This is a genomic window from Streptomyces sp. NPDC001068 (assembly GCF_042897315.1).
GTDB lineage: Bacteria > Actinomycetota > Actinomycetes > Streptomycetales > Streptomycetaceae > Streptomyces.
Genome location: NZ_JBIAYD010000001.1, coordinates 141,071 through 254,961, shown reverse-complemented (window position 1 = coordinate 254,961; position 113,891 = coordinate 141,071). Strand labels below are relative to the sequence as shown.

At 72.6% G+C, this 113,891-nt stretch carries 97 protein-coding genes, 3 tRNA genes and 1 riboswitch (1 of these 101 cut by a window edge); of the genes, 66 read left to right on the top strand and 34 right to left on the bottom strand.

Translation table 11 applies throughout. The annotated features are described in order from the left end of the window. From ACFY3I_RS01155 to ACFY3I_RS01125, 7 genes are all read left to right on the top strand, one after another. Window positions 1–370 carry the 3' portion of a YybH family protein gene (locus ACFY3I_RS01155; protein WP_390858793.1) on the top strand. 2 nt of this gene lie to the left of the window's left edge, so 370 of the gene's 372 nt are visible here — the last part of the coding sequence; the start codon is cut by the window's left edge — 1 of its three bases falls inside, at window position 1; it ends in the stop codon at window positions 368–370. Window positions 371–569: 199 nt separating this feature from the next. Further along, complete coding sequence (tdh, locus tag ACFY3I_RS01150) at window positions 570–1,598, top strand: L-threonine 3-dehydrogenase (protein WP_390858792.1); 1,029 nt, start codon at window positions 570–572, stop codon at window positions 1,596–1,598. A 32-nt stretch (window positions 1,599–1,630) separates the two neighbouring features. After that, window positions 1,631–2,824 (top strand): glycine C-acetyltransferase, encoded by a 1,194-nt coding sequence (locus ACFY3I_RS01145; protein ID WP_390858791.1) that lies wholly within the window; start codon window positions 1,631–1,633, stop codon window positions 2,822–2,824. Between the two features lie 31 nt (window positions 2,825–2,855). After that, a complete protein-coding gene (locus tag ACFY3I_RS01140) occupies window positions 2,856–3,758 on the top strand; it encodes a LysR family transcriptional regulator (protein WP_365291481.1) in 903 nt (300 codons plus the stop codon). A gap of 431 nt (window positions 3,759–4,189) precedes the next feature. Continuing rightward, window positions 4,190–4,549, top strand: a complete 360-nt coding sequence (locus tag ACFY3I_RS01135; RefSeq protein ID WP_390858790.1) for an MmcQ/YjbR family DNA-binding protein — start codon at window positions 4,190–4,192, stop codon at window positions 4,547–4,549. A gap of 101 nt (window positions 4,550–4,650) precedes the next feature. After that, window positions 4,651–4,724: transfer RNA gene (locus ACFY3I_RS01130), tRNA-Pro, on the top strand. A gap of 184 nt (window positions 4,725–4,908) precedes the next feature. Next, on the top strand, window positions 4,909–7,056 hold the full coding sequence (locus tag ACFY3I_RS01125) for a SpoIIE family protein phosphatase (RefSeq protein WP_390858789.1): 2,148 nt from the start codon (window positions 4,909–4,911) through the stop codon (window positions 7,054–7,056). Between the two features lie 26 nt (window positions 7,057–7,082). Here the strand turns inward: ACFY3I_RS01125 and ACFY3I_RS01120 are convergent, their stop codons facing one another. From ACFY3I_RS01120 to ACFY3I_RS01110, 3 genes are read right to left on the bottom strand one after another with little or no spacing between them, the layout of a single operon-like run. After that, window positions 7,083–7,610 (bottom strand): NUDIX hydrolase family protein, encoded by a 528-nt coding sequence (locus tag ACFY3I_RS01120; RefSeq protein WP_352221324.1) that lies wholly within the window; start codon window positions 7,608–7,610, stop codon window positions 7,083–7,085. A 42-nt stretch (window positions 7,611–7,652) separates the two neighbouring features. Then, the gene (locus ACFY3I_RS01115; RefSeq protein ID WP_390858788.1) at window positions 7,653–8,807 is read right to left on the bottom strand and encodes an amidohydrolase family protein; all 1,155 of its coding nucleotides are present in this window, start codon (window positions 8,805–8,807) and stop codon (window positions 7,653–7,655) included. Beyond that, window positions 8,807–10,210: a glutamine synthetase gene (locus tag ACFY3I_RS01110; protein WP_390858787.1), complete on the bottom strand. Its 1,404-nt coding sequence runs from the start codon at window positions 10,208–10,210 to the stop codon at window positions 8,807–8,809. The genes ACFY3I_RS01115 and ACFY3I_RS01110 overlap by 1 nt, the downstream gene beginning before the upstream one ends. 288 nt (window positions 10,211–10,498) lie before the next feature. Here ACFY3I_RS01110 and ACFY3I_RS01105 point away from each other — a divergent pair, with 288 nt between their 5' ends. After that, window positions 10,499–11,353, top strand: coding sequence for a Cof-type HAD-IIB family hydrolase (locus tag ACFY3I_RS01105; protein WP_390858786.1), 855 nt, complete (start codon window positions 10,499–10,501; stop codon window positions 11,351–11,353). A 42-nt stretch (window positions 11,354–11,395) separates the two neighbouring features. On the opposite strand, the gene ACFY3I_RS01100 is transcribed toward ACFY3I_RS01105, so the two are convergent. Then, a complete protein-coding gene (locus ACFY3I_RS01100) occupies window positions 11,396–12,319 on the bottom strand; it encodes an SDR family NAD(P)-dependent oxidoreductase (protein WP_390858785.1) in 924 nt (307 codons plus the stop codon). A 110-nt stretch (window positions 12,320–12,429) separates the two neighbouring features. Beyond that, a complete protein-coding gene (locus tag ACFY3I_RS01095) occupies window positions 12,430–13,329 on the bottom strand; it encodes an SDR family NAD(P)-dependent oxidoreductase (protein WP_365291465.1) in 900 nt (299 codons plus the stop codon). A 71-nt stretch (window positions 13,330–13,400) separates the two neighbouring features. Between ACFY3I_RS01095 and ACFY3I_RS01090 the strand changes: the two genes are divergently transcribed. The 6 genes from ACFY3I_RS01090 to ACFY3I_RS01065 all read left to right on the top strand — a co-directional run bounded on the left by ACFY3I_RS01090 (window position 13,401) and on the right by ACFY3I_RS01065 (window position 17,115). Further along, the gene (locus tag ACFY3I_RS01090; protein ID WP_390858784.1) at window positions 13,401–14,333 is read left to right on the top strand and encodes a LysR family transcriptional regulator; all 933 of its coding nucleotides are present in this window, start codon (window positions 13,401–13,403) and stop codon (window positions 14,331–14,333) included. A 160-nt stretch (window positions 14,334–14,493) separates the two neighbouring features. Continuing rightward, complete coding sequence (locus ACFY3I_RS01085) at window positions 14,494–15,267, top strand: sulfite exporter TauE/SafE family protein (RefSeq protein WP_390858783.1); 774 nt, start codon at window positions 14,494–14,496, stop codon at window positions 15,265–15,267. Between the two features lie 102 nt (window positions 15,268–15,369). Beyond that, complete coding sequence (rpmG, locus tag ACFY3I_RS01080) at window positions 15,370–15,534, top strand: 50S ribosomal protein L33 (protein WP_365291459.1); 165 nt, start codon at window positions 15,370–15,372, stop codon at window positions 15,532–15,534. Between the two features lie 80 nt (window positions 15,535–15,614). Then, window positions 15,615–15,875, top strand: coding sequence for a type B 50S ribosomal protein L31 (locus ACFY3I_RS01075; RefSeq protein WP_390858782.1), 261 nt, complete (start codon window positions 15,615–15,617; stop codon window positions 15,873–15,875). A gap of 35 nt (window positions 15,876–15,910) precedes the next feature. After that, the gene (gene ykgO, locus ACFY3I_RS01070) at window positions 15,911–16,033 is read left to right on the top strand and encodes a type B 50S ribosomal protein L36 (protein WP_240858519.1); all 123 of its coding nucleotides are present in this window, start codon (window positions 15,911–15,913) and stop codon (window positions 16,031–16,033) included. A gap of 335 nt (window positions 16,034–16,368) precedes the next feature. Next, the gene (locus tag ACFY3I_RS01065) at window positions 16,369–17,115 is read left to right on the top strand and encodes a cobalt-precorrin-6A reductase (RefSeq protein WP_390858781.1); all 747 of its coding nucleotides are present in this window, start codon (window positions 16,369–16,371) and stop codon (window positions 17,113–17,115) included. A gap of 32 nt (window positions 17,116–17,147) precedes the next feature. Here ACFY3I_RS01065 and cobF read toward each other — a convergent pair whose 3' ends face one another. After that, window positions 17,148–17,954, bottom strand: coding sequence for a precorrin-6A synthase (deacetylating) (gene cobF / locus ACFY3I_RS01060; protein WP_390858780.1), 807 nt, complete (start codon window positions 17,952–17,954; stop codon window positions 17,148–17,150). Between the two features lie 33 nt (window positions 17,955–17,987). Continuing rightward, the gene (locus tag ACFY3I_RS01055) at window positions 17,988–18,503 is read right to left on the bottom strand and encodes a DUF309 domain-containing protein (RefSeq protein WP_390858779.1); all 516 of its coding nucleotides are present in this window, start codon (window positions 18,501–18,503) and stop codon (window positions 17,988–17,990) included. Between the two features lie 102 nt (window positions 18,504–18,605). Here ACFY3I_RS01055 and ACFY3I_RS01050 point away from each other — a divergent pair. The 6 genes from ACFY3I_RS01050 (at window position 18,606) to ACFY3I_RS01025 (ending at window position 24,752) form a co-directional block, all read left to right on the top strand. Next, window positions 18,606–18,679: transfer RNA gene (locus tag ACFY3I_RS01050), tRNA-Pro, on the top strand. Window positions 18,680–18,938: 259 nt separating this feature from the next. Next, window positions 18,939–21,203: a hypothetical protein gene (locus ACFY3I_RS01045; RefSeq protein WP_390858778.1), complete on the top strand. Its 2,265-nt coding sequence runs from the start codon at window positions 18,939–18,941 to the stop codon at window positions 21,201–21,203. After that, window positions 21,200–22,348, top strand: coding sequence for a hypothetical protein (locus ACFY3I_RS01040; protein ID WP_365291448.1), 1,149 nt, complete (start codon window positions 21,200–21,202; stop codon window positions 22,346–22,348). Before ACFY3I_RS01045 ends, ACFY3I_RS01040 begins: the two co-directional genes overlap by 4 nt. Before the next feature lie 30 nt (window positions 22,349–22,378). After that, entirely contained in the window at window positions 22,379–23,254 is an 876-nt protein-coding gene (locus tag ACFY3I_RS01035; RefSeq protein ID WP_390858777.1) for a hypothetical protein, read from the top strand. After that, entirely contained in the window at window positions 23,251–23,736 is a 486-nt protein-coding gene (locus ACFY3I_RS01030; RefSeq protein WP_390858776.1) for a hypothetical protein, read from the top strand. The genes ACFY3I_RS01035 and ACFY3I_RS01030 overlap by 4 nt, the downstream gene beginning before the upstream one ends. Window positions 23,737–23,870: 134 nt before the next feature. Next, window positions 23,871–24,752: an alpha/beta fold hydrolase gene (locus ACFY3I_RS01025; protein ID WP_390858775.1), complete on the top strand. Its 882-nt coding sequence runs from the start codon at window positions 23,871–23,873 to the stop codon at window positions 24,750–24,752. Window positions 24,753–24,787: 35 nt separating this feature from the next. On the opposite strand, the gene ACFY3I_RS01020 is transcribed toward ACFY3I_RS01025, so the two are convergent. Then, complete coding sequence (locus tag ACFY3I_RS01020; protein ID WP_390858774.1) at window positions 24,788–28,858, bottom strand: discoidin domain-containing protein; 4,071 nt, start codon at window positions 28,856–28,858, stop codon at window positions 24,788–24,790. A 280-nt stretch (window positions 28,859–29,138) separates the two neighbouring features. Here ACFY3I_RS01020 and ACFY3I_RS01015 point away from each other — a divergent pair, with 280 nt between their 5' ends. The 13 genes from ACFY3I_RS01015 to ACFY3I_RS00955 all read left to right on the top strand — a co-directional run bounded on the left by ACFY3I_RS01015 (window position 29,139) and on the right by ACFY3I_RS00955 (window position 44,695). After that, a complete protein-coding gene (locus ACFY3I_RS01015; RefSeq protein ID WP_390858773.1) occupies window positions 29,139–31,262 on the top strand; it encodes a glycoside hydrolase family 27 protein in 2,124 nt (707 codons plus the stop codon). A gap of 14 nt (window positions 31,263–31,276) precedes the next feature. Next, window positions 31,277–32,566, top strand: a complete 1,290-nt coding sequence (locus ACFY3I_RS01010; RefSeq protein ID WP_365291437.1) for an extracellular solute-binding protein — start codon at window positions 31,277–31,279, stop codon at window positions 32,564–32,566. Between the two features lies 1 nt (window position 32,567). Beyond that, window positions 32,568–33,506, top strand: coding sequence for a carbohydrate ABC transporter permease (locus ACFY3I_RS01005; RefSeq protein ID WP_390858772.1), 939 nt, complete (start codon window positions 32,568–32,570; stop codon window positions 33,504–33,506). Continuing rightward, complete coding sequence (locus ACFY3I_RS01000) at window positions 33,506–34,354, top strand: carbohydrate ABC transporter permease (RefSeq protein WP_365291433.1); 849 nt, start codon at window positions 33,506–33,508, stop codon at window positions 34,352–34,354. Before ACFY3I_RS01005 ends, ACFY3I_RS01000 begins: the two co-directional genes overlap by 1 nt. Continuing rightward, window positions 34,351–36,396, top strand: coding sequence for an alpha-galactosidase (locus ACFY3I_RS00995; protein ID WP_390858771.1), 2,046 nt, complete (start codon window positions 34,351–34,353; stop codon window positions 36,394–36,396). The genes ACFY3I_RS01000 and ACFY3I_RS00995 overlap by 4 nt, the downstream gene beginning before the upstream one ends. 40 nt (window positions 36,397–36,436) lie before the next feature. Beyond that, on the top strand, window positions 36,437–37,210 hold the full coding sequence (locus tag ACFY3I_RS00990; protein ID WP_390858770.1) for an SDR family NAD(P)-dependent oxidoreductase: 774 nt from the start codon (window positions 36,437–36,439) through the stop codon (window positions 37,208–37,210). Window positions 37,211–37,250: 40 nt separating this feature from the next. Further along, window positions 37,251–37,994, top strand: a complete 744-nt coding sequence (locus tag ACFY3I_RS00985; protein ID WP_390858769.1) for a FadR/GntR family transcriptional regulator — start codon at window positions 37,251–37,253, stop codon at window positions 37,992–37,994. Then, on the top strand, window positions 37,991–39,136 hold the full coding sequence (gene dgoD, locus ACFY3I_RS00980; protein WP_390858768.1) for a galactonate dehydratase: 1,146 nt from the start codon (window positions 37,991–37,993) through the stop codon (window positions 39,134–39,136). Before ACFY3I_RS00985 ends, dgoD begins: the two co-directional genes overlap by 4 nt. Further along, complete coding sequence (locus ACFY3I_RS00975; RefSeq protein ID WP_390858767.1) at window positions 39,136–39,942, top strand: hypothetical protein; 807 nt, start codon at window positions 39,136–39,138, stop codon at window positions 39,940–39,942. The genes dgoD and ACFY3I_RS00975 overlap by 1 nt, the downstream gene beginning before the upstream one ends. Window positions 39,943–40,333: 391 nt before the next feature. Continuing rightward, the gene (locus tag ACFY3I_RS00970; RefSeq protein WP_365291421.1) at window positions 40,334–40,969 is read left to right on the top strand and encodes a bifunctional 4-hydroxy-2-oxoglutarate aldolase/2-dehydro-3-deoxy-phosphogluconate aldolase; all 636 of its coding nucleotides are present in this window, start codon (window positions 40,334–40,336) and stop codon (window positions 40,967–40,969) included. After that, window positions 40,966–41,970, top strand: coding sequence for a sugar kinase (locus ACFY3I_RS00965; RefSeq protein ID WP_390858766.1), 1,005 nt, complete (start codon window positions 40,966–40,968; stop codon window positions 41,968–41,970). Before ACFY3I_RS00970 ends, ACFY3I_RS00965 begins: the two co-directional genes overlap by 4 nt. 137 nt (window positions 41,971–42,107) lie before the next feature. Further along, window positions 42,108–43,925, top strand: a complete 1,818-nt coding sequence (locus ACFY3I_RS00960; protein WP_390858765.1) for an ABC transporter ATP-binding protein — start codon at window positions 42,108–42,110, stop codon at window positions 43,923–43,925. A gap of 104 nt (window positions 43,926–44,029) precedes the next feature. Continuing rightward, window positions 44,030–44,695 carry an NUDIX domain-containing protein gene (locus tag ACFY3I_RS00955; protein WP_365291415.1) on the top strand — a complete coding sequence of 222 codons (666 nt, stop codon included), beginning with the start codon at window positions 44,030–44,032 and terminating at the stop codon, window positions 44,693–44,695. 90 nt (window positions 44,696–44,785) lie between these two features. Here the strand turns inward: ACFY3I_RS00955 and ACFY3I_RS00950 are convergent, their stop codons facing one another. From ACFY3I_RS00950 to iolD, 7 genes are all read right to left on the bottom strand, one after another. Then, a complete protein-coding gene (locus tag ACFY3I_RS00950; protein WP_390858764.1) occupies window positions 44,786–46,798 on the bottom strand; it encodes a beta-galactosidase in 2,013 nt (670 codons plus the stop codon). Beyond that, window positions 46,795–48,117 (bottom strand): glycoside hydrolase family 36 protein, encoded by a 1,323-nt coding sequence (locus ACFY3I_RS00945; protein ID WP_390858763.1) that lies wholly within the window; start codon window positions 48,115–48,117, stop codon window positions 46,795–46,797. Before ACFY3I_RS00945 ends, ACFY3I_RS00950 begins: the two co-directional genes overlap by 4 nt. A gap of 26 nt (window positions 48,118–48,143) precedes the next feature. Continuing rightward, window positions 48,144–49,031, bottom strand: coding sequence for a carbohydrate ABC transporter permease (locus tag ACFY3I_RS00940; RefSeq protein ID WP_365291409.1), 888 nt, complete (start codon window positions 49,029–49,031; stop codon window positions 48,144–48,146). Beyond that, complete coding sequence (locus tag ACFY3I_RS00935; protein ID WP_365291407.1) at window positions 49,028–50,008, bottom strand: sugar ABC transporter permease; 981 nt, start codon at window positions 50,006–50,008, stop codon at window positions 49,028–49,030. Before ACFY3I_RS00935 ends, ACFY3I_RS00940 begins: the two co-directional genes overlap by 4 nt. Before the next feature lie 8 nt (window positions 50,009–50,016). Beyond that, entirely contained in the window at window positions 50,017–51,327 is a 1,311-nt protein-coding gene (locus ACFY3I_RS00930; protein WP_362642724.1) for an extracellular solute-binding protein, read from the bottom strand. Window positions 51,328–51,669: 342 nt separating this feature from the next. Further along, the gene (locus tag ACFY3I_RS00925) at window positions 51,670–52,455 is read right to left on the bottom strand and encodes a GntR family transcriptional regulator (protein ID WP_390858762.1); all 786 of its coding nucleotides are present in this window, start codon (window positions 52,453–52,455) and stop codon (window positions 51,670–51,672) included. Window positions 52,456–52,485: 30 nt separating this feature from the next. Continuing rightward, entirely contained in the window at window positions 52,486–54,357 is a 1,872-nt protein-coding gene (iolD, locus tag ACFY3I_RS00920) for a 3D-(3,5/4)-trihydroxycyclohexane-1,2-dione acylhydrolase (decyclizing) (RefSeq protein WP_390858761.1), read from the bottom strand. 314 nt (window positions 54,358–54,671) lie between these two features. Here iolD and ACFY3I_RS00915 point away from each other — a divergent pair, with 314 nt between their 5' ends. From ACFY3I_RS00915 to ACFY3I_RS00890, 6 genes are all read left to right on the top strand, one after another. After that, window positions 54,672–55,691 (top strand): sugar ABC transporter substrate-binding protein, encoded by a 1,020-nt coding sequence (locus ACFY3I_RS00915; protein WP_365291401.1) that lies wholly within the window; start codon window positions 54,672–54,674, stop codon window positions 55,689–55,691. A gap of 5 nt (window positions 55,692–55,696) precedes the next feature. Then, window positions 55,697–56,767: an ABC transporter permease gene (locus tag ACFY3I_RS00910; protein WP_390858760.1), complete on the top strand. Its 1,071-nt coding sequence runs from the start codon at window positions 55,697–55,699 to the stop codon at window positions 56,765–56,767. Window positions 56,768–56,771: 4 nt separating this feature from the next. Further along, complete coding sequence (locus ACFY3I_RS00905) at window positions 56,772–57,683, top strand: ATP-binding cassette domain-containing protein (RefSeq protein WP_390858759.1); 912 nt, start codon at window positions 56,772–56,774, stop codon at window positions 57,681–57,683. Window positions 57,684–57,685: 2 nt separating this feature from the next. Further along, entirely contained in the window at window positions 57,686–58,588 is a 903-nt protein-coding gene (locus tag ACFY3I_RS00900) for a sugar phosphate isomerase/epimerase family protein (protein ID WP_390858758.1), read from the top strand. Between the two features lie 106 nt (window positions 58,589–58,694). Then, entirely contained in the window at window positions 58,695–58,883 is a 189-nt protein-coding gene (locus tag ACFY3I_RS00895) for a hypothetical protein (protein ID WP_390858757.1), read from the top strand. Window positions 58,884–59,020: 137 nt separating this feature from the next. Continuing rightward, window positions 59,021–59,254, top strand: a complete 234-nt coding sequence (locus ACFY3I_RS00890; RefSeq protein ID WP_390858756.1) for a hypothetical protein — start codon at window positions 59,021–59,023, stop codon at window positions 59,252–59,254. A gap of 126 nt (window positions 59,255–59,380) precedes the next feature. Here ACFY3I_RS00890 and ACFY3I_RS00885 read toward each other — a convergent pair whose 3' ends face one another. The 3 genes from ACFY3I_RS00885 to ACFY3I_RS00875 all read right to left on the bottom strand — a co-directional run bounded on the left by ACFY3I_RS00885 (window position 59,381) and on the right by ACFY3I_RS00875 (window position 62,475). Next, window positions 59,381–60,385, bottom strand: a complete 1,005-nt coding sequence (locus ACFY3I_RS00885) for a Gfo/Idh/MocA family oxidoreductase (protein ID WP_390858755.1) — start codon at window positions 60,383–60,385, stop codon at window positions 59,381–59,383. Between the two features lie 131 nt (window positions 60,386–60,516). Next, window positions 60,517–61,293, bottom strand: coding sequence for an SDR family oxidoreductase (locus ACFY3I_RS00880; RefSeq protein ID WP_390858754.1), 777 nt, complete (start codon window positions 61,291–61,293; stop codon window positions 60,517–60,519). A gap of 15 nt (window positions 61,294–61,308) precedes the next feature. Next, a complete protein-coding gene (locus ACFY3I_RS00875; RefSeq protein WP_390858753.1) occupies window positions 61,309–62,475 on the bottom strand; it encodes a phytanoyl-CoA dioxygenase family protein in 1,167 nt (388 codons plus the stop codon). 128 nt (window positions 62,476–62,603) lie between these two features. Between ACFY3I_RS00875 and ACFY3I_RS00870 the strand changes: the two genes are divergently transcribed. After that, window positions 62,604–63,635 (top strand): LacI family DNA-binding transcriptional regulator, encoded by a 1,032-nt coding sequence (locus tag ACFY3I_RS00870; protein ID WP_365291381.1) that lies wholly within the window; start codon window positions 62,604–62,606, stop codon window positions 63,633–63,635. A gap of 23 nt (window positions 63,636–63,658) precedes the next feature. Here ACFY3I_RS00870 and ACFY3I_RS00865 read toward each other — a convergent pair whose 3' ends face one another. Beyond that, window positions 63,659–64,006 (bottom strand): cupin domain-containing protein, encoded by a 348-nt coding sequence (locus ACFY3I_RS00865; protein WP_390858752.1) that lies wholly within the window; start codon window positions 64,004–64,006, stop codon window positions 63,659–63,661. A gap of 130 nt (window positions 64,007–64,136) precedes the next feature. Between ACFY3I_RS00865 and ACFY3I_RS00860 the strand changes: the two genes are divergently transcribed. Continuing rightward, complete coding sequence (locus ACFY3I_RS00860; protein ID WP_390858751.1) at window positions 64,137–64,646, top strand: hypothetical protein; 510 nt, start codon at window positions 64,137–64,139, stop codon at window positions 64,644–64,646. A gap of 70 nt (window positions 64,647–64,716) precedes the next feature. Further along, complete coding sequence (locus tag ACFY3I_RS00855) at window positions 64,717–65,574, top strand: dioxygenase (protein ID WP_390858750.1); 858 nt, start codon at window positions 64,717–64,719, stop codon at window positions 65,572–65,574. A gap of 88 nt (window positions 65,575–65,662) precedes the next feature. Here ACFY3I_RS00855 and ACFY3I_RS00850 read toward each other — a convergent pair whose 3' ends face one another. Continuing rightward, window positions 65,663–66,253 (bottom strand): TetR/AcrR family transcriptional regulator, encoded by a 591-nt coding sequence (locus ACFY3I_RS00850; protein WP_390858749.1) that lies wholly within the window; start codon window positions 66,251–66,253, stop codon window positions 65,663–65,665. 236 nt (window positions 66,254–66,489) lie between these two features. Here ACFY3I_RS00850 and ACFY3I_RS00845 point away from each other — a divergent pair, with 236 nt between their 5' ends. The 5 genes from ACFY3I_RS00845 (at window position 66,490) to ACFY3I_RS00825 (ending at window position 72,458) form a co-directional block, all read left to right on the top strand. Next, the gene (locus tag ACFY3I_RS00845) at window positions 66,490–67,917 is read left to right on the top strand and encodes an MFS transporter (RefSeq protein ID WP_390858748.1); all 1,428 of its coding nucleotides are present in this window, start codon (window positions 66,490–66,492) and stop codon (window positions 67,915–67,917) included. 45 nt (window positions 67,918–67,962) lie between these two features. Next, window positions 67,963–68,036, top strand: a tRNA-Pro gene (locus ACFY3I_RS00840). Window positions 68,037–68,471: 435 nt separating this feature from the next. Further along, window positions 68,472–70,631: a SpoIIE family protein phosphatase gene (locus ACFY3I_RS00835; protein ID WP_390858747.1), complete on the top strand. Its 2,160-nt coding sequence runs from the start codon at window positions 68,472–68,474 to the stop codon at window positions 70,629–70,631. Window positions 70,632–70,756: 125 nt separating this feature from the next. Next, complete coding sequence (locus ACFY3I_RS00830; RefSeq protein ID WP_365291368.1) at window positions 70,757–71,185, top strand: OsmC family protein; 429 nt, start codon at window positions 70,757–70,759, stop codon at window positions 71,183–71,185. A gap of 109 nt (window positions 71,186–71,294) precedes the next feature. After that, window positions 71,295–72,458: a cytochrome P450 gene (locus ACFY3I_RS00825; RefSeq protein WP_390858746.1), complete on the top strand. Its 1,164-nt coding sequence runs from the start codon at window positions 71,295–71,297 to the stop codon at window positions 72,456–72,458. Window positions 72,459–72,498: 40 nt separating this feature from the next. On the opposite strand, the gene ACFY3I_RS00820 is transcribed toward ACFY3I_RS00825, so the two are convergent. The 5 genes from ACFY3I_RS00820 to fae are packed head-to-tail and all read right to left on the bottom strand — an operon-like array spanning window position 72,499 to window position 77,869. Further along, a complete protein-coding gene (locus tag ACFY3I_RS00820) occupies window positions 72,499–73,659 on the bottom strand; it encodes an iron-containing alcohol dehydrogenase family protein (protein ID WP_390858745.1) in 1,161 nt (386 codons plus the stop codon). Window positions 73,660–73,705: 46 nt separating this feature from the next. Continuing rightward, entirely contained in the window at window positions 73,706–74,635 is a 930-nt protein-coding gene (locus ACFY3I_RS00815) for an NAD(P)-dependent oxidoreductase (protein WP_390858744.1), read from the bottom strand. Between the two features lie 44 nt (window positions 74,636–74,679). Continuing rightward, window positions 74,680–76,200, bottom strand: a complete 1,521-nt coding sequence (locus ACFY3I_RS00810) for an aldehyde dehydrogenase (RefSeq protein WP_390858743.1) — start codon at window positions 76,198–76,200, stop codon at window positions 74,680–74,682. Beyond that, window positions 76,197–77,309, bottom strand: a complete 1,113-nt coding sequence (locus ACFY3I_RS00805) for a mandelate racemase/muconate lactonizing enzyme family protein (protein WP_390858742.1) — start codon at window positions 77,307–77,309, stop codon at window positions 76,197–76,199. The genes ACFY3I_RS00810 and ACFY3I_RS00805 overlap by 4 nt, the downstream gene beginning before the upstream one ends. After that, on the bottom strand, window positions 77,306–77,869 hold the full coding sequence (fae, locus tag ACFY3I_RS00800) for a formaldehyde-activating enzyme (protein WP_390858741.1): 564 nt from the start codon (window positions 77,867–77,869) through the stop codon (window positions 77,306–77,308). The genes ACFY3I_RS00805 and fae overlap by 4 nt, the downstream gene beginning before the upstream one ends. Window positions 77,870–78,075: 206 nt before the next feature. On the opposite strand from fae, the gene ACFY3I_RS00795 reads away from it, so the two are divergent. From ACFY3I_RS00795 to ACFY3I_RS00785, 3 genes are all read left to right on the top strand, one after another. Beyond that, window positions 78,076–78,873, top strand: coding sequence for an IclR family transcriptional regulator (locus ACFY3I_RS00795; protein WP_390858740.1), 798 nt, complete (start codon window positions 78,076–78,078; stop codon window positions 78,871–78,873). Between the two features lie 148 nt (window positions 78,874–79,021). Next, window positions 79,022–80,497, top strand: coding sequence for an NAD-dependent succinate-semialdehyde dehydrogenase (locus tag ACFY3I_RS00790; RefSeq protein WP_390858739.1), 1,476 nt, complete (start codon window positions 79,022–79,024; stop codon window positions 80,495–80,497). Between the two features lie 61 nt (window positions 80,498–80,558). Beyond that, a complete protein-coding gene (locus ACFY3I_RS00785; protein ID WP_390858738.1) occupies window positions 80,559–81,923 on the top strand; it encodes an MFS transporter in 1,365 nt (454 codons plus the stop codon). A gap of 98 nt (window positions 81,924–82,021) precedes the next feature. On the opposite strand, the gene ACFY3I_RS00780 is transcribed toward ACFY3I_RS00785, so the two are convergent. Further along, window positions 82,022–82,831 carry a hypothetical protein gene (locus ACFY3I_RS00780; RefSeq protein ID WP_365291362.1) on the bottom strand — a complete coding sequence of 270 codons (810 nt, stop codon included), beginning with the start codon at window positions 82,829–82,831 and terminating at the stop codon, window positions 82,022–82,024. 142 nt (window positions 82,832–82,973) lie between these two features. Further along, window positions 82,974–83,231: a hypothetical protein gene (locus ACFY3I_RS00775; protein ID WP_390858737.1), complete on the bottom strand. Its 258-nt coding sequence runs from the start codon at window positions 83,229–83,231 to the stop codon at window positions 82,974–82,976. Window positions 83,232–83,391: 160 nt separating this feature from the next. Here ACFY3I_RS00775 and ACFY3I_RS00770 point away from each other — a divergent pair, with 160 nt between their 5' ends. The 8 genes from ACFY3I_RS00770 (at window position 83,392) to ACFY3I_RS00735 (ending at window position 91,119) form a co-directional block, all read left to right on the top strand. Beyond that, complete coding sequence (locus ACFY3I_RS00770; RefSeq protein WP_390858736.1) at window positions 83,392–83,556, top strand: putative leader peptide; 165 nt, start codon at window positions 83,392–83,394, stop codon at window positions 83,554–83,556. Between the two features lie 208 nt (window positions 83,557–83,764). After that, a complete protein-coding gene (locus ACFY3I_RS00765; protein WP_390858735.1) occupies window positions 83,765–84,637 on the top strand; it encodes a glutathione S-transferase C-terminal domain-containing protein in 873 nt (290 codons plus the stop codon). A 77-nt stretch (window positions 84,638–84,714) separates the two neighbouring features. Then, window positions 84,715–84,826: riboswitch (SAM riboswitch) on the top strand. Between the two features lie 381 nt (window positions 84,827–85,207). Further along, on the top strand, window positions 85,208–86,188 hold the full coding sequence (locus ACFY3I_RS00760; protein WP_390858734.1) for an amino acid ABC transporter permease: 981 nt from the start codon (window positions 85,208–85,210) through the stop codon (window positions 86,186–86,188). Further along, window positions 86,185–86,973 carry an amino acid ABC transporter ATP-binding protein gene (locus tag ACFY3I_RS00755; RefSeq protein WP_390858733.1) on the top strand — a complete coding sequence of 263 codons (789 nt, stop codon included), beginning with the start codon at window positions 86,185–86,187 and terminating at the stop codon, window positions 86,971–86,973. Before ACFY3I_RS00760 ends, ACFY3I_RS00755 begins: the two co-directional genes overlap by 4 nt. Window positions 86,974–87,104: 131 nt before the next feature. After that, the gene (locus ACFY3I_RS00750; RefSeq protein WP_390858732.1) at window positions 87,105–88,124 is read left to right on the top strand and encodes a transporter substrate-binding domain-containing protein; all 1,020 of its coding nucleotides are present in this window, start codon (window positions 87,105–87,107) and stop codon (window positions 88,122–88,124) included. Further along, entirely contained in the window at window positions 88,040–88,438 is a 399-nt protein-coding gene (locus tag ACFY3I_RS00745; protein ID WP_390858731.1) for a putative leader peptide, read from the top strand. The genes ACFY3I_RS00750 and ACFY3I_RS00745 overlap by 85 nt, the downstream gene beginning before the upstream one ends. Before the next feature lie 71 nt (window positions 88,439–88,509). Continuing rightward, window positions 88,510–89,724 (top strand): LLM class flavin-dependent oxidoreductase, encoded by a 1,215-nt coding sequence (locus ACFY3I_RS00740; RefSeq protein WP_390858730.1) that lies wholly within the window; start codon window positions 88,510–88,512, stop codon window positions 89,722–89,724. A gap of 21 nt (window positions 89,725–89,745) precedes the next feature. Continuing rightward, window positions 89,746–91,119 (top strand): NtaA/DmoA family FMN-dependent monooxygenase, encoded by a 1,374-nt coding sequence (locus ACFY3I_RS00735; RefSeq protein WP_390858729.1) that lies wholly within the window; start codon window positions 89,746–89,748, stop codon window positions 91,117–91,119. Window positions 91,120–91,235: 116 nt separating this feature from the next. On the opposite strand, the gene ACFY3I_RS00730 is transcribed toward ACFY3I_RS00735, so the two are convergent. Next, entirely contained in the window at window positions 91,236–92,315 is a 1,080-nt protein-coding gene (locus ACFY3I_RS00730) for a M12 family metallopeptidase (protein WP_390858728.1), read from the bottom strand. 94 nt (window positions 92,316–92,409) lie between these two features. On the opposite strand from ACFY3I_RS00730, the gene ACFY3I_RS00725 reads away from it, so the two are divergent. Continuing rightward, window positions 92,410–94,137, top strand: a complete 1,728-nt coding sequence (locus ACFY3I_RS00725) for a LuxR C-terminal-related transcriptional regulator (protein WP_390858727.1) — start codon at window positions 92,410–92,412, stop codon at window positions 94,135–94,137. A 134-nt stretch (window positions 94,138–94,271) separates the two neighbouring features. On the opposite strand, the gene ACFY3I_RS00720 is transcribed toward ACFY3I_RS00725, so the two are convergent. Beyond that, the gene (locus tag ACFY3I_RS00720) at window positions 94,272–96,836 is read right to left on the bottom strand and encodes a CHAT domain-containing protein (RefSeq protein ID WP_390859404.1); all 2,565 of its coding nucleotides are present in this window, start codon (window positions 96,834–96,836) and stop codon (window positions 94,272–94,274) included. A gap of 152 nt (window positions 96,837–96,988) precedes the next feature. On the opposite strand from ACFY3I_RS00720, the gene ACFY3I_RS00715 reads away from it, so the two are divergent. From ACFY3I_RS00715 to ACFY3I_RS00705, 3 genes are read left to right on the top strand one after another with little or no spacing between them, the layout of a single operon-like run. After that, window positions 96,989–98,440 (top strand): S8/S53 family peptidase, encoded by a 1,452-nt coding sequence (locus ACFY3I_RS00715; protein ID WP_390858726.1) that lies wholly within the window; start codon window positions 96,989–96,991, stop codon window positions 98,438–98,440. Between the two features lie 35 nt (window positions 98,441–98,475). After that, window positions 98,476–99,075 carry an RNA polymerase sigma factor gene (locus ACFY3I_RS00710; RefSeq protein WP_390858725.1) on the top strand — a complete coding sequence of 200 codons (600 nt, stop codon included), beginning with the start codon at window positions 98,476–98,478 and terminating at the stop codon, window positions 99,073–99,075. Further along, a complete protein-coding gene (locus tag ACFY3I_RS00705; protein WP_390858724.1) occupies window positions 99,072–99,551 on the top strand; it encodes a hypothetical protein in 480 nt (159 codons plus the stop codon). Before ACFY3I_RS00710 ends, ACFY3I_RS00705 begins: the two co-directional genes overlap by 4 nt. Window positions 99,552–99,714: 163 nt before the next feature. Here ACFY3I_RS00705 and ACFY3I_RS00700 read toward each other — a convergent pair whose 3' ends face one another. Next, complete coding sequence (locus tag ACFY3I_RS00700) at window positions 99,715–100,506, bottom strand: N-formylglutamate amidohydrolase (protein WP_390858723.1); 792 nt, start codon at window positions 100,504–100,506, stop codon at window positions 99,715–99,717. Between the two features lie 204 nt (window positions 100,507–100,710). After that, window positions 100,711–102,927: an NADP-dependent isocitrate dehydrogenase gene (locus ACFY3I_RS00695; RefSeq protein WP_390858722.1), complete on the bottom strand. Its 2,217-nt coding sequence runs from the start codon at window positions 102,925–102,927 to the stop codon at window positions 100,711–100,713. 215 nt (window positions 102,928–103,142) lie between these two features. Here ACFY3I_RS00695 and ACFY3I_RS00690 point away from each other — a divergent pair, with 215 nt between their 5' ends. Further along, window positions 103,143–104,726 (top strand): M1 family metallopeptidase, encoded by a 1,584-nt coding sequence (locus tag ACFY3I_RS00690; protein ID WP_390858721.1) that lies wholly within the window; start codon window positions 103,143–103,145, stop codon window positions 104,724–104,726. On the opposite strand, the gene ACFY3I_RS00685 is transcribed toward ACFY3I_RS00690, so the two are convergent. The 3 genes from ACFY3I_RS00685 to ACFY3I_RS00675 all read right to left on the bottom strand — a co-directional run bounded on the left by ACFY3I_RS00685 (window position 104,723) and on the right by ACFY3I_RS00675 (window position 107,888). After that, window positions 104,723–105,835, bottom strand: coding sequence for a mechanosensitive ion channel family protein (locus tag ACFY3I_RS00685; protein WP_390858720.1), 1,113 nt, complete (start codon window positions 105,833–105,835; stop codon window positions 104,723–104,725). The two genes, ACFY3I_RS00690 and ACFY3I_RS00685, sit on opposite strands and share 4 nt — an antisense overlap. Window positions 105,836–106,108: 273 nt before the next feature. Then, a complete protein-coding gene (locus tag ACFY3I_RS00680; RefSeq protein WP_390858719.1) occupies window positions 106,109–106,873 on the bottom strand; it encodes a crotonase/enoyl-CoA hydratase family protein in 765 nt (254 codons plus the stop codon). A gap of 31 nt (window positions 106,874–106,904) precedes the next feature. Continuing rightward, the gene (locus ACFY3I_RS00675) at window positions 106,905–107,888 is read right to left on the bottom strand and encodes a lysylphosphatidylglycerol synthase transmembrane domain-containing protein (RefSeq protein WP_365291324.1); all 984 of its coding nucleotides are present in this window, start codon (window positions 107,886–107,888) and stop codon (window positions 106,905–106,907) included. A 237-nt stretch (window positions 107,889–108,125) separates the two neighbouring features. Here ACFY3I_RS00675 and ACFY3I_RS00670 point away from each other — a divergent pair, with 237 nt between their 5' ends. The 3 genes from ACFY3I_RS00670 (at window position 108,126) to ACFY3I_RS00660 (ending at window position 113,767) form a co-directional block, all read left to right on the top strand. Further along, window positions 108,126–109,991, top strand: a complete 1,866-nt coding sequence (locus ACFY3I_RS00670; protein ID WP_390859403.1) for an ABC transporter ATP-binding protein — start codon at window positions 108,126–108,128, stop codon at window positions 109,989–109,991. Between the two features lie 193 nt (window positions 109,992–110,184). After that, window positions 110,185–111,549, top strand: coding sequence for a ricin-type beta-trefoil lectin domain protein (locus ACFY3I_RS00665; RefSeq protein ID WP_390858718.1), 1,365 nt, complete (start codon window positions 110,185–110,187; stop codon window positions 111,547–111,549). Between the two features lie 28 nt (window positions 111,550–111,577). Beyond that, window positions 111,578–113,767, top strand: a complete 2,190-nt coding sequence (locus ACFY3I_RS00660) for an RICIN domain-containing protein (RefSeq protein WP_390858717.1) — start codon at window positions 111,578–111,580, stop codon at window positions 113,765–113,767. Window positions 113,768–113,891: the final 124 nt, after the last annotated feature.

Sequence of the window (113,891 nt, the reverse complement as noted above, 5' to 3'; positions counted from 1 at the left end):
GACCACCACCACCGAAGACACGGTGATTCTCGGCGAGGTGCTCGACCGGTGGAAGGCGGCCGTCGACGCGCATCAACCCGAGCGCGTCGCGGCCCAGTTCACCGAGGACGCCGTCTTCCAGGGACTCCACCCCTACGCCGTCGGACGGCAGGGCGTCACCGACTACTACGCCTCCCAGCCGCTCGGCCTGAAGGCCGTGTACCGCGTCCTGGAGACCCGGCGGCCCGCGGACGGAGTCGTCCTCGGTTACCTGGCAGTCGAGTTCTCCTTCACGGACCGCCCTCCGCTCGACGTGAAACTCTCGGTCCTCGTGACCCGCGAGGGGGAGGACTGGTACATCAGCCACTACCAGGTCTCCCGGCTCGACTGACGCGCGCCCCGCGAGCGGGGCGGGGGCGGCGCCGGCCCGCGCGCGGGCGTGAAGTGCAGCTGTGGCGGCGGTTAAGAAATCCTCGATGGACCCGAGGCGCCCGGGTACGGCAGATTGCTGTGAGATTCCACCCCCCTCCCCGACCGCGGGGCGCTTCGGCGTGCCCGCGGCCGGGATCTCACGCACAGGAGCCGTAGCGTTGAAGGCACTGGTCAAGCAGAAGGCTGAGCCGGGACTGTGGCTCGCGGACGTGCCGGAGCCCACGGTCGGACCGGGTGACGTACTGATCAAGGTGCTGCGGACCGGCATCTGCGGGACCGACCTGCACATCCGGGCCTGGGACGGCTGGGCCCAGCAGGCGATCACCACGCCACTGGTGGTCGGACACGAGTTCGTCGGCGAGGTCGTCGGGACCGGCCGTGACGTCGTGGACATCAAGGCCGGCGACCGGGTCAGCGGCGAGGGTCATCTCGTCTGCGGGAAGTGCCGCAACTGCCTGGCCGGGCGCCGCCACCTGTGCCGGGCCACCGTCGGCCTCGGTGTCGGCCGCGATGGCGCCTTCGCCGAGTACGTCGCTCTGCCCGCCTCCAACGTCTGGGTGCACCGGGTCCCCGTCGACCTCGACGTGGCCGCGATCTTCGACCCGTTCGGCAACGCCGTGCACACCGCGCTCTCGTACCCGCTCGTGGGCGAGGACGTCCTGATCACCGGCGCGGGGCCGATCGGTCTGATGGCGGCCGCCGTGGCCCGGCACGCGGGCGCCCGCCACGTCGTGATCACCGACGTCAGCGAGGAGCGCCTCGACCTCGCCCGCAAGATCGGCGTGAGCCTGGCCCTGAACGTGTCGCAGTCCGGGATCGACGAAGGACAGCGGGAGCTGGGGCTGCGGGAGGGCTTCGACATCGGTCTGGAGATGTCCGGCCGCGCCGAGGCGCTCCAGGACATGATCGCCAACATGACGCACGGCGGCCGTATCGCCATGCTCGGCCTGCCCGCCCAGGACTTCCCGGTCGACTGGGCGCGTGTCGTCACCTCCATGATCACCATCAAGGGCATCTACGGCCGCGAGATGTTCGAGACCTGGTACGCGATGTCGGTCCTCCTGGAGGGCGGACTCGACCTCGCCCCCGTGATCACCGGCCGCTACGGGTACCGCGACTTCGAGGCGGCCTTCGACGACGCCGCCGGCGGGCGCGGCGGCAAGGTCATCCTTGACTGGACCCTCTGACGACCATTCCCGCCGACCACCAAGGACTGATGATGTTCGACTCCGTGCGCGACGACCTGCGCGCCACCCTCGACGAGATCCGCGCCGCCGGCCTGCACAAGCCCGAGCGGGTCATCGGCAGCCCGCAGTCCGCCACCGTCGAGGTGACCGCCGGCGGCCGGCCCGGCGAGGTCCTCAACTTCTGCGCCAACAACTACCTGGGCCTCGCCGACCACCCCGAGGTGATCGCCGCCGCCCACGAGGCCCTGGACCGCTGGGGCTACGGCATGGCCTCCGTCCGCTTCATCTGCGGCACCCAGGAGGTCCACAAGGAGCTGGAGGCGCGCCTGTCGGCGTTCCTCGGCCAGGAGGACACGATCCTCTACTCCTCCTGCTTCGACGCCAACGGCGGGGTCTTCGAGACCCTGCTCGGCGAGGAGGACGCGGTGATCTCCGACGCCCTCAACCACGCCTCGATCATCGACGGCATCCGCCTGTCCAAGGCCCGCCGCTTCCGCTACGCCAACCGGGACCTCGCCGACCTGGAACGCCAGTTGAAGGAGGCGCAGGGCGCCCGGCGGCGGCTGGTCGTCACCGACGGCGTGTTCTCCATGGACGGCTACGTGGCCCCGCTCCGGGAGATCTGCGACCTCGCGGACCGCTACGACGCGATGGTCATGGTCGACGACTCGCACGCCGTCGGCTTCGTCGGCCCGTCCGGCCGCGGCACGCCCGAGCTGCACGGGGTCATGGACCGGGTCGACATCATCACCGGCACCCTCGGCAAGGCCCTCGGCGGCGCCTCCGGCGGCTATGTCGCGGCCCGCGCGGAGATCGTCGCCCTGCTGCGCCAGCGCTCCCGTCCCTACCTGTTCTCCAACACCCTCGCCCCGGTGATCGCGGCGGCCTCGCTGAAGGTCCTCGACCTCCTGGAGTCCGCGGACGACCTGCGCGTCCGGCTCGCCGAGAACACCACGCTGTTCCGCCGCCGGATGACGGAGGAGGGCTTCGACGTCCTCCCCGGCGACCACGCCATCGCCCCGGTGATGATCGGCGACGCGGCGCGGGCGGCCCGGATGTCCGAGCTGCTGCTGGAGCGGGGCGTGTACGTGATCGGCTTCTCGTATCCGGTGGTCCCGCAGGGCCAGGCCCGTATCCGGGTGCAGCTGTCCGCGGCCCACTCGACGGAGGACGTGAACCGCGCGGTGGACGCGTTCGTCGCGGCTCGCGCGGAGCTCGCCGACTGAGTCCCCGGGACATATTGCAATAATCGACCCCATGATCGAGGCGCGGCGGCTCCATATCCTCCGTGCGGTGGCCGACCACCGCACCGTGACGGCGGCTGCCGCCGCGCTGTATCTGACCCCGTCGGCCGTCTCGCAGCAGCTGGCGGCCCTGGAGCAGGAGACCGGTCACCGCCTGGTCGAGCGCAGCGCCAAGGGGGTGCGGCTCACCCCGGCGGGCGAGATCCTGCTCGGTCACACCAACGCGGTCCTCGCCCAGCTGGAGCGCGCCGAGGCCGAACTGGCCGCGTACGGGTCGGGCGAGGCCGGCACGGTCACCGTCGCCGCCTTCGCCACCGGCATCGCCCAGGTGGTCGCCCCGGCCGTGGCCCACCTGGCCCGCACCGCCCCCGGCATACGCATCCGGGTCCAGGACGCCGAGGGCGACGCCAGCCTGCCGATGGTCCTGGACCGGCAGGTCGACGTGGCGGTCGCCGTCGAGTACCGGGGGGCTCCGTCCGCCGACGATCCCCGGCTCACCCATGTCTCCCTGTACGCCGAGCCCTTCGACGCGGTCGTCCCGCTCCACCACCGCCTGGCCGATACCGCCGAGGTGCCCCTCGCGGAACTGGCCAAGGACCCCTGGATCGGCCCGTACCCCGGCAACCCCTGCCACGACGTGGTCGTCCTGGCCTGCGAGAGCGCCGGCTTCCAGCCCCGACTGGAACACTCCTCCGACGACTTCCGGGCCGTGGTGGCCCTGGCCTCGGCGGACGCGGGCGTGGCGCTCGTCCCCCGCTCGGCCCTGCGCGGCATGGACCTGACCGGAGTCGTCGTACGCCCCGTCGACGGCGTCGCCCCGACCCGCCGCGTGTTCGCCGCCGTACGGCGAGGGGCGGAGGACCATCCGCTGATCCGCCCCGTCCTGGACGCGCTGGGCGAGGCGGCGCGGCCGTGATCCGTTCCGACGTCCGTGTTCCGCACGCGTCGGCCGGCATACGTGTCAACACACCCGTCTCATGTTGTTGGGGACGGCGGCCGACCGGCCGAACCACGCACCGAACTCGGCCGGTCGCAGGGTGAGTTGGCGGAGCGCGACGGAGTGGGCAAGCCCACCCTGTCCCGGTGCCAACGGGCCGAACGGCCCGAGGCCAACCCCACGGCGGCCCTCCGCGACCGGCTCCATGGCGGCTATGGGCGGACCGTGTCCCAGCTGCTCGGCGAGGTCGCGGCGGCACCCGTACCGTTCCGCAGGCGGGACCCGCGCCCGGCCCGTCCCGGACCACGAGGCCGCTCCCCGGCGGAATGCCGCGGCCGACGACCCTCCACCGCGAGCGGGCCGGACCACGGGCCGGCTGAGTGTCAGTGCCAGGAGCTACGGTTCCAGTCATGCCGGATGCCGAAGACGTTCGCCGGGTCGCGCTGTCCCTGCCGGACACCAGCGAGAAGACCGCCTGGAACATGCCCACGTTCCGGGTCGCCGGGAAGATGTTCGCCACGCTGCCCGAGGACGAGACCTCCATCGCCGTGCGCTGCCCCAAGGAGGAGCGTGACGAACTGGTGCTCGCCGAGCCGGACAAGTTCTGGATCGCGGACCACGAGGCCCAGTTCGCCTGGGTCCGGGTGCGCCTCGACGCCCTGGAGGACGAGACCGAGCTGCGCGACATCCTCGCCGACTCCTGGCGGCAGGCGGCCCCGCCCCGACTCCTGGACAGCCACCCGGAAGTGGGGCTCCAGGGCCCGGTCTGAGAGCCGCGGCGGCCGGACAAAAGCCGTGCGCGACCACCGGTCCGAGTGCGGTATTGTTTCCTTGCGCGTTTCGACCGGGGAAATCCCAGGTCAGACGGCACCGGGACGTGGCGCAGCTTGGTAGCGCACTTGACTGGGGGTCAAGGGGTCGCAGGTTCAAATCCTGTCGTCCCGACGGTGCGAAGGGTCGTCGCAGGTACATGCCTGCGGGGACCCTTTTTCGCATGCCACCGGATACTCCGTCGCGGCCCTCCTCGACGGTCGCCACTTTCAGGACCGGCCGCACCGGATCTTCACCCCCCTCGCCGCCGGGACCGGTTCCCGGTGGTCGCGGCGACCGTCCGCGTTACCCTTTTGCTATGTGCCCGAACCGTCCGGAGGGGGCCTCGTCCGAGTCGGCCGCGGTGGCGCGGGCGAAGGTGGTGGCGCTGGCTCTCCGGCAGGCCACGGCGAGCGTCGGGGGAGTGGGCGCCCTGCTGCACGGGTGGGACCGGCGCAGCGGCAGGCTGACCCTGGAGGCGGTGGACCGTGTCGCCACCGAGGCCGCGCGGAGCTGGGCGGAACTGCGTGAGATGCAGGACGAACCGCCCGCCTGTGCCCTGCGGCGCGGGGTCCTCGTCCAGGTGACCGGGGACGGTCTCGGCACGGGCGCGTCCGGCACCGTGTCGCTGCCGCTCGTCAGCGCCCGGGGACCGATCGGCACGCTCTCGGTGCTCACCGCGGACGGCGGCGGTGCGCCGGACGACGTCCAGCTGTCGTTCCTGCAGGCGGTGGCGGCCTGGACCGCCGAACGCCTGGAGAGCGCGCGGGGGCTGCCGCCGCAGCCCGCCGCCGGCCCCGAGCCCGAGCAGGTCCGCACCGCCAAGGCGGTGCTGCTGACCACGGCGCTGGCCGAGGCGGTGACCGTCCAGGACGTCGTACGGACCGTGGCGGAGCACGTGCTGTCGCCGTTCGGCGCCGACGGGCTGGTCGTCTCCGTCTTCGAAGGCGGGCGGCTGACCCGGGTCGGCGAGGTCGGATACCCGGTCGAGTACCTGAAGCGGTTCGACGGCCCGCTCTCCGCCGGCATGCCCGTCACCGACGTGGTGCGCACCCACCGGCCGCTCTTCCTGGAGTCGCCCGCCCAGATCTACGAGCGGTACCCGTCCGTCAGGGACAAGATCCTGATGGGTACCTCGCCGAAGATGGCCTGGGCCTTCCTGCCGCTGGTCGCGTCGGGTCGCGCCATCGGCGTCTCGGTCCTGTCCTACAACCGGCCGCGCCCCTTCGACCAGGACGAGCGCGCCCTGCTGACCACGCTCAGCGCCCTGGTGGGCCAGGCACTGGAACGGGCCCGGCTGTACGACGTGGAGCACGCCCGCGCCCAGGAACTGCAGAGCACCCTGCTGCCCCAGGAGCTGCCCCGGCTGCCCGCCGCCGTGGCGGCCGCGCGCTATCTGCCGGCGGCCAGGAGCGAGGAGGTGGGCGGCGACTGGTTCGACGTCATCCCGCTCTCCGCCGACCGGGTCGCCCTGGTGATCGGCGACGTCATGGGCCACGGCATCGCCGAGGCCGCCACCATGGGCAGACTGCGCACCGCCGTCCGTACCCTCGCCGACCTGGACATGGCCCCGGACGAGCTGCTGAGCCACCTCAACGACCTGGTCAGCGACCTGGGCGAGGACTTCTACGCCACGTGCCTGTACGCCGTCTACGACCCTGCGGGCCGGCGGTGCAGCTACTCGCTGGCCGGTCATCCGCCGCCGGTCTTCGTCTATCCCGACGGCACCGTGAACAGCCCCGCCCCCAGTCCCGATCCGCCGCTCGGCGCCGCCGGCCCGCCGTTCACGACGCACGGACTTCCGCTGCCCGACGGGAGCCTCGTCGTGCTCTGCACCGACGGGCTCATCGAATCGGCGTCGCAGGACATCGACCAGGGGGCGGCCCGGCTGCTGCGCGTCCTGTCCAGGTCCGGCACCGGCGCCGCCCGGTTCACGGCCACCGACCAGGAGAAGGACCTCGGGGTTCTGGAGGAGCTGTGCGACACCGTCGTCTCGGAGCTGCTGCCCGACCGGGGGCGGACCACCGACGACGCGGCCCTGCTGATCGCCCACACCCGGGCCATGCCCGCCTCGGACATCGCCTCCTGCGGCCTGCCCGACGATCCCCGGGCGGCGGGCCGGGCCCGTGAGTTCGTCCGGGACCAGCTCCGCCGCTGGGGCCTGGACGACCTGACGACGACCACCGAACTCCTGGTGAGCGAGCTGGTCGGGAACGTCGTCCGGCACGCCAAGGGCCCCCTGCGGCTACGGCTGCTCCGCAGCCGCGTCCTGACCTGCGAGGTCTACGACGGCAGCCTCAGCACCCCGCGGATCCGGCACGCCACCTTCAACGACGAGGGCGGCCGTGGTCTCCAGCTGGTCGCCGCCCTGTCCCGACGCTGGGGCGCCCGCTATCTCAGCGACTCCAAGTGCATCTGGGCCGAGCAGGACATCCCGGAGACCGCCGGGGCGGGCGCCGCCGCCTGACGCCGCGGACCCGCCGGGCCGACCGGTCAGCCCACGCAGCCCACATGTGCCAGGGCCTGCTTCAGCAGCACCCCGTGCCCCCCGGGCATCTCGCTCTGCACGGCCTCCGAGACCGCGTCCTGCGGGCTGAACCACACCAGGTCCAGGGCGTCCTGGCGGGGCCGGCAGTCCCCCGTCACCGGCACGACGTAGGCCAGCGACACGGCGTGCTGACGCGGGTCGTGGTACGGCGTGACGCCCAGCGTCGGGAAGTACTCGGCCACCGTGAACGGCTGCAGCGAGGCCGGCACCCGGGGCAGCGCGACCGGGCCGAGGTCCTTCTCCAGGTGGCGCAACAGTGCGTCACGCACCCGCTCGTGGTGCAGGACACGGCCGGAGACGAGGGTCCGGCTGACCGTTCCGTCCGGTCCGATGCGGAGCAGCAGCCCGATGCTGGTGACTTCACCGCTGTCGTCCACCCGTACGGGCACGGCCTCCACGTACAGGATCGGCATGCGGGCGCGAGCCATCTCCAGCTCGTCGGAGGACAGCCAACCGGGCGTGGTTTCGGTCATGTCTGACATTGCTTGATCATACTTTCCGGGTGGGGCACGCGCTCAGTCGCGGCCGGGGTCCGATACGGGAAGTCCGTAGAGGCGACGGGCGTTGTCGCGTCCTGTCCAGGCGGCGATCCTCACTGCGTCGGCGTGGCTCATGTCGTCGGCGTCCACCCGCTCCTGGAGCAGTCCGGCCAGCCCATGCCGGAAGGACAGCGCACCGAGATGGTGGAACTCAGCCACACCATAAGCGTCCGAGCTGTACAGGAGTTTGCGGAACGGAGTGATCTCCATCGCCTCCGCCAGCACCGCGCCCGCCCGGCCAGGGCCCACGTAGTGCAGCGCGAGCCCGACGTCGAGGTGCACGTGTTCGAACACCGTTGCCAGATAGGCGGCTTGGCGCTGGTAGGGCCAGCAGTGCAGCAGCAGCACCGGGACGGTGCCCACGGTCAGCCGCAGCCAGTCGGTCAGCAGGGCCGGGTCCGCCCGATGCAGCCGGAGGTCCGAGTCCCCGAAACCTGCGTGGAGTTGGAGTGGCACCCCCAGCGCGACCGCGGTCCACAGCAGGTGGCGCATGAGCACCGGATCCGTGAGTCTGCCGCCCCGCACGAACCACAGTGCGGCGGCCCGGGTCACCTCGGCGTACGTGGGGCGCGCCGGATCCAGGTCGAAGCCGGTGCGGTAGGCGGCGACCGACTTGACCGCGACCACCCCCGGCCGCCGGACCGCCTCCTCGGCCGCCGCCCGGAACGCCGCCGCGTACCGGCCGGCGGCGACGCCTCGCGCGGCCACCGACTCGGCGACGCTCTCCAGCCGGACCACCTCGTGCGCGGTGGCGCCGGCCGCTTCCGCGAGGTCGGCGGGCGAGGTGACCGGGTGCGGGGCGTAGCCGGTGTCCACGCAGAAGGTCTCCGCCCGCGCCGCCCCGAGGAACCGGCGGTTGACCTCCTGCCAGCCCAGTTCGGCGCGGCGCGCCAGATAGTCGTCGGCGGGCGCGTGCCGCTCCAGGCCGAGCAGGGGCGCGCAGTGCCGTCGCAGCGCCAGCCCGACCGGGCTGTCGAACGGCGACACGCCCGGCCAGGCCGCACCCTCGGTGAGCAGCGACTCGAACTCCGCCCGGTCGAGATCGGCGGTGACCGCGCCGTGGCAGTGGTGGTCGACCAGGGGAAGCGCGTCGAGGGCCTCCCGCACCGGTCCGGGTCCCGTTCCCGCCATCAGTACTTCCAGCGGTAGGCCGCCGCCACCCCGGCGTCGTCGAGACCGGCGACGGCCGCCGTCTCCCCCTCGCGTACGGCGACCACCGCGTCCGCGAGGACCTGCCCGAGGGCCGCGCACAGCACCTCGTCCTCCCGGAACGCGTCCACGGCCTGCGCCAGCGAGGTCGGCAGCCGCCGTACGCCCCGGGCGACCGCCTCGTCCGGGACCAGCAGGGCCGGGTCGCCGACGACCTCCTCGGGGAGGGCCGCGGCCGAGGTGAGTCCGTCGACACCCGCGGCGATGACGCAGCCCAGGGCGAGATACGGGTTGGCGGCCAGGTCGACCGGCTTGACCTCCAGGTTGGCGTCCTGGCTCTGGCGGCCGGTGGTGCCGGTGACGACCCGTACCCCGGTCTCCCGGGTCTCCCGGCCCCACGCGGTGAACACACCGGCCCACTGGGCGGGTCTGAGCCGCAGATAGCTGGCCGGGCTGGGCGCGGTCACCGCCGTCAGCGCGGGCAGGTGGGTCAGCAGCCCGGCCAGAAAGGACTCGGCCTCGCCCGTCATGCCGTACCGGCCGTCGCCCCCGGCGTGCAGATTGGCCCCGTGGCGCCACACCGAGAGATGGAGGTGACCGCCGTTGCCGACGCCCCGCTCGGTGACGGCGGGCGAGAAGGAGGCCCGCAGGCCGTGCCGCTGCGAGACCGCGCGGATGGTCTGCCGTACCAGCACGCTCTGGTCGGCCGCCGCCACCGGGTCCAGGGCGTCGGTGGAGATCTCGAACTGGCCGGGCGCGTACTCGGGGTGGAACTGGGCGACCGGCACCTGCTGCGCGTCCAGGGCCCCGAGCAGGTCGCCCGCGTAGTCGCTCAGCTCGATCTGCCGGGCGGCGCCGTACGCCGGCCCGTGGGCCGCCGGGGCGAACTCGTCGGCCGGGGCCGCGGCCCTCCCGAGCGCCCACTCGATCTCTACGCCCGCCTTGAAGGTGAGGCCGAGCCGGTCCTCGGCGTCGGCGACGGTCCGGCGCAGGAAGGTACGGCTGCACCCCGGGTGCCGGTCGCCCTCCTGGGTGATCCGGTCGACCGGGGCCCAGGCCCAGCCGGGCTGTCCGGCCAGCACCACCAGCCGGTCCAGATCCGGGTACAGGCGCAGGTCGCCGTCGGGCGAGCCGAGGACGCCGGTGCGCACGATCGTGTCGTTCGCCAGGAAGGTGTCGAACACCGGGGACATGCCGACGCCCCACGCCACCGCCTGCTGGAGCCGCTGCGCGGGGACCGTCTTGACCCGGCAGATCCCCGCGGTGTCCACGTAGGCCAGCACGACGGCGCGTACCCCTTGGGCGGACAGCTCGTGCGCGAGGGCGTGCGCCCGGGCGAGATCACCGGGGCGCCCGCCGGGCAGCGGGTCGACAAGGGGTGGCATACGACGTCCTCCTCGACGGGCTCCGATGCACACGTCCCGGCCAGGGTTTCACGGCGACCGGGCCGAACTACGGCACCGACGCCGGGGAGTCGGCACCGGTACGGCTCCCGGGGGTGCCCGCGTGCCGGCGCGGACGTCCGGGAACCACGGCCACCGCGCCGTCGCGGCCGCCCGTACGGTGGCGTGCCGCGACCGTCCCGTCACGGGAATCCCCACGGCCGTTTCCGGTCCCGTCGGTCCGGTGGGGGACACTGGTGCACGAATGCCGTCTCCCACCGGAAGCAGGACATGCCCGCCTCGCCCGCCGCCCTCCTCGGCACGCCCGGCCAGCCGGCCGGCCCCGCCGACATCCGCCTCGTCGTCACCGACATGGACGGCACCCTCCTCGACGACGAGAAGCGCATTCCCGGGGGACTCTGGCCGATGCTGGCCGAACTGCGGCGCCGCGGCGTGCTGTTCAGTCCGGCCAGCGGCCGCCAGTACGCCACTCTCGCCCGGCAGTTCGCGGACGTCGCCGACGGCATGGTGTTCATCGCGGAGAACGGCACCTATGTGGTGCGCGACGGGGTCGAGCTCAGCTCGGACGTCCTGGACCCGGCCGTCGCCGGCGACCTCGCCCGGACCGTGCGGCGGCTGGTCACCGACGGTGTCGACGTGGGCGCGGTGGTGTGCGGCAAGCGGTCCGCGTACGTGGAGCGCGCCGACGAGGCCTTCCTCGCCGAGGTCCGCCGCTACTACGTCGAGCACCGCGTCGTCGACGACCTCACCGCCGTCGACGACGACGTGATCAAGGTCGCGCTCTTCGACTTCGGACCCGCCGAGCGCACCACCGCCCCGGCGCTGGCCGGTTTCGCCGGCACCCACCAGGTCGTGGTCTCCGGCGAGCACTGGGTCGACGTGATGAACCGCACCGCCAACAAGGGCACCGCCCTGCGTGGACTCCAGCGCGAGCTGGGCATCACGCCCGCCCAGACGATGGTCTTCGGCGACTACCTCAACGACCTGGAGATGCTGGACGCCGCCGACTGGTCCTTCGCCATGGCCAACGCCCACCCGGAGGTCATCGGACGGGCCCGCCACCTCGCCCCGTCCAACAACGACAACGGCGTCCTGCGCACCGTCGCCCGGGTCCTCGGTCTCTGACCCGTCCGGCCGCGAGCGGGGAGCGGCCGGGAACCGGCCGGGTCAGCCGGCGAGGAGCCTCTCCGACAGGTCCCACAGCCGGCGGCCGTTGTCCGGGTCGACGGCGTAGCGGGCGACGCCCTGCAGCCTGCCGGTACGGCGGTCGACGACCTCGCTCTCGTTGCAGTCGTCGAAGTACCGTCCGCCGACCCCCTCCAGCAGGGGGGACGTGGCGAGCAGCACCGAGGTGGCGGCGCCCTGCCCGACGGTCTTGATCAGCTCCTCCGGAACCCGGCCGCTCCCGCGGTCGCCCATGTGGCGCTGGAGATTGGTGTAGATGGCGCCGGGCATGAGGGCGTTGGCGGTGATGCCGTCCGCGGCCCAGCGGCGGGTGGCCTCCACCGCGAACAGGACGTTGGCGGTCTTGGACTGCCCGTAGGCGAGCCACGGGTCGTACCGCCGGAACGCGAAGTCGATGTCGTCCCACACCACCGGGGACTGCTGGTGGCCGGTGGAGCTGACGACGACGACACGGGCGCCGCCGGCGGCCGCCAGCGCGCCGTGCAGGGCGTTCGCCAGCGCGAAGTGCCCCAGGTGATTGGTGGCGAACTGCCACTCCCGGCCCTGCTCGGTATACCGCTCGGGGCAGGCCATGACGCCCGCGTTGTTCACCAGGATGTGCAGCGGCCCCTGCCAGCCGGCCGCGAAGGCGGCGACGGACGCCGGGTCGGTCAGCTCCAGCCGGGCGGCCCGCACCCGCCGGTTGCCGGTGGCCCCGCCGATCTCCTGGGCGACGCGCTCGCCCGCGGTCAGGTCCCGCACCGCGAGCGTGACCTCCGCGCCGGTGGCGGCCAGCGCCCGGGCCGTCTCGGCGCCGATGCCCGACGAGGCGCCCGTGACCACCGCCCGGCGGCCGGTGAGGTCGATGCCCGCGGCGACCTCGGTGGCCGTGCTGGAGAAGCCGAAGGGGGTGCGGATGGCAGTCATGGAGGTGCTCCTTGCGATGTGGTGCGGTAGGGCGCGGTGTCTGTTGTCGGCGGTTCTGTTGCCGGCGGTTCCGCGCCTGTCGTTCACGGTTCTGCGTCCGGGGTGCGGGGTCACGGTGTGACCAGGCGGTCCTGCTCCACCGGGGGCGTGCCGTCGTGCCAGGGCAGGACCTCGCCGAAGCGGACCAGCTCGCCGTACAGGGCGGGGTCGGCGTGGTCGGCGAGGATCAGGTCGAGGACGGCACGGGCGGCTTCGGCGGGGGACCGGGCCTGGCTGTGGTCGCCGAACCAGGGCCGGGAGGTGGCCGTGTCGACCATGCCGGGGCAGACGGCGGCGACCAGGGTGTCGGCGGCCAGGTCCTGTGCGCGGCGTTCGGCGGCGACGGCGCGGACGGCCGCGACCTGGGCGACCTTCGAGGGCACGTTCAGCCACACGGGCCAGCCGGCCTCCGCGGCGGTGCGCTGGTGGACGGCGCTGCGCCAGGACTCCACGGCGTACTCGACCTGGTCGAGGGTGGCACCGTCGAACAGGTGGTGCAGCCGCGGATCGAGATGCCCGAGGGTGCCGAGGGAACTCGCGACGACCAGCAGCCTGCCGGCCGGGCGCAGCACGGGGCCGAAGGAGCGCAGGACCGCGTGGGTGGCGGTGTTGGAGACGTCGATGAACTCGTCGGCCCGTGCGGCCTGCGACTCCTCGGGCAGCACGCGGGCGACCGCGTTGGAGACGACGATGTCCACACCGCCGTGCCGGGTCCGGAGTTCGTCCGCGAGGCGGGCGACGGCGTCGGTGTCGGTGACGTCCAGCACCCGGCCCTCGACGCGGGCGCGGGTGCCGGGCAGCCCGGCGGTCCCGGCGGCGGCGTCCAGCACCCGGCGCCGGTCGCGGCCGGTGAGCAGGACCAGGTCGTCCGGGGTCAGCCGGGCGGCGAGCCCTTCGACGAGGGCTCGGCCGAGCCCTTGGTTGGCGCCGGTCACGAGGGCGATGCGGCGCACTGTCGGTGATGCGTTCATGCCCGCAACGCTAGGAACCCCGTCACCATGAGTCCAACGAAAGTTCCGCACGTCTGGTATGCGTAAACGTCATGGACTTCAACGACGTGTCGCTGACCGCGCTGCGGGTCTTCCGCGCCGTGGCCGAACAGGGGACCTTCACGGCGGCGGCCGCCGCGCTGGGCTACACCCAGTCCGCGGTCTCCCGGCAGATCGCCGCCATCGAGCGGGCGGCCGGTGCCGAGCTGCTGGAACGGCGGCGGGAGGGGGTACTGCTCACCGCCGCGGGCCGGGTCGTCATGCGGCGCGCGACCGTCGTCCTCGACGAGATCGAGGCGGCGGCGCGTGAGCTCTCCGGTCTGCCGGAGGGCGGTGGGACGGTCCGGCTGGGCTGGATCCCCACGGCGGGCGCCGTGCTGGTGCCCCGGGCCCTGACCACGCTCCGCCGGACCGACCCCGGCCTGCTGGTGATCGGCCGCGAGGGCACCACCCCGGCCCTGGTCCGTGCCCTGCGGGCCGGCAGTGTGGACCTCGCGCTGCTCGCCTCGGCGCCGCCGTTCCGGGCACCGGACGCGGAGTCGCCGCCGCTGGTGCTCCAGACCCTCACCGAGCGTGCCCTGTGCCTGGCGCTGCCCGCCGCCCATCCACTGGCCCGCGGTGACTTCGTGGACGTGGCCGACCTGCGCGGGCAGCGCTGGATCGCGGGTCCTTCGGCCGGCGAGGACCGGCTGATGGGGGTGTGGCCCGGTCTCGACGAGCGGCCCGCGATCGTGCACACCGTCCGTGACTGGCTGGCCAAGCTCCAACTCGTCGCGGCGGGGTGCGGGTTGACCACCGTACCGGCCGCCCTCGCGGTCGCCGCGCCGCCGGGCGTCCGTATCCTGCCGGTGCGCGGCGGACCCCAGGAACAGCGCCGGCAGCTGCTGGCCCGGCTGCCCCAGCCGCCCACGGAGGCGGTCACCCGGGTGGCGGCGGTGCTGCGGGCCGCGGCGCTCGAAACGGACGTCCCGGAGGGCTCGCCGTGACCCGGGGCGCCCCTTCGGCCGGCGTGCTCTTCGCCACGGTCATACGGGCGGTTTCCTGCCACGGGCCGTGATCGGCGGGCGGGTGCCCGTGCCGGTCGGCCGTGACCGGCGGGACGGTCCCTACCGGATCCGCTTGTCCGGACATAACATCGGTCCCCGCATGAACACCATGACCCTCTGGCACATATCCGGCTGGGAGTTCGCCGCCCTGGCCCTCGCCGCGCTGCTCGTCGGCTTCTCCAAGACCGCCGTCAGCGGGGCCAACACCGTCAGCCTCGCCGTCTTCGCCGCGGTCCTGCCGGCCCGCGCCTCCACCGGCGTCCTGCTCCCGATCCTGATCGCGGGCGACGTCCTGGCCGTCGCCACCTATCGCAGGCACGCCCACTGGCCCACGCTGTGGCGGCTGTTCCCCGCGGTCGCGGCCGGCGTGGTGGTCGGCACGCTGTTCCTGGTGTGGGCCGACGACCAGGTGGTACGGACCTCGATCGGCGCGATCCTGCTGCTGATGGCCGGTGTCACCGTGTGGCGGCGCCGCGGGGCCGACCGCCCGGACGACCCGGACGCGGTCACCACCCGGGCCGGCCGGGTCAAGGCCGGCTCCTACGGCGTCCTCGGCGGCTTCACCACGATGGTCGCCAACGCGGGCGGCCCGGTGATGTCGATGTACCTGCTGTCGGCTGGCTTCCGCAAGCTCGGTTTCCTCGGCACCTCGGCGTTCTTCTTCCTGATCGTGAACGTCGCCAAGGTCCCCTTCAGCGCGGGACTCGGGCTGATCGACGGCAACTCGCTGCTGCTCGACGCCGCGCTCGTGGTGTTCGTGGTGCCCGGGGCGCTGTTCGGCAAGTGGGCGGTGGACCGGATCAACCAGCGCCTGTTCGAGCAGCTGGTCATCGCGGCGACGGTCGTCGGCGGCCTCCAGCTGCTCCTGCGCTAGCCGGTCCGGCACCCGGGAATGCGGGCGGGGGACCCCTTGTTACACCTGTCGTGATTGACATGCTCGGATCATGAAGCCGGGTGTGGGTGAAGGGAGAACCTCATGGCACGCAGCATCCTGCGTCCCGTCGTCAGGCTGAAGTCGACGGCCGGGACCGGTGTCACCTATGTGACCCGCAAGAACCGGCGCAACGACCCCGACCGGCTGGTCCTGCGCAAGTACGACCCGGTGGCCGGCGCGCACGTGGACTTCCGCGAAGAGCGCTGAAACCACTGAACCACCCGGAACGACCGGGCCCCCGACCCTGCGGGAGCACCGCGGGGCGAGGGCCCCAGGAAGGGAACACCATGAAGCCCCGCATCCATCCCGACTCCCGGCTCGTCGTCTTCCGCGACCGCGCCGCCGACGTCGCGTTCCTGACCCGTTCCACCGCCGACTCGTCCCGGACGGTCGAGTGGGAGGACGGCACCACCTATCCGGTGATCGACGTCGAGGTCTCCTCCGCGTCGCACCCCTTCTACACCGGCAGGTCCCGGGTCCTGGACAGCGCCGGCCGCGTGGAGCGCTTCGAGCGCCGCTACGGCCGGACCGCCGCCGCCCGCGGCTGACCGGGTTCCGCGACCGACACGAGGAGGACAGCGCCATGAAGGTACGCAAGTCCCTGCGTTCACTGAAGGCCAGGCCCGGCGCCCAGGTGGTCCGCCGGCGCGGCGTGGTCTACGTGATCAACAAGAAGGACCCCCGCTTCAAGGCCCGCCAGGGCTGACGGGAGCCGCCCGGCAGCCGCTTCCCACCACGGCCGCCCGGCCCCGCGCCGGGCGGCCGTGCCGTGTCCCGTCCCGCATGGCCGTACCGTGCGCCGTTCCGCGTCCCGGCCGGGTCGCCCGTCCGGCGTCTCGTCCCGCCCGGCCGTTCCGCGTGCCGTCCGCGCGTCAGCCCGGACCCGTACCGCGCGCCGTTCCCGCGTAGGCCCGCCCGGCGGCCGGAGCCGTAGGCGCTCCCGTCTCGTCCCGCCCGGCCGTACCGAGTGCCGTTCCGTGTCCCCGTCCCGCGTGCCGTCCCCCGCGTCGGCCCGGTCGGGCGGACCCGTACGCTCGCCCCATGTCCCCGCACGTCCTGATCCTCGGCGGCACCACCGAGGCCCGCGAACTGGCCGCCGCGCTCACCGCGCACCCCGGTGTCCGGGTCACGACCTCCCTGGCGGGCCGGGTCACCCGGCCCGGCGCGCTCGCCGGTGAGGTGCGCGTCGGCGGCTTCGGCGGGCCGACGGGCCTCGCCGACTGGCTTCGCGACCAGCACGTGGACGCCCTGGTGGACGCCACCCACCCGTTCGCCGAGAAGATCACCGCGAACGCGGCCCTGGCGGCGGCCCGGACCGGCGTCCCGGCCCTGGTGCTGCGCCGCCCGGGCTGGCACCCCGGCCCCGGAGACCGCTGGTACCCGGTCGCGTCCCTGCCCGAAGCGGCGGAGCTGCTGCCGCGCTTCGGCCCCCGGGTCCTGCTGACCACCGGGCGCCTGGGCCTGTCCGCCTTCGCGCACCTGGCCGACCGGCACTTCGTCGTGCGCGCGGTGGAGCCGCCCGAGCCTCCGATGCCCCCGCACACCGAAGTCCTGGTGGCCCGCGGACCGTTCACGGTCGCCGACGAGCGCGTGCTGCTGCGCGAGAACCTGATCGACGTCCTGGTGACGAAGGACAGCGGGGGAGCGGCGACGGCCGCCAAGCTCACGGCGGCCCGTGAACTGGGCCTGCCGGTGGTCGTCGTACGGCGGCCGCCGCTGCCGGCCGGGGTGACCGCGGTGACCGACGCGGCGGGCGTCCTCGGGCGCCTGGGCCTCGGCCCGGCCTGACCGTCCGGGGGCGGAACCGTGCCGCCGCGGGCTCAGCCCTCGCGCGTGCCCTGCTGCCGGCCGCCCTGCGTGCCCTCCGGACGGCGGCGCAGCAGATAGGTGTCCATGATCCAGCCCTTGCGCTCGCGCGCCTCGGCCCGCAGCCGCTGGATCCGCGGGCCGGCCTCGGCGATCGGGCCGGAGACCAGGATCTCGTCGGGTGTGCCGAGGTAGGCGCCCCAGTAGATGTCGATGTCCTGGTCCGCGTACCGGCGGAAGGCCTGGTGCGCGTCCAGCATCACCACCACGTCGTCCACACCGTCCGGCAGCCCCTCGGCGAGCCGCCGCCCGGTGGTGATCTGGACCGGCCGGGCCACCCGGTTCAGCCCGGTGCGGTGCCGGGCGACCAGCGCGGACACGCTGCTGATCCCGGGCACCACGTCGTACTCGAACGCCACCTGGCCGCGGGCCAGGACCTCCTCGAGGATCGCCAGCGTGCTGTCGTACAGCGACGGGTCGCCCCACACCAGGAACGCGCCGGTCTGCTCCGTACCGAGCTCCTCGCCGATCAGCCGCTCGTAGATGTCCGCGCGGGCGCTGCGCCAGTCGCCGACGGCCGGCGAGTACGCCCCGCCGCTCGCCGCCCGGTCCCGGTCCGGGTCCCGCGCCTCGACCAGCCGGTAGCCGCCGTCCGGTATGTGCGTGTCGAGCATGTCCAGGCGCAGCCGGGTGAGGTCGCTCTTGACCTCACCCTTGTCGAGGAGGAAGAACACGTCCGTGTTCCGCAGCGCCCGGACCGCCTGGAGGGTGAGCTGGTCGGGGTCGCCCGCGCCGATACCGATGACATGAATCTTTCGCACGCCCCGAGTCTGCCGCATACCACCGACAGCGGATCACCCCCGGTGCAGCCGCGGCGCCTCGGCCCCGGCGTCGACGCTCTCCGCGCCGCCCTCCACCCGCCCGGCCAACTCCCGCGCCCACCCGGCGAGCCCGTCGAGCTCCATCCCGTACGGCCGCCGGATCCCGCTGCCCGCCGCCCACTCCTCGACCGCGCCCGCGCCGCGCCGTAGCAGCCGCGCACCGCCGGTCGCGTTTCCGCGCGCCGCGTGGGTGAGCCCCACGGCCAGCTGGGCCAGCCCCCGCCACAGCGTCCGCTCCGCCTCGGGCCCCGACTTCCAGGCGTCCTCGAACACCTCGTGCGCGTGGAAGGGCTTCCCGGCGTCCAGCAGCGCCTGCGCCTCGGCGACGGTCGCCTCCGGGGTCCGTACGACCCCCTCCGCCTGCCGCTCCACGCCCGGAGCGCCGTACGGCAGCGGCCGCCCCAGGCCGTCCCGCGGCCGGGCGCTGCGCGCCCGCCCCTCGGTGTCCCGGTCCCGTGACCCTGCCCCGGTGTCTCCCATGCGGCCCATACGACCGATTGTCCCCCGCCGACCCGCCTCTTTCGGTCCGCCCGGGCAGGTGGGGTAAGGTGCTGTCCGTGTGATCACGCGGGTGACCGCGGAGGACCGCATCGGGACGTGGCGCAGCTTGGTAGCGCACTTGACTGGGGGTCAAGGGGTCGCAGGTTCAAATCCTGTCGTCCCGACTGGAGACAGTCGCAGACCGAGGGGCCGTTTCAGAGGACATCTGAAACGGCCCCTCGGTGTTTCTCGGCGGACCGGCCAGGGTCGGCGGGCGGCCCGGGGGCCGCGACTCGGGACTCCCGGGGTGTCGCCGGGGCGGGGATTTCCGCGAACCTCCGGCGGCGTACGTTCTCGCCCGCTAGCTTGCCTGGCATATCGGGGTTGGTTTTCCCGAACCGGTCCGCAGGGGTACGGAACCGGTGCGTCATGGCTAGGGGGGACATGTCAGACATATCTGCGGCCATCGCTGCCCTGCTCGAAGCGCGATCGCGTCAACTGCCCGCTGTGGAGCGGGAGAGCGCGCGGTGGAAGACGCTCGGTGAGCACATCGACGATCTGGAGACGGCCCTCGCCGCTCTCCGCACCCACACCGCACCGGATGCCGAACTCACCGCCTCGCTCACCTTCCCTCAACTGCCGGAGATCCGGGCGGGGGCGGCCGAGGCCGCCGTGTCCTTCCAGGTGATCGCCTCACGCTTCACCCGGACCACGGTCAACCTGGGAGTGAGCGGTGCCGCGCGCATGGGCAAGAGCACGCTCCTGCAGTCGGTCTCGGGCCTGGACGACCGGCAGATCCCGACCGGTGACGGCATTCCCGTCACCGCCGTACGGAGCCGGATCTTCCACTCGCCCACGGTGCGCCGGGCCGAGTTGGAGATGTACAGCCCGGCGGACTTCCTCACCGAGGTGATCGCCCCGCTGCACGCCGCTCTCTCGTATCCGGCGCCCCCGCGCTCCCTGGAGGAGTTCGCCGCGTGGCGCTACCCGGAGTCGACGGACCAGACCCGCGGCCGGCTGCTCCTCACCAGACTCCGTGACCTGCGGAGCGCACTGCCCTCCTACGAGCACCTGCTGACCGGCGGGGTGAAGTCGGTTCCCCTGGAGGAGATCCGGCCCTACGTCGCGTATCCGACGGACGAGGAGATCAGGGCCGCCGGCCCCGGCGGGGTACCGCGCGCCTACGCCGCGGTCCGCGAGGCCCGGATCGAGTGCCCCTTCCCGCACGAGCACGTCTCCCGGATCGGCATCGTCGACCTGCCCGGCCTGGGCGAGGTCACCGCCGACGCCGAGGAGCGCCACGTGGACGGGCTGCGCAACGAGGTCGACGCGGTACTGGTCGTCAAGCGCTCCTCCGACACCTCCTCCTTCTTCGACGAGACCGACGCCTCCGGCATGGCGCTGCTGGACAGGGTGCGCGGATACGTGAGCAGCACCGGCGAGTTCGCCTACGTGGTGCACAACATCGACCCGGACAAGCCGCATCTCGCCGAGAACCTCCGCGGGGACCTGCTGCGCAACCTCAACGGCGGGGAGGCCGACCGCTTCTTCACCGTGCTCGAGACCGACGTACGCGATCCGGAGCGCGTCGGCCGCGAGGTGCTGACTCCGCTGCTGAAGCGGCTGGCCGACGGACTGCCGGTGATGGACGCCGAGGTGCTGTCCGCCACCCGCGGCCGCGCCGGCGCGGTACGCGACCGGATCCGGCTCCAACTCAGGGACATACGGGGCGCGTTGAGCCTGGTCGCACGGCGCGCGGGAGTCCCGGAGGAGGTCAACGACACCAAGGCCGCCCAGTTGCGCAGCGGGATCGCCAAGCGGCTGCGGCTGCTCGTCGCCGGCCTCGCGGCGGAGGCGAACGGCTCGGCCGACCCGGCGTACGCTCAGGCGGTCGAGAACGCCTACCAGGGCGTTCTGGACTGGATCGACGACGGATTCGGACGCGGCGCGGACGCCTGGCGGGAACTGGCACTCACCCGCATGATCACCGAAGGCCACCCGGCGGACTTCGCCGGACCCGAGTTCAACCGGATCCGCGTGGAGATCAGCCGTCGTTTCGCCGCACTCGACGACTTCTTCACCGAACGGCTCACCGACGCCTGGGACCGTACGGCGGCGGCCGTCGCCGCCGAGTGCGGCGCGCTGTTCGCCGAGCCGGCCCCCGGCGCGGAGGGCGCGGGCCGTGAGGTCCTGGAGCGCCTCGCCGGGCTCTTCGACGAATCCTCCCAGCCGTGCCCGGATCTGGCGGCGGCGGTGCACAGCCTGCTGGACGTACGGCTGGAGTACCGCACGCTGCTCTACCCCCGGGTACGCCCCGACCTCGCCCCGCTGAACCTCCAGGTCACCCACCCCGACACCGGCGAGGAGATGCAGCAGGTGGCGGTACCGCTGACCGAGGAGGGCGCCGAGGAGCTGTACGGCATCTTCAACGGTCTCGCCGAACAGGCGGCGTTCCGCATCCAGAAGTCGCTGCTGCGGGAGGCGGCGGTTCCCGCGGCGGTGGTGCACGCGCTGGTGGAGCAGTTCGAGGACACGCTGATCCGGTCGGGCACCTCGCCCCAGGAGTTCCGCCGCTTCGTGCGCAGCTACCGCAACGACCTGTGGCCGGAGGAGTTCCGCGGCATCGACGAGGCCAACAGCCGCTTCGCGCGGGTGGTCAGGGTGACCGAGGAGATCGCGGCCCTCGCCGGACAGGAGGAGGAACGGTGACCGACGCCAACCGCCCGGTGTTCGAGTACCGGATAGGCCTGCTGGCGCCGAGCCAGGTGGGCAAGAGCACCCTGATCGCCAGCCTGCTGTCGGAGGGGCAGCGGATGCTGACCGGGGACACCACGGTGCAGTTGGTCGCCGCCGACCGGCTCACCCGCAACCGGATCGCCATCGCCGACAACCTGGTCGCCGGGGCGCTCAAGGCCCGGGTGTTCCAGCCCAGACTGATGCCCGGCACGAGTGACCCGTCATGGTTCCGGCTGCTGCTGGAACCACGGGGCCGGGACCTGCCCATCCGCTTCGACATCCTCGACTATCCGGGCGGCTGGCTCGAGAGCGGCGGCGAGGGTCCCGAGCACGAGCAGAAGTGGAACGAGTGCGAGGCGTTCCTGGCCGACAGTTCGGTGCTCATCGTGCCGGTCGACTCGGTGCTCCTGATGGAGGCCGGAGCCGAACACGCCCCCGTCCTCACCTCCCACCTGGCGGTGTTCCAGATCAAGCAGGTCGTGCTGCGCTGGGCCAAGAACCGTCGTGAGCGGGCCGGCGAGCCCGCCATGGTGATCTTCTGCCCGGTCAAGTGCGAGACCTACCTCTCGGACAGCGGGAGTCTCCAGGACCACTCCGCGAGTCTCAAGCACCAGGTCGTCGATCAGTTCAGCGAAGTGCTGGAGACGATCAGGGAGGCCGCACCGCACGCGTCGGTCCGCTACCTGCCGATCGACACCTACGGGTGCGTGGAACTCGTCTCGGCCCGCTGGGTCCCGCGTCCGGGCGCCCCCGGAAACGTGGAGATGGAACCCAAGTACCGGGTCAGGCCGCCCGGCACCATCACCAGGAAGGGGCTGGAGGACCTGATCAGCCTGCTCTGCCGCCAACTGGTCGACAGCGCGCGGATGCAGAGCGAGCAGACCGCCGCCCAGTACCAGGCGACCGCCCGGTACTCCAGGGAGTACGCCGACCTGCGCGAGGGCTTCTTCCGCGACCTGTGGAACAAGGCCAGCGGGGAGCGCGGCCGCCGCGAACGTGTCGCCGAGGCCGACCAGCAGCGCTACACCGAGGCCCAGGAGGTCAGCAGGTCCCTCTTCGACGTCCTGGCCGCCCTGGCCGAGCGGCGCAGCGGACCCCGCCTGCACCACCTGAGCTGAACCTGCCGCCGAGGGGGAGGGGACCCGCCCGTGCACATACATCTCCGTACGCGCTCGTACGCGCACGACTACGCGTTCGTCAACTCCGCGCCGGGCAGCCGCTGGTGGGACGCGTTCGCGCACTGGACCGCCACGGAGCGGCCCTGCCTGCTCGCCGTCGCCGAGGACGGTGAGGAGCACTGGCGGGTGCTGCTCAGCGGCATCCCGTCGGTCCGTACCGACTCCGGGGGCAGGCGCATCTACTACACCCTGGCCCTGGAAGGCGCGTACGCAACCGACGAGCAGGACGTCGCGGCCGTCCTGAGCCTGGCCTCCTGCCTGCTGGCCGATCTGGCGGAGGACCAGGACGGCCACGGGGTGCTGTCCGAGCTCTTCGACGGGATCTGCCCGGCCGCCGAGATGGACCGTCTGCTCGCCGCCCCCACCGGGTCCGCCACCGACCGCGAGGACCTCACCACCCGGCTGCGCGCTTCGGTGGCCTCGCTGGAACCGGTCTCCCACGAGGTCCCGACGACCGGCCGCGGCCACGTCGACCGGTGGATCGCCGGAAGGGCGGCCCCCGGTGCCGCGGCGGCCTTCCTGGCCCGCCTGTCGGCGCTGCTCTCCGGCAAGGAACACGGACAGGCGCACCTGCTCAACCTGGTCTCCGACGCGGAGGACGCGGACGGGGTGTCCCGGGGCCGGCTGGCGGTGCTCGTGGAGGGCGGCAAGGTCGGTGATCCGGCCATGCCCCTCGAGAACCTCCCGGAGCCCGAGGCGCCACCGGGTCCGCCGGCGCTCCTGGACCCCGCGGGGGGCCACCCAAAAGTCCGGTGGCGGACACCGATGGCTCGGGCATCGCTGGCCGCCTTGGTACTCCTGTCGCTGCTGACCGGGATTCTCTGGATCTCCGGGGTGCTTTTTTGACACCGAGGCCGTACACGGGCAAGGAAGACCGGCTCGTCACCGTGCCGCTGCGCGGTCGTGAACTCTCCTTCTACGGCCGGCCGCGGTACGACGTGGAGTGGCTGGTGGAGGGCAGCAGGCTGGAACTGCGCTGCGAGTTCCGGTCCGCCGACCAGGAGACCCGGCGGCCGGTCCTGGCCCGGCTGCGGGCACGGCTGGCCGTCGGGTGGGATTCCGGCCTCCCGGTCCTCAGGTGGGTCGACCCGCCCGGGTTCGCGTTGGTCAGGGTCGAGAGCCTGGACCTCGCCGTGGCGCTGGACGGAGAGCGGGTCTTCCACGTGGTCCGGGCCGTTCCCAGGGAGGACGGGAACTCGCTCCTCGTTCCGGACGGCTCCGGCCGCAGGGCCCGGATCACGGACATCGTCACCAACATCAAGTCGGCGCTGAGGCACCTGTCCTCGACGCATGCCGCTCAGCCGCCCGCGCGGCCGCCCCTGCGGTGAGGCCGAGCCCCGCGCCCGGCCGGCGCCGGCGAGGAGAGGGACCGGCGGCAGAAGCGTCGTGATCCTCAGCACGCCGGACCTCCGCACCCGTAATCCGCGTGCGCCTGTCCGCCCCGACCTGGCAGGATCCGGCCATGCCCCTCGCAGACGTGTCCCCCGGAGTGTCCATCGCCTACGAGGCCTTCGGTGACCCCGGAGATCCGCCGGTGCTGCTCGTGATGGGCTTCGGCGCCCAGATGATCGCCTGGCACGAGGACTTCTGCCGGGCGCTGGCCGAGCGCGGCCGCTACGTCATCCGGTACGACAACCGGGACAGCGGCCTGTCCACGAAGTTCGACGGGCATCCGGTCGACATCGGCCGCTTCGTCGCCGCGGTGACCTCCGGAGACATCGCGGCCGCCCTCGCGATGGTCCCCTACGGGCTGACGGACATGGCCGAGGACGGCCTCGGCCTGCTCACCGCCCTCGGCATCGAACGCGCGCACGTGGTCGGCGCCTCGATGGGCGGGATGATCGCCCAGACGATGGCCATCGCCCGGCCGGAGCGGGTGCTGACGCTGACCTCGATGATGTCCTCGACCGGCGAGAGCGAGTACGGGCAGGCGACGCCCGAGGCGCAGGCCGCGCTGCTCAGCCCGAAGCCCCGGGACCGCGAGGGGTACATCGCCGCGTCGGAACGCGACCTGGCCTGGGCGTCCAAGCGCTACGGCGACCCCGCGGCCCTGCGGGAACTGGCGGCGGACAGCTACGACCGCGCCTATTACCCCGCGGGAGTGGGACGCCAGCTCGGCGCGATGATCCTCGGCGGTTCCCGCGCGGAGGCGCTGCGCGAGCTCCAGGTGCCGACGCTGGTGATCCACGGCCTGGACGACACGCTGATCGACGTCAGCGGCGGCCGGCGCACCGCGGACCTCGTACCGGGCGCCGAACTCCTCCTCGTCCCGGACATGGGCCACGACCGCCCGCGCGAACTGTGGCCGGAGATCATCGGCGCCGTGGCGGCCCACACCGGGTGAGGCCGCCCGGCGCCGATGATCTCGGCCGGGAGCGGCTACCGCGCCGTGACCGCGGCCACGTTGTGGCCCTCGACCCGCAGGGCCGGCCGTGCGGCCGCCGTGCCGGCCGGCCAGGACGCCGTGACGGTCCGCGACTCGCCGGGCAGCAGCCACAGGTAGTTGTCGCTGTAGAGCGTCGGCAGGACGCGCTGTCCTGAGCGGGCGTCGCGGAGCGAGAGGCGGAGCATGGCCGCGACCGACGAGCCGCGGTTGGTCACCCGGGCGGTCAGCGTGCGCCGCCGGGTCCCCGGATCGTCGTCCGTGCCGGTGACGTCCACCGAGACCCTGGTCCGGGGCATCCGGTCCAGGGCCCGCATGTCCTCGGGGGCGCGGTACCGCCAGTAGGTGTTCTCCGACAGCAGCGTGTCCCGGGCGTCCGTCAGCCGCAGCCGCAGCAGGTGGAGGTCCGGCAGCCCGTCGTCGCCGAGCGTGAACGCGGTCGCGGCGGCGGACGGCGCGATGTCGACGTCCGCCCGCTGCTCGGCGGCTATCTGGCGGCCGGTCAGGTCGTAGCGGTGCGCGACGACCGTGGCGCCGCCGATCCGCCGCGCGGTGTGGTTGACGGCGATCACCCGGCCGTCGACGGGGCTTGCCTGCACGTGGACGGGTTCGGCGGCCTTGCGGGCGCCGTAGTAGGCGCCGTTGACGTCGAAGTCGTAGTCGTACGTCTGCCAGACCGTGCTGTACCAGGCGGGATGGGACATCCACAGCATCAGCCCGCTCGCGTCCTCCCAGAGCCGGTCGTTCCAGGCCTCGAACATGGCGCGGAAGTTCTCGTAGTTGACGAACTGCGCCTTGCGGCAGAAGTCGTCCAGGCCGGTCGCCGCGCCCAGCCGGGTCTCGATGGCGGCCCGGTAGTTCTGCGGAGCCTGGTTCCCCTTGGTGCTCCAGTCGTGGTAGTACCAGGCGCCCCCGACGGGCCACTCCGGCTCGTCGCCGACCAGCGCCCGCATGGTCTCCGCGGTGGACACCACGGGCATGCCGATCTCCGTGTGGAAGCCGAACGTCCCGCCGCCGTACGTCGAGGCGGAGTAGTAGCGCTCCGGCTCGACCCAGCCGTAGGGGCCGCCGCCGGAGACGATCCCGGCCGCCGAGTTGTTCTGGTAGAGCACGGCCGGCGCCTGGTCCCGGACCGCGGCCCGCATGCCGTCGTCCACCGGTCCCGGCGGGTTGCCCTCGTTGGCGCCGCACCACACGGCCACGCTCGGGTGGATGCGGTAGCGCCGTACGGTGTCCGCCACCTGGTCGAGGAAGAGCCCGTGGTCCGGCGGGTCCATGCCCCAGGCGTTGGGGAAGTCGTTCCACACCAGCAGGCCGTGCTCGTCGCAACTGGCGTAGAACTCCTCGCGGTCGGAGCAGCCCACCCAGTTCCGGATCATGGTGAAGTTCATGTCGCGGTGCATCCGCACGGCCGCGTCCATGCGGTCGGCGGGCATCCGCCGCAGCAGCTCGTCCCAGCCCCAGTTGCCGCCGCGGCAGAACACCCGGACGCCGTTGACGCTGATCTTCAGCGGCACCGTGGAGTTGTCGACGGACTCGGCGTCCCGCCAGTCGGTCCCGTCGTCGGAGACCTGGACCGTGAACGTCTTCGCGTAGGCCTGCTCCCACAGCAGCAGCACCCGGTCGAACCGCACCCGCGAGCCCAGGTCGACCTGGATCCACTGGTCGTCCTCGTAGGCCGAGGACCACCGGGTGTCGGGATTCCCGTCGACCGCCTGGGACGCGTGGGTCCCGTCGCTCTCGGAGGACGCGGTGGCCTCCTTGCGCAGCGCGAGATCGGTGCCCGGCACGGCGCTGTCCACGACCGACAGGCTCCACAGCGACGAGCCCCAACTGGTAGCCCGGGTACGGCAGAACACCCGCACGTACCGGGCCGTCGCGGCGGCCAGCTCGACGGTCTGCAGGCTCGCCGCGCCGGACGTCCGGAACGGGAGCGGCACCGCCGTGTTGTCGACGTCGCGCACGTCGGTCCAGTCGGAGCCGTCGTCGGAGACCTGGACGGTGTACGTCCCGGCGTACGCCCGTTCCCAGGTGAGCACCACCCGGTCGAACGCCACCCGGGACCCGAGGTCGACCCGGATCCACTGGTCGTCCTCGAAGGCCGAGGACCAACGGGTGGCCGCGTCACCGTCGGTGGCGTTGCCCGGACCGTTGCCGGGGTCGTCGACGGAGGACGCGGTGGCCTCCTTGTGCAGGGCCAGGTCGTTCGCCGGCACGGAGGAGTCCAGCACGGACAGGCTCCACAGCGACGAGCCCCAGTCCGTGGCGCGGGTGCGGCACAGGACGCGCACGTACCGGGCCGTCCGCCGGGTGAAGTCCACGGTCTGGGCGTAGGCGTCGCTGCCCGACTGGAAGGTCAGCGGCACCTCGTAGGCGTATCCGAACTGGCGCATCCCGAAGCGGGTGGTGCGCCGGTCGCTCTCCACGCCGTCCAGGGACGCGGTGAGCGTGAGCGTGTGCAGGGCCGGCTCGCCGTAGCCGTTCGGCCACCACAGCGCCGGGTTCCGCAGCCGGAGTCGCGCGTACTCGTCCGGGGTGAAGACGACGTCGGTGCCCTCGCCGGCCGCCACCGTGACCGTCCGCGCCACCCGCACCTTCCCGAAGGCCGCCGCGACGGTGATCCGCGCCTCGGAAGTGCCCGCGTTGCGCACCGGGACCACCACGGTCAGCTCCGCCGTGCCGGTGTCCGGCAGGTCGGGCAGCACGGTGTCCACCCGCGGGTCGCCGAGGACCGCCGCACCGGTGGAGCGCAGCCGTACGTGGTTCCAGATGCCGGCCGCCCGGTCCCGTACCGCCGGCATCCAGTCCCAGCCCGAAGAAGCCAGGTACGTCGGCGAGTTGCGGTTCATCATGTTCGCGCCCGCGTCCACGAACGCCAGGCCCGCCGGGCCCTTGTCGGCGGGGCTGCCGGGGAAGGGCATCGGGGCGATCCGGACGGCGAGGGCCTGCTCGCCGTCGCCGAGCAGGCGGGTGACGTCGTAGGCGGCGCGGGCGAAGGGCGACGTGAAGTCGCCGACGCGGGTGCCGTTGAACCAGACCTCGGCCGTGTGGTTGATCCCGTCGAACTCCAGCCAGACGTGCCGTCCCGAGCCGGTGCGCAGGCCCGCGGGGAGCCGGAACTCGCGCCGGTACCACCAGGAGTGCCGGGACAGCGCCTCCGGCACGTGCAGGTTGCCGAAGCCCGCCACCGGGTCGGGCAGGCGGCCCTGCTCCACCAGCGAGCCCAGCACGGTGCCGGGGACCGTGGCCGGCAGCCAGCGGCTGGTGTCGAACGAGGGTCTGGACAGCGCGGCACCGTCGCCGCCCGCCCGGTCGTCCATGGTGAGGTCCCACCCGGACTCCAGCGCCACCGTGCCGTCCGCGGCGATCCGCAGCGGTTCGGGGGTGCGGTGCCGGGTCTCCCAGTCCGTCCAGCCGGTCACCTCGGGGCGCGGGGTGCGGCAGGTGCCGTACACCTGGAAGCCGTTGAGGCCGAGCGGGTTGGCGTTGGAGCGCTTGTGGACCGTCATGCGTACCCAGCGCGCGGTGACGGGCTCGGACAGGGGGATCTCCATGACCCCGCCGGTGCCGGACTCGGTGCGGTACACCCTGGTCCAGGACCGGTGGTCGGTGGAGGTCTCCACGACGAAGCCGACCGCGCAACTGGACAGGATCTCCTGCCCGGTGGTGTTGTCCCTGGGGCTGCCGCTCGGCGACTCGGTGAACGGCGGGTCGTCCGCCGTGGCCTCGAAGACCAGCCGGAGCGACTCCACCCGGCACTGCGCCTCGAGGTCGACGGAGATCCACTGCGGATCGCTGGCCGAGGCCCGCCACCCGGAGCCCCGGACGCCGACGGTGTCCAGACCGTCGACCGCGAACTCCGCGGGCGTGGGCGCGTAGTCGGTGGAGGACACCGACACCGGCCGGTAGGCGGCGAGTTCGCCCCGCGAGGCGCCCGGCCCCGGCTGTCCGGATTCCGCCGTGGCGGCGGTGGCGAGCGGGCCGACGCCGAGCCCGAAGCCCGCCAGCAGGGTGCTGCCGGCGGAGAGAACGGTGCGGCGGGAGGGCGAGGTTGACTGATCCGACATGGACGAGCGCTCCGATCGGGGGAGTTCGACGAACGGCACAGCCGGGAACATCAGACGATGACAACGTTGCCAGGGCCTATGACAACGTTGCCGAACACTGCACCTCCGCCCTGACCCTGTCAAGGTCTCGCGCTCGCCCTCACCTCGCTTCTATTAAATTAGTAATTAATCTTGACACTGTTTCGGCCACGGGCCACAGTCGTCGCCGTGACGTAGTCGGCCTCTGCCGCGGAGCGGCCCGCGTCCTGTTCTCCTGCATCCCAATCCCCGGGAGAGGCACGTGACTTTGCACCCGCCCGTACCAAACGGATCCAGGCACCACCGGTACATCCGGCCCGCCCTCGCGACCGCGATCGCGGCCGTCCTGGCCGCCACCGTGACCCCCGACGCCGTCGCCCGGACGGCCGTCGACCAGGGCGCGCCCGACTACTACGACAGCGGCCTCGCGCCGACTCCCTACATGGGATGGAACACCTACTACGGACTGGGCGCGCCCACCGAGAAGGAGGTGCGCTCCGTCGCGGACCGGCTGGTCAGCAGCGGTCTGCGCGACAGCGGATACGACATCGTGTGGCTGGACGGCGGCTGGCAGGCCGACAACCCCCGTGACGCACAGGGGCACCTGGTCGCCAACCCGGACCGCTTCCCGTCCGGGATCCCGGCCCTCGTCTCCTACCTGCACAAGCGTGGTCTGCGGGCCGGCATCTACACCGACGGCGGTACCTACGACGGCGGCAAGAGCTGCGGCCTCGGCAGCCGCGGTCACTACGCCGAGGACGCCCGGCAGTTCGCGAACTGGAAGATCGACGCGATCAAGGTCGACTTCCTCTGCGGCATCGGCGCGAAGCTCGATCCGGGCCCCGCCTACAAGGAGTTCAGCGACGCGGTCGCCAAGTCCGGCCGCAGGATGCTGCTGAACCTCTGCAACCCGCTCACCGACGACTGGGGCCTGCCGCACACCCCCGAGCAGGACGCCCACAACACCTACGTCTACGCCCCGGCGATCGCCGACTCCTGGCGCACCGGCACCGACATCGCCTGGGGCACCCCGAGCCCCGGCGAGTGGCCCAACATCCTGCGCAACATGGACGCCAACGCCTGGCACCCCGAGGCGCAGGGCCCCGGCCACTACAACGACCCGGACTACCTCATCCCCATGCGGAAGATGACCGACGGGTCGTACGAGCTGACCGAGGAGGAGTCCACCAGCCAGTTCGTGATGTGGGCCGAGATGGGCTCCCCGCTGGTGCTGGGCTCCGACCCGCGCACGCTCTCCGGCTCGATGCTGGCGACCCTGCGCAACCCCGAGATCATCGCCGTGGACCAGGACCCCCTCGCCGTCCAGGGCGTGCGGGTCGCCAACGACTCCGTCGGCGACGTCTACAGCAAGGTGCTCCAGGGCCACGGACAGCGCGCGGTCGTCCTGCTCAACCGGTCCGACCAGCCCGCTCAGCGCACCGTCCGGTTCTCCGACGCCGGTCTCGGCGGCCCGGTGCGCGTCCGTGACCTGCGGGCCCGCGCCGACCGTGGCACGCACACCGGGTCGTACACCGTCGAGGTGCCCGCGCACGGCACCGCGTTCCTGAAGCTCACCGGCGCCGACACCCCGCCCGGCACCGACCTCGGTGTGACCGCCACGGCCAGCCCGGCCGTGACCGGCGGCGGCACCGCCTACTTCCGCGGACCGCACGGCTCGCTCGTCGAGAAGGCGGACGGCGGGACGCGGGACCTCGGCGGCCCGGTCCGGGGCGGCATCCTCGGCCAGCCGGCCGTGTACACCTCCGCCGGCGGCCGTACCGACGTCTTCGTGCGCGGCGCCGACTCCCGCGCCTACCGCAGGGTCCGCGCCGACGGCCACTGGGGCCAGTGGCAGTTGCTGGGCGGCCGGCTGACCGACGCGCCCACCGTCGCCTTCACCGACCCCGCGCACTGGACCCTGTTCGCCACCGGCTCCGACGGCACGGTCGTCCAGCGCGGACCGGCCTCCGGCTGGACCTCGCTCGGCGCACCCGGCGGCCGGCCGGTCTACGGCCGCCCGTCCGCCGCCGTCGACGCGCAGGGCGTCGTCCACGTCGCCGTGCGCGGTGCCGCGGACGACGTGTGGACCCGGACCCGGGACACCGCGGGGCAGTGGTCCGACTGGACGTCCCTCGGCGGGACCGTCAGCGGCAGCCCGACCCTGGTCGCCGCCGGGGACGCGGTGCTGCTGTACGCGCGGGCCGCCGACTACACGCTCTGGCAGCAGCGTTACGCCGACGGCGCCTGGCAGGGCTGGAGCAAACGGCAGGAGTTCCCGAGCGCCGCGTTCGACGGCGCCCTCGGCGCGGCCGCCGGCCCGGACGGAACCGTCGACGCGGTCTTCCGCGGCGTCGACGGCCACGTGTACCGCACCCGACTCAACTGACTGAGGAAACGACCATGACCGACCACCAGCCAAGCCGCCGCCGGTTCCTCGCCGGACTCGGGGCCGCCGGGACCGCGGCCCTGCTCAGCGGCTGCGTCACCGACAGCACCTCCGCCAAGGGTTCGTCGAAGGGCGCGGTGACCCTCCAGTCCAACCTGTCCGCCCCGCAGGCCAAGTCCGCGATGGAGGACCTGGTCGCGGCGTACGCCAAGAAGGGATCCGGCAAGGCGAGTCTGAACACGGTCGCCGCCGAGACCTTCCGCACCCAGCTGCCGACCTACCTCACCTCCGCCAACCCGCCGGACGTGTACACCTGGTACCCCGGCTCGGTCGCGGACGCCTACGCGAAGAAGAACCTGCTGCTCGACCTCGACGACGTGTGGGCCTCCTCGCCCGACCTCAAGCGGTACTCCAAGGCGCTGAACACGCTCTGCACCGCGAGTTCCGGCAAGAAGGTGTTCGTGCCCAACACCTACTACTGGTGGGGCATGTTCTACCGGAAGTCCCAGTTCGCCAAGTGGGGCGTGAGCGAGCCCACCAGCTGGGACGGCTTCCTCGACCTGTGCGACAAGCTCAAGAGCAAGGGCATCGCCCCGATCGGGCTCGGCGCCGGCGGCAACACCCCCTGGGTGGCGTCCGCCTGGTTCGACTACCTGGACATCCGGATCAACGGCGCCCAGTACCACCGCGAACTCCTCGCGGGCAAGCACCGGTTCGACGACCCCGAGGTGCGCAAGGTCTTCGACCGCTGGCGGGAGGTGCTGCCGTACTTCGACCCGAACGGCACCGCCCTGGCCTTCCAGGACGCCACCACCGCGCTGCTCAACGGCAAGACCGGCATGATGCTGATCGGCACCTTCTTCGCCGACTCGGCGCCCAAGAACGCCATCGACGACATCGACTTCTTCCGCTTCCCGGTCATCGACTCCAAGGTCCCGCTCGCCGAGGAGGCGCCCGTCGACGGCTACTTCGCCAGTGCCCGCAGCGGACGCGGCGACCAGGTCCGCGACCTGATGAGCTACCTCGCCACGGCCGAGGCCCAGGAGATCTACATCAAGGGCTCCTCCGGCACCGTCCTGCCCTGCAACCCGGACGCCAAGGACGCCGGCACCGCGCTGGTGAAGAAGGGCCGCGCGCACGTCGAAGCGGCCGCCGAGATCACCCAGTTCTTCAACCGGGACTCCAGCGACGCCCTCCAGCCCACCGCGGACACCGCGCTGACCAAGTTCTTCGCCGAGCCCAAGTCGATCGGGAGCATCCTGACCGACTGGCAGCGGGACGCCGAGAAGATCTGGAACGCCTGAGATGGCCGTGCTGACCGCGCCCGGCCAGAAGTCCCCGGTCCGCCCGCCCGCCCGAACGCGGCGGGCGGGCCGGGGGCCCCGGCACACCCCGCCCATGGTCCTCGCGTTCGTCCTGGTCCCGCTCCTGGCCGAGGCCGTGTGGGTGTTCTGGCCCGCCGTCCAGGGCTTCTACCTCGCCCTCACCAAGTGGGACGGCGTCTCCCCGCCGCAGTTCGTCGGCCTGGACAACTTCCGGGAGATGGCCCACGACGACGTCTTCCGCAGCGCGGCCGGCCACACCGTGCTGTGGCTGGTCCTGTTCGGCGGCCTGTCCGCCCTGCTGGGCCTGGCCGCCGCGCTGCTGCTCCAGCAGGAGCGCCGCGGGATCGGCTTCTACCGGGCCGCGCTGTTCCTGCCGGTGGTCTTCTCCCTGGTCGCCACCGCCCTCGTCTGGCAGGCGATCTACCAGCCCGACGGCGTCCTCAACCAGCTGCTGCGGAGCGTGGGCCTCGGCAGCCTGCGGCACGCCTGGCTCGCCGACCAGGACACCGCCCTGTACGCGGTGATCGTGCCCGCGCTGTGGCGGCAGATCGGCTACGTCATGGTGCTGTACCTGGCCGGCCTCAAGGGCATCGACCCGGCGCTCTACGAGGCCGCCAAGGTCGACGGAGCGAGCGCCCTGCAACGCTTCCGGCACGTGACCCTGCCCCAACTGCGCAGTGTCAACGCGGTCGTGCTGTCCGTCATCGTCATCGACTCGCTGCGCTCCTTCGACGTCGTCTGGTCACTGACCCGCGGCGGCCCCTACCACTCGTCCGAACTGCTGAGCACCTACATGTACTCGACCGCCTTCCAGTCGCTGCGCCTCGGTTACGGCTCCGCGCTGGCCGTCGTCATCTTCGTCCTGGCCTTCGGGGTCATCGCCTCGTATCTGGTCCGCGCGTTCCGGGAGGCCGACTGATGTCCGCCGACTCGACGGCACTGCGCCGCAGGCGGGCCGCCACCGCCGGATTCCACCTGGGCGCCGGTGCGCTGGCCCTGCTGTGGCTGCTGCCCATCGCCCTGGTGCTGGTCACCAGCCTGCGTACGTTCGACGACATCGCCGCGCACGGGCTGGGCAGTTGGCCGCACTCCTTCACCCTCGGCAACTTCGGGCAGGCCTGGACCGACGGCGGCCAGCAGCAGGCGCTGATCAACAGCCTGCTGGTGACGGTCCCCAGCGTCCTGGTGACCCTCGCGCTCGCCGCGATGGCCGCGTTCGCCCTCAGCCGCTACGAACTCCCCTTCCGGCGATCCCTGCTGCTCCTGATGCTCGGCGGCAACCTGCTGCCCCCGCAGATCCTGCTGATCCCGGTGTCCAAGCTGAGCGAGCTGATGGGCGTCTACGACACGCTGCCCGCGCTCATCGGCGTGCAGATCGGCTTCGGCGTCGGCTTCTACGTCTTCGTCCTGCACGGGTTCATGCGGTCCATCCCGGCCGAGATCCAGCAGGCGGCGGTCGTGGACGGCGCCGGGCCGTGGCAGATCTTCTGGCGGATCATCCTCCCGCTGACCCGCCCCGCGCTGGCCGCGCTCAGCGCCCTGTCCTTCACCTGGATCTTCAACGACCTGCTCTGGGCGATCACGGTCCTGCGCAGCGACTCGAAGATGCCGATCACCGCCGCCCTCATCGGACTCCAGGGCCAGTACGTGTCCATGTGGAACGTGATCGCCGCCGGCTCGGTCATCGCCGCCGCGCCCACCGTCGCGGTCTTCCTCCGCTTCCAACGGCACTTCGTGGCCGGACTCAACCTCGGGGCGGTCAAGTGACGTACACCCGCTGGACCCTGCGCACCCGGAACACCTCCTACACGGTCCGCCTCTCCCCGGACGGCCCGTGGGCCGAGCTCGACGCCTGGGGCCCGCACGGCGTCGAGGACGGCCCCTCCGCCCTCGACTGGTCCCACCGCACCCACTTCGTCACGCCCGCCGACGCCGCCCCGGCCGAGTACCTCCCCTACGGGCTGCGGCCGTTCACCGGCTCCGAGCTGATCGCCGGCGAAGAGCGAGGCGTGTGGTGGGAGTTCGACGGCGCGGAGCAGACGGAGGGCGCACTGCGGCTCGCCTTCACCGACCGGGTGATCGGGCTGCGCACGGTCCTCTGCTACGAGACCGTGCCGGACACCGATGTGATCCTGCGCTGGACGGAGTTCACCGCCGACGGCGAACTCCGCCTGGAGCGGCTCGACTCGGCCGCGGTGAACATCCCGGCGGCCGGCCCGGCGCGCCTGACGTACCTGTGCGGGCAGTGGTCCCAGGAGTTCCAGCTCACCCATCTCGACCTGCCCCGGGGCACGTTCGGCATCGGCAGCATCCAGGGCACGCCGGGGCACGCGTACGCGCCCTGGCTCGCCGTACGGGACGGGGACGCGGCGTACGGCATCGCCCTGGAGTGGTCCGGCAACTGGCACATCACGGCCGAGGCCGAACCCGGCGGCGCCGTGCGGGTGCGCGCCGGACGCGTACCGCACGAGGGCGCCGTCAGCCTCGCCGCCGGGGAGACGCTGAAGACCCCCCGACTCGCGTGCGCGTTCAGCCCGGACGGCCTCGACGGCCTGTCCCGCGTCTGGCACCGCTACGAGCGCCGGCTCACCGGCGACCGGCTGCACCGCACGCGCAAGGTGCTCTACAACTCCTGGGAGGCGACCGGCTTCGACGTCGACGCGGCCGGACAGCTGGAGCTGGCCGAGGCGGCCGCGGACATCGGGGCCGAGCTGTTCGTCGTGGACGACGGATGGTTCTCCGGACGCGCCGACGACACCGGCGGACTCGGCGACTGGTACCCGGACCCGGCCGCGTTCCCGGACGGCTTCGACCGGTTCGTGGCGGAGGTCCGCGCCCTCGGCCTGGACTTCGGGCTGTGGGTCGAGCCCGAGGCGGTCAGCCCCGGCAGCCGCCTCTACGCCGAACACCCCGAATGGGTGTACCGCGTCGAGGGCCGCCCGTCCCGGCTGGTGCGCAACCAGCTCCTCCTCGACCTCGGCCGCACCGACGTCCAGGAGTTCGTCCTCGCCACCCTGGACCGGCTGCTCGGTACGTACGACATCGGCTACCTCAAGTGGGACATGAACCGCCCGCCCACCGAACGCGGCAGACCCGGCGCCGGCCCCGCCGACCTGGACGCCGAACACGTCGCCGGGTACCTGCGCGTCCTCGACCACCTGCGCACCGCCCACCCGGACGTCACCGTCGAGGGCTGCGCGGGCGGCGGCGGCCGGATCGAGCACGCCACCATCGCCCGCACCGACGTCGTCTGGCCCAGCGACAACACCGCGCCCATGGACCGGCTGCGCATCCAGCACGGCTTCCTGCACGCGCACGCCCCGCACGTGATGAGCTCCTGGGTCACCGACGCGCCCGGCATCCTCGACCCGCGGCCGCGCAGCCTCGCCTTCCGTTTCGTCAACGCCGTCTGCGGGGTCCTCGGGATCGGCGCCGACCTGCGCGCCTGGACGCCCGCCGAGCGGGCCGAGGCCGCCCGGTGGATCGTCCGCTACAAGGAGGTCCGGGACGTGGTCCACCTCGGCGAGGCCCGGCTGCTCGGCACCCCGGACGACACCAGCTGCGGGGTGCAGTACGACCACGGCGACCGCACCGTCGTCGCCGCGCTCTCCACCGGCCGTCTCGACGGCGCCCCGCTGCTGACCGGCCGCCCCGACCGGCTCCGGCTGCGCGGCCTGGACCCGGCGGCCCGCTACCGGGACACGGCCACGGGAGTGACGTACGGCGGAGCCCATCTCCTCCACCACGGCCTGCCGTTCGCCTGGAGCGCCGATCACGATGCGGACCTGGTGGTGCTGACCCGCCGGTAGGACGCATATGTTTCCTGCAGCTCACCCTCTAAGGAGCCCGATGGACCAGTCCGTACGCCGGTACGGCGCCCGCTTCACCGGCCGCACCGCCGTGGTGACCGGTGCCGCCTCCGGCATCGGAGCCGCCACCGCCGAACGCCTCGCCCGCGAGGAGGCCGCCGTCGTCGTGGTCGACATCGCGGACGAACGCGGACAGGCCGTGGTCGACGGGATCACCAAGGACGGCGGCCGGGCCCGTTACGTGCACGCCGACGTCGCCGCCGAGGACGACTGGGCCCGGATCGTCACCGCCGCCCACGCCTACGGGCCCGTCGACGTGCTCGTCAGCAACGCCTACACAGTCGACGTCCGCCCGGCCCACGAGATGCCGGCCGAGTCCTGGCGGCGGCAGCTGGCCGTCAACCTCACCGCGGCCTTCCTCGGCTTCAAGGCGGTCCTGCCCGACCTGCGGGCAGGACACGGCGCCGCGGTGCTCACCTCGTCGGTGCACGCCCACGCCGGCATCCCCGGACACCCCGCCTACGCCGCCGCCAAGGGCGCGCTGCTCTCCCTGAGCGGCCAGCTCGCCGTCGAGTACGGGCCCGAGGTACGCGTCAACGCGGTGCTGCCCGGGCCGGTCCTGACCGGCGCCTGGGACCGGGTGCCGCCCGAGGAGCGGGAGCGCAGCGTCGCGCAGACCGCCGCCCGCCGGTTCGGCAGGCCCGAGGAGGTGGCCGCGGCCATCGCGTTCCTCTGCGCCGACGAGGCCTCCTTCGTCACCGGCGCCCGGCTGGTCGTGGACGGCGGCTGGAGCGTCGTCAAGGACTCCGTGTGAGCACCGCCGAACCACGACCTGAACAGAAAGGCCGTACGACATGACGCCCTACGCCCGACGCGGTGTGCACGGCCAGACCGTGGAGGCCCTGGCGCGCCGCATCCTGGGCGGCGCGATCCCGGAAGGGGCCACCCTCGACCTGGTGGCGCTGCAGAGCGAACTCGACGTCAGCCTCACCGCCCTGCGCGAGTCCCTGAAGGTGCTCGCCGCCAAGGGCATGGTCGACGCCAGACAGAAACGCGGCACCTTCGTGCGCGCCCGGGCCGACTGGAACCTCCTGGACGCCGATGTGCTGCGCTGGCGCTTCGAGGGCGCCGCCGGCGCCGGCGCCGACCGGTCGCTGCTGCACAACCTCGCCGAGGTCCGGGCGATCATCGAACCGGCCGCCGTCCGGCTCGCCGCCGAACGCCGCACCGAGGCCGACCTCGCCGCCCTGGAGGAGGCCCTGGACGCCATGGGACGGCACGACGACGCCGACCCGGGCCACGCGGTCGACGCCGACCTCGCCTTCCACCGCGCCCTGCTCGCCGCCACCCACAACGAACTGCTCGAACGCATGGAGATGGTGATCGAGTCGGGACTCGCCCACCGCGACCGCATCGTGCACAGCTCCCCGCACAGCGAGCCCCCCGTCCCCGCCCACCGCGCCGTCCTGGACGCCGTCCGCGACGGCGACCCCGAGGCGGCCGAGCGCGCCATGCGCGCCCTGCTCGACCAGGCGGGCCGCGACCTGGCCCGGCTCGGCGGCACCGACGACGACCCGAAAGGCAGCGGCGGCCAGTGAAGATCGAACGAATAGAGACCTTCCTCGTCCCGCCGCGCTGGCTGTTCTGCCGCGTGGAGACCGACGAGGGGGTGGTGGGCTGGGGCGAACCCGTCGTGGAGGGCCGCGCCGAGGTGGTGCGGGCCGCCATCGAGGTCCTCGCCGAGTACCTGGTGGGACAGGACCCGTTGCGCGTCCAGGACCACTGGCAGGTGCTCACCAAGGGCGGCTTCTACCGGGGCGGCCCCGTCCTGTCCAGCGCCGTCGCCGGACTCGACCAGGCGCTGTGGGACATCGCCGGCAAGACCTACGGCGCCCCCGTTCACGCCCTGCTCGGCGGCCCGGTACGCGACCGGGTCCGGGTCTACGCCTGGGTCGGCGGCGACGAACCGGCCCAGCTCACCGAGCAGGTCACGGCCCAGGTGGAGGCGGGCTTCACCGCGGTGAAGATGAACGCCGCCGGAGCCACCTCGCCGATCACCACCGCCTCGGAGACCGCGGCGGTCGTCGCCAGGGTGACGGCCGCCCGGGAGGCCCTGGGCCCCGACCGCGACGTGGCCGTCGACTTCCACGGCCGTTTCACCGCCGCCAGCGCCCGCCGCGTGCTGACCGAACTGGTTCCCCTGCACCCGCTGTTCGTCGAGGAGCCGGTCGTCCCCGAGCAGGGCCACCTGCTGCCCGGCCTGGTCACCGCCAGCCCGGTGCCGCTGGCGACCGGTGAACGCCTCTACTCCCGGGCCGAGTTCCTGCCCGTGCTCGCCGCGGGCATCGCGGTCGCCCAGCCCGACCTGTCCCACGCGGGCGGAATCTCCGAGGTGCACCGCATCGCCTCGCTCGCCGAGACCTACGGGGCACAACTCGCCCCGCACTGCCCGCTCGGGCCCATCGCGCTGGCGGCGAGCCTCCAGGTCGCCTTCGCCACCCCCAACTTCCTGATCCAGGAGCAGAGCCGGGGCATCCACTACAACAAGGAGGCCGATCTCCTCTCCTACCTGGTGGACACCGAACCCTTCCGGTTCGTCGACGGGTACGCCCGGCGCGGCGACGCCCCGGGACTCGGCATCACCGTCGACGAGGCGGCCGTCCGCGCCGCCGACCGGTCCGGCCACCAGTGGCGCAATCCGGTGTGGCGGCACGCCGACGGTTCGTTCGCGGAGTGGTGATGGACGTCGTCACCGACCTCGCGCACGGCGGCCGCTGGACCTCGCTGCGGCACGGCGGCCGCGAATGGCTGTGGCGGCGCGAGGACACCGGACGCGACGGCGTGGAACCGGGCGACACGTTCGTGGACGCCGGCGGACTGGAGGAGTGCGTGCCCACCGTGCGCGGCACGCCCGACCACGGGGACGCCTGGTCCCGGGCCTGGACCCGGGAGGGCGCCGGCGCCCGCGTCCGCTGCGAACGCTTCACCCTGAGACGGGAGTTCGGCGCGACGGCGGACGGTGTCCATGCCGACTACGTGCTGTCGGCCGAGCCGGGTTTCCGCTTCCTGTGGGCCGCGCACGCGCTGCTCGACCTCTCCGAGCAGGCCGTGGTCGGGGCCCGGCGGGGAGCGCCGACCCGGCTGTTCCCGGAGGCGGCCCCCCTGGTGGACCGGCCCTGGCCGGACGGCGCGCCGTGGCTGGAGGGGACCTGGCCCGCGCCGCTCGGGCTGCGCCTGGACCGTTTCGGGCCGGACGACGGCACGGCGGCCGGGGCGGTGGTGGCCGGCGGCCGGTGCTGTGTGCACGACGCCGGTGACCGGCTCTCCTTCGCCGTCGAGGCGGACGGACAGCCGGTCTCGGTCGCCCTGTGGCGCAACCTGGGCGGCTTCCCGGCCGGCCGGCCCTACCGCAGCACGGGTGTCGAACCCATGCTCGGCCGCGTCTTCGACCTCGCCGACGCGGGTCCGGACGACGCGGCCCGCGTCGGCGCCTCGGGCGAGGTCCGCTGGCGCCTGACGGTCCGCGCCGGCTGCGACTGCCCCTGACCCGTACTCCTGGAGAGCCCGAGCCCCGGACGGTGACCGACAACCCCCAGCACCCCCGCCGAAGAGGCGGCCGACGCCGTCCGAGCCCCGTCGCAAGGCGCCCGGCGCTGCCTGAGTGCCCCGGCCGCGAAGCCCGCCCACCGCCGTTCGCGAGGCCCGAACCTCGCGGCGGCCCGAGTCCCCGAAAGCCCCGAGCCGCGGAGGCGACCGCCTCTGCCCGAGTGCCCCGAGCCGCGGAGGCGACCGCCTCTGCCCGAGTGCCCCGAACCGCGGAGGCGACCGCCTCTGCCCGAGTGCCCCGAACCGCGGAGGCGACCGCCTCTGCCCGAGTGCCCCGAACCTCGGGAGGCGGTCGCCCCGGAAACCCGAACCCCCAGAAGGAGCCCTGGCCGTGGATCTGCGTGCCGCACTCACCTCCCGCAGGCTGGTCGCCATCGTGCGCGGCACCGACCCGGACGCCGCCCTGCGCACCGTGCTGACCCTGGCCGAGGAGGGCGTCGAACTGATCGAGGTGTCCCTCAGCGGCACGGACGCGCTCGGCGTACTGGCCCGGGCGCGCGAGGAACTGGGCGCCACCCGGCCGCTCGGCGCCGGCACGGTGCTGACCGCCGACGACGCGCGGGCCGCCCACCGGGCGGGCGCCACCTTCGCGGTCACCCCCGGTCTGGGCGCGGGCGTCGACACCGCGCTGGACCTCGGCATGCCGGTCCTGGCGGGCGTCATGACCCCCACCGACGTCATCGCCGCGCAGGCCCGCGGTGCGGCCGCGCTGAAGCTCTTCCCCGCCGCCGAGGCCGGGGGAGCGGCCTATCTGAAGGCGTTGCGCGGCCCTTTCCCGGACGCGGTGCTGGTCCCGGTGGGCGGCGTCGACGTCTCGGCCGCCCGGGCCTACCTGGCGGCCGGGGCGAGTGCCGTCGGCGTCGGCTCCCCGCTGGTCGGCGACGCGGCCGCCGGCGGCAGCCTCGCCGCGCTGCGCGAGCGTGCCCGGGCGTTCCTGGCCGCCGTGGCCGAGGACGGACGGGCATGACGGCATCCTGGCGGCCGGCCCCGGGGCGGGTCGTCTGCGTCGGCGAGACCATGGCGGCCCTGGCGCCCGACCCGCCCCGGCCGCTGGCCGAGGCCGCGGAGCTGCGGCTGTCCACGGCGGGCGCGGAGTCCAACGTGGCGATGTACCTCGCCGACCACGGCGTCCCGGCCGTCTGGCTCTCGGCCGTCGGCGACGATCCGTTCGGCTACCGGGTGCGCGCGACGGTCGCCGCCGCCGGGGTCGACGTCAGCCATGTGCGCACCGACCCGCACCGGCCCACCGGCCTCCTGGTCAAGGACCCCGGCCCCGCCGGAACCCGCGTCCACTACTACCGCGCCGGCTCGGCGGCCTCGGCCCTGGACGCGGGCCTGCTGGCCGGCGAACCGCTGCGGTCCGCCGCCCTCCTGCACCTCACCGGCATCACCCCCGCCCTCTCGCCGGCCTGCCGCGACCTGGTGGACCGCGCCCTCGCCACGCCGCCCGCCGACCGTCCGTACGCCATCAGTTTCGACGTCAACCACCGTGCCGCCCTGTGGCCCGACGGCACCGCGCCGCGGGTCCTGCGCGCCCTCGCCGCCCGGGCCGACATCGTGCTGGTGGGCCTGGACGAGGCCCAGCGGCTGTGGGGCGAGGACCTGACCGTCGCCGGCGTGCGGGACCTGGTGCCCGGCCCGCGGATCCTCGTGGTCAAGGACGGTGCCCGGGACGCCACGGCCGTCACCGCGGACGGGTCGTGCACGGTGACCGCGCTGCGCACGACGGTGGTGGAACCCGTCGGTGCCGGCGACGCGTTCGCGGCGGGCTTCCTGGCCGGACTGCTGCGCGGGGACCCGCTCACCCGTGCCCTGCGGCTCGGGCACATCACGGCCGTCTCCGCGCTCCGGGTGACCGGCGACCGCGGTCCGCTGCCCGGCCCGGCCGAGACCGAACGGCTGCTCGATCTCACGGACGGTGACTGGGAGCGGCACGAGCACGGAATGGACCACGTGTTCGGACAGTAGCCGCCGCCCGGAAAACACGTGGACCCGGTGACCCTCGTCACGGCACACTTCCCTTTCCTGACCTGCCGATTCGAAGCCGACGCGAACCATGCGCCGGCCGACTCGGCATGCCGTACGACGACTACACAGGGTTGAACATGACATCCTCGGTCGATTTACCGGCGAGCGGACCCCGACAAGGTGCCGTCCTGCTCGCACTTCGTTACTACGGACGGGAACTGGCGCGGCTCAAGTGGTTCACCTTGCCCGGAATGCTGCTGCCGGCACTCGGAAACATCGGGATCAACTACGGGGCGCCGCTGGTCGTGGCCAAGCTGGTCGGCCGGATCGCCGACGGCCACGGCCTCGGCCCGCGCGCGGCCCTGCCGTACGTCCTCGGGTTCGGCGGGGTCCTGCTGCTGGCGGAGGTCTTCTGGCGGATCGGACTGCACTGCCTGAACCGCCTGGACGCGCTCGGCATCGAGCAGCTCTACGTCATCGGGATGGACGAGCTGTTCGCCAAGGACTCCGCGTTCTTCCACGACAACTTCGCGGGCTCGCTCACCAAGCGGGTACTGAGCTTCGCCACCCGTTTCGAGGAGTTCGCCGACACGCTCACCTTCAACATCGTCGGCAGCTTCGTTCCGCTGCTGTTCGGGTCGGTGGTGCTGTGGCGCTACGAACCCCTCCTGGTCGTCGGCCTGTTGACGATGATCGCGATCACCGCGGTGTGCGTGGTGCCGCTGATCCGGCGGCGGCAGCGGCTGGTCGCCCAGCGGGAGGAGGCCATCGCCCGGGTTTCCGGGCACGTCGCCGACAGCCTGATGAACATGGACACGGTCCGGGCGTTCGCCGCCGAGCGACGGGAGGCGGCCGAACACCGTTCCCGGGTCGCCGAGTCGAGGCGGCGCACCCTGCGCTCCTGGGACTACGGCAACCTGCGCATCGACACGCTGGTCGCGCCGATGTCGGTCGCGACCAACGCGCTGGGCCTGCTGCTCGCGGTGGTGCTGTCGGGCGGCGGGCACGGTGTGGAGGCGGTCGTGGTCGCCTTCACCTACTACACCAACGCGACCCGGATCATGTTCGAGTTCAACCAGATCTACCGGCGCATGGAGAGCTCCATGACGGAGGCCGCCCAGTTCACCGAACTGCTTCTGGAACCGCCGACCGTGCTGGACCCGGTGGCACCGGAACCGCTCGCGCCGCGGGCCGCCGACGTCCGGTTCGAGAAGGTCTCCTTCACCCACGCGGGTGCCAAACCGCTGTTCGAGGGTCTTGAGCTGGACGTGCCCAGCGGCTCGAAGTTCGGGTTCGTCGGCCGGTCGGGTGGCGGCAAGACCACGCTCACCCGCCTGCTGCTGCGGATGACCGACATCGACGGCGGGCGGATCACCATCGGCGGCCAGGACATCAGCCGGCTGCGCCAGGCCGACCTGCGCAGCCAGATCGCCTACGTGCCGCAGGACCCGGCGATGTTCCACCGCACCCTGCGGGACAACATCGCCTTCGCCCGGCCCGGCGCGGGCGAGGACGAGATCCGGCTCGCCGCCGAGGCCGCCCACGTCACGGAGTTCGCCGACGCGCTGCCGGACGGTTTCGACACCATGGTCGGCGAGCGCGGCGTCAAGCTCTCCGGCGGCCAGCGCCAACGGGTCGCCCTGGCGCGGGCCATCCTGCGCGACGCCCCGATCCTGCTCCTGGACGAGGCGACCAGCGCGCTGGACTCCGAGAGCGAGATGCTGGTCCAGGAGGCGCTGTGGCGGCTCATGGAGGGGCGTACGGCACTGGTGGTGGCGCACCGGCTGAGCACGGTCGCCTCCATGGACCGGCTGGTGGTCCTGGACCGCGGCCGGATCGTCGAGCAGGGCACGCACCACGAACTGCTCACCGCCGACGGCGCCTACGCCAAGCTGTGGCAGCACCAGTCGGGAGGTTTCCTCGACGAGGGCCCGGCGCGGGCCGAGGCGCACTAGACGCTGCGCACGGGGGAGTGGGGCCGGGTCGGCCGGACACGGGCGGATGGTAGACAGGTGATCATGACTCACCCGAACGCCTCCGCCCGCCCGGCGGGCCCGCGATGACCGCCGGCATCGACACCCCCGACCGCCGGGGCCGCACCGGACTCGACCGCACCGGCCTGGACCTGACCGGCAACCCCCGCGTGCGGGTCCGGGAGGTGAAGCTGCTCTCCAGCCACTGGTACGTCGAGCGGGCCACCACCTTCGACTACCGGCACGCCGACGGGAGCTGGCACACCGAGGAGCGCGAGACCCACGACCGCGGCAACGGCGCCACGCTGCTGCTCTACGACACCGAACGCGAAACCGTCCTGCTCACCCGCCAGTTCCGGTTCCCGGTGTACGTCAACGGTCACCCGGACGGCATGCTCGTCGAGACCCCGGCGGGCCTCCTGGACGCCGACGACGAGCACCCCGAGCACGCGGTGCGCCGGGAGGTCGTCGAGGAGACCGGCCACACGGTCGGCGACGTCCAGCACGTCTTCGACGTCTACATGAGCCCCGGCTCGGTCACCGAACGGATCTCCTTCTACGCGGCCGCGTACACCCCGGCCACCCGCACCCACGAGGGCGGCGGACTGGACGAGGAGGGCGAGGACATCGAGATCCTCGAACTCCCCTTCCGCCGCGCCCTGGAGATGATCCGCACCGGCGAGATCGCCGACGCGAAGACCATCATGCTGCTCCAATGGGCTGCCCTGGACGGCCCGTTCGCCTCCAACTGACGCTCACCCCCGCGCCCCCGAAGGGGCGCGGGGAACTGCACGACCGGCCACGACGGGCTCGCAGTCGCCCACGACCTCGCCGACGCGGCGCTAGGCGGACGCCTGCGGCTCCCGCACCACCGCGATCTCACCCGGCGCCACGACGACGACCCCGTCGACCGCCTTCCCGGACAGCAGCTCCACCGACCCCGCGGCCACCGAGACTTCCGCCCCCGCACCCGCATGGTCGATCACGAACACGTAGTCCGCGTCCGCCCCGCGCCGCACGACGACCTCCACACCCTCCGGCGCGGTACGCCCGGCGGCCACGCCCGCCTCCTCGCGGATCCGGCCGAGCAGCCCCGCAAGGGTCTCCGCGTCCGGCAGCGTGGCCAGATACCAGGCACCGCCCGCCCCGTACGCGTTCCGCGTCACCGCCGGGACACCCGCCAGCGGCCCGTCGCCGTAGGACACGACCACCTCGGCACCCTCCGGCCGCACCCGCTCCGACCACAGCGTGCCCGTGCCGCCCCCGCTCAGCGCCACCCGCTCGTCCGGCAGCAGCGGGAACAGCTCGTCCGTGCGCACGCCCAGCACCTCACGGAACGCCCCCGGGTAACCGCCCAGCCGGACATGGCTGTTCTCGTCCACCATGCCGCTGTGGAAGCCGACGGCGAGGGTGCCGCCGGCCTCCGCGAAGGCGGTGAGGTTCGCCGCGCCCGCGTCGTCGACCAGGTACAGGCTCGGTACGAGCACCGCCTTGTACGCCGACAGGTCCGCCTGCGGCCGGACGAAGTCCACGGCCACCCCGGCCCGCCACAGCGGCTCGTACCAGGCGCGGACCAGGTCCTGGTAGCGCAGTTCGCCGCTCGGCTGGGAGGGGAACTCCAGCGCCCAGCGGGCGTCCCAGTCCCAGACCACGGCCACCTCGGCGGTGCCGGTGGCGCCGCGCACCTCCGCCAGCGCCCGCAGGTCCGCGCCCAGCCGGACCACGTCCCGCCAGATCCGGCTGTCGGTCCCGGCGTGCGGCAGCATCGCGGAGTGCCACTGCTCGGCACCGGCCTTCGCCGCCCGCCACTGGAAGTAGCAGATGCCGTCGGCGCCGTGCGCGACGTGGGCGAGCGCGTTGCGCCGCAACTCACCAGCGGTCTTGGCCCGGTTGACGGGCTGCCAGTTCACCGCGCCCGTCGAGTGCTCCATCAGCAGCCACGGCCCGCCCGCCAGCGACCGCATCACGTCACCGCTGAGGGCGACGTCGATCTGCGACTCGGGGTCGGCGGACATCAGGTAGTGGTCGTTGGCCACCACGTCCAGCTCCGGGGCCCACCGCCAGTAGTCGAGGGCGTCGAAGTTGTGCATCACCATGAAGTTGGTGGTGGCCGGGATCGCCGGGGCCGCCTCACGGAGCACGTCCCGCTCCGCCGTGTACAGGGACAGCAGTTCGTCCGAGCAGAACCGCCGCCAGTCCAGCTGGTGCGTCGGGTTGGGTACGGCACCGGTCGCGCGGGGCGGCAGGACCTCGTCCCAGTCGTAGTACCACTGGCTCCAGAAGGCGGTGCCCCAGGCGTGGTTGAGGGCGGCCAGATCGTCGGCGTACCTCGCCCGCAGCCAGCGCCGGAAGGACTCGGCGCTGGTGTCGCAGTAGCAGGCCGCGTTGTGGCAGCCGTACTCGTTGTGGACGTGCCACATCTTCACGGCCGGGTGGCTCGCGTACCGGTCGGCGATCGCGCCCGCGATGCGGAGCGCGGCCGCCCGGTAGGCGGGGCTGCTCGGGCAGAAGGTCTGGCGGCTGCCGTACGACAGGGTGCGCCCGTCGTGGTCGACGGGGAGCGCCTCGGGGTGGGCGCGGAAGAACCAGGCAGGGGGGGCGGCCGTCGGGGTGGCGAGGTCGGCGGCGATGCCGTTCTCGTGGAGCAGGTCGAGGATCCGGTCCATCCGCGAGAAGTCGTGGACGCCCTCGGAGGGCTCCAGCAGCGCCCACGAGAATATGCCGACGCTGACCATGTTCACGCCCGCCTCGCGCATCAGGCGGACGTCCTCGGCCCACACCTCCTCGGGCCACTGCTCGGGGTTGTAGTCGCCGCCGTAGACGATGCCGGGGACGGAGAGGGCGCGGTCGGTCATCGGGTTGCTCCGGTTGCTCCGGTGAGAAGGCGGCGGGTGATGTCCACACCCCACGGGTCGAGGGAGAGCAGCCGGTCGCTGGAGGCGACCAGGCCGCCCACGGCCTCCACATGGGCCGCCCAGCGGGCGCGGGTCTCCACGGCGGGGCGGGCCATCAGGCAGTCGGGGTCGTTGACCCAGAGCCGGCCGTGCTGCCACTGGCGGCCGACCCCGGTGAACTCGGCCGGGTCCTGGCCCGGCTGGCTGAAGTCGCGGGCCTCGGAGCGACGGTGCGGGGCCGTGTCGGGACTGATCCGCATCGCGTCGAACAGTCCGATGGAGGGCAGCATCGGCGCTCCGCAGCCCAGCAGGTAGGCGCCGGCGCCGATGGCCTCCCGGATCAGGGCGATGCCCAGCCGGTACGCGGTGAGCGGGTCCGCCCCCGAGTGCCGTACGCCGTCCATCGCGCCCGCGTAGAGGAAGTCCACCTTGAAGTAGTCGTAGCCCTCGGCGCGCAGCGTGGCGAAGACGTCGGTGAGGTAGGCCGCGGCGGCCGGGTGGGTGGTGTCCAGGACGTACAGGTCGTGGCCCCAGTTGCGGCCCGCGTGCAGCGGGTTGCCGTCGGGGTCGCGGACCAGCCAGTCCGGGTACGTCTCGGCGAGCGCGCTCGCCGGGTCGACCAGGAAGGGCGCCGTCCAGATGCCCGCCCGGCGGCCGCGGCCGCGGATGGCGTCCGCGATGCCGCGCCGCGAGCGGAACCGGCCGGAGAGGTTCAGCCAGTCGCCCAGGGCGCTCTGGTAGCCGTCGTCGATCTGCACCACGTCGATCGGCAGGTCGAGGGTGTCCATCGCGCGCAGGTTCTCGTGGATGTCGTCCTCGGTGACGGCGGTGTAGTACTCGTACCAGGAGCACCACACGGTGGGCGCCGGGCGGGGCGCCGGCACGCCCAGGGAGTCCGCCCACTCGGCCAGCACGGACCGGACGCCGGTGCCCGTCCACTCCTTGACCGGGCCGTCGGCCTCGACCTCGGCGGTCCCGCCCGCCAAGGTCAGCCGGACCGACGGCACCTCGTGCAGCGGGTTCGTGGCCGCCCAGAGCCGGACCGGTGAGCCGTCACCCGGGTCGAGTGCCAGCAGGCCCTCGCCCTGGTACGCCCGGGTGGGCGCCGTACGGCCGGGGCGGTAGCAGACGGTCGCCCAGTTGGCGTTCGCCGGGCGGTGCGGGCGGGCGCCGAGGGGGTACGAGCCGCTCGGCGACCAGGACTGCCAGCCCTCCTCGTGGACACGGGCGGTGTACGTGTCCACGGGTACGGAGGCGACCGGGGTGAACGGGTTGTGCACGGGGTTCTCTTTCGGAGGGGGCCGTCTCAGCCCTTGGCGGAGCCCAGCGTCAGGCCGCTGACGAACTGCTTCTGCAGCGCGAAGTACACGACCAGCGTCGGGATCGCGGTGAGCAGCGAACCGGCGGCGACCAGGTTGGGGTCGGTGAAGTACTGGCCCGACAGGTTGTTCAGCGCCGAGGTGATCGGCATGTTCTCACCGGTCGAGATCAGCACCAGCGCCCAGAAGAAGTCGTTGTAGATCCAGATCGACAACAGGGTCGCCAGGGCCGCCATCGCCGGCCGGCACAGCGGCAGCGTGATCTGCCAGTACAGCCGCCACACCGACGCGCCGTCCACCAGCGCCGCCTCGGTCAGCTCGTGCGGCAGGGACCGCATGTAGTTGCTGAGCACGAACGCGCAGAACCCGGACTGGAACGCCACGTGGATGAGGACCAGGCCGAGCGCGGAGTCGTACAGCTTGCCGCTCTGGGTGATGCCCGGCAGGTTCGTCAGCAGGTACATCCGGTACAGCGGGGTGATGATGACCTGCTGGGGGAGCAGGTTGCCCGCCGTGAACACCAGCAGCAGCGCCAGGTTGAGCCGGAAGTCGAAGCGGCTGACGTAGAACGCGACCATCGACGACAGGAACAGCGTGAGCAGCACGGCCGGGACCGCGATGATCAGCGTGTTCATGAAGTAGTGGGTCATGTCCGACTGCGTGAACGCGTTCTTGAAGTTGTCGAAGTTCAGCGTGTGCGGCCAGGACACGTAACCGCGGTCGCTGGTCTCGCTGTACGGGCGCAGCGCCGAGAAGACCGCCCACAGCAGCGGGGCGAGCCACGCCAGCGCGGTGACGGCGAGGAAGACGTGCAGCAGGACGCGGGCCGGACGGATCGGGGTGCGCTGTTTGCCCAGCGCGCTCACGGTGCTCATGCGCGCCGCTCCTTCCGGAAGGTCGCGATCAGGTACGGGATGATCACGATCAGGGAGATGACCAGCAGGACCACCGCGATCGCCGAACCGTAACCGATGCGGCTGGACTCGCCGATGATGTTGTTGGTCACCAGGATGGAGAGCAACTCGGTGCCCTGGGCGCCCTTGTTGAAGACGAAGACCAGGTCGAAGGCGCGCAGCGCCTCGATGATGGTGACGACCAGGACGACCGTGTTGGTGGGCCGCAGGGTCGGGAAGATGACGTTCTTGAACGTCTGCCACTCGTTGGCGCCGTCGAGGGCGGAGGCCTCGCGCAGCGACGGGTCGACGCTCTTCAGGCCGGCCAGGTAGAGGATCATCATGTAGCCGGCGTGCCGCCAGGACGCGGCGATCAGCACGGCCCACAGGTTGAGCTTCGGGTCGCCGATCCAGTCGATGTAGTGGCCCGGCTTGTTGGCGCCGATGATGCTGTTGATCAGGCCCGTGTCCGGGTTGTAGATCAGCTGCCAGACGAACCCGATGCACGCCATGGAGATGACGACCGGCAGGAAGAACGCCGTCTGGTAGACCCGGGTGAACCGGATCCGCTTGTCCAGCTGCACGGCCAGGAACAGGCCGAACGGCGTGGGTATCAGGATCAGTACGACGAACCAGATGACGTTGTGCTGGACCGCGGGCCAGAACTGCGGGTTGTCGCTGAAGAGTTGCTGGAAGTTGTCGAACCCGACCCACTTGATGGAGTCGAAGCCGATGCCGTCCCAGGTGGTGAAGGCCAGCAGGATCGAGGCGACGGCCGTCACCCAGACCAGCAGGACGTGGAGGACCGTCGGCACGCCGGCCATGAAGGCCAGCGTGATGCGGTCGCGGCGGGTCAGCAGGCGCTTGTGCCCCTGCCGGACCCGCTTCTTCTCGGACGCGCGCCCAGGAGGCGGCACGGCGGCCGCCTCCTGGGACTTCGTGGTGATGTCAGTCGTCATTCAGCCACTCACTCGGACGCGAAGATGGTCTTCTTCTGGCGCTCGATCGACGAGAGCAGGCTGTCGACGCCCTTCGGGTTCTGCAGGAACTTCTGCAGGCCGGGCTGCATCACCGTGGAGGTGAAGTCCGGGCGGGAGTCGCGGTCCATGAACTGGGTGAGGCTCTTGGCGTTGCTGATCATGTCGTACGCCTTCTTCTGCAGGGCGGAGTACGACGAAGTGTCCGCCTTGGAGGAGGCGGCCACCACACTGGAGTCGGCCTTCAGGTAGATCTGCTCGGCGTCCGGGGTGCCCAGGTACTCCATGAGCTTGAAGGCGCCGGACTTGTTCTTCGGGGCCTTGCTGACCATGTAGCCGTCGGTGGGCGCCTCGACGGTGTCCTGGCCGTACGCGGAGTTGATCTCCGGGAAGGCGAAGAAGTCGAGGTCGTCCAGGTCGGCCTTGTTGGTGAACTGCTGGGCCACGAAGGAGCCGAGGAGGTACATGCCGGCCTTCTTGGAGACCAGGCTCTGCGCGGCGTCCTGCCAGGTGCGGCCCATGAAGCCGTCCTGGTGGTAGGGGAGGATCTCGGCCCAGTGGTCGAAGACGGCCTTGACCTTCGGGTCGGTCCACTCGGCCTTGCCGCCCATCAGGTCCACGTGGAAGTCGTAGCCGTTGATGCGGAAGTTGAGCTGGTCGAAGGTGCCCATGGCCGGCCAGGCGTCCTTGTCGCCGAACGCGATCGGGACCAGGCCGTCCTTCTTCATCTGCTTGCACAGCGCCACGAAGTCGTCCCACGTGGTGGGGACCTTGTAGCCCTTCTCCTGGAAGAGGCTCTTGCGGTAGAAGATCGCCCAGGGGTAGGTGTCCAGCGGCACGAAGTAGTACTTGCCGTCCTCGCCCTTGCTGAGCTTCTTCATCGCGTCGGGGAAGCCGTCGCCGATCTTGTCCCAGACCTCGTCGATCGGGGTCGCGAGACCCTTCTTCGCGAAGAACTGCATCCGGTACCCGGCGAACCAGTTGAAGACGTCGTCCGGCGTACCCTGCAGGTAGGAGTTGATCTGCTCCTGGAAGGTGTTGTGGTCCTTCGTGTTGACATCGACCGTGATGCCCGACTGCTTCTTGAAGGTCGCGTACATCTCCGCGTAGGCCTTCTTCGGCACGGCGTCCGAGCCGTTGGAGCCCAGGGTGACGGTCTTCGGGTCGGAGGAGGACCCGCTGCCGCCGCAGGCGGAGAGCAGGGGTATGCCGCCGGCGAGAAGGGCGGCCGAGCCGGCCCCACGCAGGACGTTTCGGCGGCTCGGACCCGGCAGGTGAAGACCGGACGGGGAGATGCGCATGGCGGCTCCTGAGTAACAGGGTTCGGCAAGGGGAGAGTTGATCTTCGAAAGGTCCCGAAACCGATCAGAAACCAACTCGGCCGAACATCGTGGGCGCAATAACAGCCGCTTGTCCGCTCATGCGTCAATAGCCTGCGTCCCTCTCACCCGTCTCTTGCCCGAAACGTAATCGACACAGTTGCCTGCCGCTTTGTTGAACGCGGCGGGGCGGCGGGCCCCCCGGGGGGCGAACTTCGTGAGGGCTCGTGTGCGGGCGTGTTGGTTTCCGGTCGCGGGACCAGCGGTTTAACCCGCGGCGGCCGCGGGGCCATGCGTGTTCCGCGTGCCGTTCACCGCAACGGGCTAGGGCCGTACGAGCAGTTGGAAGTCGAAGGCGTACCGGGAGGCGCGGTAGACGTGGCTGCCGTACTCCACCGGGCGGCCGGTGTCGTCGTAGGCCGTGCGCCGCATGGTGAGCAGGGCGGCGCCCTCCTTCTCGTCGAGGCGGCCGGCCTCCTCGGCGTCGGCGCTGCGGGCGCCCACGGTCTGCCGGGCGCTGTGCAGCGTGATGCCGGCCGTGCGCATCATCCGGTACAGACCGGTCGACTCCAGGCGCTCCGTGTCGAGTTCGAGCAGGCCCGCGGGCAGGTGGTTGCAGAGGAACGCCACCGGCTGGCCGTGCGTGCAGCGCAGCCGCTCCAGCACGACCACCTCCGAGCCCTCCGCGACTCCGAGCGCGGCCGCCACCTCGCCGGTCGCCGGGACCCGCTCGTTGCGCAGCACCCGGGTGGTCGGCCCCTGCCCGGCCGACTCCAGGTCGTCGTAGAGGCTGCTCAGCTCCAGCGGCCGCCTGACCTGACTGTGCACCACCTGGGTGCCCACGCCCCTGCGGCGCACCAGCAGCCCCTTGTCGACGAGGGACTGGATGGCCTGGCGGACCGTGGGCCGGGACAGGCCGAGCCGCACCGACAGGTCGATCTCGTTGCCGAGGAGGTTGCCCGGGGCGAGCACGCCGTGCTCGATGGCCCCCTCCAGCTGCTGGGCGAGCTGGTAGTAGAGCGGCACCGGACTGCCGCGGTCCAGCGCGAACTCCAGGGAGTCGAGCGCCGAGACGGTCGCGGTCCGGGCGGAATCACCGGTTCGGGCCACCGGGACACCTCCTTCCGGGGTTCGGGCGGATCACAGGTGCCGGCGGCGGTCGGCCACCTGCCGGTCGTAGTCCTCGCGGGCCCGTACCGCGGGCTCGCGGGTGGCGGTCGCGGCGACCGGCACGTCCCACCAGGCCTCGGCCCCGGGAGCGGCGGACGCCGGGTCGGTCTCGACGTACACGCAGGTCGGCCGGGAGCTCGCCCGGGCCGCGGTGAGCGCCGCGCGCAGCTCGCGGACGGTCTTGGCGCGCAGCACCTCCATGCCGAGGCTGGCCGCGTTGGCGGCGAGGTCGACCGGCAGCGGGGCGCCGCCGAAGCCGCCGTCGGCCGAACGGAAGCGGTAGGCGGTGCCGAACCGCTCGCCGCCCACCGACTCGGAGAGGCCGCCGATGGAGGCGTAGCCGTGGTTCTGGATCAGCACCAGGTTGACGGGCAGGCCCTCCTGGACGGCGGTGACGATCTCGGTCGGGTTCATCAGGTAGGTGCCGTCGCCGACCAGCGACCAGACCACGGTGTCCGGGGCGGCCTGCTGGACGCCGATGCCGGCCGGGATCTCGTAGCCCATGCAGGAGTAGCCGTACTCCAGGTGGTACTGGCGCGGCGACCGGGCCCGCCACAGCTTGTGCAGGTCGCCGGGGAGCGAGCCGGCCGCGTTGATGACCACGTCGTCGTCGCCCACCACCGCGTCCAGGGCGCCGAGCACCTGGGTCTGGGTCGGCACCGCGTCCTCGTCCTCCGCGCGGTACGCGGCCGCCACGACGGCCTCCCAGCGCTCCTTGCCGGCCCGGTACTCCTCCTCGTAGGCGGCGGCCACGCGATGGCCGGCGAGCGCCTCGGTGAGGGCGGTCAGCCCCGCCCGGGCGTCGGCGACCAGGGTGCGGGCGGCCAGCTTGTGGGCGTCGAAGCCGGTGATGTTCAGGTTCAGGAAGCGGACGTCCGGGTTCTGGAAGAGGGTGCCGGAGGCCGTGGTGAAGTCCGTGTACCGGGTGCCGACCCCGATGACCAGGTCGGCGGTGCGGGCCAGGTCGTCGGCGACCGCGGTCCCGGTGTGGCCGACACCGCCCACGTCGGCCGGGTGGTCGTGGCGCAACGATCCCTTGCCCGCCTGGGTCGAGGCCACGGGGATGCCGGTGGCCTCCACGAGGGCCCTCAGGGCGCCCTCGGCGCCGCTGTGGTGGACTCCGCCGCCCGCCACGATCAACGGCCGCTCAGCGGCCCGTACGGCGCTCACGGCGTCCGTCAGCTCGACCGGGTCCGGTGCGGGGCGGCGGACCCGCCAGACGCGCTCGGCGAAGAACTCCTCGGGCCAGTCGTACGCCTCCGCCTGGACGTCCTGCGGAAGGGCGAGGGTGACCGCCCCGGTCTCGGCCGGGTCGGCGAGCACCCGCATGGCGTTCAGCGCGGACGGGATCAGCGCCTCGGGGCGGGTGATCCGGTCGAAGTAGCGGGAGACCGGGCGCAGCGTGTCGTTGACGGAGACGTCGAACTCGACCGGGTGCTCCAGCTGTTGCAGCAGCGGGTCGGGCGCGTGGCTGGCGAAGTAGTCGCCGGGCAGCAGCAGCACCGGCAGCCGGTTGATCGTGGCCAGCGCCGCGCCGGTCACCAGGTTGGTGGCGCCCGGTCCGATCGACGTGGTCACCGCCTGCGCGGAGAGCCGGTCCAGCTGCCGGGCGTGGCCGACGGCCGCGTGCACCATGGCCTGCTCGTTGCGGCCCTGGTGGTACGGCATGACGTCGCCGTACTCCAGGAGGGCCTGGCCGATGCCCGCCACGTTGCCGTGGCCGAAGATGCCCCAGGTGCCGGCGATCAGCCGGTGCCGCACGCCGTCGCGCTCGGTGTACTGGACGGACAGGAACCGCACCAGCGCCTGGGCGACGGTCAGGCGGGTGGTCGGCTGGCTCATGGGGACCTCATTCCGAGGAGGTGGCGCGGGCGGGTACGCCGGGCGGGAGCGGGTAGGGATCGCGGGGTTCCCCGGGTGGGACGGGACGTGCCTCTCAGGTGTAGATCGGGGCGGGCCGAACTGTCAATGGTTTGTACTTACATTCGGACCTGAGTGTGAAATGATGTCTTAACAAAGTATTGACAGCGGGCCTCGCAGGGACTTGTATCCCGTCCCAACGCACAGCACCGACCCGGACCGGCGCCTTCCGGACCGGGTCCAGGAACTTCACGGAACCCGTTCTTTTCCCCGTCGCACAGTGAGGTGCAGGCAAGATGGAGCGCTCATCCCGTATCCGTCCGCGGAGACTGGCCCCCTTCGTGGCCGTGGCCGCGGCGGCCGCCCTGGCCCTCACCGGCTGCTCCAGCAGCTCCGGCGGAAAGAAGGCGGAGGAGGGCGGTGCCTCCGCCGCCGCCGGCAAGGCGAGCACCCCGCGCATGACGGTCGCGCTGGTCACCCACCAGGCGCCCGGCGACACGTTCTGGGACATCGTCCGCAAGGGCGCCCAGGCCGCCGCCGACAAGGACAACGTCAAGCTCGTCTACTCCGCCGACCCGAACGCCGGAAACCAGGCCAACCTGGTGCAGAACGCGGTCGACCAGAAGGTCGACGGGATCGCCGTCACCCTCGCCAAGCCGGACGCCCTCAAGGCCGTCATCGGCAAGGCGACCGCGGCGAACATCCCGGTCGTCGGGCTCAACTCGGGCGTGAGCGACTGGAAGAAGCTCGGCCTGCTGGAGTTCTTCGGCCAGGACGAGACGGTCGCGGGCGAGGCGCTCGGCAACCGGCTCAACACCGAAGGCGCCAAGAAGGTCGTCTGTGTCATCCAGGAGCAGGGCAACGTCGGCCTAACCCAGCGGTGCGACGGCGTGAAGAAGACCTTCTCCGGGACGACCGAGACCCTGTACGTCGACGGCACGTCCCCGACCGCGGTCAAGTCCACGATCACCGCCAAGCTCAAGACGGACGGCGACATCGACCACGTCATCACGCTCGGCGCCCCCATCGCGCTCATCGCCGTGCAGTCGGTGTCGGACGCCGGCAGCAAGGCGCAGATCGCCACCTTCGACCTCAACAAGGACCTGACCGGCGCCATCAGCAAGGGGACCATCGAGTTCGCCGTCGACCAGCAGCCGTACCTGCAGGGCTACCTGGCCGTCGACTCGCTGTGGCTCTACAAGAACAACGGCAACTACATGGGCGGCGGTGAACAGCCGGTGCTGACCGGGCCGGCCTTCGTCGACAAGTCCAACGTCGACAAGGTGGCCCAGTTCGCCGCGAAGGGCACACGGTGATCTGAATGAGCCATCAGGCACCGCCGGCGGTGGCGACACCGCCGGCCCCGGGCCCCGGGCAGCACGACGGCCGCACCGCACAACGCCCGCTGGCGCTGCGGGTGCTGGCCCGCCCGGACGTGGGCGTGTTCCTCGGCGCGGTCGCCGTGTACGTCTTCTTCCTGGTCGCGGCACCGCCGGTGCGCGAGGCCGGCGCGATGGCGAACATCCTCTACCAGTCGTCGACCATCGGGATCATGGCGCTGCCGGTGGCCCTGCTGATGATCGGCGGCGAGTTCGACCTCTCCGCCGGTGTCGCGGTGGTCAGTTCGGCGCTCACCGCGAGCATGCTCAGCTACCAGCTGACGCTCAACGTGTGGATGGGCGTCGTCGTCGCCCTGATCGTCTCGCTCGCCATCGGCGCCTTCAACGGCTGGATGGTGGTGAAGACCGGGCTGCCCAGCTTCCTGGTCACCCTGGGCACCTTCCTGATCCTCCAGGGCGTCAACCTCGCGGTCACCAAGCTCGTCACCGGCAACGTCGCCACCGACGACATCAGCAACATGGACGGCTTCGACCAGGTCAGGAGCGTCTTCGCGTCCTCCTTCCACATCGGTGGCGTCGAAGTGAAGATCACCATCGTGTGGTGGCTGGTCTTCGCGGCCATCGCCACCTGGGTGCTGCTGCGCACCAGGTACGGCAACTGGATCTTCGCGGTCGGCGGCAACAAGGAGAGCGCCCGCGCGGTCGGCGTCCCGGTCACCTTCACCAAGATCTCGCTGTTCATGCTGGTCGGCTTCGGTGCCTGGTTCGTCGGCATGCACCAGCTGTTCTCCTTCAACACCGTGCAGTCCGGCGAGGGCGTCGGCCAGGAGCTGATCTACATCTCCGCCGCGGTCATCGGCGGCTGCCTGCTGACCGGCGGCGCGGGCTCCGCGATCGGCCCGGTCTTCGGCGCCTTCATGTTCGGCATGGTGCAGCAGGGCATCGTCTACGCCGGCTGGAACCCGGACTGGTTCAAGGCGTTCCTCGGCGTGATGCTGCTCGGCGCCGTCCTGATCAACCTGTGGGTCCAGCGCACCGCGACCAGGAGGTGACCCGATGACTGACAACGGAACCGGAACCCACGGCGCCACCCTCCCGGACACGGCGACCGCCGAGGGCGCCCCCGTCGTCGAACTGCGCGGCGCGGGCAAGTCCTACGGCAACATCCGCGCCCTGCACGGCGTCGACCTCGAGGTCTTCCCCGGCCGGGTCACCTGCGTGCTCGGCGACAACGGCGCCGGCAAGTCGACCCTCATCAAGATCATCTCGGGGCTGCACCAGCACACCGAGGGCGAGTTCCTCGTGGACGGCGCGCCGGTGCGCTTCAGCACCCCGCGCGAGGCCCTCGACAAGGGCATCGCCACCGTCTACCAGGACCTCGCCACCGTGCCCCTGATGCCGGTGTGGCGGAACTTCTTCCTCGGCTCCGAGATGACCAAGGGCCCCTGGCCGGTACGGCGCCTCGACATCTCCGGGATGAAGGAGACCGCCGACCGCGAACTGCGCAACATGGGCATCGTCCTGGACGACCTGGAGCAGCCCATCGGCACCCTCTCCGGCGGCCAGCGCCAGTGCGTGGCCATCGCCCGCGCCGTCTACTTCGGCGCCCGGGTGCTGATCCTGGACGAGCCCACCGCCGCCCTCGGCGTCAAGCAGTCCGGTGTGGTCCTGAAGTACATCGCCGCCGCCCGCGAGCGCGGCCTCGGCGTCATCTTCATCACCCACAACCCGCACCACGCCTACATGGTCGGCGACCACTTCAGCGTGCTGCGCCTCGGCACCCTCGAACTCTCCGCCGACCGCAGCGAGATCAGCCTCGAAGAGCTCACCAACCACATGGCGGGCGGCGCCGAACTGGCCGCCCTCAAGCACGAACTGTCACAGGTCCGCGGAGTCGACACCGAGGAACTCCCGGAAGAAGAGGACCTCTCCGCCCCCGCGGGGACCGGTCCGGAAGGAAAGTCCTGAGCATGGCGAACGCCCTCGACCGCATCCGTGTCGGCTCGGCCCCCGACTCCTGGGGCGTCTGGTTCCCGGACGACCCCCAGCAGGTCCCCTGGGAACGCTTCCTCGACGAGGTCGCCGAGGCCGGGTACTCCTGGATCGAGCTCGGCCCCTACGGCTACCTCCCCACCGACCCGGCGCGCCTCACCGACGAGATCGCCCGGCGGAGCCTGAAGGTCTCGGCCGGCACCGTCTTCACCGGGATGCACCGCGGCCCCGCCGTCTGGGACGCCACCTGGGAGCACGTCAGCCAGGTCGCCGCGCTCACCCAGGCGATGGACGCGAAGCACCTGGTGGTCATCCCGTCCTTCTGGCGGGACGACAAGACCGCCGAGATCCTGGAGCCGCACGAGCTGACCGGCGAGCAGTGGGCCCACCTGACCAAGGGCATGGAACGGCTCGGCCACGAGGTCAAGGAGACGTACGGCCTGGACATCGTGGTTCACCCGCACGCCGACACCCACATCGACACCGAGGAGCACGTCGAGCGCTTCCTCGACTCGACCGACGCCGACCTGGTCAACCTCTGCCTGGACACCGGCCACTACGCGTACTGCGGCGGCGACAGCGTCAAGCTGATCGAGACCTACGGCGAGCGGATCGGCTACCTGCACCTCAAGCAGGTGGACCCGGCGATCCTGGCCGACGTCCAGGCCAAGGGCACCCCGTTCGGGCCGGCCGTCGCCCAGGGCGTGATGTGCGAGCCGCCCACCGGCGTGCCGGAGCTCGGCCCGGTGATGGAGGCGGCGCAGCGCCTGGGCGTCGACCTGTTCGCCATCGTCGAGCAGGACATGTACCCCTGCGAGCCGGACAAGCCGCTGCCCATCGCGGTGCGCACCCGGCAGTTCCTGCGGTCCTGCGGCGCCTGATCCCGGGAACACGAGCCGTGACCCGGACGTTCATCCCCCGACAGCACGGGAACGCCCTCCGCCGCCGGTCGCCGGCGGCGGAGGGGCAGGCGCCATGGGAGCGAGCATGACAGACCAGGAGCGGCCGGAGCCGGACACCGACGTCGCGGCCGAGGCCGCGCGGCACCTGCGCTTCGGCGCGCTGCCCGAGCGGATCCGCCCCGAGGACATGGTCGAGACCAGGCCGGCTACCGAGCACGACCCGGACCGGGACACCTACGACCCGGACGCGTTCGCGATCCGCTACGGCCTCTGAGCGTCCGATCCGCGGGGACCGTGATGGGCTACGGCCTCTGAGCGTCCGGGAGGCCACGTGGAGCATCCCCACAGCCCCCGAAGCCGACCCGGAAGGACGCCCGCTACGGCCGGCTGAAGTTCGGGGTCTCCGAGGTCGTGCACGCGGCGACCGGCGGCGGCACAGACCCCATGTACGAGCCGTTCGTGCACGCCATCGCGACCCTGCTGGAGGCCGGCGCGGCGGACGGCACGCTGAAGGCGGACGTCGACCCGGAGGACGTGCTGCTCCAGCTCAGCGTCCTGTGGCGGATCGACCCGGCGCGCGGCGACGCGGAGGCCCGGTCGGCGCGGATCCTGCGACTGATCGTGGACGGCCTGCGGGCCGCATGAGGAGAGGTCCGGCGTCGGGCGGTGAGGAGAGGGTCGGTGGCGGCTGGGTGAGGAGAAGGGCGGCGGCGCGGGGTCCCTGAACCGCGTGCTCGGTTCCGGAACCCCGCCCCGCCGCCGTGCGCGGTGTCAGGCTCCGCGCACCTCTGCGATCGTCACCGGACGGTGCTCGTGCAGAGACAGGGTGCAGGCCTCCGCGATCCAGCCGGCCTCCAGGGCGTCCTCGACCGTGCAGGGCGAGGGCCGGGAGCCGGCCACGACCTCGGTGAACGCGGCGAGTTCGGCGCGGTAGGCCGCGGTGAAGCGGTCCATGAAGAAGTCGTGCGGGGTGCCCGCGGGGAAGGTCACGCCCGGCTCGACCGACCGCAGCGGGAGCTTGTCCTCCAGGCCCACGGCGATCGAGTCCCGGAAGCCGTGCAGCTCCATGCGGACGTCGTAACCCCGGGCGTTGTGGCGGGAGTTGGAGACCACCGCGATGGTGCCGTCGTCCAGCGTGAGGATCGCGCCGGTGGTGTCGGCGTCGCCCGCCTCCTTGATGTAGTCCGCGCCCCGGTTGCCGCCGACCGCGTACACCTCGGTGACCTCGCGGCCGGTCACCCAGCGGATGATGTCGAAGTCGTGCACGGAACAGTCCCGGAAGATCCCGCCGGACACGGCGACATAGGCGGCGGGCGGCGGCGCCGGGTCCAGGGTGGTGGAGCGGACGGTGTGCAGCCTGCCCAGCTCGCCGCCCTGCACGGCGGCCCGTGCGGCGACGAACCCGGCGTCGAACCGGCGGTTGTAGCCGATCTGGATCGGCACGCCCCGGTCCCGCACGGCCTCCAGGACCGCGACGCCGTCGCTCATGTGCTTGGCGACAGGCTTCTCGCAGAAGACCGGGATGCCGGCCTCGACACCGGCCCGGATCAGCGCCGGGTGGGCGTCGGTGGCGGCCGCCACCACGATGCCGTCCACACCGGCGGCCAGCAGCGCCTCCGGCGAGTCCACGACCTCCCCGCCGAACTTCTCGGCGGCGGCCTTGGCGGCGTCCGCGAACGGGTCGGTGAGGACCAGCGACTCGACGGTGTCGAGGCCGGAGAGGGTCTCGGCGTGGAAGGCGCCGATACGGCCGAGGCCAAGGATTCCGATACGCATGTGCTTTGCTGCTTCCTTGATCAGAGCGCCCCGTGAGGGGCGCGGGGCTGTGTCGATGTGCGGCTTCGCCGCGTGGGCGCGAGCGGCCACGACGCAGCCGCGGGCGACCGACGGCGTGACGCGGCGACCCCTCAGTCGAGGCCGCCCAGTACGTTCTGGTCCCAGTCGATCACCGACCCGGTCACCACGCCCGACCGCTCCGACAGCAGCAGCACCACGAAGTCGGCGATCTCGTCCGGCCGGCCCAGCCTTCCCATCGGAACCCTCGCGGCGGCCTCGTCGAGCCAGCCGTCCTGCGCCCCGTGGAACGCGCGCTGCGTCGCGTCCTCGCCCTCGGTCGCCGTCCAGCCGATGTTCAGGCCGTTGATCCGCACCCGGTCCCAGCGGTGCGCGTGCGCCGCGTTGCGGGTCAGGCCGATCAGACCGGCCTTGGCGGCGACGTACGGCGCGAGGAACGGCTGCCCGCCGTGCGCGGACGACGTGATGATGTTGACCACCGTGCCGGGCGCCTTGCGCGCGACCATGTCGGCGACGGCCGCCTGCATCGCGAAGAACGGGCCCTTGAGGTTGATGGCGATGTGCTGGTCGAACAGCTCGGGCGTGGTGTCCAGCAGGGTGCCCCGGGAGGTCAGCCCCGCCGAGTTCACCAGGCAGTCGATCCGGCCGTACGCGCCGATCACCTCGGCCACCGCGGCCTTCGCCTGTCCGGCGTCCGCGAGGTCGGCCCGCACGTACCGCGCCGTGCCGCCGGCGGCGGCGAGTTCGGCCACCAGCGCCTCGCCGGGCTCCGGGCGGCGGCCGGTGACGGCGACCGTGGCGCCCTCCCGGACCGCGGCCCGGGCGATCGCCGCGCCGACGCCCTGGCTGCCGCCGTTGACGAGGACGATCTTGTCGTCGAGAAGTCCCATGGGGTCCTTGGCCTTTCAGCTCTCGCGCCGGGCCGCCGCGGCCCGCAGTTCGTCCCGCAGCACCCGCGTCGCCCATCCCTCGCGCAGCGCCCGCCGCACCAGGTCCGCCTGGGAGGGCGGGGCCATGCCGTCGACCGGCGGGTCGCTGTCGAGGTTGGTCGGGAAGGGGTAGCCCTCGGCGCTCGCGGCGACGACGTGCTCCAGCCAGTCCTGCGAGGCCCCCTCGGTCTGGCGCCTGCGCAGCACCGGGTAGACCGCGTTGGTGACCGCCTCCCGGTCCACCGACTCCATGGCCCGTCCGAAGGCCGAGGACACCTGGAGCAGGTTGGCCATCCGGCGGACGTCCACGCTCCGGTTGGTGCCGGCCCCGTGGAGGACCGCCGGGTTGAAGAACGCGGCGTCGCCCTTGGCCAGCGGCAGCTGTACGTGCCGGGCCTTGAAGTACTCCTGGAACTCCGGCCGCCGCCAGGCCAGATAGCCGGGTTCGTAGGTCTGGGAGTAGGGCAGGTACAGCGTCGGTCCGGACTCCACCGGCATGTCGCAGTGGGCGACCGCGCCCTGGAGGGTGAGCACGGGGGAGAGGCGGTGCACATGGGCCGGATAGGCCTCGGCCTGTTCGTCGGAGAGGAACCCGAGGTGGTAGTCGCGGTGCGCGGCCTGTGCCACCCCGCCCGGGTTGACGACGTTGACCTGCGAGGTGACCTGGTAGCCGGGGCCCAGCCAGGCCCGGGAGACCAGTGCGAGCACGTCGTTGGCGTAGTAGTCGGCGAACACCTCCGGGTCGTAGAGCGCCGCCTTCTCCAGTGCGTTCCACACCCGTTCGTTGGCCCCCGGCTTCGCGAAGTGGTCGCCGGCCGGCGCGCCCGACTCCTTCTGCTCCGAGATCAGCGCCTCGAACACCGCCGTGGCGCGGTCGACGACCGTCGGGTCGGGGAACGCGCCCCTGAAGACGACGACACCGGGACCGTCGGCGAGCGCGCGTACGAGTTCGGTCCGCAGCTCGTGGGAGGTGTCGGCGGCGCGCAGCCGCTCGCTGTCGTAGACGAGGACGTTGTCCTCGACGGCCGAGGCGTGCGGGTAGCGGGCCGGGTCGGTCGTCCGTTCGACCAGCGAGCGGAAGGTGTCGAGGTCGCAGTCCTGCGGGGAGAGCCAGGCGCGGCCCTGTTCGGCGGCGAGGGACATCGGCGTCCTTCTTTCGGTCACGGTCGGGGCCACGGCCTCGGGAGCTGCGGGGCTCTGTCATTCTTGTCAGTACAAACCCCTCGGACAACCAGCAGCGAGCCGTCAAAAACCCCTCAAGGAGTCAGGCCGTGGGCCACCCCTTCCCGATCCGTGAGATCGCACGTCAGGCAGGGCTCAGCGAGGCCACCGTGGACCGGGTGCTGAACGGCAGGGGAGGCGTGCGGGAGAGCACCCAGCGGGAGGTGCGACAGGCGATCGCCGACCTGGACCGGCAGCGCACCCAGGTCCGGCTGGTGGGCCGCACCTTCATGGTCGACATCGTGATGCAGGCGCCCGAACGGTTCACCACGGCGGTGCGCGGGGCGCTCGAGGCCGAGCTGCCCTCGCTGCACCCGGCGGTGGTGCGGTCCCGGTTCCACTTCCGGGAGACCGGGCCGGTGGCGGAGCTGGTGGCGACGCTCGACCGCACGGCCCGCCGGGGTTCGCAGGGCGTGATCCTCAAGGCGCCGGACGTGCCCGAGGTCACCGCCGCCGTGGGGCGCCTCAGGTCGGCGGGGATCCCCGTGGTCACCCTGGTCACCGATCTGCCCGCCAGCGGGCGGCTCGCCTACGTGGGCAGCGACAACCGGGCGGCGGGCGCCACCGCCGCCTATCTGACGGGCCAGTGGCTCGGCGACCGGCCCGGCAATGTCCTGACCAGCCTCAGCAGCGGCTTCTTCCGCAACGAGGAGGAGCGCGAGATGGGCTTCCGCAGCGTCATGCGGGCCACCCACCCCGAGCGCACGGTGGTGGAGATCGCCGAGGGGCAGGGGCTGGACGCCACCCAGTACGACCTGGTGCGCGCCGCACTCGAACGCGACCCGGAGATCCGGGCCGTCTACTCCATCGGCGGCGGCAACAACGCGACCCTGCGCGCCTTCGCCGACCTGGGCCGCGAGTGCGCCGTGTTCATCGCCCACGACCTCGACCACGACAACACCCGCCTGCTGCGCGAGCACCGCCTGTCCGCCGTCCTCCACCACGACCTGCGGCACGACATGCGCGAGGCCTGCCACCTGGTGATGCGCGCCCAGGGCGCGCTGCCCCCGGCGGGCCCGAGCCTGCCGTCGGCGATCCAGGTGGTCACGCCCCACAACATGCCGGCCTCCGTACCCCGCTGAGCGCGGTCACCGGCCGGGCGCGGTCACAGGTTGATCGCGTAGGCCTTGCGCAGCGTCTCGTGCACCGTCCACGTCGTACGGTCGCCCGCGCGGAGCACCGCCATGTCGCCCGGGCCCACCGTGAGCGTGGGCCCGCCCTCGACCTCGATGGTCGCCGAACCGCTGACCACCACGAACATCTCGTCCGCCTCGGTGTCGGTGACCACACCCGGGGTGATCTGCCAGATCCCGCGGACCTGCCGGCCGTCGGGCGACTCCCAGACCACCTTCCCGGTGACCTCGGGCGTGCCGGAGACGATCTGCGCCGGGTCCAGCGGCTCGGGTTCGAGTACGGCGTCGGGGATGTGCAGGGTGAAGCTGTGCGTCGTCATGCGGCGACCCTAACGACATCGCCGGAGCCCTGGACGTGGACAGGGTGTGGGGCATCGGGCCAGGTGGGAGGACACTTCGTCGGGCCGTCCCCACTGGCGGGCGGGGCGCGCCGGGGTGATCGTGGAGGGCATGGCCGACTCCACGGCGGTGGTGGCGCCGCACGCGCACGACACCCGCGAGGCTGTGCTGTTCGGCGGGGTCTACGGCGCCGTACTGGCCTCCTCGATGGTCGCGGCGCTCACCCAGTACGGGCACACGTCCGCCGCGAGCCGCCGCTACGACGCCCTGTGGCTGCTGGTCACCGCCGGCGCCTCCGCGCTGGCCCACGGTTACGCCCACTACATCGCCGAGCGTGCCCCGCACCGGCGCTGGGACGGGCTGCGCGCGCTGGCGCTGGAATGGCCGCTGGTCACGGCCGTGCTGCCGACGGTCCTCCTGCTCGCGGGAGCGGGCTGGGGCTGGTGGCCGCCCAAGGGCGTCGAGTACCCGGCGTTCCTCCTGAACATGGTGATCCTGTTCGGCCTGGGGCTCGTCACGGCCCGCCGGTCGGCGCGGAGCTGGCCCGCGGCCGTACTCATCGGTGTCCTCGACGCACTCCTCGGGGTGATCGTGGTGGTGGCCAACGCGCTCATCAAGTAGATCCGGTTCCTCGGACGGTGGACGGGCTACGATCACCCAGGGTCACTGTTCCTCCGGGCAAGGAGCCGGCATGACAACCGAGGACGCCGTCACCGTCGAGGCGGTCGAGAGCCTGCGGGACACCGCCGACCCCCGCCTGCGCGAGCTGCTCGGCGCGCTCATCCGTCATCTGCACGCCTACGCGCGGGAGACCCGGCTGACCCGGAGCGAGTGGGAGGCGGCGGTCGCGTTCCTCACCGAGACCGGGCGGACCTGCACGGACACCCGGCAGGAGTTCGTCATGCTCTCCGACGTGCTGGGCCTGTCCACGCTGATGGAGACGGTCCACGGACACCGCGGGCCCGGCGCCACCGAGTCCACGGTGCTCGGCCCGTTCCACATGACCGAGTCCCCGGTCCGTGAACTGGGGGCCGACATCGACCTGGTCGGCACCGGTGAACCCTGTGTGATCAGCGGCGCGGTCCGCTCCACCGACGGCACCCCGCTGCCGGGCGCGGTCCTGGACGTCTGGCAGGCCGACCCGCACGGCCACTACGACGTGCAGCAGCCCGGGCACCAGCCGCCCGGCAACGGCCGGGGACTGTTCACGGCGGACGGCGAGGGCCGCTTCCGGTTCCGGACCTGTGTACCGAGCGCGTACCCGATCCCGACCGACGGTCCGGTGGGCGCGCTCCTCAAGGCCACCGGACGGCATCCCTACCGCCCCGCCCACATCCACTTCATCGTCTCGGCCGAGGGGCACGCCCCGGTCACCACGCACATCTTCGTGGCCGGCGGCGAACACCTGGACTCGGACGCGGTGTTCGCGGTGAGGGAGAGCCTGGTCAAGGACTTCGCGGCGACCGACGACCCGGCCCTGGCCGAGGAGTTGGGCATGCCGAACCCGTTCCGGCACGCCCGGTTCGACGTCGTACTGGAGCGTGCGTGAATCCCGCGGAGCGGCCGGCCGGCGAGCGGTGCGTCGGCGCCCCGCGTCATCGGCGGGGTGCGCCTCGGCGAGGTCTCTTCCCGCGCCTCTAGAGCGGTGTCCGCTCCCGCGTCCGGACCCCGTCCAGGGCGATGCCCATCACCCGGTCGCGCTGGGCCTGGTCCTCGAAGGCCGTCGCGGTGATGCCCGAGACCATCCGCAGCAGGTCGCCGATCTCCATGTCCGTGCGCACCACGCCCGCCTTCTGGGCCCGCTCCAGCAGCGGACCGCCGGCCGCGTACATCGAGTCCCGGCAGGCGGAGAAGATCTCGGACTCGTCGTTGAGGGCCTCGCGCACCGCCCGCTTGGTGACCATGTAGCCGGTGAACCTGTCCAGCCAGGACGTCAGGGCCTGCCACGGTTCCAGCTCGGACAGCTCCACGGCCGCCCGGCACAGGGAGTTGACCTCGTCGGCGTAGACGCTCTCGAAGAGGTCGCGGCGAGAGGGGAAGTTGCGGTACAGCGTGCCGATGCCGACCCCGGCCCGGCGGGCGACGTCCTCGAGGGAGGCCTCCGCGCCGTTCTCGGCGAACGCCTCGCGGGCGGCCGCGATCAGCGCGTCGTAGTTGCGGGCCGCGTCTTTGCGGTGCGGTCTGCGGGACGCGACGATCTCACTGACGGGGAAGGTGTCGGCCGTCACTGCTGCCTCCCGGGAGACGTGGGTGAACCGGAGGGATTCCTCGACTTCGGTTGAAGCGGAGGCTTGCCTCCAGTACAGTGGAGGGGTACCTCCACTTTAGCAGTGCGAGAAGGGCCCGCCATGGCCGGACGCGGCCTGCGCCCACGCTCTTCCGTACCTGCCCAGACAGCTCCTTGCCGCACCCTCCCGTTGTTTCCCTCCCTCCCTCCGTGTCCGATGTTCGGAGAGGCTCCTTCATGCCCCGGAAGTCCACCCGCCTCACCTTCGCGGTCCTCGCGACCGGTGCCGGCGTGTTCTCCATGCTGCAGTCGCTGGTCGCGCCGGCCCTGCCGACCGTCCAGCACGCCCTGCACACCTCGCAGTCCAACGCGACCTGGGTGATGACGGCCTACCTGCTGTCCGCCTCGGTCTTCACCCCGATACTCGGCCGGGTCGGCGACCTGACCGGCAAGAAGCGCACCCTCGTCGCCGTCCTGCTGACCGTCCTCGCCGGCTGTCTGATCGCCGCCCTCGCGCCGAACATCGGCGTCCTGATCATCGCCCGGGTCGTCCAGGGCGTCGGCGGAGCCCTGTTCCCGCTCTCGTTCGGCATCATCCGCGACGAGTTCGCCCCCGCCGAGGTCAGCGGCAGCATCAGCAACCTGTCCGCGGTGATCGCGGCGGGCGGCGGCGTCGGCATCGTGGCCGCCGGCCCCATCGTCTCCGCGCTGGACTACCGCTGGCTGTTCTGGATCCCGGTCGGCGTGGTCGCCGTGACCGTCCTCATCGCCGCCCGCTACGTCCCCGAGTCGCCCAAGAGGGCCGAGGGCAGCGTCAGTTGGCTCGGTGCCGGACTGCTCTCCGCCTGGCTGGTGGCGCTGCTGCTGCCGCTGAGCCAGGCCGGGCAGTGGGGTTGGGGCTCGGCCAGGGTCCTCGGCCTGTTCGGCGTCGCCGTCGTACTGTTCGCGGCCTGGCTGCTCAGCGAGGCCCGCTCCCGCACCCCGCTGATCGACCTGCGCGTCATGCGACTGCCCGTCGTCTGGACCACCAACGCCGCAGCCCTGCTGTTCGGCGCGGGCATGTACGCGCTCTGGTCCTTCCTGCCCGGCTTCGTCCAGACGCCGTCCGCCGCCGGGTACGGCTTCGGCGCCAGCGTCACCGCCTCCGGGCTGCTGATGCTCCCGATGCTGCTCGCGATGTTCGGCTCGGGCATCCTCAGCGGCCGGCTGGAGCCCAGGGTGGGCGCGAAGGCGCTCCTCACCGCGGGTGCCGCCTTCGGTGCCCTCGCGCTCGGTCTGCTCGCCCTGTGGCACACCGCGCAGTGGCAGATCGCCGTCGTCTCCGGCCTGTTCGGCCTCGGCATCGGTCTGGCCTTCGCCTCGATGGCCAACCTCGTCGTCGGCAGCGTGCCGCCGGAGCAGACCGGCGCCGCGACCGGCATGAACGCCAACATCCGTACCATCGGCGGCTCCATCGGCGCCGCGCTCACCAGCGTCCTGGTCACCGGCCGGCTCCAGCCCTCCGGGCTGCCCTACGCCTCCGGCTACACCCACGCCTGGACCCTGCTCGCCCTGTTCTGCCTCGCCGCCGCCGGGGCCGCGCTCCTGGTCCCGGTCCGCCGCGACCGGTACGTCGTCGCACCGGTCACGGAGCGGGCGGCAGCAGCACCGGTACGCGTACGGTAGGGTTGACCTGCGTGATCACGCGGTAACCACCGCGTGACTCCGCGGCGGGACGTGGCGCAGCTTGGTAGCGCACTTGACTGGGGGTCAAGGGGTCGCAGGTTCAAATCCTGTCGTCCCGACTTTTCGAAGTCGTGGATCAGGGCCGGTTTCGGGTGCACCCGAGACCGGCCCTTGGTCATTTCCCGCCCCGCGGCGGCGACGGAAGGTTCCGGGTCCGCGCGTCCGGTGCCGGGGCGTCCGCCGTCACCGCTGGTCACCGGCTGTCGCGCACCGTCGGCGGCGGCGCGGCGTCCCCCCTGAGGCCCGCGCGCGGTGGCTACGGCCGCACCGCGCAGCTCTCGCCGACCGCCGCACCGCGTCGCCCTCGCCGACCGGCGTCCCGGGAAGCCGCCCGCCTCGTCGATCTTCCGTGCGCACCGCTCCGGCGGGCCGGTCCCCACGGCGCGGGGCGGGTCCAGATGTGGGCCGCCTGGATATGGGGCGACCATGGAGAGGACAGCACGCCCGTCGACGCCGCACGAGTGAGGGCGTCGGGCGGGAGGGGAAGGTGAGGGATGGACACGACGGACTCCTCCCGAGCGACCGAGGGCCGTCCGGCGGCCGGTGCCGCCGCACCGTCCGGTTCCGCCGCACCGGCACCGTCCGGCTCCGCCGCACCGCCCGGCGGTCTGCTGGACCTGCTGGGCGTCGCCGCGGTGGTGCTGAACGCGGAGGGCCAGGTGGTCCTGTGGAGCCCCATGGCCGAGGAACTGTTCGGGCACAGCGCGGCGGAGGCGCTGGGGCAGTACGCGGCCCGGCTGATCGTCCACGAGGAGCACCGGGACGAACTCGTCAAGCTGTTCACACAGGTCATGGAGTCCGGGCAGAACTGGGCCGGGGTCTTCCCGGTCCGGCACAAGGACGGCAGCACCCGGCAGGTGGAGTTCCGCAACATGCGGCTCCTGGACGAACTCGGCGGCCACTACGCGCTGGGCCTCGCCGCCGACCGGGACACCGTCGAGCGGGTCGAGCTGGATACCGCCCTGGCCATGCGGCTGGTCTCCCAGTCGCCGGTGGGACTGGCCATCCTCGACTCGGACCTGCGGTACCGGGCGGTCAATCCCGCCCTGGAACGCATCACGGGCCAGTCCGCCGCCGAGCGTCTGGGCCGGTCCGCCGGTGAGATCCTCACCTACCTCGACACGGGGCCCGAGGCGCGGCTGCGCCGGGTCCTGGAGACCGGCGAGTCGGTCGTGGACCGGGACATCGTCTGCCGGCCCCCCGGCGACCCGGACCACGACCACGCCTGGTCCGTCTCCTACTACCGGCTGGAGGACTCCGGCGGCCGGGTACTGGGCCTGGCCTACTCCGTCATCGACGTCACCGAGCGGCACCGGGCGGCCGCCGAGGCGGCCCAGGCCCGGCAACGACTGGCACTGATCGCCCGGGCCTCCGCCTCCGTCGGCACCACCCTCGACCTGGAGACGACGGCGTGCGAGCTGGCCGACGTCGTCGTCCCGGACCTCGCCGACGTGGCCGCCGTGGACGTGCTCGAGCGGGCGCTCTACGGCCGCAGCGTGCCGCAGGAGGGCCAGTTGTGCTTCCGGACCCTCGCCGTCAGCTCGGCCCACGACGGTGAGGCGGTACGCGCCGCCCACCCGCCCGGCGGCCTCGTCGCCTACGACGGCGACCGGCTGGTCACCCGGTGCGTGCGCTCCGGCCAACCGGTCCTGCTGCCCCGCACCACCCGCCGGGACCTGGAGCTCATCACCCGCCACGAAGCGGCCGCCGCCCTCCTGGAGGACGCCGGCGTCCACTCCTACCTGGTCGTACCGCTGCCTGCCCGGGGCGAGGTCCTCGGTGTCCTGGCCCTCGCCCGCACCCGGAACGCCGCGCCCTTCGACGACGACGACGTGTTCCTCGCCTCCGAGCTGGCCGCCCGGGCCGCGGTCTGCATCGACAACGCCCGCGGTTACCAGGCCCAGCGCCATGCCGCCCTCACCCTGCAGCGCAGTCTGCTCCCGCAGCTCCCGACCCACCTGCCCGGTCTGGAGGTGGCCTGCCGCTACCAGCCCGCCGGCGCCACCAGCGAGATCGGCGGCGACTGGTACGACGCCATTCCGCTGGAGGGCGACAAGACCGCGCTGGTCGTCGGCGACGTCATGGGCAGCGGCATCAACGCCGCCGCCACCATGGGCCAACTCCGCAGCGCCGCACGTGCCTTCGCCGAGCTCGACCTCGCCCCGGACGAGGCGCTGTACCACCTCGACCACTTCCTCGACGGGTGTGAGCAGGCCATCACCACCTGCCTCTACTGCGTCTGCGACCCGCAGCGGGGCGAGTGCCGGATGTGCCTGGCCGGGCACCTGCCCCCGGCCCTGCTGCGGGCGGGCCTGCCGGCCCGGCTGCTCGACCTGCCGGCCGGTGTGCCGCTGGGCGTCGGCGGGGTGCCCTTCGAGGCCGCCACCATCGACTTCCGCCCCGGCGACGAACTGGTCCTCTACACCGACGGACTGGTGGAGACCCGGAGCGAATCCATCGACGCCCGCCTGGACACCCTGCTCGACGCCCTCACCGCGACCCGCGGCAGCGGTCTGGAAGAGACCTGCGCACGCATCCTGGAGACGCTGCGGCCGCCCGGCGGCGAGGACGACGTCGCCCTGCTCATCGCCCGGGCCCGCCCCCTGCTCCCGACGCCGACGCCGACGCCGACGCCTTCGGCCCGGCCGACGTGACACGGCCGCCGGCGCGCGTCGCCGCGGGTGCCGCGGCCCCTCGTCCGTCCGCGCGGACGCTCTCCCGGGCGGCACGGGCCGTGGCCGTTCCGCACCGGCGGCCGTCCTGCCGTAGGTTCGGCGCCATGAGCGAAGACTCCCAGCGCCTGGTGACGATCGAGCGCACCGCCACCGGCCGTTTCACCGCCACCAACCCGCGCGGCGGCACGATCGACTTCTCCACCGGGGACGGAACCGGATTCACGCCGGTGGAACTGCTGCTGGCCGCGATCGGCGGCTGCACGGCGGCCGACGTCGACGTGGCCACCGCCCGGCACGCCGAACCGAGCGCCTTCACCGTCACGGTCAGCGGTCGGAAGGCCGCCGACGAGGGCGGGAACCGGCTCACCGACCTCTCGGTCACCTTCTCCGTCTCCTTCCCGGACGGTCCGTCGGGCGACCGGGCCCGCACCATCCTGCCCCGGGCGGTGGCCGTCTCGCACGACCGGCTGTGCACCGTCAGCCGCACCGTCGAGGCCGGCACCCCCGTCGCGGTCACGGTCGACGGCGTCTGACCTGCACCGGGGCGGCGGGTCTTCGAGCCAGGGGTGGCGAACCGGGGCCCGGGGCACCGTGCTTAGGTGAGCGGGTGAACGGATTCCCTCTCCCCGGCCGGACCGCACGATGAGCACCACCGACGCGTTCCCGCTCGGCGCCTCGACCACGCTCGCCGAACTCGCCCGCGATCCGCACCCGCACCTGGCACGACTGCGTGCCGCCGAACCGGTCTCCTGGCTGCCCGAGTTGAACGGCTGGCTGGTCACCCGCCGCGACCTCGCGGTGGACGTGATGCGGGACTCCGCCGGCTTCACCGTCGACGACCCGCGCTTCTCCACCGCGCAGGTCGTCGGCCCCAGCATGCTCTCCCTGGACGGTGCCGAGCACGCCCGGCACCGCGAGCCCTTCGCCGCGCCCTTCCGGCCCCGCGAGGTGCACGACGGCTTCGCCGCCTTCATCGAGGGGGAGACCGACCGCCTGATCACCGCGCTGGAACCGGGCGGCGGCGCCGAACTGCGCCGCACCTTCGCCGGACCGCTCGCCGTCGCCGTGGTCACCGAGGCGCTCGGACTGGCCGGGGCGACCACGGACACGGTGCTCGCCTGGTACGACACGATCGTACGGGCCGTCTCGGACATCACCGAAGGCCTGACCGCGGCCCCGGAGGGCGCCGCCGCCTACGCGGAGCTGCGGGCCGCCGTCGAGGCCACGATCGCCGACCGGCACACGTCCTCGCTGCTCCTCTCCGCCGCCGGACGGCTGACGCCGCCCGAAGTCGCCTCCAACGCGGCCGTCATGATGTTCGGCGGCATCGAGACCACCGAGGCGATGATCACCAACGCGCTGCTCCACCTCCTCGGCGACCCCGGCCAACTCGCCCTGGTCCGGGCCGATCCGGCCCTGCTGGACGGTGCCGTCGAGGAGTCCCTGCGCCTGGAGCCCGGAGCGGCCGTGGTCGACCGCTACGCCACCCGGGACGTCGTGCTCGGGCCGGCCGCCGTCCGCCGCGGCGACCTGGTCAGCGTCTCGCTGACCGGCGCCAACCGCGACCCGGCGGTCTTCCCCGACCCGGACCGGTTCGACGTCCGCAGGAGCAACGCCCGCCTCCAACTGGGCTTCGCCCACGGCCCGCACCACTGCATCGCGGCCCACCTCGCCCGCCTGGAGACCCGGATCGCCCTCCGCCGGCTGCTCGACCGCCTGCCCGCGCTCCGCCTCGACCCGGACCGACCCGCCGCGCCGCACGGCCTGGTCTTCCGCAAGCCGCCCAGCCTGCACGTGCGCTGGTGACACTCCCGCCCGAGCCGCGCGCGACCCCGCCCCGGACTCCCTAGTACACCGCCTCCAGAATCCCGAGGACCTGCTCCTCGGTCGGCTGCCGGGGTGCGTTCCTGGTGACCGCGTCCGCCACGGCGCCCGCGGCGATGGGGCGCAGCAGGTCCGGGACGACGCCGAGGTCGCGCAGGGGTCGCTTCACGCCCAGGGCACCGGAGATCTCGCGGACGGCGTCGACCGCGGCGCGGGCCCAGTCGCCGTCGGCCGGCGGGGCCAGGCGCAGCGCGCGGGCCGTCTGCTCGTAGGCGTCGCCGGCCGCCGGGGCGCCGAACTCCAGGACCTCCTCCAGGACGGCGGCGAGCGCGACCCCGTGCGGGGTGCCGGTGTGGGCGGTCAGCGCGTGCCCGATGCCGTGCACCAGGCCCAGCCCGGAGACGGTCAGCGCCTGGCCGGCCAGATGGGCGCCGAGCATCAGCTGGGCCCGTGCCTCCAGGTCCGAGCCGTCGGCGTGGGCGCGGGGCAGCCAGCGGCCCACCATGGCCACCGCCTGTGTCGCGTACGCCACCGAGACCGGGTTGGCGCCCCGGGAGGCAAGCGACTCGATGCCGTGCACCAGGGCGTCGATGCCGGTGGCGGCGGTGATCCCGGCCGGCAGGCCGAGCGTCAGCTCCGGGTCGAGCAGCGCGATCCGCGGCTTGACCGAGGGGTGGCCGATGTACACCTTGCGCCGGGCGCCGGTGTCCTCGATGACACCGAAGCCGTTGGTCTCGGCGCCGGTGCCCGAGGTGGTCGGGATCGCGATCAGCGGCAGACCGTCCAGGGCCTCCCACAGCGCGTCCGCGTCGGCCGCCGCCGCGTCCGCGTTGCCGACCAGGAGCGAGATGCCCTTGGCCGCGTCCAGGACCGAGCCGCCGCCGAGGGCGACGACCACCGCGGGGCCGAACTCCCGTGCCCTGGCGGCGCCTTCGTCGACGTTCGCGGTGGAGGGGTTGGCGCCGACACCGTCGTACACCCCGTGCTCGACGCCCGCCGCGTCCAGCACATTGACCACCTGGCCGACGATCCCGGCGGCCCGCAGCCCGCGGTCGGTGACCACGAACGCACGGCCCGTGCCGAGGGAGGCGATGAGGTCCGGGAGGTGCGCGAGACGGCCGGGGCCGAACTCGATGCGGCAGGTGGGGTCGACGGACAGCTGACCGGTGCGGGACTCGCCCATGGCGTACGGCTCCTGGAGACGCGGGGAAGAGGGGAGGGGGTTCGGCTCAGGCGGGGGTGCTCAGCAGGGAGTCCTCCGGCTGCGGGAGCCGGAACTCCCGTCCGGCCAGGGCCTCGTAGAGGCGCACCGGGCTCATCTCCCCGGCCAGGTCGCCGTGCTGGGCCTTCGAGCGGCGGTAGATCTGCTCCACCAGTGCGGACAGTTCCGTGGAGACTCCCACGTCCCGGCCGAGGTCCACCGCGAGTCCGAGGTCCTTGCAGGCGAGGACCATGGCGAACGAGTCGTCGTAGTCGCCGTCGACCAGGACCGACAGCAGGTCCCGTTCCAGGAAGTGCGAGGCGGCCGGGCTGGCCAGCAGCGCACCGCGCAGCACGCCCAGGTCCACGCCGGCCTTGGTGCCCATCGCCAGTACCTCGGAGGTGGCCACGAGGTGGCTGAACCACAGCAGGTTGATCATCAGCTTGACCGTGTAGCCGGAGCCGAGTCCGCCCACGTGCAGCACCTTGTCGGGGTCGCCCAGGACCTCGAGCACGGGCAGGCACATCCGGAAGTCGTCCACCGCCCCGCCGACGAAGATCTGCAGCCGGCCGGCCTCGGCGCCGTGCGCCATGCCGCTCACCGGGGCGTCGAGCCTGCGCACCCCGCGCCGGTCCAGGACTTCGGCGGCGATCCGGTCCGCGACGGCCGGGGTGGAGGTCGACATGTCGATCCACAGCGCGCCCTCGGGCAGTGCCTCGGCGGCTCCGCCGCGCAGCAGCACCTCCTCGACGACGCGCGGGTTCGGCAACATCGTGATCAGCAGTTCCGCGTCGGCCACGCACTGCGCGGGGGTGTCGGCCCAGCGGGCGCCGAGCGCCAGGTGTTCGACGGCGGCCTCGGGCCGGGTGTCGTACACGGTGACCAGGTGTCCCGCGTGGATCAGGTGGCGGGCCATGTGGCGTCCCATGTTGCCCAGGCCGATGAAACCGATCCTCATCGTTGTCCTCGCTTGATGCAGGTGGAGTAGGGGGAGCGGGCCGTTCAGGCCAGGTTGATCCAGGTGGTCTTCAGCGCCGTGTAGGCGTCCAGAGCGTGCAGCGACTTGTCGCGTCCCGCGCCGGTGGCCTTGAACCCGCCGAAGGGTGTGATGACGTCGCTGGCGTCGAAGGTGTTGATCCAGACCGTGCCGGCCCGAAGTCGCTTCGCGGTGCGGTGGGCGACCGTCACGTCCCGGGTCCAGACGGAGGCGACGAGCCCGAAGTCGCTCTCGTTGGCGAGCCGTACGCCCTCGTCCACCCCACCGTCGTACGACACGACGGCCAGCACCGGACCGAAGATCTCCTCCTGGCCGACCGCGGACGTGTTGGACACGCCGTCGAGCACGGTCGGTTCGACGAAGGTGCCGCCGGTGCCGGTGAGCGTGCGCCCGCCGCCCATCAGGACCCGGGCCCCGTCCGCGGTGCCGCGCTCGATGTAACCGAGGATCTTCGCCAGTTGACCCTCGTCCACGATCGGGCCCATCACGGTGGCGGGGTCGAGCGGGTCGCCGACGCGGAAGGTGTCGGCGGTGATCCGCCGTACGGCGTCGAGGAGTTCGTCCTTGACCGAGGCGTGCACGACGACCCGGGAGCCCGCGTTGCAGGTCTGGCCGGCGTTGTAGAAGATGCCCCAGGCCACGGCGGAGGCGGCGGCCTCGATGTCGGCGTCGGCCAGCACGAGTTGGGGTGACTTGCCGCCCGCCTCCACGGCGACCTGCTTGCCGTTGGACTCGCCCGCGTACACCTGGAAGAGCCGGGCCACCTCCGCCGATCCGGTGAAGGCGATCTTGTCGACCTCGGGGTGGCGGCCGAGCGCCTGTCCCGCGACCTCGCCCCGGCCCGGGACCACCTGGAGCACCCCGTCGGGCAGCCCCGCCTCGGTGGCCAGCGCGGCCAGCCGCAGGGCGGCGAGCGAGGTCTGCTCGGCGGGCTTGAGGACCACGCTGTTGCCGGTCGCGAGCGCCGGGCCCAGCTTCCAACTGGCGATCAGCAGGGCGTAGTTCCACGGTACGACCACACCGATCACGCCCAGCGGCTCGCGGGTCACCAGCGCCAGCGCGTCACCGGGTGTCGGGGCCACCTCGTCGTAGGTCTTGTCGATCGTCTCGGCGTACCAGGCGATGGTCTCGGCCGTCTTGGCCACGTCGATCCGCACCGACTCGGTGACGGGCTTGCCCATCTCCAGGGTGTCGAGGAGGGCCAGTTCCTCGGCGTTCGCCAGGATCAGCTCCGCCCAGCGCAGCAGGATCCGCTTGCGCTCCTTCGGGGCGAGGTCACGCCAGCGTCCGTCCTCGAAGGCGGCCCGCGCGGACCGTACCGCCCGGTCGACGTCCTCCGGTCCGGCCGCCTGCACCTGGGCCAGCACCGCGCCGTCTCGCGGAGAGACGCTGGTGAAGGAGTCACCGGAGGTGGCGTCGGTGAAGGCGCCGTCGACGAACAGCCGGGTCTCGAAGGTGAGCTTGTCCGCCGCGGCCAGCCAGTCGTCGTACGACCGTGCCAGCAACTCGTCGATCGTGTGCGTCACTTGATCCTCCAGCGGTCGATCGCGTCCTCGTCCAGTTCGACGCCCAGGCCGGGCAGGTCCGGGATCTCCAGGTCGCCCTCGGCGTTCACCCGGACCGGCTCGGCGAGCATGAAGTCGCGGCGCTCGGGGGTCCAGCCGGGCGGGTCGTAGGGGAACTCGAAGAACGGGCCGCCGCCGACACCGGCCGCGACGTGCAGGTTGGCGAGCACGCCGATGCCGTTGGTCCAGCTGTGCGGGGTGAACTGACGGTGCTTCAGCTGGGCCAGTTCGGCCAGGGTGCGGGCGCGGTGCATGCCGATCGCGAGCACCACGTCCATCTGGTAGATGTCCAGGGCGTCCTCTTCGAGGTAGCGCAGCAACTCGGTGGGGGAGTGGTGCATCTCGCCGGCCGCAATCCGCACCCCGGGGTTCTCGGCGCGCAGCTGCCGGAAGCCGTTCAGGTCGGCGTACGGCAGCGGCTCCTCGACCCAGAAGACGTCGAGTTCGGCGAGCCGGGCCACGGTCTTGCGGGTCCTCGCCAGGTCGGAGGCGTTCGCGGTGTCGCCGGCCATCCGCCAGGACTGGTTGAGATCCACCATGATCTCGAAGTCCGCGCCCAGTTCCTCGCGGACCGCCCGGACAGCCGCGATGCCCTCGTCGACCCGGTTGCGGTCGATGCGGATCTTCATGGCGCGGAAACCGGCCTCGCGCACCTTCAGGGCGGTCTCGACACGCTCGGCCGGGGACTTCAGCTCGCCGGACGAGGCGTAGGCGGGCAGCCTCTTGGCCGCGTTGCCGAACAGCTCGGACACCGGGCGGCCGTGCACCTTGCCGATGACGTCCCACAACGCGGCCTCCAGGGGCCAGTAGTGGGCGCCGTGGAAGTTGGCGGTCTCGATCGCCCGGACGTGCCGGGTGATGTCGAGCGGGTCCTCGCCGACGAACAGGTGCTTGTAGGTCTCGAAGCCGTCCATGAGGTCGCCGGAGCCGATGCCGGTGATCCCCTCGTCGGTGTGCACGCGGACGATCGTGGCGTCGAAGGCGCGGCGCGGCTCGGGGTCCCAGGCGGCGCGGAACGGCGGGTCCAGCTCCAGGCGCAGCCGGTCCAGGGTGATGTCGGTGATCTTCATCGGGCGAGCACCTCGGGGGTCGGGGTGTAGAACGGGTTGGCCGGGCCCTCCTCGGCGGCGGCCAGCACCTCGGCGACGGTCGGGGTGCCGGTCACGGCCGCCCGGACCGCGCCGTACGCGGCGGCGCGCTGGTTGCGGAAGGAGACGTCCAGGTCGTCGACGGCCGGGTTGACCCACACCGCCGCGATGATCAGCAACTCGTCGGCCTCCGCGGCGGGGATCAGTCCCTCCCCGACGGCGTCCGCGACGCCCTGGGCGAGCCCGGCCTGCGCGGAACCCCAGGTGGCGCGCTCGTGCAGGTCGCCCGCCGCGGCCGCCTTGGTCACGAACAGGGTGAGCGGCTTCACCGGCACCGACGGCCGGACCACCGTCAGGAACGGGACGTGCCCGGCGCTCGGGGTGGCCAGCGCCGTCGCCCACGCGGTCTCGACCGGTCCGCCCTTGCGTCCGATCACGATGTTCGTGTGCGCGGCGTTGGCACCGTCGCCGACGAAGGACTCGCCGACGAGCGCGGTGGGGGCGAAGCCGGGCGGGCTGGCGGGGGAAACCGGCGTGGGCATCGGATCTCTCCTGGACCTGGGAAGCGTGAGTGTGGCGGGCGCGGCTGGACGAACCTCGTATTCGGCGCAGTTCATGGGGCCCGATGCCGCGAATCTAGGTCCGTCACCACCCCCTCGCAAGGCGGCCAGGGGAATCGAAATGCCGGTTGCTCTCCTGACAACTTCCGCTCTGACCAGGGGCTCCACCCGCCGTACGCGCGCATACGATGGCCCTCGTGACCGACTCCTCCGCCACCTCCCGCGGCCACGGCCTGCGCCGTGACATCGACCTCCTGGAGGCCCTCGCCTCCGACGAGGCGCAGAACGCCGGCGGCCTCGGCGTCGTCCGCCTCGCCCGTCTGGTCGGCCGGGAGAAGACCCAGATCTCCCGGGCCCTGAAGGCGCTGGCCGCCGAGGGCATCGTCGAACGCGACCCCGACACCCTGGAGTACCGGCTCGGCTGGCGGCTGTTCTCGCTGGTCGCCCGTACCTCCGAGAGCCGCCTGGTGCGGGTGGCGGAGCCGGTGATGCACGCCCTGTCGGCGGATCTGGAGGAGACCAGCCACCTCTGCGTGCTGAGCGACCGCGACGTCCTCACCCTGCTCTCCGTCTCCGGGCACTCCTTCCGCGTGCACGACTGGGAGGGGCGCGGGGTGCCCGCCTGGCGGCTGTCCGCGGGCCGGGTGCTGCTCGCCGACGCGACCCCCGACGAGCTCTACGTCCGCTTCGGCACCAGCGGCCAGATGCCGGTCCAGGACCTGTGGTCGCTGATCCAGGACGCCCGGCGGCAGGGCTACGCGCGCGTCAGCGAGGAGTTCGAGGAGGGGCTGGTCGGGGTGTCGGCGCCGGTCAGGGACTTCCGGGGCCGGGTCGTCGCCGCCATCAACATCTCCGCCCCCAAGTCGCGCCTCGGCGACCGGCTCGACGCGGCGGGGCGCACCACGGCACGGGCCGCGGCACGGGTGTCCTCGCTGCTGGGCTGGGAGCCCCGCCGCACCCCGCTGCAACGGGCCCGGCTCACCTGACCGCCGTACTCCCGGCCAAGATCGACGAGTTGCCCTCAGAGCAACCCCCATTGCGATCCGCCGGAGGTGCCTTGTCGGCCCCATGACGCGCTCGTACATTCACCGCGCATCGGACGAGCCTCGTCCGGAACGGAGAAAAGAGCAGCTCATGAACCTCGCCGGCATCGACCTCCTGGCCAAGGCCCCGCTCGCGGACGGCGATGTCTTCCTCGTCGGCCGCCCGATCCCGGCCGCCGACGGACGGACCTACCCCGTGTACGACCCGGCCACCGGCGAGTTGATCAGGGAGGTGTCCGCGGCCGGAGCCGCGGACGCCCGTGCGGCGACCGAGGCGGCACAGGCGGCCGCGGCCGGCTGGCGGGCCACCCCGCCCCGGCGCCGCTCGGAGATCCTGCACAACGCCTTCACGCTGATGCGCGACCACACCGACACCCTCGCCCGGCTCATCGTGCTGGAGAACGGCAAGGCCTACCGGGACGCGGTGGCCGAAGTCGGCTACGCCGCCGAGTTCTTCCGGTGGTTCGCCGAGGAGGCGGTCCGCGTCGGCTCCGCCTTCTCGGACGCCCCGGCGGGCGGCTACCGGCACGTCGTGCGCCGGCAGCCGGTCGGCGTCACCGCCTTCGTGACCCCCTGGAACTTCCCGGCCGCCATGGCCACCCGGAAGATCGCCCCGGCGCTCGCGGCCGGCTGCCCGGTGCTGCTCAAGCCCGCGCCGGAGACCCCGCTCACCGCCCTCGCGATCGCCGCTCTGCTGACCGAAGCGGGCCTGCCCGCAGGCCTGTTGAACGTCCTGCCGACCGACCGGGCGCCCGAGGTGGTGTCGGTCTGGCTCGGCGACGAACGGGTCCGCAAGTTCTCCTTCACCGGATCCACCGCCACCGGCCGGCTGCTCCTCGCGCAGGCCGCCGCGAACGTCGTCAACGTGACCATGGAACTGGGCGGCAACGCCCCCTTCGTGGTCTGCGCGGACGCCGACGTGGACGCCGCGGTGCTCGGCGCGATGGACGCCAAGATGCGCGGCGGCGGCGAAGTCTGCATCGCCGCCAACCGGTTCTACGTCCACGCCGACGTCGCCGCCGAGTTCACCGAGAAGTTCGGCGCCGCCATGGCCGCCGTGCGCACCGGGCCCGGCCTGGCCGAGGGGGTCACCCTGGGCCCGATGATCAACGCGGCCGCCGTGGACAGGATCCGCGCCCTGGTCGCCGACGCCCTCTCCCGCGGTGCCCGCATCGCGGCACAGGGTGAAGTCCCGGACGGACCGGGCCACTTCCATCCCGCGACCGTCCTCGTCGACGTCCCCGACGACGCCCGCCTGCTGCACGAGGAGATCTTCGGTCCCGTCGCGCCGGTCACCACCTTCACCGACGAGGACGAGATGCTGACCCGCGCCAACGCCACCGTCCACGGCTTGGCCTCCTACGTCTACTCCCGTGACGTCGGCCGGGCGCTGCGCCTGGCCGAGCGCCTGGAGGCCGGCATGGTCGGCGTCAACCGCGGTCTGCTGTCCGACCCGGCCGCGCCCTTCGGCGGCGTCAAGCAGTCCGGACTCGGCCGCGAGGGCGGCCGGGAGGGCATCGAGGCCTTCCTGGAGACGCAGTACATCGCCCTCGACTGGCCCCTGTGACCCCTACGACCGCTGCCCGTTCCGTCCCCGCCCGCTCACCCGCTCACCCCGAGGACCGCACATGGCAATGACGCCTGCGACCCAGCAACCGCCCGGCACCCCGCAAGCCGCCGACCACTCGCGTGAACGCCGCCGACTGCACACCAAGTTGAAGCTCGCCACCCAGATAGGCGAGGGCATCGACGGCTACATCATCGGCGGCATCGGCATGGCCATGACCGCCCTGACCGCCGACCTCCACCTGTCCACCTTCATGGAGGGCCTGGTCGGAGCCTCCCCGCTGATCGGCATCTTCGTCGGCGGCCCCCTCTTCGGCCGGCTGGCCGACCGGTTCGGACGCCGCCCGGTGTTCCTCGCCGACATGGTGGTCTTCCTGGTCGGGTCGGTACTCCAGTTCTTCGTCACCGACGGGCTCCAGCTCTTCCTGATCCGGCTGCTGATGGGCGTGGCGATCGGCGGCGAGTACGCCATCGGCGCCCCGCTGCTCTCCGAGTACGCCCCGAAACAGGGCCGGGGCCGGCTCCTGGCCAGCCTGGAGATCAGCTGGTACGTCGGCTACGCGCTGGCCACCGTCGTCGGCGCCGTGTTCGCGGACGTCGACGGCGGCTGGCGCTGGTCGCTGGCCAGCAGCGCCGTCCTCGCGGTGATCTGCGTGTCGCTGCGCGGCGGCATCCCCGAATCGGCGCGCTGGCTGCTGAGCAGGGGCCGCCGGGAGGAGGCCGAGGCGCTCATCGAGCGGTACGGCATCGAGATCGACGTCGACGCCGAACTCGACGAGCGGAACACGAGCGGGCAGGCCGGCTTCTGGGCGCTGTTCAGCAGGGAGCACCTGCGCAGCACGGTGTTCGCCAGCGTCTTCTGGGCGGCGCTGGTCCTGCCGTACTTCGCCATCGGCACGTTCTGGACGCAGGTCTTCGACGCCCTGCACATGGGCGACAACGCGGTGGCGGCGCTGCTGGTCTACTCGTTCACCGCGGTCGCCGGTGTCACCGCGGGCTGTCTGGTCGTGGACCGCATCGGCCGCCGCAGGCTGCTGATCCCGCCGTTCTGGATCACCGCGGTCTGCCTGGCTCTGGTCGCGGTGTGGCCGCACTCGACGCCCGTCATCGTGGCCGGCTTCCTCTTCTTCATCTTCCTCAACGCGGCCTCCAGCGCGCTCACCGCGGTCTACCCGCTGGAGGTGTTCCCGACCTCGCTGCGTGCCACCGGCGTCGGCTTCGCCACCGCGATGAGCAGGGTCGGCGCGGCCGTCGGCACCTTCCTGCTGCCGATGGGCCTCGACCGCTTCGGCGTGGAGTTCGTGCTGCTCGTCGGCGCGGGCGTACTCGCGATCGGCGGTCTGGTCTCCCAGTTCCTCGCCCCGGAGACCACGGATCTGGACCTGGCGAAGGCGGCCCGCACCGCACGCGGTCCGATCGAGGGCTGACGAGTCCCCTGACAGGGGGAGGCCCCGTAGGAGAACCCTGCGGGGCCTCACGGCCGGTGTACGCCACGCCGGCTCCGGTCGGACACGGCCGGGTTCGGCTAGTCGACCCCGCTCGGCGTCGGCGCCGGGGTCTTGCCGGACAGGACGTCCTTCAGGCGCTGGGCGCCGCTGCGGACGGCCAGCGCGGTGCTGTCGTGGTCGACGCCGGACAGACCGCCGTTGGTGACCGCGGCGCCGGAGGCGCCGACGCGCAGCACCGCCACGTCGGTGGTCCAGGTGGCCGACCGGCCGCCCGAGTCGCCCTGGACGGTCACCGTCAGGGCCGCACGCGCGTCACCCGAGTCGGGCACCTTCGCCGCGACGACCTGCACGGTCCGCCTGCCGCCGTCCTTGCCGGTGGCCGTGAACTGGTCGCACTTGACCGGCAGGGACTTCAGCCAGGCCAGCGTGGCGTCCAGGTTCGCCGAGCCGTAGTCGCCGACCTGGTACAGCAGTCGGGCGTCCTCCGAGCTGAACCCGCGCAGCCCGGAGGCGCCGGACGCGCGGCCCAGGAGGCTGTCGGAGTAGAGGCCGTCCAGAAGCCGCTGGCAGTCGGCGGCGTCGGTCTTGGCGGTGAGGAACCCGGCCACGTCGACCTTGCCGACCAGCATGGTGTTCCGCCAGGTCGCCGCGTCGGCGGCCAGTTGCCAGTTGTCCTCGATGTCGGCGGGTGTGATGAGCGCGGCCTGCGCGCCCGCCCCGGTCAGGGCCGGGGTGGCCGAGGGCGACGCGGAAGCGCGCTCGCCGGCCGGCGAGACGGACACGGCTCCCGCGCCGCCGCTCTCCTCCGTACAGGCCGCCGTGGCGAGCAGTATCCCCGCCGCCAGGGCCGCGGCGAGAACACGCACGGGTCGGAACGGACGGATCATCGCGACTGCCTCCTCGGGAACGCGGTACGTCGCACCGCGGGGGCAGCGATGCTGCGCCACACCACGGACGACGGCGGTACGTCCCTCCACGCCACCACCCGGCGCGGCCGCCGACCACCCGCGCGTGCCATCCGGGTGAGCCTCACGACCCGGCCGCCGTGATCCGCACGCGTCGGCTGCCGCAGCGCGGGCACACCGCGTCGGTGAGCGGCGTCCACACGGCCCGGCCCGCCTCGTCGACGTACTCCTGGGTGCTCCGCAGGTCCGGATCGGCGATCGGGTCGGTGAAGAACACCGCCTGGAAGGTCGCCTCCCAGGCCTCGCCGCACCGCCCGCAGGCGAACGCGAAGGTCTCGGGCACGGCGCCGGGTACGGGCCCGGGACCCGGGGGCTCGCTCATCGCATCCGGCTCCTGTCACTCGGCCTGCGTCTCCAGCGGACAACCCCTGCCGTCCGGCGGCAAGCCGGGTCCGGGTGTCCCGGGCGTGGACGCCCCCTTGACGGCACACGGCGGCGGATCGACACTCCAGACGGGAATCCTAGTGAAAAGGTAGGGAACGATGGGTCCGCTGCGCACGGCCACCGGCAGACAGCGCCGAGAGAGCCGTACGCCCTGCCCACTCCCGCTGCTCACCTCCCGGCTGCACATCGACCTGCAGCGCGTGTGCAGCGCCATCGGCCGCACCGGCCGGGCCCCCGCGGCCGGGCGCGTCGGCCGGCCGTAACCGACCGACCCGCCCACCGTCCGCACCCTGCCGAGCACTGCCCGCCGCCCGCCCCCGCCGCCCGCCGAGCACCGCCCGTCGGCAGCGTCGCCGGCCGCACCGCCCGGGTGGGCGGGCGCCCGCCCGCCGAGCCCCCGCCCACCCGGACACCCGCCCACGATCGCCTCCGCCGCGCGGACGTCCGCGCGCCCGTACCCCGGGGAGACGCATGTCCATCACTCCGCTCGCCGCCCTCCCGTCCGCCCCCACCGGCCCCGCATTCCGCGGGCGCATCGGCCGGGACGCGCGCAGCGGGCACTACGCCGTGCCCGGCCGCTACCGGCTCCACCTCTCCACCGCCTGCCCCGACGGCCTCCGCATCGCCGTCGGCCACAGCCTCCTCGCACTCGGCGGCTGTTGTCCGGTCACCCACCTGCCCGCCGTCCCCGACTGTCCCGACGGCGGGCACACGGCGCTGCGCCGGCTGTACGAGGCGAGCGCCCACCACTACTCGGGACCGGCCCTCGCGCCGGTGCTCAGCGACGACTGGTCCGGCCGGATCGTCTCCACCCACGGCGGGGACATCCTGCGCGACCTCGACCGGCACTTCGGCGACGGAGCCGTCCGGCTGTACCCGCGCGGCGCGGAGCCCGGGATCGAGGAGGTCGAGCGGCTGTGCGCCGAGGGTGTCGAGCGGGCGGCCCAGCACGCCGGCCGTCCGGGCGGCGACCCGCGCGCGCTGGAGGTGCTGCTCGCCACCCTGGACGGGCTGGAGCACCGGCTGACCGGGACCCGGTACCTGGTCGGCGGGGAACTCACCGCGGCGGACGTCGAGTTGTGGGTCACTCTCGTGCAACTCGACACCGTGCACCGCTGCCACCTGGACGCCGGCGCCGTGCACGCGGTCGCGGACCACCCGGCGCTGTGGGCCTACGCCCGCCGCCTGGCCGCCCACCCGGCCTTCGGCACGCATCTCGACCTCGACGGCATCGCCCGCCGCCACCACGGCTGTTGCCAAGGGCTCGAAGCCGCCGGCGCGGCCGTCCAGATCCTGGACTGGGCCCGTCATGCGGCGGACGTCCCGGGAGTTCCGCGCAGGTGAGAGCGGCCCGAGGCGTTTCGCCAGTCGGACAGGCGTTGACATCCGATCGGGCAACTGCCTAACTTGCCGCACAGAACGGTCAAGAGCGTCAGCGTCAAGCCCTGGCTCGCTGACCGGCAACCCTCGCACCGCGGTGGGGTGCCCCAGGTGACGACCGGACCGGATGACGATGTTCGGTAAGCGCGAGGCCCCAGGGCCACCGACTGACGGGTGACGGACATGTACGCAGCGACCGGCACGGCCACGCGCCGCGCGCGGGGCTGCGTACAGCCGTATCCGAGCCCGCTCGTCGCCGACCGCGCCGTCGATCTGCTCCGCGTCAACAGCGCCCTGTGTAGCGCGTGTACCGCACCGGGCCGGGCCCGCTGTCGGGTCTGACCGGCCTTCCGCCCGGTTCCCGCAGCCCCGCGCCTCAGCGTTCCCGACGAAGACACCGGCCCTCCGGTGTGATGCCGTCCGCCCAGCCCCCGCGTCCCGCGCGCCACCGCGCACCCCGCCGTGCCCGAACCCGGCACGGTGCCGGGTGCCCGCCCGCAGGACCGGAGGTGACCGATCCCGCCGGAGCCCGCCATGAGTGAACCCCCAGGCGTCACGCTCGCCCCCGAGGCGCCTTCCCGAACAGACAGAGCATCAGATCGACGCACCGCACAGCGTGTTCTGCCGCTGCGCAGACCCGGACGGTGGATCCTCACCGCCGCCGTCCTCGTCCTGGTCGCCCAGTTCGTCCACGGGCTGGTGACCAACCCCTTCTACCAGTGGGACCGCTGGAGCTACTGGTTCCTGCGGCCGACCATCCTCGACGGTCTGGTGATCACCCTCGAAGTCACGGCCTACAGCGCGGTGCTGGGCCTCCTCGGCGGCATCCTGCTCGCGCTGGCCCGGCTCTCCGGGAGCCCGGTGCTGCGCGCGGTCAGCTGGACCTACGTCTGGGCGCTGCGCTCGATCCCGCTCATCGTCGTCCTGCTCTTCCTCTACAACTTCTCCGCCCTGTACCAGAGGTTGAGCATCGGCGTGCCCTTCGGACCGGCGTTCTTCTCCTTCGACGAGTCCAGGCTCGCCACCGACATGGCCGTCGCGGTGATCGGACTCAGCCTCAACGAGGCCGCCTACGCGGCCGAAGTGGTCCGCGGCGGCATCCTCTCCGTCGACCAGGGCCAGCACGAGGCGGCCGCCGCCCTCGGGCTGCCCAGGTCCTACCAGTTCCGCAGGATCGTGTTCCCGCAGGCCCTGAGATCGATCGTCCCGAACTACGTCAACCAGCTCATCGGCCTGGTCAAGAGCACCTCGCTGGTCTTCTACGTGTCGCTGCTCGACCTCTTCGGCTCCGCGCAGAGCATGGGTTCGACCTACCCCGGCGACATCGTGCCGCTGCTCCTGGTGGTGACCGTCTGGTACCTGATCCTCACCAGCGTCGTCTCCGTCGTCCAGTTCTACGTCGAGCGGCACTACGCCCGGGGCGCCACCCGCTCCCTGCCGCCGACGCCCCTGGGGAAACTGCGGGCCGGGCTCGCCGACCTGCGTGCCCGCGTCCGCCGGGAGGCCGCCGTATGAGCGCCGCCGACACCCTGGAGACGGCCCCCGCCGCACTGGAGATCCACAACGTCCACAAGTGGTACGGCACCCAGCAGGTCCTCGACGGCGTCGACCTGACCGTCCGCCCCGGCGAGGTCACCGTCATCCTCGGCCCCTCCGGCTCCGGCAAGTCCACCCTGCTCAGGGTCGTCAACCACCTGGAGAGGCCCGAGATCGGCCACGTCAGCGTCAACGGCGAGCTGATCGGGGTGAGGCGGCAGGGCGACCGCCTGAAGGAACTGAGCGAGCGCGCCATCCTCGCCCAGCGCGGCCGGATCGGCTTCGTCTTCCAGAACTTCAACCTCTTCCCGCACCTGACCGTGCTGGACAACGTGGCCGCCGCTCCGGTCGCCACCGGAAGGCTGACGAAACCCGAGGCCCAGGCCCTGGCCAAGGAACTCCTCGAACGCGTCGGCCTCGGCGAACGCGTCGGCGCCTACCCCCGGCAGCTGTCCGGCGGCCAGCAGCAGCGGGTCGCCATCGCCCGCGCCCTCGCGCTGCGCCCCGGCGTCATCCTCTTCGACGAGCCCACCTCCGCCCTGGACCCCGAACTCGTCGGCGAGGTCCTCGCCGTCATCAGGGACCTCGCCGACAGCGGGACCACGCTCGTCATCGTCACCCACGAGATCGGCTTCGCCCGCGAGATCGCCGACCGGGTCGTCTTCATCGACGGCGGAAGGATCGTCGAACAGGGGCCGCCGTCCGAGGTCCTGGACCGTCCGCGGCACGAACGCACCCGTGACTTCCTGCGCAAGGTCCTCTGAACCGCATCAGTGCCCACACCTCGTCTCTCCCTTTCACCTCCCTCCCTCCTCTCTCGTCCCTCTCGAGTCCCTCTCGAGTCCCTCTCGAGTCCCTCTCGAGTCCCTCTCTCGCCCGAACACGAAGGACAGCCATGCCCACGCTCCCCTCCCGACGCAGTCTGACCAGAGGCATCACCGCGGCCACCGCCGTCGCCACCCTCGCCACCGGGCTCGCCGCCTGCGGGGGCGACAGCGACGCGGTCACCGCCGCCGCCGAGAGCGGCCAGGTCGTCATCGGCCAGGTGTCCAACGGCGCCGCGACCCGGACCGCCGTCAAGGTCTCCGAGGTGAAGTCCATCAGCGCCGAACTGCCCGCCTCGCTCAGGAAGAGCGGCAAGCTCGTCATCGGCGAGGGCGCCCTGCCCGCCGGATTCCCGCCGCTGGCCTACGTCGGCGGCGACCAGAGGACGCTCACCGGTTCCGAACCCGACCTCGGCCGTCTGGTCGCCGCGGTGTTCGGCCTCGAACCCGAGATCAGGAACTTCACCTGGGAGAACATGTTCGTCGGAATCGACAGCGGCAAGGTCGACGTGGCGCTGTCGAACATCACCGACACCGAGGAGCGCAAGAAGAAGTACGAGTTCGCCTCCTACCGGCAGGACAACCTCGCCTTCACCGTGCCGCGGAAGAGCACCTGGAACTTCGACGGCGACTACCGCAACCTCGCGGGCCGGACGGTCTCCGTCAGCGCCGGGACCAACCAGGAGAAGATCCTCCTGGAGTGGAAGGCGAAGCTCGCCAGGGAGGGCAAGAAGGTCACCGTCAAGTACTTCCAGGACAGCAACAGCGTCTACCTGGCCCTCTCCAGCGGCAAGATCGACGCCTATCTCGGCCCCAACCCCGGCATCGCCTACCACAACAGGCAGACCGCCGGCACCCCGAGCGCCACGCGCACCGCCGGTACCTACTCCGGTGCCGGCGCCGGGCTCCAGGGCCTGATCGCGGCCACCGCCAAGAAGGGCAGCGGCCTCGCCAAGCCGCTCGTCGACGCCATCAACCACCTCATCGAGAACGGCCAGTACGCCGAGTGGCTCAAGGCCTACAACCTCTCCGACGAGGCCGTCGCCAAGTCCGAGGTCAACCCGCCCGGACTCCCGGTCGACAACTCCTGATCCGGCGTCGGGACTCCGATCCCCGTCGACCGTCAGGAACTCCGCCGCGACCCCGAGGAAGGACCCTTCGCCGTGATCCGCCGGACCGTACTCCACCACCGCACCGGCGCCGCCGCCCGCCCGGCGCCGGCCGCCGCGCGCCCCGGGAACAACCACGGCGGCCCGTCTGTTGGTGGCTGGGTACGGGTGTACGCGGAGCAGACCGGGAGGTGCGGGACGTGACACGTGTCCTCAGCCCCAGCCGCCGTGCCGTCCTGTACTCCCGGCCGCACATCGACCTGGCGCGCGTGGCCGGCGCGCTCTGTTGTTCCTGACCTGTCGTCCCCGCCGCGCCCCTTCTCCGCCCCGGCGCGCCCTCGTACGGACCCCTCAGGAAGGCACCCCTGTGTCCTCGTCTCCCGCTTCCCCCCTGCACCTCGCGATCGCCCTGGACGGAACAGGCTGGCACCCCGCGTCCTGGCGCGAGCCCGCCGCCCGCCCCCACGAGCTGTTCACCGCCGGCTACTGGGCCGACCTGGTGGCCGAGGCCGAGCGCGGCCTCCTCGACTTCGTCACCATCGAGGACGGCCTCGGCCTGCAGTCCTCCCGGTACGGCGAGCTCGACGGCCGCACCGACCAGGTCCGCGGCCGTCTCGACGCGGTGCTGATCGCGTCGAGGATCGCGCCGCTGTCCCACCGCATCGGCCTGGTGCCGACGGTGATCGCCACCCACACCGAGCCGTTCCACATCTCCAAGGCGATCGCCACCCTGGACTACGTCAGCGCCGGCCGGGCGGGGCTGCGGGTGCAGATCTCCGCCCGGCCGCACGAGGCGGACCACTTCGGCCGTCGCGGCTTCCCGCCCGTCGACCTCGCGCAACTGCGCTCCCCGGCCGGACAGGCGCGGCTCGCCGAGCACTTCGAGGAGGCCGCCGACTACGTGGAGGCCGTGCGCAGGCTCTGGGACAGCTGGGAGGACGACGCCGAGATCCGGGACGTCGCCACCGGCCGCTTCGTCGACCGCGACAAGCTGCACCACATCGACTTCGAGGGCCGCCACTTCAGCGTCAAGGGCCCCTCCATCACCCCGCGCCCGCCGCAGGGGCAGCCGCTCGTCACCGCCCTCGGCCACCAGGCCGTCCCCTACCGGCTGATCGCCCGGCAGGCCGACGTCGGTCACGTCACCCCGCGGGACGCCGCCGACGCCCGGGCGATCGTCGCCGAGATCCGCGCCGGCCAGGAAGCCGCCGGCCGGACCGGCGACACCGTGCACGTCTTCGGCGACCTGGAGGTCTACCTGGACGACGACCGGGCCGCGGCCGTGGCCCGCAAGGACCGCCTCGACACCCTCGACGGCGGCGAACACACCAGCGACGCGGCCGAATTCACCGGCACCGCGTCCGAACTCGCCGACCTCCTGGCGGAGTTCGCGGCCGAGGGCCTCACCGGATTCCGGCTGCGGCCCGCCGTGCTCTGCCACGACCTGCCGCGCATCACCCGGGACCTGGTCCCCGAACTCCAGCGTCGCGGCCTCTTCCGCACCGCCTACGAGGCCGACACCCTGCGCGGCCTGCTCGGGCTCGCCCGCCCCGCCAACCGCTACGCCGCTGCCACCGCCTGAGCCGGAAGGACCGCCCCCGACATGAGCAAGCCGCCGAAGCAGATCCACCTGGCCGCGCACTTCCCCGGCGTCAACAACACCACCGTGTGGAGCGACCCGGCCGCCGGCAGCCACATCGAGTTCAGCTCCTTCACACATTTCGCGAAGACCGCCGAACGCGCCAGGTTCGACTTCCTGTTCCTCGCCGAAGGCCTGAGGCTGCGCGAACAGGGCGGCGAGATATACGACCTGGACGTGGTCGGCCGCCCCGACACCTTCACCGTGCTGGCCGCGCTGGCCGCCGTCACCGACCGCCTCGGCCTGACCGGCACCATCAACTCCACCTTCAATGAGCCCTACGAGGTGGCCCGCCAGTTCGCCAGCCTCGACCACCTCTCCGCCGGCCGGGCCGCCTGGAACGTGGTCACGTCCTGGGACGCCTTCACCGGCGAGAACTTCCGGCGCGGCGGCTTCCTGCCCCAGGACCAGCGCTACGCGCGCGCCAAGGAGTTCCTCGCCACGGCCAACGAACTCCTCGACTCCTGGCACGGCGACGAGATCCTCGCCGACCAGGCCGCCGGCACCTTCCTGAGCGATGCGGGGGCCGGGTCCTTCGTGCACCGGGGCGCGCAGTTCGACATCCACGGCCAGTTCAACGTGCCGCGCTCCCCGCAGGGCCGCCCGGTGATCTTCCAGGCCGGAGAGTCCGAGGAGGGACGGGAGTTCGCGGCCGCCGGCGCCGACGCGATCTTCAGCCGGTACGCCACCCGCGACGCGGGCCAGGCCTTCTACACGGACGTCAAGTCCCGCCTCGCCAAGTACGGCCGCCGCCCCGAGGAACTGCTGATCCTGCCCGCCGCCAGCTTCGTCCTCGGTGACACCGACGCGGAGGCCGAGGAGACCGCCCACCAGGTGCGCCGCCTGCAGGTCAGCGGCGCGACCGCCCTCAAGCACCTGGAGTTCGTGTGGAACCGGGACCTGTCGTCGTACGACCCGGAGGGACCGCTGCCCGACGTGGACCCGGTGGTGAGCGAGGAGCACATCTCCCGGGGGCGTGCCCAGGTGCGGATGTACCGCGACCCGGTCGCTGTCGCCCGTGAGTGGCGGGAGCTCGCCGAGGCCAACAAGTGGTCCATCCGCGACCTCGTGATCAACACGGGCAACCGGCAGACCTTCGTCGGCTCCCCGGCCACCGTCGCCCGCACCATCGACGAGTTCGTGCAGGCGGACGTCGCCGACGGCTTCATCCTGGTCCCGCACATCACGCCCGGCGGCCTCGACACCTTCGCCGACACGGTCGTCCCGCTCCTCCAGGAACGCGGCGTCTTCCGCACCGAGTACGAGGGCACCACCCTCCGCGACCACCTCGGCCTCGCCCATCCGGACCGGCCCCGCCGGGAGCGCGCGGCGTCCTGAGCGGCCACGGGCGGGGTCGCGGCACGTTTCCCTCCCCCGAAGGCTACGTGCCGCGACCGCCTCCCCCCGGCGCCGGACCCTGAGTCCGGCCTCCGCGTCGCGGTCGTGTGCCGGTGTCACCAGCACATGACCGCTGTCTCCCCCGACCCCCACGTGGAATGGAGACGGACGCGGACGAAGTAGCGCCGGCCCCTGACGAGCCGGACGCCGATCCCGGTGTTGTGCGGGGTGCCCCCGTCGTCGTGGCCGGCGAGGTAGCGCGGTTCCCCGTCGCGCTCCTCGAAGACCACGACGACGGAGTCGCTCTCCCCGAAGGTGCCCACCCGGTACACGCGGGTCTCCGGGGGCTCCACGGCGAAGTCCGCCTGCTCGCCGGGACCGAGGCCGAGCGGCGCGGACCGGAACGGGACCAGCGCGGCCGGGGCGTCGGCGGGCGGGTACCAGCGGAGCACGAACTCCTTGTCGGCCGGGGACAGCGAACCCGGCGGGTACAGACCGTTGTGGTACTGCTCCGGCTCCAGGATCAGCCCGGGGCCGACGGGGAACTGCATCACCGACTGCGGATCCCACACGGGGCCGTTCGCCTCGGCCGGGTCCAGCTTGCGCAGGATGTTGACGTCCGTCCGGTCCCGGCTCCAGTGGTTCGGCGGTCCGGCGAGAGTGCCGTAGACCGCCTCGTCGTCCCAGTGGACCCCGGCGAACGGGCTCTGGTGCTCGTGCCGCATCCCGAGCGCGTGCCCGATCTCGTGCAGAGCCGTCCAGCGGCCGCCCGGTTCGGCCAGGTCCCAGCCCAGGTTCATGGTGCGCTCGCCCGCGCCCACCGCGAGCGCGTCCCGGCCGACCGCCGACCACGAGCCGTCGCCGCGCTGGAAGCCGATCCGCAGTTCGGCCTCGCACCGGTCGGACACCTCGGTGAACGTCACCCCGATGCCGAGGTCCTGCCACTCCCGGAAACACTCGCGCACCACGTCCCGCTGCTCCTTGGCACCGGCCCAGGACACCCGGCGGGTCTCCCCGGTCCCGGGCACGGGGATCACCGAGGCGTCGGAGTCGGCGTCGAAGAAGTAGTAGTGCAGAACGGTCCCGTTGACCCACATCCGCCGCCCGCGGAGCAGCGCGCCGAGCCGCTCGGCGGCCAGCCCCGGGGCGAACACCGGGACCGGCTGCCGCGGCAGCGAGCAGTAGCGTCGGGTCATGCGCCCAGACTGCCGTTCGCCCCGCCCGGCGACCTGAGTCGGGAGCTACTCAAGTCCCCCTGTATCAGGGGTGAGTAACGGGACTCATACCTGTGTGACGAGTTACGAACAGGACGCGCGGACCCTCCGGCCGCCCTGGCCCTTCACCGGCCGGGTGGACGAACTGGAGCTGGTCAGGCGGTCTTTGGGCATCGGCCGCCAGGGTGTCGTGGTGACCGGGCCGGCCGGCGGCGGCAAGACCCGGCTGATCACGGAGGCCGTGCGCGGTGCCGAGCGCGTGTGGGTGACCGGCACCCCGGAGACCTCGACGCTCCCGTTCGCGGCGTTCGCGCACCTGCTCCCCGGCCGTCTCTCGCTGCCCGGCGCGGTCCAGCACCTGGGCGGCGTGCGCCTCCTGGTCGTCGACGACGCTCATCTCCTCGACGAGGCCTCGGCCGCCCTCGTCCACCAGCTCGCCGTGCACGGCCGTACCCGCATGGTGGTGGCCGCCACCGACCCCGCCCCACTGCCCGGCGCGGTCTCCCGACTGTGGACCGGGGAACTGCTCACCCGCCTCGCCCTGGAGGCGCTGCCGTACGACGAGACGGCCGAACTCCTCGTCGCCGAGGGGCTGGAGCCGCTCACGGTGCGGCGGCTGCACCAGGTGTCCGGCGGTGATCTGCGGTTGCTGCGGGACCTGCTCGGCGCGCTGCGCGAGTCCGGCGCGCTGCACCGGGTGCCGGACACCGGCGAGGGCGCCTGGTACGGCCCGCTGCCGCTCACCGCGACCGTGCGGGACCGGATCGCGCCGCTCCTGGACCGGCCCGACCCCGAGGAGCGGGACACGCTGGAACGGCTGGCCTTCGCGGAGCCGTTGCCGCCGCACCTCGACGACGGCCTCGACCTCGGCGTCCTGGAGCGGCTGGAGGCCGACGGCCTGATCCAGGTCGACGACCGGGGCGCGGTGCGACTCGCCCACCCGCTGCACGGCCCCGCGCTGCGCGCCAGGGCGGGCCGGCTCCGGGCCCGCCGCCTGGCCCGCACGCCGGGTCAGTGCGGACCCGCGCTCAAGGACGAGCAGGAACGACTCGCACGACGAGTGGACCAATTGGACGTACGGGAGGTGCCGGCCCCGGTGGGGGAGTGGCTGGCCGCGGGAGGCCTGCCCGTACCGGCCGGGTACGCAGCAGTGCGTGCCCGGTACTCGCGGCTTCGGGGGGAGCTGCGAGAGGCGGCGGCGTGGGCGAGGGAGGGACTGCGGACGGCGCCGGGGGATGCCGCCTGCCGTACCGAACTCGCCCGCGCCGCCGCGGAGTCGGGAGAAGCTGCCGTAGTGCGCGGGGACGGGGGTCTCGCGCACTACGGCGCGGTACGGGCCGGGGAGCCGGAGGGCGCGGCGGGGCGCCTCGACGGCGTCCTGGCCCGGCACGCGGAGGCCCTCGCGCGGGGCGACGGGCCCGCGCTGGACCGGACCGCCGAGGCACTGGCCGCGCGCGGTCTGCTGCTGTTCGCGGCGGAGGCGCACGCCCAGGCGGTCCGCGCGCACCGGGACCCGCGCGCGGCCCGGATGTCACGCACCCGCGCCGTCGCCCTCGCCCGGCGTTGCCAGGGCGCCCGCACCCCGGCCCTGTCCGGCCTGGTCCTCGGCGAACTCACGGCCCGGCAGCGGCAGATCGTCTCGCTCGCCGCGACCGGCCTGAGCAACCGCCAGATCGCCGAACGGCTGACCCTGTCGGTGCGGACGGTGGGCAACCACCTCTACGGCGCGTACACCCGCCTCGGCGCGAGCGACCGGGCGGCCCTGCCGTGGCTGGTGGAGCGGCCCGAGCGGAGATCGGCGTGACGCTCCGTGCCCCGAACGGGCGCTGGGGGTAGCCCCGGCCGAAGGCCGGCGGAGGAACCGCGCGATCGGCCACGACGGCGCCGCACCCGACGACCGTCCTTCACCGCGCCCCGCCGAACCGCGACCGACTCGGCTCAGGCCGCCCCGAACGCCGCGAACGCCCACCCCGTCGCCTGATGGACCGCGTCGCCCGGCAGGGCGGCCCGCGCGTCCCGCAACGCCTCCGCCAACGACAGGCCCGCGCCCAGCCCCTTGTGCAGGGCCAGCATCAGCGGGACCACGGCCGCGTCGTTGACGGGCGCGCTGCTCGCCACCACGCCGGCCGTACCCAGGGGCAGCAACGCCGTGACCAGCCCGAGGAGTTCGTCGGCTCCGACCGAGGCGAGGCGGGCCGTGTCACAGCTGGAGAGGATGATCCGGTAAGGGCTGCGGGCGAGCCGCTCGAAGTCGTGCACGATCAGCGGGCCGTCGGCCATCCGCAGCGAGGAGAAGAGCGGACTGTCCGCCCGGAAGGTGCCGTGCGCGGCGATGTGCGCGAGCGCCGCCCCGTCCAACTCGGCCAGTACATGTGGTACTTGGGCTTCGTCGTGTTCCAGGACCCGGGCCGCCGTGTAGCGGCCCGCCACCTCGGGCACCTCCGCGCCCCCGGTGGCCAGCCCCGGCCCGCGGACCAGCACGTGGCGGCCGCCGGGCGGCGGCTCGGTCTCCCTGGCCCGCAGCCAGCTCCCCGCCGACGGGGACACACTGAGCACCCGCTCCCGCAGCGAGGGCAGCAGGGCCCACGGCACCCGGTGCAGCGCACCCGGCGGGACGATCACCACCGGGCCCGAGCCGAGCTGGTCCGCCGCCGTGCCCAGCAGCAGCTCCTGCAGCCGCCGCCCGGCGGCCTCCACCACCGCGAGCCGCGCCTCGGCCCCCGGATGCGCGAGCCGCCGCAGTCCCGCCTGGACGTGCTCCGCCTCGGCGACCGCCTCCGCCAGCAGGCCGCCCTCGAAGCGCCGTACCCGGCCCTGTCCGCAGAGCAGCACCTGCACCCGCCCGTCCAGCACCGCGAGTTCGACCAGGCGGGCGTCGCCGAGCCGGTCGAGCAGCCGGGCCGGGTCGAAGCGGTCGCCCCCGCCGGGCGCGTCACCGTGGATGTGGTGGGTGCGGGAGCGGATCTCCCCCTCCAGGCGGCGCTGTTCGCGCTCCAGAGCGGGCACCGGACGACCCTGCCTGCGGGCCTCCTCCGCGCGGGACGCGATCTCACGGAACGCGGTGAGCGAGGTGAGCAGGGCCGGGTCGGCCGGCGGCCGGGTGGGCGGAGCGGACAGGACCGTGGCCCGCCAGCGTTCGCTCCACTCGAGCAGCCTGCGCGGTCCGCCGTGCGCCAGGCTCGCCTGCTGGGCCAGCGCGGCCAGCTCCGCGCCCTGCGCGGTGGCCCGGGCCCGCAACTCCGAGGCGCCCAGCGTCATCCGGTGGTCGTCGAGCACGTCCAGACCGCGCCGGCAGGCCTCCAGCACACCGCGCCGCGAACCCGCCGCGCGGGCGCGCAGCGCCTGCGCCGCCCAGCCGGTCATCCGGGCCAGCGGCGGACCCCCGTGCCTGCTGCGCGCGGCCACCGTCAGATGCCGTTCCGCGTCCGCCGTCCAGCCCAGCGCCAGCGCGATCCGTCCCGCGAGCAGCGAGGCCTCCGGCGCGGCAGGCGCACCGAAGGACGCCAGCTGGTCGGCGACCGCCGCCGCGTCCTGCACCAGCCGGCCCGAGGCGGATCCGCCCGCCACCCGTGCCTCGATCAGCACCAGCCGGGCATGTGTCTCCCACCAGCCGCGCCGCTGCCCCGAGAAGAGCCGGACGGCCACGGCGGCACGGGCGATCGCGGTCTGCGCGTCGCCGGCCGAACGCGCCGCCCGGGCGGCGGCCAGCAGCAGCTCCGCCTTGCGCGTGGACTGCCCGCCGAGCCGGTCCAGCGCCGCGATGGCCGTGTCCGCCTCGGCCAGCGCCTCCGGCGCGAGCCCGGCCGCCATCAGCACCTCGCAGCGCCGGATGTACAGCATGAACGTCGGCGTGCCCAGCTCGGCGTACCGTTCCTCGGCCTCGGCGAGCAGCCGCAGCGCCGCCGGGATGTCGCCGGCCCGGAACGCGGCCAGGCCCCGGCTCTCCACCGCGTCCGCCTTGTCGTGCTCCTGGCCCGTCGTCTCCCACAGCCGCTCCGCCGCCGTGAAGTCGGCGTCCGCCCGGTCCACAGCGCCGAGCGCGAGGTGCACCGTGGCCCGCAGCGTCAGCGCCCGTGCGGTCCAGATGACATCGTCCGCCTGCCGCAGCACCGGGATCGCCCGCCGCACGTCCTCCAGGGCCTCCTTGTGCCGCCCCAGCACCCACCAGACGTACGCCCGGCGGTACAGCACCCGGGCCCGGGTGTGCCCGCTGCCCCGTGCGACGCCGCGCTCGAACGCGGCCAGTCCCTCCCGGGTGCGTCCCGCGTGCACCAACGCGACCCCGAGCGTGGCGAGGACGTCCGCCTCCCGCTCCGCCGAGTCCGCCCGGGCCGCGAAGTCCCGGGCGCGCCGCAGATGGTCGAGGGCGACGCCGAGGTCCCCGAAGTCCCGTTGCCAGATGCCGACGACCTGGTGGGCGACGGACGCGTCCAGCGGCGACGGGTCGGACCCGAGGACCCGCTCCGCCCGTGCCAGGGCCTCGCCGGGGGCGGCGAACACCATCGGCAGGAGTTCCGCAACCGATTCGCTTCGCGCAGTCACCTCTCGCATGGTAGTGGCCTGGGCATACATGCCCCACTGGTTTGGCGCTGTATCAGACGGCGGGCGCGAGACTCTGACTGAAGAACGCCGTTTTTGGGGGAGGACGACAGGCCATGGCACCTCAGCGATTCCACGAGCAGTTCGATCAGATCCAGCGCTCCATGCCGGACGTTCCGCTGGCGATGGGTCCGGACGACTCCGCCGAGTTCTTCTACGAGAAGGGGGTCGTCCTCGCCCGCGACGGCGAGGAGGCCCGGGCCGTCGAGGACACCGTGCGCGCCCACTTCACCGCCACCACCGGCCTGGTCGCCGACCAGGTGCGCCGGGCGGGGCCGGAGACCAACCGGACCGGAGTGACGCGCATCCAGGTCGGCGATCCGGGCCACGGCGACCGGACCGGGGACCGCGCGGTCGGCCACGCCCTGCGCGCGCTGCGGGAGGCGGAGGGCCGCGCCGGCCGCCGCCTGGTCAGCCGCAACCACGTCGTGTCCACCACGGTCAACGCCTGCAACCCGTCCGAGCCGGTCCCCGCGCTGCTCACCCAGACCCCCAACCCGCGTCCGGTCGAGGGCGGTTACGACCCCGATACGGCCGTCGGCGTGCTGGTGGTCGACACCGGCCTGGTGCACGACTACCGCAGCTACCCGCTCCTGGAGCGCGTCCAGGGTGACCCGCAACTGGCGGAGACGGACGCCGACGGCGTCCTTCAGCAGTACGTCGGCCACGGCACGTTCATCGCCGGGCTCGTCGCGGCCATGGCCCCCAACACCGACATCACGGTCACCAACACCCTCAACGACGCGGGTGCCATCCTGGAGTCGGAGTTCGGCGCGAAGCTCTTCGACGCGGTCGACCGGCACGGCTGGCCGGACGTCATCAGCCTCTCCGCCGGCACCCCGAACGGCTCCGCCGACGGACTGCTCGGCGTCGAGAACTTCATGCAGGCGCTGCGCGACCGACCCGGCACCCTGCTGGTCGCCGCCGCGGGCAACAACGGCCACGCCACCCCGTTCTGGCCCGCCGCCTACGCCGACCTGCCCGGTTACGAGGACGCGGTGCTCTCGGTCGGCGCGCTGCGCAGCGACGGCGAGCACGGCGCCTGCTTCACCAACCACGGCGGCTGGGTGAAGGTCTACGCCCCCGGCGAGCAGCTCACCGGCGCCCTGGCCGGGTTCGACGCGCCGGTGCCGTACGTGTACCAGCACACCACCTACGAGGCCTGCCGGTTCGGGTTCACCTACGCCTGCACCTGCCAGTACCCGCGCCACACCGGCGTGTTGACCGACTCCGGGACCAGCACGGGGGCCACCGGCCCCGGCAAACCGGACCAAGTGATGTTCGAAGGGTTCGCACAGTGGAGCGGAACGTCGTTCGCCACCCCCATCGTCGCCGGCCTCGTCGCCGACCGGATGACCACGGCCAAGGAGCCCGACCCGCGCGCCGCGCGTACCCAACTCCTGGCGGGCGTCACGGATTACGCCGAGGTGCGCGGGGCCCATGTGCCGGCGCTCCGCCCGGCGACCTGGCAGCCGGTCCCGGTCGTCCGGCTGGCCCGCACGCCCTGAGTTCCGGAACACTCCCCTCCACGGCGTACGATGACTTGCCGTACACGAGGGGTGGGACCGTGGACCGAGCAGAGGTCGGCGCGTTGGTCCAGTCGGCCGTCGACGGTGACGCGGCGGCCTGGAAGGCGCTGGTGGAGGGGCTGAGTCCCCTGGTGTGGTCCGTGGTGCGCGCGCATCGGCTCTCCGACGCCGACGGACACGAGGTGTACCAGACCGCGTGGTTCCGGTTCGCCCAGCATCTGGGCCGTATCCGGGAGCCCGACAAGGCCGGCTCCTGGCTGGCCAGCACCGCCCGCAACGAGTGCCTGAAGGTGATCCGCGGGCTGACCCGGCTGCTGCCCACCGACGACCCTCAGGTCCTGGACCGGGTGAGCGAGGACCGCACGCCCGAACAGTCCCTGATCGACGCGGAGGACCGGGCGGACGAGGCCGAGCGGATCCGCCTGCTGTGGCAGGAGTTCGAGGAACTCGGCGAGCGGTGCAGGCAGTTGCTGCGGGTGCTGATGGCCTCGCCGCCGCCCAGCTACGTGGAGGTGTCCGGGGCGCTGGGCATCGCGGTGGGCAGTATCGGTCCGCTGCGCCAGCGCTGTCTGCGCCGGCTGCGGGCCCGGCTCGACGCGAGGGGTGCGGTATGACCGACGACGGGTTCCCGGCGGCGGACGACCTCGACGGCACCGGTTTCGACGCGGACCTCCTGGAGGAGGAGCTGCGCCGGGCCGCCGCCGTCCTGGACCCGCTCCCGGCCGGACTGCTCCAACTGGCCATGGAGGCCTACGCCCTGCACGACCTGGACGCCCGGATCGCCGAGCTGACCTTCGACTCGCTGGTCGACGCCATCCCGGTCAGGGGGGCCGAGGCCCCGCCCCGGATGCTGACCTTCCAGGCGGGCGACCTCACCGTGGACATCGAGGTCACCGCGGAGGGTCTGCTGGGCCAGGTGCTGCCCCCGCAGTCCGCGCGCATCGAGATGCTCGGCAATCCGGCGGCGGGCCGTGCGCTCACGGCCGACTCGATGGGCCGCTTCACCAGTGACACCACACCCGTCGGCCCGTTCGCGCTCCGCCTGCGGGCCGGCGAGGACGTGATCGTCACGGAGTGGCTGCGCGTCTGAGCCGCCCGCCGCGCCGGCTCCGTCGCACCGGCGGTGACGGAGCCGGCGACCGCGTCGCATCCACGGTGATTGAGCCGGCGACCGCGTCGCGCGGCGGATCGTCGGCGCGGCCGCGGTCCTAGGGCCCGCGCCGGGCGTCCCGTGGGGGTGCTCCGGCCCGAGGTCAGCCGGCGGCGGAGTCCACGAGCGCGGCGAGGGCGGCGGCGAGCCGGCCGGCTCCCGTCCCCGTCGGACCACCCGGCTCCGTCATGTAGAGGTCCCGGCGGATCTCGATCATCAGGGCGCCGACCCGGGCGTCGGACCCGTAGAACTCCAGCGGCACGTAGGCCCCCGCGAACGGGCTGTCGAGTCCCGTCTCCCCGCATCCCGCGAAGGCCTCGCGGGCCGCCGCGGTCAGCCCGGCCGGTGTGTGGAAGCCGTCCGTGCCCAGGCACACCGGCGGCCGCGGGCCCGTCCCGTGGAGTTCGTAGGGCAGCGGTCGGCTCGGATAGGAGTGCACGTCGATCACGACGGCCCGCCCGGTGGCCGCCAGCCGTCCGGCGACGGCCTCGGTCATCGCCCGGGCGTACGGCCGGAAGTACCGCTCGACCAGCGGACCGGGGTCGAACGGTTCGTCCCGCAGCACACCCCGGTGCGTGGTCCGCGTGTACACGGCCCCCATCCCGACGGCGAGCATCTCCTCCCGCTCGTCCGGAAACCGCTCCGGATCCACCACCAGCCGGGACAGCCGGTTCACGAACCGCCAGGGAGCCGCCTCGGCGAGCCCGGCCGCCGCCTCGGCGATCTCGGCCGTGTGCGCGTCCGTGATGTGGTCCAGTTCCCGCTCCAGAGCGGCGTCGTCCAGCACGATGCCGTCCCGCACCGCGGCCGGGACCGTCCGTGCCGAGTGCGGCACGTGCAGGATCACGGGGGATGCGGGGGCGCCGGGCAGCAGCTCGTACGACGGCTCGGACACGGGCGGCTCCCAAGGCGTTGTCGGTGGCGTCTGTCGGTGGCGGGGTGCGGGGTGCGGGACCAAGGTGTCACACCGGCGACGGCCCGGACGGTCCGTCCGTCCGGGCCGGGCGCGGACACGGCTCCGCCCCGGCGGGCGTGACGCCCGCCGGGGCGGAGCCGTCGGTCGGGGACCCCAGGCGGGTCCGGGAGCCGTGCGGCCGGATCAGAGGGCCGCGAGGGCCGTGTTCCAGGTGGCCGACGGACGCATGACCGCGTCCGCCTTGGCCTTGTCGGGCTGGTAGTAGCCGCCGATGTCGGCCGAGGAACCCTGGACGGCGAGCAGCTCGTCGACGATCTGCTGCTCGTTCGCCGTGAGCGTCTCGGCGAGCGGCGCGAACGCCTTGGCGAGCTCGGCGTCGTCGGTCTGCCGGGCAAGCTCCTGCGCCCAGTACAGGGACAGGTAGAAGTGGCTGCCGCGGTTGTCGATGCCGCCGACCCGGCGGGTCGGGGACTTGTCCTCGTTGAGGAAGGTCGCCGTGGCGCGGTCCAGCGTGTCGGCCAGCACCTTGGCACGGGCGTTGCCGGTGGCCTCGGCGTACTGCTCGAAGGAGGGGACGAGCGCGAAGAACTCGCCGAGCGAGTCCCAGCGCAGGTAGTTCTCCTTGACCAGCTGCTGGACGTGCTTGGGCGCGGAGCCGCCGGCGCCGGTCTCGAACAGGCCGCCGCCCGCCATCAGCGGGACGACCGACAGCATCTTGGCGCTGGTGCCCAGCTCCAGGATGGGGAAGAGGTCGGTCAGGTAGTCACGGAGCACGTTGCCGGTGACGGAGATCGTGTTCTCGCCGCGGCGGATGCGCTCCACCGACAGCTTGGTGGCCTCGACCGGCGCCAGGATCCGGATGTCCAGGCCCTCGGTGTCGTGCTCCGGCAGGTACTGCTCGACCTTGGCGATCAGCTGCGCGTCGTGCGCGCGGCCCTCGTCCAGCCAGAAGACGGCCGGGTCGCCGGTGGCGCGGGCACGGGTGACGGCCAGCTTCACCCAGTCCTTGATGGGGGCGTCCTTGGTCTGGCAGGCGCGGAAGATGTCACCGGCGGCGACCGGCTGCTCGATCACGACGTCACCGGCCGCGTCGACCAGGCGGACCGTGCCGGCGGTGGCGATCTCGAAGGTCTTGTCGTGGGAGCCGTACTCCTCGGCCTTCTGCGCCATCAGGCCCACGTTCGGGACCGAGCCCATGGTGGACGGGTCGAAGGCGCCGTTGGCCCGGCAGTCGTCGATCACGGTCTTGTAGACACCGGCGTAGGACGAGTCCGGGATCACCGCGAGGGTGTCGGCCTCCTGGCCGTCCGGGCCCCACATGTGGCCGGAGGTGCGGATCATGGCCGGCATCGAGGCGTCGATGATCACGTCGGAGGGCACGTGCAGGTTGGTGATGCCCTTGTCGGAGTCGACCATCGCCAGGGCCGGGCCGTCGGCGAGCTCGGCGTCGAAGGATGCCTTGATCTCGGCGCCCTCGGGGAGGTTCTCCAGGCCCTTGAGGATGCCGCCGAGACCGTCGTTGGCGCTGAGGCCGGCCGCCTTGAGGGTCTGGCCGTACTTCGCGAACGTCTTCGGGAAGAAGGCGCGCACCACGTGACCGAAGATGATCGGGTCGGAGACCTTCATCATCGTGGCCTTGAGGTGCACGGAGAACAGGACGCCCTCCTGCTTGGCGCGGGCGATCTGCGCGGCCAGGAAGTCGTTGAGCTGGGCGACGTGCAGCACGGAGGCGTCGACGACCTCGCCCGCGAGGACCGGTACGGAGTCCTTGAGCACGGTGGTGGTGCCGTCCTCGGCGACCAGCTCGATCCGCAGGGCACCGGCCTCGGAGATCACCGCGGACTTCTCGGTGGAGCGGAAGTCGTTCTCGCCCATGGTGCTCACGTCGGTCCTGGACTCGGCGGTCCAGGCGCCCATGCGGTGCGGGTGGGTCTTGGCGTAGTTCTTCACCGAGGCGGGGGCGCGGCGGTCCGAGTTGCCCTCACGCAGGACCGGGTTCACGGCGGAACCCTTGATCTTGTCGTAGCGGGCGCGGATCTCGCGCTCCTCGTCGGTCTTCGGGTCGTCCGGGTAGTCCGGCAGCGCGTAGCCCTTGCCCTGGAGCTCCGCGACGGCCGCCTTGAGCTGCGGGATCGACGCCGAGATGTTCGGCAGCTTGACGATGTTCGCCTCGGGCGTCTTGGCCAGGTCGCCGAGCTCGGCCAGGGCGTCCGGGATGCGCTGGTCCTCGTTCAGGTGCTCAGGGAAGTGGGCGATGATGCGCCCGGCCAGCGAGATGTCGCGGATGTCCACGGCGACACCGGCCTGTGAGGCGTACGCCTGGATCACCGGCAGGAACGAGTGCGTCGCGAGGGCCGGGGCCTCGTCTGTGTAGGTGTAGAAGATGGTCGAGTCAGTCACCGGGTGCTCCGCTCCACGTCTGCAACATTGCTCGACATCAAGATATCTCGTGAACGACCCGGGCTCGACAGGGGTCGGCGACCGGGAAGATCCGGTGGTCATACGACAGGCAACCGGATCGGTCAAAAGGGTGGTCAAGACGAATGAGCCACCACCTGAGCCACCACCGACCGACGGCCGGACCGACCACCCGGCCGCCCGACCGAAAGCGGACCATGAGAAATCGCACCAGAGTGACGGCCCCGGCGGCCGCCCTGCTCGGCACGGCGACCGTCCTGGCCACGGGGGTCCCGGCCCTCGCGCGTCCCTTCTCCACGGGGGAGAGCAGCGGGCGCGCGGGGGCCGGGGGCAAGGCCCCGGCCCCCGGCCCGGAGACCCTCGGCGACCCCGTCTACCCGGACCTCGGCAACGACGGCTACCGGGTCCTCGCCTACCACCTCGACCTCGCCTACGACGCCACCACCCGCCTGGTCGACGGCACCGCGACCCTGCGCGTGCGGACCACGGCCAACCTGTCCCGCCTCTCCCTGGACGCGCTCGGCCTCGACATACGGTCCGTGCGCGTCGACGGCCGCGGGGCCGCCTTCGAGCAGGCCGACGAGAAACTGCGCGTCGCGCCGCCCCGCCCGCTGCGACAGGACGACCACGTCACCGTGTGCGTGGAGTACGGCGCCGACCCGAGCCGCGCCCTGGCGCACACGGCCTGGGTGCCCACCCCGGACGGCTTCGCCGTCTGTCCGCAGCCGAACTCGGCGCACACCGTCTTCCCGTGCAACGACCATCCCTCGGACAAGGCGGACTTCACCTTCCGCATCACCGTGCCGAGCGGCCTGCGCGCCGTCGCGAACGGCCTGCCGACCCGGACCGAGGAGCTCCCCGGCGACCGGACGGCGTACTCGTTCCGGTCCCGTGCGCCGATCGCCACCGAACTCGTCCAGATCACCGTCGGCGACTACCTGGTCAAGGACCGGCAGGGCCCGCACGGCCTGCCGCTGCGGGACGTCGTCCCGGTGGCCCGGGCCGCCGCCCTGGAGCCGGCGCTCGCCCTCACCCCGGGCCAGGTGGCCTGGCTGGAGGACCGGCTCGGCATCGCCTTCCCGTTCGAGACGTACGGCCTGCTGCCCTGCAACTCCGACGACCCGGACGCGTTCGACTTCACCGGCCTGGAGACCCAGACCCTCACCCTGTACAAGCCGAACTTCCTGCTCCAGCCGGAGGCGAAGATCGGCTCGCACATGATGCACGAGCTGGTCCACTCCTACTTCGGCAACATGGTCTCCCCGGCCACCTGGGCCGACCTGTGGCTGAACGAGGGCCACGCCGACTTCTACGGGCTGCTCTACCGCTACGAACGCGGCTGGCCGGACTCCCTGGGCATGACCACCATGGAGGCCCGGATGAAGGACACCTACGCCCGCGGCGACCAGTGGCGCCACGACTCGGGGCCGGTGGCCGCCCCGAACGCGGTCAACCTCTTCGACGACCAGCGCTACCTCGGCGGCGTCCTCACCCTGTACGCCTTCCGCGAGCTGGTCGGCGAGGACGCCTTTCACCGGGTCGAGCGGACCTTCCTGGAACGGTTCCGGCACCGCTCGGCCTCGACGGACGACTACATCGCCGTGGCCGGCCGGGTCACCGGCCGGGACCTGTCGGGCTTCCTCCGGGACTGGCTCTACGGCACCACGACCCCGCGGATGCCCGGCCACCCCGACTGGACGGTCACCCCGGTGACCCCGTCCCCGGCCGTCCCGCACAGCCTGCGCGGCGGCCGGCACCACGACAACTCGGCCACCCTCTAGCGGCCGGCGGCAGGGGGTCGGTCGGTGTGCGGCAGGCCCGACGACAGGCCGTCGGGGACGCGCTGCTGCGGTATCACCACGGCCCCCTGCTGGAGCGCCACCGTGCGGGTCGGGGCCGGGATGCGGATGCCCTCCTCGCGGTAGCGGCGGTGCAGGCGCTTGATGAACTCGTGCTTGATCCGGAACTGGTCGCTGAACTCGCCGACGCCCAGGATCACCGTGAAGCCGATCCGCGAGTCCCCGAAGGTGTGGAAGCGGATGGCCGGTTCGTGCTCCGGGAGCGCGCCGGTGATCTCGGTCATGGTCTCGGCGATGACCTCGTGCGTGACACGCTCGACCTGGTCGAGGTCACTGTCGTAGCTCACGCCCACCTGTACCAGGATCGTCAACTGCTGCTCGGGGCGGGTGAAGTTGGTCATGTTCGTCTTGGCCAGCTGGCCGTTGGGGACGACCACCAGGTTGTTGGAGAGCTGGCGGACGGTCGTCTGGCGCCAGTTGATGTCCACGACGTAGCCCTCCTCACCGCTGCTGAGCCGGATGTAGTCGCCGGGCTGGACGGTCTTGGAGGCGAGGATGTGGATGCCCGCGAACAGGTTGGCCAGGGTGTCCTGGAGGGCGAGCGCCACCGCGAGACCGCCGACGCCCAGTGCGGTGAGCAGGGGCGCTATGGAGATGCCCAGCGTCTGCAGCACCACCAGGAAGCCGATCGCCAGGACCAGCACCCGGGTGATGTTCACGAAGATCGTGGCCGAACCGGCGACCCCGGAGCGGGACTGGGTGACCGACTGCACCAGGCCGGCGATCACCCGGGCGGCCGAGACCGTCACCGCGAAGATGAGCAGCACCTTCAGGCACTGGTCGGTGTGGTGCTGGACGGTCCTGGTCAGCGGCAGCACCGCCGCGGCGGCCGCCGCGCCGCCCGCGAGCGCCGCCCACGGGACCACCGTGCGCAGCGCGTCCACGATGACGTCGTCGCCGCTCCAGCGGGTCCGCTTCGCGTGCTTGGCCAGCCAGCGCAGCAGGCCGCGCGAGAGAAACGCCAGCAACAGGCCCGCCGCCAGGGCGATGCCCGCCAGGACCAGGTCATCGACGGTGAGCGCTCGGTCCACCGGTTACCTCCCTTTCGGTTGTGCAATCGCTCATCCTGCCGTATCCAAGGACCCCGATCCGCACAGAGGTTCGCCCGGCGGCCCCCGGTGCGCGAGGCCGGGCCCGGCTCCACGGGGCGGGGAACTCCCGTCACCGCGCGCCCGGTTCATGCCACCCGTCAATCGTCACCCGCCACCCACCACCCATCACGCGGTGGCGCGGCGCGCCGTCACCGCCGGCGAACCCGGGCGCCTGGCGCGACCGCGCCGTGGCCGGTTCGCCGACGCGGCCGGTCAGTCGGTCGTGAAGGAGCCGTGCCGACCCGCTCCGGACGCGAAGCGCCGCGCCCCCCGCACCCCTTCCGCCAGCACGTCCATGCCGTACCGGGTCTCGGCGAGCAGGGCCGAGGATTCGTCCAGGCCCTCCTGGTCCAGCACCGACGCCCGGTCGCTGCGCAGGCAGGACTGCGGGAACGCGGCGATGGCCGCGGCCAGTTCCTCCGCCGCCTCGCGGGACCCGCCCGCCGGGACCAGCCGGTTCGCCAGGCCCATCGCGTACGCCTCGGCGGCCGGGACCGGGCGGCCGGTCAGGATCATGTCCATGGCCCGGCCGGTGCCGACCAGCCGGGGCAGCCGTACCGTGCCGCCGTCGATCAGCGGCACACCCCAGCGGCGGCAGAAGACGCCGAACACCGCGTCCTCCTCGGCCACCCGCAGATCGCACCACAGGGCCAGCTCCAGGCCCCCCGCCACGGCGTGCCCGGCGATCGCCGCGATCACCGGCTTGGACAGCCGCAGCCGGGTCGGGCCCATCGGACCGTCCCCGTCCTCCGCCACCCGGTTGCCGCGCTCGCCGCCCACCGCCTTGAGGTCCGCACCCGCGCAGAAGGTGCCGCCCTCACCCCACAGCACCGCCACCCTGGCCTCGTCGTCCGCCTCGAACTCCCGGAAAGCCGCCGCCAGTTCGGCCGCCGTGGGGCCGTCCACCGCGTTGCGCGCCTCGGGACGGGACAGGACGACCGTGGTGACGTGACCCTGGCGTTCCAGGCGGACCGGCATGCGTTTCCCTCCGTAGGAAGGCCATCGGGGGTCAGATGACCTTCAGTCGCACCAGCGCTCCCAGTGTCAGTGCTCCCGGCAGCAACGGCACCCACACGGTGATGATCCGGTACGCGAGGACGACGGCCGTGGCGACCGCCACCGGACCGCCGGCGGCCACCAGCGCCACGATCAGCGCCGCCTCCACCGAACCCAGGCCGCCCGGCGTGGGGATCAGCGCGACGGCGACCGTGGCCGCCAGGTACGCCAGTGCCATGTGGGTGGGCGGCACCTGCAGGCCCAGGGCCTGGCCCACCGCCACCAGACCGGCCGCCTGGAGGGCCGGGAAGGCGAGCGAGCCGCCCCACAGCGCCAGCGCCCGGGAGGGGCGGGTGTGCACCGAGCGGGCCTCGCTCAGCGCGGCGCGCACGAATCGGAACACCGGCTCGCGCACCCGTCGTACGAGGAACAGCGCGGCCACCGCGACCGCGACCAGCGCGCCGGCCACGGCCAGGAGCGGGCCGACCGTCCCGTGCGGGAGCAGGCTGCCGAGGTGCAGCGCGTCCGGGAAGGCGACGAAGAACACGGCCATGAGGCCGACCCGGGCCACCGACTCGGCGAGCAGGTACAGGGCGAGCGCGGCCGAGGACGTGGCGAGGGGCACCCCGCACACGGTCATGAACCGCAGGTTGACCGCGCCGGACCCCAGCCCCGTCGGCAGCAGGTGGTTGGCCGAGCCGGCCGCCAGCTGGGTGGCGAGCAGCCGCCAGCGGGGCAGCGGCTGGACCACAGCGCCCTGCCGGGTGAAGGCCGCGGCTACCCAGGTCAGGCAGGTCGCGGCACCCGCCGCCAGCAGCCAGGGCCAGGAGGCGTCACGGAGGTGGGCGAAGCCCTCGACGAGGACCGACCGGTGCTGCACCGCGATGACCGCCACCAGCAGGAGCGGGATCAGGGTCAGGACGTGCCGCCAGGGGACACGGCGCGCGAGCCGGGGGAGAGGGCCCGCGCGGAAGCCGGGGATTCGTACCGTTGTCACATCGGGAGAGGTTTTCCGCGCCGCGCCAACTGCGGGTGGCGGCGGAGGAGACGCCGGATGACGGACGGGAAGCGGGTGGGGGGTGGGGCCCCTCCGGGCCCGCGCGGCGGCGTACGCATCGGCTTCCGCCGAGGTGGGCGGGGCCTTCGGGAGGCTCATCGGGTCCTTCGTACGGGGGGACGGCGAGGGGACATTGACCTCAACGACGCTTGAGGTCCTACGTTCTCTTCCATGAGTATGGAGACCACCGCCTGGACGCAGTTGCACAGCGTGATGACCGCCCAGCAGGAGCGGCGCCCGTTCGACCCGGCCACACTGCGCCGCATCGCCGCCTTCGCCCGCCCGCACCGCGGCGGCATCATCCGTTTCGTCCTGCTCGGGGTGGCCACCGCCCTGCTCGCCGTCGCGACCCCGGTGCTGGCCGGCCATGTCGTCGACGCGATCGTGTCGGGGCACGACACCGGCACGGTCGTACGCCTCTCGCTGCTGATCGCGGCCGTCGCCGTCGCGGAGGCGGCCCTCGGGGTGCTCGGCCGCCGGCTCTCGGCGACCCTCGGGGAGGGACTCATCCTCGACCTGCGCACGGCCGTGTTCGATCACGTGCAGCGGATGCCCGTCGCGTTCTTCACGCGTACCCGCACGGGAGCGCTGGTCAGCCGTCTCAACAACGACGTGATCGGCGCCCAGCGCGCCTTCGCCAACACCCTCTCCGGGGTGGTCAGCAACCTGGTCACGCTGGTGCTCACCCTCGCGGTGATGCTCACCCTGTCCTGGCAGATCACCCTGCTCGCCCTGGTGCTGCTGCCGCTGTTCGTGGTGCCCGCCCGCCGGATGGGCGGCCGGATGGCCCGGATGCAGCGCGAGGCCGCCGCGCTCAACGCGGCCATGGGCACCCGGATGACCGAGCGCTTCTCGGCGCCCGGCGCCACCCTGGTCAAGCTCTTCGGCCGTCCCGAGGAGGAGTCCGCGGAGTTCACGGCCCGGGCCGCCCGGGTGCGGGACATCGGGGTGCGCACCGCCACCGCCCAGTCGGTGTTCATGACCGCCCTCACCCTGGTCTCCTCGCTCGCGCTCGCCCTGGTGTACGGCCTCGGCGGCTGGTTCGCGCTGCGCGGCACCCTGGAGCCGGGCGCCGTCGTCTCCCTCGCCCTCCTGCTGACCCGCCTCTACGCGCCGCTCACCTCGCTGGCCGGCGCCCGCGTCGAGGTGATGAGCGCGCTGGTCAGCTTCGAGCGGGTCTTCGAGATCCTCGACCTGAAGCCCCTGATCGAGGAGAAACCGGACGCCCGCGAGGTGCCCGAGGGGCCGGTGGCCGCCGAGTTCGAGGACGTCCGCTTCGCGTACCCGGCCGCCGACCAGGTCTCCCTGGCCTCGTTGGAGGAGGTCGCGACCCTCGACGGGCGCGGCGGCGCCGAGGTCCTGCACGGCGTCTCCTTCCGCGCCGAACCCGGGCAGACCGTCGCCCTGGTCGGCTCCTCCGGCGCCGGCAAGTCCACCATCGCCCAGTTGCTGCCGCGCCTGTACGACGTCGACGGGGGCGCCGTGCGCATCGGGGGCGTCGACGTCCGGGACCTGACCGCAGGCTCGCTGCGCGCCACGATCGGCATGGTCACCCAGGACGGCCACCTCTTCCACGACAGCGTCCGCGCCAACCTGCTGCTCGCCCGGCCGGCCGCAGGCGACGAGGAGTTGTGGGACGCCCTCGGCCGGGCCCGCCTCGACGAGGTCGTGCGGTCCCTGCCCGACGGCCTGGACACGGTGGTCGGCGAACGCGGCTACCGGCTCTCCGGGGGCGAGCGGCAGCGGATGACCATCGCCCGGCTGCTGTTGGCCCGGCAGCGCGTGGTCATCCTCGACGAGGCCACCGCGCACCTGGACAACACCTCGGAGGCGGCCGTCCAGGAGGCCCTGACCGAGGCGCTGGAGGGGCGCACGGCGGTGGTCATCGCCCACCGGTTGTCGACGATCCGGGCCGCCGACCAGATCCTGGTGGTCGAGGCCGGCCGGATCGTGGAGCGCGGCACCCACGAGGAACTCCTGGTGGCGGGCGGCCGGTACGCCGAGCTGCACCGCACCCAGTTCGCCACGGCACCGACGCTCTGACGGGGCCGTTCACATCATCGTCATCTTTTCCTGTGATTCCGGGAGGGGAGCGCTCCCGCACTTGACGGCACTGGTCCGGACCTTTAGCTTCACGCCTTAAACAAAGCCTCACGGCTGTGCTCAACGCCCGGTGACACCACGGGTGTTGAGCACAATCCGTGCTGCATCCGCCGCGTGAAAGGCCAATCCCCCCATGGCCAGACCTCTCCCCACGGCTGCCGCGCTGGCCGCCCTCACCCTCTCCGCGGGCCTGTTCGCCGCGTCCCCCGCGCAGGCCGCCACCGGCACCATCACCGGCCTCGGCGGCAAGTGCCTCGACGTGGCCGGCGCCGCCTCCGCCGACGGCACGGCCGTCCAGCTCTACGACTGCAACGGCACCGCCGCCCAGCAGTGGACCGTCGGCAGCGACGGCACCATACGCGCCCTCGGCAAGTGCCTCGACGTGACCGGGAACTCGACCGCCGACGGCGCCAAGGCCCAGCTGTGGACCTGTACCGGCGGCGCCAACCAGAAGTGGACGGTCAGCTCCGCCCACGACATCGTCAACCCGCAGGCGAACAAGTGCCTGGACGCGACCGGCAACTCCTCGGCGAACGGCACCCGGGCGCAGATCTGGACCTGCGGCGGCACCGCCAACCAGAAGTGGACCGCGCCCGCCGCCGACGGCGGCGGCACCGGCCCCTCCTCGCCCATGGCCGTGGCGCCCTACCTGTACAACGGCTGGGGCGACCCGCCGAGCCCGACCACCATCACCAACGCGACCGGCGTGAAGTACTACACGCTCGCGTTCGTCCTCAGCAACGGCTACTGCAACCCGCAGTGGGACGGCAGCCGGTCGCTGACCGGCGGCGTCGACCAGCAGACCGTCAACACGGTACGGGCCAACGGCGGGGACGTCATCCCGTCCTTCGGCGGCTACAGCGGCAACAAGCTGGAGAGCTCCTGCTCCAGCGCGGGCGAGCTGGCCGCGGCCTACCAGAAGGTCATCAACGCCTACGGCGGACTCAAGGCCATCGACATCGACCTGGAGGCCGACGCGTACAGCAACGGGACCGTGCAGCAGCGGACCGTGGACGCGCTGAAGACCGTCAAGGCCAACAACCCCGGCATCAAGGTGTACATCACCATCGGCACCGGCCAGAGCGGCCCCGACACCAGCCTGATCAACCGGGCCGCGAACTCCGGGCTGACCGTGGACGCCTGGGCCATCATGCCGTTCGACTTCGGCGGCGCCGGCCAGAACATGGGCAACCTGACCACCCAGGCGGCCGAGGGCCTCAAGAACGCGCTGAAGAACGCCTACCACTACAGCGACGACCAGGCCTACCGGGACATGGGCATCTCGTCCATGAACGGCATCACCGACAACAACGAGACGGTGACCGTCAACGACTTCCGGACCATCCTCGCCTACGCCCAGCAGCACCACCTGGCCCGGCTCACCTTCTGGTCCGCCAACCGCGACCGGCCCTGCACCGGCGGTTCCGCCGACAGCTGCTCCGGCGTGGGCCAGTCCAACTGGGACTACACGCGCGTCTTCGCCGGCTACACCGGCTGACCCCCCACATCTAGGACTAGGAGACCCAGTGCCTCGCCCTTCCTGGCGCCGCAGACCGACGAGTGCCGCAGTACTGGCCGTTCTCGGTGCCTCGCTGCTGACCGCCGCCCCGTCCGCGCAGGCGGCCGCCACCGCCCTGCCCACCGGCTTCGCCACCCTCACCAACGCCGCCAGCGGCAAGTGTCTGGACGCCAGGGCCGCCGCCACCGCGAACGGCACCGCCGTCCAGCAGTACACCTGCAACGGCACCACCGCACAGCAGTGGAGCCTCACCGCCACCAGCGACGGCTACGTCCGGATCAACAACGGCAACAACACCAGCCAGGTGGTCGACGTCACCGACGTCTCCACCGCCGACAACGCCCTCACCCAGCTGTGGGCCTACGGCGGCGGGACCAACCAGCAGTGGCAGCCGGTCGACGAGGGCGGCGGCGCCTACCACTTCGTCAACCGCAACAGCGGCAAGTGCCTCGACGACCCGGCCGCCTCGACCGCGGACAGCGTGCAGCTGGTCCAGTACACCTGCAACGGCACCGCGGCCCAGCGCTTCCAGGTGACGGCCGTGGCACCGCCGTCGTCCGGCAACCCCGACCTCGGCCCGAACGTGGTCGTCTTCGACCCGTCGATGTCGGCGTCCACCATCCAGAGCCGCCTCAACTCGATCTTCCAGCAGCAGGAGACGAACCAGTTCGGCTCCCAGCGCTACGCCGTGATGTTCAAGCCGGGCACCTACAGCGCCAACGTCAACGTCGGCTTCTACACCCAGGTCCTCGGCCTCGGCCTGACCCCGGACGCGGTCAACATCAACGGCGCGGTGCACGCCGAGGCCGACTGGTTCCAGGGCAACGCCACCCAGAACTTCTGGCGGGGCGCGGAGAACCTCTCCGTCACCCCCACCGGCGGCTCCGACCGCTGGGCGGTCTCGCAGGCCGCCGCCTACCGGCGGATGCACCTGCGCGGCAACCTCGCCCTGGACGACGGCGGTTGGTCCAGCGGCGGCCTGATCGCCGACAGCAAGATCGACGGCCAGGTCAACTCCGGCAGCCAGCAGCAGTGGCTGACCCGCAACTCGCAGCTCGGCAGCTGGACCGGCTCCAACTGGAACATGGTCTTCGTGGGCAGCACCGGCGTCCCGGGCACCAGCTTCCCGAGCCCGCCGGACACGACGGTGGCGCAGACCCCGGTCACCCGTGAGAAGCCGTTCCTGTACGTCGACGGCTCCGGCGACTACCAGGTGTTCGTGCCGTCCACCCGGTCCAACTCCAGCGGAACCAGCTGGAGTTCGGGCACCGCGGCGGGCTCGTCGCTCTCCCTGGACGGCTTCTACGTCGTGAAGCCGGGCGCGACCGCCTCGCAGATCAACGCGGCCCTGGCGGCGGGCAAGAACCTCCTGGTCACCCCGGGTGTCTACCACCTCGACCAGACGCTCCAGGTCAACCGGGCCGACACCGTCGTCCTCGGACTCGGCCTCGCCACCTTCGTCCCGGACAACGGCGTGACCGCCATGAAGGTCGCGGACGTCGACGGCGTGCAGATCGCGGGCCTGCTCTTCGACGCCGGCACCACCAACTCCTCGACCATGGTGGAGGTCGGCCCGAGCGGCTCCTCGGCCTCGCACGCGGCCGACCCGACCGCCCTGCACGACGTGTACTTCCGGGTCGGCGGCGCGGGCGTCGGCAAGGCCACCACCAGCCTCGTCGTCAACAGCGACAACGTGATCGGCGACCACATGTGGATCTGGCGTGCCGACCACGGCAGCGGGGTCGGGTGGACCAGCAACACCGCCGACACCGGCCTGGTCGTCAACGGCGACGACGTCAGCATGTACGGCCTGTTCGTCGAGCACTTCCAGAAGTACCAGACCGTCTGGAACGGCAACGGCGGCCGGACGTACTTCTACCAGAACGAGATGCCCTACGACCCGCCCAACCAGGCGGCCTGGATGAACGGCTCGACCCAGGGATACGCGGCCTACAAGGTGGCCGACTCGGTCACCAGTCACCAGGTGTACGGGCTGGGCAGCTACTGCTACTTCAACGTCAACCCGGGCGTGGTCGCGGCGCACGCCGTCGAGGCACCCAACAACGCGGGCGTCCGCTTCACCAGCCTGGTGACGGTCTCCCTCGGCGGCACCGGCACCATCAGCCATGTCGTCAACAACACGGGCGGACCGTCGAACTCGTCGAACAACGTGGCGAACCTGAAGTCGTACCCGTGACCTGAACGGCCGTGGGGCGGGGCGGCGGGCCACCCCCCGACCCGCCCCCCGGCCGGGTGCGCCGCCCGGGCGCACCCGACCCCATGCCGGGGGGCGGCCGGGCGGCCCGCCGGGCCCTGGTGGC

Coding starts and splice junctions, on each gene's coding strand:
- ACFY3I_RS01145 (WP_390858791.1), top strand. CDS start 1,631: ATGTTCGACTCCGTGCGCGACGACCTGCGCGCCACCCTCGACGAGATC.
- ACFY3I_RS01140 (WP_365291481.1), top strand. CDS start 2,856: ATGATCGAGGCGCGGCGGCTCCATATCCTCCGTGCGGTGGCCGACCAC.
- ACFY3I_RS01135 (WP_390858790.1), top strand. CDS start 4,190: ATGCCGGATGCCGAAGACGTTCGCCGGGTCGCGCTGTCCCTGCCGGAC.
- ACFY3I_RS01125 (WP_390858789.1), top strand. CDS start 4,909: ATGTGCCCGAACCGTCCGGAGGGGGCCTCGTCCGAGTCGGCCGCGGTG.
- ACFY3I_RS01120 (WP_352221324.1), bottom strand. CDS start 7,610: ATGACCGAAACCACGCCCGGTTGGCTGTCCTCCGACGAGCTGGAGATG.
- ACFY3I_RS01115 (WP_390858788.1), bottom strand. CDS start 8,807: ATGGCGGGAACGGGACCCGGACCGGTGCGGGAGGCCCTCGACGCGCTT.
- ACFY3I_RS01110 (WP_390858787.1), bottom strand. CDS start 10,210: ATGCCACCCCTTGTCGACCCGCTGCCCGGCGGGCGCCCCGGTGATCTC.
- ACFY3I_RS01105 (WP_390858786.1), top strand. CDS start 10,499: ATGCCCGCCTCGCCCGCCGCCCTCCTCGGCACGCCCGGCCAGCCGGCC.
- ACFY3I_RS01100 (WP_390858785.1), bottom strand. CDS start 12,319: ATGACTGCCATCCGCACCCCCTTCGGCTTCTCCAGCACGGCCACCGAG.
- ACFY3I_RS01095 (WP_365291465.1), bottom strand. CDS start 13,329: ATGAACGCATCACCGACAGTGCGCCGCATCGCCCTCGTGACCGGCGCC.
- ACFY3I_RS01090 (WP_390858784.1), top strand. CDS start 13,401: ATGGACTTCAACGACGTGTCGCTGACCGCGCTGCGGGTCTTCCGCGCC.
- ACFY3I_RS01085 (WP_390858783.1), top strand. CDS start 14,494: ATGAACACCATGACCCTCTGGCACATATCCGGCTGGGAGTTCGCCGCC.
- rpmG (WP_365291459.1), top strand. CDS start 15,370: ATGGCACGCAGCATCCTGCGTCCCGTCGTCAGGCTGAAGTCGACGGCC.
- ACFY3I_RS01075 (WP_390858782.1), top strand. CDS start 15,615: ATGAAGCCCCGCATCCATCCCGACTCCCGGCTCGTCGTCTTCCGCGAC.
- ykgO (WP_240858519.1), top strand. CDS start 15,911: ATGAAGGTACGCAAGTCCCTGCGTTCACTGAAGGCCAGGCCCGGCGCC.
- ACFY3I_RS01065 (WP_390858781.1), top strand. CDS start 16,369: ATGTCCCCGCACGTCCTGATCCTCGGCGGCACCACCGAGGCCCGCGAA.
- ACFY3I_RS01055 (WP_390858779.1), bottom strand. CDS start 18,503: ATGGGCCGCATGGGAGACACCGGGGCAGGGTCACGGGACCGGGACACC.
- ACFY3I_RS01045 (WP_390858778.1), top strand. CDS start 18,939: ATGTCAGACATATCTGCGGCCATCGCTGCCCTGCTCGAAGCGCGATCG.
- ACFY3I_RS01025 (WP_390858775.1), top strand. CDS start 23,871: ATGCCCCTCGCAGACGTGTCCCCCGGAGTGTCCATCGCCTACGAGGCC.
- ACFY3I_RS01020 (WP_390858774.1), bottom strand. CDS start 28,858: ATGTCGGATCAGTCAACCTCGCCCTCCCGCCGCACCGTTCTCTCCGCC.
- ACFY3I_RS01010 (WP_365291437.1), top strand. CDS start 31,277: ATGACCGACCACCAGCCAAGCCGCCGCCGGTTCCTCGCCGGACTCGGG.
- ACFY3I_RS01005 (WP_390858772.1), top strand. CDS start 32,568: ATGGCCGTGCTGACCGCGCCCGGCCAGAAGTCCCCGGTCCGCCCGCCC.
- ACFY3I_RS01000 (WP_365291433.1), top strand. CDS start 33,506: ATGTCCGCCGACTCGACGGCACTGCGCCGCAGGCGGGCCGCCACCGCC.
- ACFY3I_RS00990 (WP_390858770.1), top strand. CDS start 36,437: ATGGACCAGTCCGTACGCCGGTACGGCGCCCGCTTCACCGGCCGCACC.
- ACFY3I_RS00985 (WP_390858769.1), top strand. CDS start 37,251: ATGACGCCCTACGCCCGACGCGGTGTGCACGGCCAGACCGTGGAGGCC.
- ACFY3I_RS00975 (WP_390858767.1), top strand. CDS start 39,136: ATGGACGTCGTCACCGACCTCGCGCACGGCGGCCGCTGGACCTCGCTG.
- ACFY3I_RS00965 (WP_390858766.1), top strand. CDS start 40,966: ATGACGGCATCCTGGCGGCCGGCCCCGGGGCGGGTCGTCTGCGTCGGC.
- ACFY3I_RS00960 (WP_390858765.1), top strand. CDS start 42,108: ATGACATCCTCGGTCGATTTACCGGCGAGCGGACCCCGACAAGGTGCC.
- ACFY3I_RS00955 (WP_365291415.1), top strand. CDS start 44,030: ATGACCGCCGGCATCGACACCCCCGACCGCCGGGGCCGCACCGGACTC.
- ACFY3I_RS00950 (WP_390858764.1), bottom strand. CDS start 46,798: ATGACCGACCGCGCCCTCTCCGTCCCCGGCATCGTCTACGGCGGCGAC.
- ACFY3I_RS00940 (WP_365291409.1), bottom strand. CDS start 49,031: ATGAGCACCGTGAGCGCGCTGGGCAAACAGCGCACCCCGATCCGTCCG.
- ACFY3I_RS00935 (WP_365291407.1), bottom strand. CDS start 50,008: ATGACGACTGACATCACCACGAAGTCCCAGGAGGCGGCCGCCGTGCCG.
- ACFY3I_RS00930 (WP_362642724.1), bottom strand. CDS start 51,327: ATGCGCATCTCCCCGTCCGGTCTTCACCTGCCGGGTCCGAGCCGCCGA.
- iolD (WP_390858761.1), bottom strand. CDS start 54,357: ATGAGCCAGCCGACCACCCGCCTGACCGTCGCCCAGGCGCTGGTGCGG.
- ACFY3I_RS00915 (WP_365291401.1), top strand. CDS start 54,672: ATGGAGCGCTCATCCCGTATCCGTCCGCGGAGACTGGCCCCCTTCGTG.
- ACFY3I_RS00910 (WP_390858760.1), top strand. CDS start 55,697: ATGAGCCATCAGGCACCGCCGGCGGTGGCGACACCGCCGGCCCCGGGC.
- ACFY3I_RS00905 (WP_390858759.1), top strand. CDS start 56,772: ATGACTGACAACGGAACCGGAACCCACGGCGCCACCCTCCCGGACACG.
- ACFY3I_RS00900 (WP_390858758.1), top strand. CDS start 57,686: ATGGCGAACGCCCTCGACCGCATCCGTGTCGGCTCGGCCCCCGACTCC.
- ACFY3I_RS00895 (WP_390858757.1), top strand. CDS start 58,695: ATGACAGACCAGGAGCGGCCGGAGCCGGACACCGACGTCGCGGCCGAG.
- ACFY3I_RS00885 (WP_390858755.1), bottom strand. CDS start 60,385: ATGCGTATCGGAATCCTTGGCCTCGGCCGTATCGGCGCCTTCCACGCC.
- ACFY3I_RS00880 (WP_390858754.1), bottom strand. CDS start 61,293: ATGGGACTTCTCGACGACAAGATCGTCCTCGTCAACGGCGGCAGCCAG.
- ACFY3I_RS00875 (WP_390858753.1), bottom strand. CDS start 62,475: ATGTCCCTCGCCGCCGAACAGGGCCGCGCCTGGCTCTCCCCGCAGGAC.
- ACFY3I_RS00865 (WP_390858752.1), bottom strand. CDS start 64,006: ATGACGACGCACAGCTTCACCCTGCACATCCCCGACGCCGTACTCGAA.
- ACFY3I_RS00860 (WP_390858751.1), top strand. CDS start 64,137: ATGGCCGACTCCACGGCGGTGGTGGCGCCGCACGCGCACGACACCCGC.
- ACFY3I_RS00855 (WP_390858750.1), top strand. CDS start 64,717: ATGACAACCGAGGACGCCGTCACCGTCGAGGCGGTCGAGAGCCTGCGG.
- ACFY3I_RS00845 (WP_390858748.1), top strand. CDS start 66,490: ATGCCCCGGAAGTCCACCCGCCTCACCTTCGCGGTCCTCGCGACCGGT.
- ACFY3I_RS00835 (WP_390858747.1), top strand. CDS start 68,472: ATGGACACGACGGACTCCTCCCGAGCGACCGAGGGCCGTCCGGCGGCC.
- ACFY3I_RS00830 (WP_365291368.1), top strand. CDS start 70,757: ATGAGCGAAGACTCCCAGCGCCTGGTGACGATCGAGCGCACCGCCACC.
- ACFY3I_RS00825 (WP_390858746.1), top strand. CDS start 71,295: ATGAGCACCACCGACGCGTTCCCGCTCGGCGCCTCGACCACGCTCGCC.
- ACFY3I_RS00820 (WP_390858745.1), bottom strand. CDS start 73,659: ATGGGCGAGTCCCGCACCGGTCAGCTGTCCGTCGACCCCACCTGCCGC.
- ACFY3I_RS00815 (WP_390858744.1), bottom strand. CDS start 74,635: ATGAGGATCGGTTTCATCGGCCTGGGCAACATGGGACGCCACATGGCC.
- ACFY3I_RS00805 (WP_390858742.1), bottom strand. CDS start 77,309: ATGAAGATCACCGACATCACCCTGGACCGGCTGCGCCTGGAGCTGGAC.
- fae (WP_390858741.1), bottom strand. CDS start 77,869: ATGCCCACGCCGGTTTCCCCCGCCAGCCCGCCCGGCTTCGCCCCCACC.
- ACFY3I_RS00795 (WP_390858740.1), top strand. CDS start 78,076: ATGGCCCTCGTGACCGACTCCTCCGCCACCTCCCGCGGCCACGGCCTG.
- ACFY3I_RS00790 (WP_390858739.1), top strand. CDS start 79,022: ATGAACCTCGCCGGCATCGACCTCCTGGCCAAGGCCCCGCTCGCGGAC.
- ACFY3I_RS00785 (WP_390858738.1), top strand. CDS start 80,559: ATGGCAATGACGCCTGCGACCCAGCAACCGCCCGGCACCCCGCAAGCC.
- ACFY3I_RS00780 (WP_365291362.1), bottom strand. CDS start 82,831: ATGATCCGTCCGTTCCGACCCGTGCGTGTTCTCGCCGCGGCCCTGGCG.
- ACFY3I_RS00775 (WP_390858737.1), bottom strand. CDS start 83,231: ATGAGCGAGCCCCCGGGTCCCGGGCCCGTACCCGGCGCCGTGCCCGAG.
- ACFY3I_RS00770 (WP_390858736.1), top strand. CDS start 83,392: ATGGGTCCGCTGCGCACGGCCACCGGCAGACAGCGCCGAGAGAGCCGT.
- ACFY3I_RS00765 (WP_390858735.1), top strand. CDS start 83,765: ATGTCCATCACTCCGCTCGCCGCCCTCCCGTCCGCCCCCACCGGCCCC.
- ACFY3I_RS00760 (WP_390858734.1), top strand. CDS start 85,208: ATGAGTGAACCCCCAGGCGTCACGCTCGCCCCCGAGGCGCCTTCCCGA.
- ACFY3I_RS00755 (WP_390858733.1), top strand. CDS start 86,185: ATGAGCGCCGCCGACACCCTGGAGACGGCCCCCGCCGCACTGGAGATC.
- ACFY3I_RS00750 (WP_390858732.1), top strand. CDS start 87,105: ATGCCCACGCTCCCCTCCCGACGCAGTCTGACCAGAGGCATCACCGCG.
- ACFY3I_RS00735 (WP_390858729.1), top strand. CDS start 89,746: ATGAGCAAGCCGCCGAAGCAGATCCACCTGGCCGCGCACTTCCCCGGC.
- ACFY3I_RS00730 (WP_390858728.1), bottom strand. CDS start 92,315: ATGACCCGACGCTACTGCTCGCTGCCGCGGCAGCCGGTCCCGGTGTTC.
- ACFY3I_RS00720 (WP_390859404.1), bottom strand. CDS start 96,836: ATGGTGTTCGCCGCCCCCGGCGAGGCCCTGGCACGGGCGGAGCGGGTC.
- ACFY3I_RS00715 (WP_390858726.1), top strand. CDS start 96,989: ATGGCACCTCAGCGATTCCACGAGCAGTTCGATCAGATCCAGCGCTCC.
- ACFY3I_RS00705 (WP_390858724.1), top strand. CDS start 99,072: ATGACCGACGACGGGTTCCCGGCGGCGGACGACCTCGACGGCACCGGT.
- ACFY3I_RS00690 (WP_390858721.1), top strand. CDS start 103,143: ATGAGAAATCGCACCAGAGTGACGGCCCCGGCGGCCGCCCTGCTCGGC.
- ACFY3I_RS00680 (WP_390858719.1), bottom strand. CDS start 106,873: ATGCCGGTCCGCCTGGAACGCCAGGGTCACGTCACCACGGTCGTCCTG.
- ACFY3I_RS00670 (WP_390859403.1), top strand. CDS start 108,126: ATGGAGACCACCGCCTGGACGCAGTTGCACAGCGTGATGACCGCCCAG.
- ACFY3I_RS00665 (WP_390858718.1), top strand. CDS start 110,185: ATGGCCAGACCTCTCCCCACGGCTGCCGCGCTGGCCGCCCTCACCCTC.